Source organism: Methylobacterium sp. PvR107 (genome assembly GCF_017833295.1).
Classification (GTDB): domain Bacteria; phylum Pseudomonadota; class Alphaproteobacteria; order Rhizobiales; family Beijerinckiaceae; genus Methylobacterium.
The window spans coordinates 1,475,428-1,587,203 of sequence record NZ_JAFIBW010000001.1 but is presented as its reverse complement, the minus strand read 5'-3'; the positions used below and the strand labels follow the sequence as shown (position 1 = coordinate 1,587,203).

111 protein-coding genes (2 of these 111 only partly in view) are annotated in these 111,776 nt (G+C 68.1%); 70 read left to right on the top strand and 41 right to left on the bottom strand.

Annotated features, from left to right (window positions below; translation table 11 throughout):
- Positions 1–1,401 carry the 5' portion of a sigma-54 dependent transcriptional regulator gene (locus tag JOE48_RS07345; RefSeq protein ID WP_210028940.1) on the bottom strand. It extends 84 nt beyond the left edge of the window, so only the first 1,401 of its 1,485 coding nucleotides appear in the window; it begins with the start codon at positions 1,399–1,401; its stop codon lies beyond the left edge, outside the window.
- A gap of 248 nt (positions 1,402–1,649) precedes the next feature.
- Between JOE48_RS07345 and JOE48_RS07340 the strand changes: the two genes are divergently transcribed.
- The 7 genes from JOE48_RS07340 to recJ all read left to right on the top strand — a co-directional run bounded on the left by JOE48_RS07340 (position 1,650) and on the right by recJ (position 10,679).
- Positions 1,650–3,521 (top strand): M3 family oligoendopeptidase, encoded by a 1,872-nt coding sequence (locus JOE48_RS07340; protein ID WP_210028939.1) that lies wholly within the window; start codon positions 1,650–1,652, stop codon positions 3,519–3,521.
- Between the two features lie 128 nt (positions 3,522–3,649).
- A complete protein-coding gene (locus tag JOE48_RS07335) occupies positions 3,650–5,011 on the top strand; it encodes an AarF/ABC1/UbiB kinase family protein (protein ID WP_210028938.1) in 1,362 nt (453 codons plus the stop codon).
- Positions 5,012–5,132: 121 nt separating this feature from the next.
- A complete protein-coding gene (locus tag JOE48_RS07330; RefSeq protein WP_210028937.1) occupies positions 5,133–5,426 on the top strand; it encodes an aa3-type cytochrome c oxidase subunit IV in 294 nt (97 codons plus the stop codon).
- Positions 5,427–5,632: 206 nt separating this feature from the next.
- The gene (locus tag JOE48_RS07325) at positions 5,633–6,844 is read left to right on the top strand and encodes a Re/Si-specific NAD(P)(+) transhydrogenase subunit alpha (RefSeq protein WP_210028936.1); all 1,212 of its coding nucleotides are present in this window, start codon (positions 5,633–5,635) and stop codon (positions 6,842–6,844) included.
- 24 nt (positions 6,845–6,868) lie between these two features.
- Entirely contained in the window at positions 6,869–7,324 is a 456-nt protein-coding gene (locus JOE48_RS07320; protein WP_192707681.1) for a proton-translocating transhydrogenase family protein, read from the top strand.
- A gap of 4 nt (positions 7,325–7,328) precedes the next feature.
- Positions 7,329–8,726, top strand: a complete 1,398-nt coding sequence (locus JOE48_RS07315) for an NAD(P)(+) transhydrogenase (Re/Si-specific) subunit beta (protein ID WP_210028935.1) — start codon at positions 7,329–7,331, stop codon at positions 8,724–8,726.
- 126 nt (positions 8,727–8,852) lie between these two features.
- Complete coding sequence (gene recJ / locus JOE48_RS07310; RefSeq protein WP_210028934.1) at positions 8,853–10,679, top strand: single-stranded-DNA-specific exonuclease RecJ; 1,827 nt, start codon at positions 8,853–8,855, stop codon at positions 10,677–10,679.
- A 5-nt stretch (positions 10,680–10,684) separates the two neighbouring features.
- Here recJ and JOE48_RS07305 read toward each other — a convergent pair whose 3' ends face one another.
- From JOE48_RS07305 to JOE48_RS07285, 5 genes are all read right to left on the bottom strand, one after another.
- A complete protein-coding gene (locus JOE48_RS07305; protein ID WP_210035627.1) occupies positions 10,685–11,179 on the bottom strand; it encodes a CAP domain-containing protein in 495 nt (164 codons plus the stop codon).
- A 127-nt stretch (positions 11,180–11,306) separates the two neighbouring features.
- Positions 11,307–12,383 carry an HD domain-containing phosphohydrolase gene (locus JOE48_RS07300; RefSeq protein WP_312893115.1) on the bottom strand — a complete coding sequence of 359 codons (1,077 nt, stop codon included), beginning with the start codon at positions 12,381–12,383 and terminating at the stop codon, positions 11,307–11,309.
- A gap of 111 nt (positions 12,384–12,494) precedes the next feature.
- Complete coding sequence (locus tag JOE48_RS07295; protein ID WP_210028932.1) at positions 12,495–12,647, bottom strand: hypothetical protein; 153 nt, start codon at positions 12,645–12,647, stop codon at positions 12,495–12,497.
- A 190-nt stretch (positions 12,648–12,837) separates the two neighbouring features.
- A complete protein-coding gene (locus JOE48_RS07290; protein WP_210028931.1) occupies positions 12,838–13,059 on the bottom strand; it encodes a hypothetical protein in 222 nt (73 codons plus the stop codon).
- A 79-nt stretch (positions 13,060–13,138) separates the two neighbouring features.
- Positions 13,139–13,831, bottom strand: coding sequence for a GntR family transcriptional regulator (locus JOE48_RS07285; protein ID WP_210028930.1), 693 nt, complete (start codon positions 13,829–13,831; stop codon positions 13,139–13,141).
- A gap of 479 nt (positions 13,832–14,310) precedes the next feature.
- Between JOE48_RS07285 and oxlT the strand changes: the two genes are divergently transcribed.
- Both oxlT and JOE48_RS07275 read left to right on the top strand, forming a co-directional pair.
- On the top strand, positions 14,311–15,588 hold the full coding sequence (gene oxlT / locus JOE48_RS07280; protein ID WP_210028928.1) for an oxalate/formate MFS antiporter: 1,278 nt from the start codon (positions 14,311–14,313) through the stop codon (positions 15,586–15,588).
- A 90-nt stretch (positions 15,589–15,678) separates the two neighbouring features.
- Entirely contained in the window at positions 15,679–16,335 is a 657-nt protein-coding gene (locus JOE48_RS07275) for a class II aldolase/adducin family protein (protein ID WP_210028927.1), read from the top strand.
- A gap of 33 nt (positions 16,336–16,368) precedes the next feature.
- Here JOE48_RS07275 and JOE48_RS07270 read toward each other — a convergent pair whose 3' ends face one another.
- Together JOE48_RS07270 and frc are read right to left on the bottom strand one after the other, a co-directional pair.
- On the bottom strand, positions 16,369–17,301 hold the full coding sequence (locus JOE48_RS07270; RefSeq protein ID WP_210028926.1) for a methionyl-tRNA formyltransferase: 933 nt from the start codon (positions 17,299–17,301) through the stop codon (positions 16,369–16,371).
- A 177-nt stretch (positions 17,302–17,478) separates the two neighbouring features.
- Entirely contained in the window at positions 17,479–18,756 is a 1,278-nt protein-coding gene (frc, locus tag JOE48_RS07265) for a formyl-CoA transferase (RefSeq protein WP_210028925.1), read from the bottom strand.
- Positions 18,757–19,217: 461 nt separating this feature from the next.
- Here frc and JOE48_RS07260 point away from each other — a divergent pair, with 461 nt between their 5' ends.
- Positions 19,218–19,502 carry a hypothetical protein gene (locus JOE48_RS07260; RefSeq protein ID WP_210028924.1) on the top strand — a complete coding sequence of 95 codons (285 nt, stop codon included), beginning with the start codon at positions 19,218–19,220 and terminating at the stop codon, positions 19,500–19,502.
- Positions 19,503–19,508: 6 nt separating this feature from the next.
- Here the strand turns inward: JOE48_RS07260 and JOE48_RS07255 are convergent, their stop codons facing one another.
- A complete protein-coding gene (locus JOE48_RS07255; RefSeq protein WP_245252746.1) occupies positions 19,509–20,072 on the bottom strand; it encodes a hypothetical protein in 564 nt (187 codons plus the stop codon).
- A 6-nt stretch (positions 20,073–20,078) separates the two neighbouring features.
- On the opposite strand from JOE48_RS07255, the gene JOE48_RS30175 reads away from it, so the two are divergent.
- The 4 genes from JOE48_RS30175 (at position 20,079) to JOE48_RS07240 (ending at position 24,067) form a co-directional block, all read left to right on the top strand.
- Complete coding sequence (locus JOE48_RS30175; RefSeq protein ID WP_245252745.1) at positions 20,079–20,387, top strand: hypothetical protein; 309 nt, start codon at positions 20,079–20,081, stop codon at positions 20,385–20,387.
- Between the two features lie 286 nt (positions 20,388–20,673).
- Positions 20,674–22,557, top strand: a complete 1,884-nt coding sequence (locus tag JOE48_RS07250) for an MHYT domain-containing protein (RefSeq protein ID WP_210028922.1) — start codon at positions 20,674–20,676, stop codon at positions 22,555–22,557.
- Positions 22,554–23,006: a response regulator gene (locus JOE48_RS07245; protein ID WP_210028920.1), complete on the top strand. Its 453-nt coding sequence runs from the start codon at positions 22,554–22,556 to the stop codon at positions 23,004–23,006. The genes JOE48_RS07250 and JOE48_RS07245 overlap by 4 nt, the downstream gene beginning before the upstream one ends.
- Positions 23,003–24,067, top strand: a complete 1,065-nt coding sequence (locus tag JOE48_RS07240; RefSeq protein ID WP_210028918.1) for a response regulator — start codon at positions 23,003–23,005, stop codon at positions 24,065–24,067. Before JOE48_RS07245 ends, JOE48_RS07240 begins: the two co-directional genes overlap by 4 nt.
- A 9-nt stretch (positions 24,068–24,076) precedes the next feature.
- On the opposite strand, the gene JOE48_RS07235 is transcribed toward JOE48_RS07240, so the two are convergent.
- The gene (locus JOE48_RS07235; protein WP_210028916.1) at positions 24,077–24,640 is read right to left on the bottom strand and encodes a TetR/AcrR family transcriptional regulator; all 564 of its coding nucleotides are present in this window, start codon (positions 24,638–24,640) and stop codon (positions 24,077–24,079) included.
- A 97-nt stretch (positions 24,641–24,737) separates the two neighbouring features.
- On the opposite strand from JOE48_RS07235, the gene JOE48_RS07230 reads away from it, so the two are divergent.
- The 4 genes from JOE48_RS07230 to JOE48_RS07215 all read left to right on the top strand — a co-directional run bounded on the left by JOE48_RS07230 (position 24,738) and on the right by JOE48_RS07215 (position 30,661).
- On the top strand, positions 24,738–25,841 hold the full coding sequence (locus tag JOE48_RS07230) for an efflux RND transporter periplasmic adaptor subunit (RefSeq protein ID WP_210028914.1): 1,104 nt from the start codon (positions 24,738–24,740) through the stop codon (positions 25,839–25,841).
- On the top strand, positions 25,838–26,944 hold the full coding sequence (locus JOE48_RS07225; RefSeq protein WP_210028912.1) for an efflux RND transporter periplasmic adaptor subunit: 1,107 nt from the start codon (positions 25,838–25,840) through the stop codon (positions 26,942–26,944). Before JOE48_RS07230 ends, JOE48_RS07225 begins: the two co-directional genes overlap by 4 nt.
- A gap of 22 nt (positions 26,945–26,966) precedes the next feature.
- Positions 26,967–30,029 carry an efflux RND transporter permease subunit gene (locus JOE48_RS07220; protein WP_210028910.1) on the top strand — a complete coding sequence of 1,021 codons (3,063 nt, stop codon included), beginning with the start codon at positions 26,967–26,969 and terminating at the stop codon, positions 30,027–30,029.
- 410 nt (positions 30,030–30,439) lie between these two features.
- Positions 30,440–30,661 (top strand): hypothetical protein, encoded by a 222-nt coding sequence (locus JOE48_RS07215; RefSeq protein WP_210028908.1) that lies wholly within the window; start codon positions 30,440–30,442, stop codon positions 30,659–30,661.
- 14 nt (positions 30,662–30,675) lie between these two features.
- Here JOE48_RS07215 and JOE48_RS07210 read toward each other — a convergent pair whose 3' ends face one another.
- A complete protein-coding gene (locus JOE48_RS07210) occupies positions 30,676–31,053 on the bottom strand; it encodes a 4a-hydroxytetrahydrobiopterin dehydratase (RefSeq protein WP_210028906.1) in 378 nt (125 codons plus the stop codon).
- A 186-nt stretch (positions 31,054–31,239) separates the two neighbouring features.
- Here JOE48_RS07210 and JOE48_RS07205 point away from each other — a divergent pair, with 186 nt between their 5' ends.
- Genes JOE48_RS07205 through JOE48_RS07195 form a run of 3 tightly spaced genes read left to right on the top strand, consistent with a single transcriptional unit; the run spans position 31,240 to position 33,727 of the window.
- Positions 31,240–32,223 (top strand): ABC transporter substrate-binding protein, encoded by a 984-nt coding sequence (locus JOE48_RS07205; RefSeq protein WP_210028905.1) that lies wholly within the window; start codon positions 31,240–31,242, stop codon positions 32,221–32,223.
- 51 nt (positions 32,224–32,274) lie between these two features.
- Positions 32,275–33,012 (top strand): ABC transporter permease, encoded by a 738-nt coding sequence (locus JOE48_RS07200; protein WP_210028904.1) that lies wholly within the window; start codon positions 32,275–32,277, stop codon positions 33,010–33,012.
- On the top strand, positions 32,993–33,727 hold the full coding sequence (locus JOE48_RS07195) for an ABC transporter ATP-binding protein (RefSeq protein WP_210028903.1): 735 nt from the start codon (positions 32,993–32,995) through the stop codon (positions 33,725–33,727). Before JOE48_RS07200 ends, JOE48_RS07195 begins: the two co-directional genes overlap by 20 nt.
- A 58-nt stretch (positions 33,728–33,785) precedes the next feature.
- Here JOE48_RS07195 and JOE48_RS07190 read toward each other — a convergent pair whose 3' ends face one another.
- Positions 33,786–35,717 (bottom strand): hypothetical protein, encoded by a 1,932-nt coding sequence (locus tag JOE48_RS07190; RefSeq protein ID WP_210028902.1) that lies wholly within the window; start codon positions 35,715–35,717, stop codon positions 33,786–33,788.
- A 137-nt stretch (positions 35,718–35,854) separates the two neighbouring features.
- Positions 35,855–36,181 carry a HesB/IscA family protein gene (locus JOE48_RS07185; protein WP_210028901.1) on the bottom strand — a complete coding sequence of 109 codons (327 nt, stop codon included), beginning with the start codon at positions 36,179–36,181 and terminating at the stop codon, positions 35,855–35,857.
- 153 nt (positions 36,182–36,334) lie between these two features.
- Between JOE48_RS07185 and JOE48_RS07180 the strand changes: the two genes are divergently transcribed.
- Positions 36,335–37,582 carry a deoxyguanosinetriphosphate triphosphohydrolase gene (locus JOE48_RS07180; RefSeq protein ID WP_210028900.1) on the top strand — a complete coding sequence of 416 codons (1,248 nt, stop codon included), beginning with the start codon at positions 36,335–36,337 and terminating at the stop codon, positions 37,580–37,582.
- Between the two features lie 22 nt (positions 37,583–37,604).
- Here JOE48_RS07180 and JOE48_RS07175 read toward each other — a convergent pair whose 3' ends face one another.
- Positions 37,605–37,991, bottom strand: coding sequence for a hypothetical protein (locus JOE48_RS07175; protein WP_210028899.1), 387 nt, complete (start codon positions 37,989–37,991; stop codon positions 37,605–37,607).
- Between the two features lie 269 nt (positions 37,992–38,260).
- On the opposite strand from JOE48_RS07175, the gene argS reads away from it, so the two are divergent.
- The 6 genes from argS to tatC all read left to right on the top strand — a co-directional run bounded on the left by argS (position 38,261) and on the right by tatC (position 44,601).
- Positions 38,261–40,012, top strand: a complete 1,752-nt coding sequence (gene argS, locus JOE48_RS07170; RefSeq protein ID WP_210028898.1) for an arginine--tRNA ligase — start codon at positions 38,261–38,263, stop codon at positions 40,010–40,012.
- A 48-nt stretch (positions 40,013–40,060) separates the two neighbouring features.
- Entirely contained in the window at positions 40,061–41,422 is a 1,362-nt protein-coding gene (locus tag JOE48_RS07165; protein ID WP_210028896.1) for an SPOR domain-containing protein, read from the top strand.
- A gap of 271 nt (positions 41,423–41,693) precedes the next feature.
- Positions 41,694–42,698 carry a beta-N-acetylhexosaminidase gene (gene nagZ / locus JOE48_RS07160; protein ID WP_210028894.1) on the top strand — a complete coding sequence of 335 codons (1,005 nt, stop codon included), beginning with the start codon at positions 41,694–41,696 and terminating at the stop codon, positions 42,696–42,698.
- Positions 42,699–42,843: 145 nt separating this feature from the next.
- Positions 42,844–43,116 (top strand): twin-arginine translocase TatA/TatE family subunit, encoded by a 273-nt coding sequence (locus JOE48_RS07155; RefSeq protein WP_210028893.1) that lies wholly within the window; start codon positions 42,844–42,846, stop codon positions 43,114–43,116.
- Positions 43,117–43,219: 103 nt separating this feature from the next.
- Positions 43,220–43,804, top strand: a complete 585-nt coding sequence (gene tatB / locus JOE48_RS07150; RefSeq protein WP_210028892.1) for a Sec-independent protein translocase protein TatB — start codon at positions 43,220–43,222, stop codon at positions 43,802–43,804.
- Entirely contained in the window at positions 43,801–44,601 is an 801-nt protein-coding gene (gene tatC, locus JOE48_RS07145) for a twin-arginine translocase subunit TatC (protein ID WP_210028891.1), read from the top strand. Before tatB ends, tatC begins: the two co-directional genes overlap by 4 nt.
- A 14-nt stretch (positions 44,602–44,615) precedes the next feature.
- Here the strand turns inward: tatC and JOE48_RS07140 are convergent, their stop codons facing one another.
- Together JOE48_RS07140 and tyrS are read right to left on the bottom strand one after the other, a co-directional pair.
- Positions 44,616–45,299, bottom strand: a complete 684-nt coding sequence (locus JOE48_RS07140) for a response regulator (RefSeq protein WP_210028890.1) — start codon at positions 45,297–45,299, stop codon at positions 44,616–44,618.
- Positions 45,300–45,340: 41 nt separating this feature from the next.
- The gene (gene tyrS, locus JOE48_RS07135) at positions 45,341–46,612 is read right to left on the bottom strand and encodes a tyrosine--tRNA ligase (RefSeq protein ID WP_210028889.1); all 1,272 of its coding nucleotides are present in this window, start codon (positions 46,610–46,612) and stop codon (positions 45,341–45,343) included.
- Between the two features lie 124 nt (positions 46,613–46,736).
- Between tyrS and JOE48_RS07130 the strand changes: the two genes are divergently transcribed.
- The 4 genes from JOE48_RS07130 to ribB all read left to right on the top strand — a co-directional run bounded on the left by JOE48_RS07130 (position 46,737) and on the right by ribB (position 50,890).
- Entirely contained in the window at positions 46,737–47,870 is a 1,134-nt protein-coding gene (locus JOE48_RS07130) for an anhydro-N-acetylmuramic acid kinase (RefSeq protein ID WP_210028888.1), read from the top strand.
- Positions 47,867–48,481 (top strand): DUF3578 domain-containing protein, encoded by a 615-nt coding sequence (locus JOE48_RS07125; RefSeq protein ID WP_210028887.1) that lies wholly within the window; start codon positions 47,867–47,869, stop codon positions 48,479–48,481. The genes JOE48_RS07130 and JOE48_RS07125 overlap by 4 nt, the downstream gene beginning before the upstream one ends.
- 197 nt (positions 48,482–48,678) lie before the next feature.
- Positions 48,679–49,779 (top strand): chorismate synthase, encoded by a 1,101-nt coding sequence (gene aroC, locus JOE48_RS07120; protein WP_210028886.1) that lies wholly within the window; start codon positions 48,679–48,681, stop codon positions 49,777–49,779.
- A gap of 34 nt (positions 49,780–49,813) precedes the next feature.
- The gene (gene ribB, locus JOE48_RS07115) at positions 49,814–50,890 is read left to right on the top strand and encodes a 3,4-dihydroxy-2-butanone-4-phosphate synthase (RefSeq protein WP_210028885.1); all 1,077 of its coding nucleotides are present in this window, start codon (positions 49,814–49,816) and stop codon (positions 50,888–50,890) included.
- A 9-nt stretch (positions 50,891–50,899) separates the two neighbouring features.
- On the opposite strand, the gene JOE48_RS07110 is transcribed toward ribB, so the two are convergent.
- Positions 50,900–51,517, bottom strand: a complete 618-nt coding sequence (locus JOE48_RS07110; RefSeq protein WP_210028883.1) for a LysE family translocator — start codon at positions 51,515–51,517, stop codon at positions 50,900–50,902.
- A gap of 334 nt (positions 51,518–51,851) precedes the next feature.
- Complete coding sequence (locus tag JOE48_RS07105) at positions 51,852–52,781, bottom strand: histone deacetylase family protein (protein ID WP_210028882.1); 930 nt, start codon at positions 52,779–52,781, stop codon at positions 51,852–51,854.
- Positions 52,782–52,962: 181 nt separating this feature from the next.
- On the opposite strand from JOE48_RS07105, the gene JOE48_RS07100 reads away from it, so the two are divergent.
- The 9 genes from JOE48_RS07100 to JOE48_RS07065 all read left to right on the top strand — a co-directional run bounded on the left by JOE48_RS07100 (position 52,963) and on the right by JOE48_RS07065 (position 59,565).
- Complete coding sequence (locus JOE48_RS07100) at positions 52,963–53,541, top strand: L,D-transpeptidase (RefSeq protein ID WP_210028881.1); 579 nt, start codon at positions 52,963–52,965, stop codon at positions 53,539–53,541.
- A gap of 162 nt (positions 53,542–53,703) precedes the next feature.
- The gene (locus tag JOE48_RS07095; RefSeq protein WP_210028880.1) at positions 53,704–54,144 is read left to right on the top strand and encodes a hypothetical protein; all 441 of its coding nucleotides are present in this window, start codon (positions 53,704–53,706) and stop codon (positions 54,142–54,144) included.
- A gap of 100 nt (positions 54,145–54,244) precedes the next feature.
- Complete coding sequence (locus tag JOE48_RS07090; protein WP_210028879.1) at positions 54,245–56,248, top strand: acetyl/propionyl/methylcrotonyl-CoA carboxylase subunit alpha; 2,004 nt, start codon at positions 54,245–54,247, stop codon at positions 56,246–56,248.
- Between the two features lie 244 nt (positions 56,249–56,492).
- Positions 56,493–56,615: a hypothetical protein gene (locus JOE48_RS30785; protein WP_280921301.1), complete on the top strand. Its 123-nt coding sequence runs from the start codon at positions 56,493–56,495 to the stop codon at positions 56,613–56,615.
- 19 nt (positions 56,616–56,634) lie between these two features.
- Positions 56,635–57,066, top strand: a complete 432-nt coding sequence (locus tag JOE48_RS07085) for a gamma-glutamylcyclotransferase family protein (protein WP_210028878.1) — start codon at positions 56,635–56,637, stop codon at positions 57,064–57,066.
- A gap of 145 nt (positions 57,067–57,211) precedes the next feature.
- Entirely contained in the window at positions 57,212–58,057 is an 846-nt protein-coding gene (locus JOE48_RS07080; RefSeq protein ID WP_210028877.1) for a formate/nitrite transporter family protein, read from the top strand.
- A gap of 57 nt (positions 58,058–58,114) precedes the next feature.
- Positions 58,115–58,399 carry an acylphosphatase gene (locus JOE48_RS07075; protein WP_210028876.1) on the top strand — a complete coding sequence of 95 codons (285 nt, stop codon included), beginning with the start codon at positions 58,115–58,117 and terminating at the stop codon, positions 58,397–58,399.
- Positions 58,400–58,504: 105 nt separating this feature from the next.
- The gene (locus JOE48_RS07070; RefSeq protein WP_210028874.1) at positions 58,505–59,266 is read left to right on the top strand and encodes a DUF599 domain-containing protein; all 762 of its coding nucleotides are present in this window, start codon (positions 58,505–58,507) and stop codon (positions 59,264–59,266) included.
- Positions 59,263–59,565 (top strand): DUF3253 domain-containing protein, encoded by a 303-nt coding sequence (locus JOE48_RS07065; RefSeq protein ID WP_210028873.1) that lies wholly within the window; start codon positions 59,263–59,265, stop codon positions 59,563–59,565. The genes JOE48_RS07070 and JOE48_RS07065 overlap by 4 nt, the downstream gene beginning before the upstream one ends.
- Here the strand turns inward: JOE48_RS07065 and JOE48_RS07060 are convergent.
- From JOE48_RS07060 to epmA, 5 genes are all read right to left on the bottom strand, one after another.
- Positions 59,508–60,329, bottom strand: a complete 822-nt coding sequence (locus JOE48_RS07060; RefSeq protein WP_210028872.1) for a YdcF family protein — start codon at positions 60,327–60,329, stop codon at positions 59,508–59,510. The genes JOE48_RS07065 and JOE48_RS07060 overlap by 58 nt on opposite strands.
- A gap of 5 nt (positions 60,330–60,334) precedes the next feature.
- The gene (locus JOE48_RS07055; protein WP_210028871.1) at positions 60,335–60,982 is read right to left on the bottom strand and encodes a dimethylmenaquinone methyltransferase; all 648 of its coding nucleotides are present in this window, start codon (positions 60,980–60,982) and stop codon (positions 60,335–60,337) included.
- Positions 60,983–61,069: 87 nt separating this feature from the next.
- Positions 61,070–61,681, bottom strand: coding sequence for a glutathione S-transferase family protein (locus JOE48_RS07050; RefSeq protein ID WP_210028870.1), 612 nt, complete (start codon positions 61,679–61,681; stop codon positions 61,070–61,072).
- Positions 61,682–61,697: 16 nt separating this feature from the next.
- Complete coding sequence (locus JOE48_RS07045) at positions 61,698–62,741, bottom strand: lysine-2,3-aminomutase-like protein (protein WP_210028869.1); 1,044 nt, start codon at positions 62,739–62,741, stop codon at positions 61,698–61,700.
- Positions 62,738–63,793: an EF-P lysine aminoacylase EpmA gene (gene epmA, locus JOE48_RS07040; RefSeq protein WP_312893112.1), complete on the bottom strand. Its 1,056-nt coding sequence runs from the start codon at positions 63,791–63,793 to the stop codon at positions 62,738–62,740. Before epmA ends, JOE48_RS07045 begins: the two co-directional genes overlap by 4 nt.
- Before the next feature lie 274 nt (positions 63,794–64,067).
- Here epmA and efp point away from each other — a divergent pair, with 274 nt between their 5' ends.
- A complete protein-coding gene (efp, locus tag JOE48_RS07035; RefSeq protein ID WP_210028868.1) occupies positions 64,068–64,634 on the top strand; it encodes an elongation factor P in 567 nt (188 codons plus the stop codon).
- A gap of 39 nt (positions 64,635–64,673) precedes the next feature.
- On the opposite strand, the gene JOE48_RS07030 is transcribed toward efp, so the two are convergent.
- Positions 64,674–65,687 (bottom strand): heparan-alpha-glucosaminide N-acetyltransferase, encoded by a 1,014-nt coding sequence (locus JOE48_RS07030; protein ID WP_210028867.1) that lies wholly within the window; start codon positions 65,685–65,687, stop codon positions 64,674–64,676.
- Positions 65,688–66,038: 351 nt separating this feature from the next.
- Between JOE48_RS07030 and JOE48_RS07025 the strand changes: the two genes are divergently transcribed.
- The 8 genes from JOE48_RS07025 (at position 66,039) to JOE48_RS06990 (ending at position 71,291) form a co-directional block, all read left to right on the top strand.
- Positions 66,039–66,644 (top strand): cold-shock protein, encoded by a 606-nt coding sequence (locus JOE48_RS07025; protein ID WP_245252742.1) that lies wholly within the window; start codon positions 66,039–66,041, stop codon positions 66,642–66,644.
- A 141-nt stretch (positions 66,645–66,785) separates the two neighbouring features.
- Positions 66,786–67,274: a DUF192 domain-containing protein gene (locus tag JOE48_RS07020; RefSeq protein ID WP_210028865.1), complete on the top strand. Its 489-nt coding sequence runs from the start codon at positions 66,786–66,788 to the stop codon at positions 67,272–67,274.
- Between the two features lie 118 nt (positions 67,275–67,392).
- Entirely contained in the window at positions 67,393–67,794 is a 402-nt protein-coding gene (locus JOE48_RS07015; protein ID WP_210028864.1) for a hypothetical protein, read from the top strand.
- Between the two features lie 81 nt (positions 67,795–67,875).
- Positions 67,876–68,748: a dienelactone hydrolase family protein gene (locus JOE48_RS07010; RefSeq protein ID WP_210028863.1), complete on the top strand. Its 873-nt coding sequence runs from the start codon at positions 67,876–67,878 to the stop codon at positions 68,746–68,748.
- A gap of 188 nt (positions 68,749–68,936) precedes the next feature.
- The gene (locus JOE48_RS07005) at positions 68,937–69,392 is read left to right on the top strand and encodes a response regulator (RefSeq protein WP_210028862.1); all 456 of its coding nucleotides are present in this window, start codon (positions 68,937–68,939) and stop codon (positions 69,390–69,392) included.
- A 79-nt stretch (positions 69,393–69,471) separates the two neighbouring features.
- A complete protein-coding gene (locus tag JOE48_RS07000; protein WP_210028861.1) occupies positions 69,472–69,672 on the top strand; it encodes a hypothetical protein in 201 nt (66 codons plus the stop codon).
- 144 nt (positions 69,673–69,816) lie between these two features.
- The gene (locus tag JOE48_RS06995) at positions 69,817–70,986 is read left to right on the top strand and encodes an alpha/beta hydrolase (RefSeq protein ID WP_210028860.1); all 1,170 of its coding nucleotides are present in this window, start codon (positions 69,817–69,819) and stop codon (positions 70,984–70,986) included.
- Positions 70,987–71,090: 104 nt separating this feature from the next.
- On the top strand, positions 71,091–71,291 hold the full coding sequence (locus JOE48_RS06990) for a hypothetical protein (RefSeq protein WP_210028859.1): 201 nt from the start codon (positions 71,091–71,093) through the stop codon (positions 71,289–71,291).
- Positions 71,292–71,365: 74 nt separating this feature from the next.
- Here JOE48_RS06990 and JOE48_RS06985 read toward each other — a convergent pair whose 3' ends face one another.
- Genes JOE48_RS06985 through JOE48_RS06955 form a run of 7 tightly spaced genes read right to left on the bottom strand, consistent with a single transcriptional unit; the run spans position 71,366 to position 76,857 of the window.
- Complete coding sequence (locus tag JOE48_RS06985; protein ID WP_210028858.1) at positions 71,366–72,322, bottom strand: YncE family protein; 957 nt, start codon at positions 72,320–72,322, stop codon at positions 71,366–71,368.
- Positions 72,319–72,852 carry an SRPBCC family protein gene (locus tag JOE48_RS06980; protein WP_210028857.1) on the bottom strand — a complete coding sequence of 178 codons (534 nt, stop codon included), beginning with the start codon at positions 72,850–72,852 and terminating at the stop codon, positions 72,319–72,321. Before JOE48_RS06980 ends, JOE48_RS06985 begins: the two co-directional genes overlap by 4 nt.
- A 21-nt stretch (positions 72,853–72,873) precedes the next feature.
- Complete coding sequence (locus JOE48_RS06975; protein ID WP_210028856.1) at positions 72,874–73,464, bottom strand: DUF447 domain-containing protein; 591 nt, start codon at positions 73,462–73,464, stop codon at positions 72,874–72,876.
- A gap of 4 nt (positions 73,465–73,468) precedes the next feature.
- The gene (locus JOE48_RS06970; RefSeq protein ID WP_210028854.1) at positions 73,469–75,031 is read right to left on the bottom strand and encodes a DUF6513 domain-containing protein; all 1,563 of its coding nucleotides are present in this window, start codon (positions 75,029–75,031) and stop codon (positions 73,469–73,471) included.
- Complete coding sequence (locus tag JOE48_RS06965) at positions 75,028–75,603, bottom strand: uridylate kinase (protein WP_210028853.1); 576 nt, start codon at positions 75,601–75,603, stop codon at positions 75,028–75,030. Before JOE48_RS06965 ends, JOE48_RS06970 begins: the two co-directional genes overlap by 4 nt.
- Positions 75,600–76,301: a (5-formylfuran-3-yl)methyl phosphate synthase gene (locus JOE48_RS06960; protein WP_210028852.1), complete on the bottom strand. Its 702-nt coding sequence runs from the start codon at positions 76,299–76,301 to the stop codon at positions 75,600–75,602. The genes JOE48_RS06965 and JOE48_RS06960 overlap by 4 nt, the downstream gene beginning before the upstream one ends.
- A gap of 28 nt (positions 76,302–76,329) precedes the next feature.
- Complete coding sequence (locus tag JOE48_RS06955) at positions 76,330–76,857, bottom strand: DUF3280 domain-containing protein (protein WP_210028851.1); 528 nt, start codon at positions 76,855–76,857, stop codon at positions 76,330–76,332.
- A gap of 183 nt (positions 76,858–77,040) precedes the next feature.
- Between JOE48_RS06955 and JOE48_RS06950 the strand changes: the two genes are divergently transcribed.
- From JOE48_RS06950 to JOE48_RS06910, 9 genes are all read left to right on the top strand, one after another.
- Entirely contained in the window at positions 77,041–78,267 is a 1,227-nt protein-coding gene (locus tag JOE48_RS06950; protein ID WP_210028850.1) for an ABC transporter substrate-binding protein, read from the top strand.
- Between the two features lie 121 nt (positions 78,268–78,388).
- Positions 78,389–79,372, top strand: a complete 984-nt coding sequence (locus JOE48_RS06945) for a YVTN family beta-propeller repeat protein (RefSeq protein WP_210028849.1) — start codon at positions 78,389–78,391, stop codon at positions 79,370–79,372.
- Positions 79,373–79,428: 56 nt separating this feature from the next.
- The gene (locus tag JOE48_RS06940) at positions 79,429–79,863 is read left to right on the top strand and encodes a hypothetical protein (RefSeq protein WP_210028848.1); all 435 of its coding nucleotides are present in this window, start codon (positions 79,429–79,431) and stop codon (positions 79,861–79,863) included.
- Complete coding sequence (locus JOE48_RS06935) at positions 79,863–80,105, top strand: hypothetical protein (protein ID WP_210035621.1); 243 nt, start codon at positions 79,863–79,865, stop codon at positions 80,103–80,105. Before JOE48_RS06940 ends, JOE48_RS06935 begins: the two co-directional genes overlap by 1 nt.
- Entirely contained in the window at positions 80,102–80,851 is a 750-nt protein-coding gene (locus tag JOE48_RS06930; protein WP_210028847.1) for an ABC transporter ATP-binding protein, read from the top strand. Before JOE48_RS06935 ends, JOE48_RS06930 begins: the two co-directional genes overlap by 4 nt.
- Complete coding sequence (locus JOE48_RS06925) at positions 80,848–81,741, top strand: ABC transporter permease (RefSeq protein WP_210028845.1); 894 nt, start codon at positions 80,848–80,850, stop codon at positions 81,739–81,741. Before JOE48_RS06930 ends, JOE48_RS06925 begins: the two co-directional genes overlap by 4 nt.
- 14 nt (positions 81,742–81,755) lie before the next feature.
- Entirely contained in the window at positions 81,756–82,394 is a 639-nt protein-coding gene (locus JOE48_RS06920) for a hypothetical protein (RefSeq protein WP_210028843.1), read from the top strand.
- A gap of 257 nt (positions 82,395–82,651) precedes the next feature.
- The gene (locus tag JOE48_RS06915; protein ID WP_210028842.1) at positions 82,652–85,222 is read left to right on the top strand and encodes a TonB-dependent receptor; all 2,571 of its coding nucleotides are present in this window, start codon (positions 82,652–82,654) and stop codon (positions 85,220–85,222) included.
- 212 nt (positions 85,223–85,434) lie between these two features.
- Entirely contained in the window at positions 85,435–85,788 is a 354-nt protein-coding gene (locus JOE48_RS06910; RefSeq protein ID WP_210028840.1) for a hypothetical protein, read from the top strand.
- Between the two features lie 48 nt (positions 85,789–85,836).
- Here the strand turns inward: JOE48_RS06910 and JOE48_RS06905 are convergent, their stop codons facing one another.
- From JOE48_RS06905 to JOE48_RS06890, 4 genes are all read right to left on the bottom strand, one after another.
- Complete coding sequence (locus tag JOE48_RS06905) at positions 85,837–87,357, bottom strand: undecaprenyl-phosphate glucose phosphotransferase (protein WP_210028839.1); 1,521 nt, start codon at positions 87,355–87,357, stop codon at positions 85,837–85,839.
- 143 nt (positions 87,358–87,500) lie between these two features.
- Positions 87,501–88,700 carry a glycosyltransferase family 4 protein gene (locus JOE48_RS06900; protein ID WP_210028836.1) on the bottom strand — a complete coding sequence of 400 codons (1,200 nt, stop codon included), beginning with the start codon at positions 88,698–88,700 and terminating at the stop codon, positions 87,501–87,503.
- Positions 88,701–88,831: 131 nt separating this feature from the next.
- The gene (gene trhA, locus JOE48_RS06895; protein WP_210028835.1) at positions 88,832–89,515 is read right to left on the bottom strand and encodes a PAQR family membrane homeostasis protein TrhA; all 684 of its coding nucleotides are present in this window, start codon (positions 89,513–89,515) and stop codon (positions 88,832–88,834) included.
- Between the two features lie 150 nt (positions 89,516–89,665).
- On the bottom strand, positions 89,666–90,769 hold the full coding sequence (locus tag JOE48_RS06890; protein ID WP_210028834.1) for a COX15/CtaA family protein: 1,104 nt from the start codon (positions 90,767–90,769) through the stop codon (positions 89,666–89,668).
- A gap of 185 nt (positions 90,770–90,954) precedes the next feature.
- Here JOE48_RS06890 and JOE48_RS06885 point away from each other — a divergent pair, with 185 nt between their 5' ends.
- Both JOE48_RS06885 and JOE48_RS06880 read left to right on the top strand, forming a co-directional pair.
- Positions 90,955–91,161, top strand: a complete 207-nt coding sequence (locus JOE48_RS06885) for a DUF2842 domain-containing protein (RefSeq protein WP_210028833.1) — start codon at positions 90,955–90,957, stop codon at positions 91,159–91,161.
- Between the two features lie 84 nt (positions 91,162–91,245).
- On the top strand, positions 91,246–91,608 hold the full coding sequence (locus tag JOE48_RS06880; protein WP_210035619.1) for a hypothetical protein: 363 nt from the start codon (positions 91,246–91,248) through the stop codon (positions 91,606–91,608).
- 15 nt (positions 91,609–91,623) lie between these two features.
- Here JOE48_RS06880 and JOE48_RS06875 read toward each other — a convergent pair whose 3' ends face one another.
- Complete coding sequence (locus tag JOE48_RS06875; RefSeq protein WP_210028832.1) at positions 91,624–92,685, bottom strand: polysaccharide deacetylase family protein; 1,062 nt, start codon at positions 92,683–92,685, stop codon at positions 91,624–91,626.
- Between the two features lie 260 nt (positions 92,686–92,945).
- On the opposite strand from JOE48_RS06875, the gene JOE48_RS06870 reads away from it, so the two are divergent.
- Positions 92,946–94,130 (top strand): GNAT family N-acetyltransferase, encoded by a 1,185-nt coding sequence (locus JOE48_RS06870; protein ID WP_210028831.1) that lies wholly within the window; start codon positions 92,946–92,948, stop codon positions 94,128–94,130.
- Positions 94,131–94,572: 442 nt separating this feature from the next.
- On the opposite strand, the gene JOE48_RS06865 is transcribed toward JOE48_RS06870, so the two are convergent.
- On the bottom strand, positions 94,573–96,798 hold the full coding sequence (locus JOE48_RS06865) for a GumC family protein (RefSeq protein WP_210028830.1): 2,226 nt from the start codon (positions 96,796–96,798) through the stop codon (positions 94,573–94,575).
- 188 nt (positions 96,799–96,986) lie between these two features.
- On the opposite strand from JOE48_RS06865, the gene JOE48_RS06860 reads away from it, so the two are divergent.
- The gene (locus tag JOE48_RS06860; RefSeq protein ID WP_210035617.1) at positions 96,987–97,565 is read left to right on the top strand and encodes a polysaccharide biosynthesis/export family protein; all 579 of its coding nucleotides are present in this window, start codon (positions 96,987–96,989) and stop codon (positions 97,563–97,565) included.
- A gap of 16 nt (positions 97,566–97,581) precedes the next feature.
- Here JOE48_RS06860 and JOE48_RS06855 read toward each other — a convergent pair whose 3' ends face one another.
- Entirely contained in the window at positions 97,582–98,226 is a 645-nt protein-coding gene (locus tag JOE48_RS06855; protein ID WP_210028829.1) for a hypothetical protein, read from the bottom strand.
- Between the two features lie 184 nt (positions 98,227–98,410).
- Complete coding sequence (locus JOE48_RS06850) at positions 98,411–98,659, bottom strand: hypothetical protein (RefSeq protein ID WP_210028827.1); 249 nt, start codon at positions 98,657–98,659, stop codon at positions 98,411–98,413.
- A 268-nt stretch (positions 98,660–98,927) separates the two neighbouring features.
- Between JOE48_RS06850 and JOE48_RS06845 the strand changes: the two genes are divergently transcribed.
- A complete protein-coding gene (locus JOE48_RS06845; RefSeq protein WP_210028826.1) occupies positions 98,928–99,143 on the top strand; it encodes a hypothetical protein in 216 nt (71 codons plus the stop codon).
- A 19-nt stretch (positions 99,144–99,162) separates the two neighbouring features.
- Here the strand turns inward: JOE48_RS06845 and JOE48_RS06840 are convergent, their stop codons facing one another.
- Together JOE48_RS06840 and JOE48_RS06835 are read right to left on the bottom strand one after the other, a co-directional pair.
- Complete coding sequence (locus tag JOE48_RS06840) at positions 99,163–100,215, bottom strand: hypothetical protein (protein ID WP_245252741.1); 1,053 nt, start codon at positions 100,213–100,215, stop codon at positions 99,163–99,165.
- 28 nt (positions 100,216–100,243) lie between these two features.
- Positions 100,244–103,285, bottom strand: a complete 3,042-nt coding sequence (locus JOE48_RS06835; RefSeq protein WP_210028824.1) for a penicillin-binding protein 1A — start codon at positions 103,283–103,285, stop codon at positions 100,244–100,246.
- A gap of 157 nt (positions 103,286–103,442) precedes the next feature.
- Here JOE48_RS06835 and JOE48_RS06830 point away from each other — a divergent pair, with 157 nt between their 5' ends.
- The 6 genes from JOE48_RS06830 to JOE48_RS06805 all read left to right on the top strand — a co-directional run.
- Positions 103,443–105,110: an alpha-amylase family protein gene (locus tag JOE48_RS06830; RefSeq protein WP_210028823.1), complete on the top strand. Its 1,668-nt coding sequence runs from the start codon at positions 103,443–103,445 to the stop codon at positions 105,108–105,110.
- Positions 105,111–105,177: 67 nt separating this feature from the next.
- On the top strand, positions 105,178–105,561 hold the full coding sequence (locus JOE48_RS06825; RefSeq protein WP_210028822.1) for a hypothetical protein: 384 nt from the start codon (positions 105,178–105,180) through the stop codon (positions 105,559–105,561).
- Positions 105,562–105,650: 89 nt separating this feature from the next.
- The gene (locus tag JOE48_RS06820) at positions 105,651–106,295 is read left to right on the top strand and encodes an MBL fold metallo-hydrolase (RefSeq protein ID WP_192707771.1); all 645 of its coding nucleotides are present in this window, start codon (positions 105,651–105,653) and stop codon (positions 106,293–106,295) included.
- 5 nt (positions 106,296–106,300) lie between these two features.
- Entirely contained in the window at positions 106,301–107,263 is a 963-nt protein-coding gene (locus JOE48_RS06815) for an aldo/keto reductase (RefSeq protein WP_210028821.1), read from the top strand.
- A 178-nt stretch (positions 107,264–107,441) separates the two neighbouring features.
- On the top strand, positions 107,442–109,886 hold the full coding sequence (gene gyrB, locus JOE48_RS06810; RefSeq protein WP_210028819.1) for a DNA topoisomerase (ATP-hydrolyzing) subunit B: 2,445 nt from the start codon (positions 107,442–107,444) through the stop codon (positions 109,884–109,886).
- A 495-nt stretch (positions 109,887–110,381) separates the two neighbouring features.
- Positions 110,382–111,776, top strand: partial view of a methyl-accepting chemotaxis protein gene (locus JOE48_RS06805; protein WP_210028818.1) — the 5' portion only. 264 nt of this gene lie beyond the right edge of the window; only the first 1,395 of its 1,659 coding nucleotides appear in the window; its start codon is at positions 110,382–110,384; its stop codon lies off the right edge, out of view.

Sequence of the window (111,776 nt, the reverse complement as noted above, 5' to 3'; positions counted from 1 at the left end):
GCGGCGCGACACCTCCGACATCCGCTGACGGTAGAATTGCAGGGCATAGCGGATGATCTCCGCCTCGAGCACGTCCATCGGCTTCATCTCGCCGGTCTCCTCGGCGACGAGCGACATGGCGTGCGGATCACGGACCTCGACGCGCACGATCTCGCGCACCGGCTCAGGGATATAGGTCGGCATCTGCGCCTGGGTGGGTGCCGCCGGAATACGCACGTCGAAGCCCTCGACCTGCGCGGCGATTTGCGGGAACTCGGCGACCGTCAGCTCGTCCCCGTCGGCGAGGACGACGGCGCGGAACAGGGCGTTCTCCAATTGGCGGACGTTGCCGGGCCAGGGATAGCGCGTGAGCAGTGCCATGGCTTCCGGGCTGATCGCCCGGACCCGCTTGCCCTCCTCGGCGGCGAAGCGCGCGCAGAACGAGCGGACGAGGTCGGGAATGTCCTCGCGGCGCGCCCGAAGCGGCGGCAGGGTCATCGGGAAGACGTTGAGGCGGTAATACAGATCCTCGCGGAATTTACCCTGCTTCACGAGGTCGAGCAGCGAACGGTTGGTCGCCGAGACGAGGCGGATGTCGACCCGCACCGAGCGCTTGCCGCCGACCGGGTCGACCTCACCTTCCTGCAGGGCGCGCAGCAGCTTCACCTGTGCATCGAGCGGGAGTTCGCCGATCTCGTCGAGGAACAGCGTGCCGCCCGACGCCTCGACGAATTTGCCGGCATGCTTCTCGGTGGCGCCGGTGAATGCACCCTTCTCGTGGCCGAAGAGGGTCGATTCCACGAGGTTCTCGGGAATGGCCCCGCAATTGACGGTCACGAACGGCTTGCCGCGCCGGTCGCCCGAGCCCTGGATCGCCCGGGCCAGCACTTCCTTGCCGACGCCGGACTCGCCCTCGATGAGCACCGGGATGTTGGATTTCGCGGCCCGCTCGGCGAGGCGGATGACCCGCTCCATGTCGGGGCTCTTGGAGGTCAGGTCCTTGAAGGTGAGCGCGCCGGAGGCGCGGCGGCGCATGCGGCGCACCTCCTCCTCCAGGGTGTCGACCCGAAGGGCGTTCTTGATCGAGACCTGCAGCCGCTCGGCGCCGGCGGGCTTGACCACGAAATCGACGGCGCCGGCGCGCATGGCGGTGACCACCGTGTCGATCGAGCCGTTGGACGTCTGGACGATGACCGGCGTGGCGAGCCCGGTCTTGCGCATCTCCGCCAGCACGCCGAGGCCGTCGAGTTCCGGCATGACCAGATCGAGCAGCACCACGTCCGCGCCCTCGGATCTCAGCAGCGCGAGGGCTTCCGCCCCCGTCTCGGCGACCCGCGCCTCGAAGCCGAACCGGCGCACCGCCGCCTCGGCGAGACGCCGCTGGACCGGATCGTCGTCCACGATGAGCACGGTTGTGGACATGGCGGCTCCTGAACGGCGCGCGGATCGAAAGACGCGGCCCAGGACTTGTCCGGACCGCAGGCTATGATTCGGCGACTGTTTCGTTTCGAGCCGTAGGGTGACGGAGAGACGTAAAGTGGCGCTTAACGACGTTTCCACCGGATCGTCAGGCGCCGTGCCGGGCCACGCCAACCGGCCGCGTTGAACGCGTGGCGGCACAGTCGATATCAGGGTACGGGGCCGAGCCCCTTTTCAGAGGAACGCGCGACATGATGCCGAGCCACACCGCATCGACGGTGAACGTCCGACTGCCGGAAGGCGTGAGCGCCGCGCGCGCCGCCGCGAAGGCTGCCGACCTCGGTCATCTCCCGGAATGGGATCTCTCGGATCTCTATGCCGGCCTCGACGACCCGGAGTTTTCCGCCGACATGAGCCGTGCCGAGGAGGAGTGCCGTCGCTTCTCCGAGACCTATGCCGGCCGCATCGCAGAGATCGCGTCCGGCGCCGACGCGTCCGCGCGCCTTGCCGAGGCGGTCCGCGCGTACGAGGGGATTGAGGAACTCCTCGGCAAGCTGATGTCCTTTGCCGGACTGGTCTACTCCAGTGACACCACCGACGAGGCGCGGGCGAAATTCTATGGCGACACGCGCGAGCGGTTGACGAGCGCCTCGTCCGATCTGCTGTTCTTTGCTTTGGAGCTGAACCGGGCTGACGATGCGGCGGTGGATGCCGCGATGGCCGACGGTGCACTCGCCCGCTACGCGCCCTGGATCGAGGATCTCCGCAGGGAGAAGCCGCACCAGCTCGACGACCGGACCGAGAAGCTGTTCCTTGAGAAGTCGGTTACGTCGAATGCGGCCTGGGACCGGCTGTTCAACGAGACGATCGCGTCACTGCGCTTCACCGTGCAGGGTGAGGAGATGCCGCTCGAGCCTACGCTGAACAAGCTTCAGGATCCGGACGGTGCCGTTCGAAAGGAGGCTGCCGGCGCGGTCAGTGATGTTCTACGCGGCCATCTGCGCGTCTTCACGCTGATCACCAACACGCTGGCGAAGGACAAGGAGATTTCCGACCGCTGGCGCGGCTTCAAGGACGTCGCCGACGCACGCCACCTCGCCAACCGGGTCGAACCGGAGGTCGTCGAGGCACTGGTCGACGCGGTACGGGCCGCTTATCCGCGCCTGTCGCACCGCTACTACAAGCTGAAGGCCAAGTGGTTCGGACGGGAGACGCTGCCCTACTGGGACCGCAATGCGCCGCTCCCGACGGTCGAGCAGCGGACGATTCCCTGGACGGAGGCCCGCGATACGGTGCTGTCCGCTTACGACGCGTTCTCGCCGAAGATGGCGGGCATCGCCCGGCGCTTCTTCGACGAGAGCTGGATCGACGCGCCGACCCGGCCCGGCAAGGCGCCGGGGGCCTTCGCCCACCCCACCGTCCCGTCCGTCCACCCCTACGTGCTGGTGAATTATCAGGGCAAGCCGCGGGACGTGATGACCCTGGCTCACGAACTCGGCCACGGTGTCCATCAGGTGCTGGCCGGCCCGAACGGCGCGCTGATGGCCCCGACGCCCCTGACGCTGGCCGAGACCGCGAGCGTGTTCGGCGAGATGCTGACCTTCCGCAAGCTGCTCGGGGCCACCACCGCCACGAGCCAGCGCCGGGCGATGCTCGCCGCGAAGGTCGAGGACATGATCAACACGGTGGTGCGCCAGATCGCGTTCTATTCGTTCGAGCGCAAGGTGCATCTCGCGCGCGCCAAGGGTGAGCTGACGACCGATCAGATCAACGCCCTGTGGCTGTCGGTGCAGGCGGAATCGCTCGGTCCGGCGATCACGCTCGATGCGGGCTACGAGCCGTTCTGGGCCTATATCCCCCACTTCATCCACTCACCGTTCTACGTCTACGCCTATGCATTCGGCGATTGCCTCGTGAACTCCCTCTACGGTGTCTATGCGCAGGCGGAGGAGGGTTTCGTCGAGCGTTACTTCGCGCTGCTCTCGGCGGGCGGCTCGAAGCCGTATGGCGAGCTGCTGGCGCCCTTCGGCCTCGACGCGAAGGATCCGGGCTTCTGGCAGATCGGCCTCGGGATGATCGAGGGGATGATTGCGGAGCTGGAAGGGATGGAAGGACAGGGCTGACGCACGATCCGCCGGCCTCGCGCACGCGGCCGTTCGTCGTGGGTCCCCGCGGCGCAGGGACCCACGCCCCTGGCGTCTGCGCGCCAGCGGCATATCTCCCGGTCAGCCGCAGACAAACAGATCGAGTGATGGCCGAGACCGATCGCGAAGCCAACCGCTTCTCCGCCCGCGCCGGGCGCTACGCCAGCGTGGGCGCCAATGTCGGGGGCGTCGCCGCCAGGATGGCGATGTCCCGGCTGTTCGGCAAGGAGGGCACCACCAACGCCGCGGCCCTGGCCCAGGCGCTTGGTGGACTGAAGGGGCCGATCATGAAGGTGGCCCAATTGCTCGCCACCGTGCCGGACCTGCTGCCGCCCGAATACGCGGCCGAATTGCAGAAGCTCCAGGCCGACGCGCCGCCGATGGGGGCTGCCTTCGTGCGGCGGCGCATGCAATCGGAACTCGGGGCCGGCTGGCAGGCGCGTTTCGGCAGCTTCGACCTGAAGCCGGCGGCCGCGGCCTCGCTCGGCCAGGTTCACCGCGCCACCTCCAAGGATGGTGAGCGGCTGGCCTGCAAGCTTCAGTACCCGGACATGCAATCGGCCGTGGAAGCCGACCTGAAGCAGCTGGAACTTGCCTTCGCGCTGCATCGGCGCATGAATTCCTGGCTGGACACCCGCGAGATCGCCAAGGAGATCGGCGCGCGCGTGCGTGAGGAACTCGACTACGAGCGCGAGGCCAAGCATGCGGCGCTCTACGGCGCGGTCCTCAAGGACATCGCGGCTGTGCGTGTGCCGCAGGTGCACCCAAGCTTGTCGACCAAGCGTCTCCTGACGCTCGGCTGGCTCGACGGCGACAGGATCCTGGGCTTCGCCGAGGAACCCGTCGAGGTCCGCAACCGCATCGCCCAGGCGATGTTCAAGGCATGGTGGCACCCGTTCAGCCGCGCTGCGGTCATCCACGGCGATCCGCATCTCGGGAACTACACGGTGTTCTCGGAGGGCGGCGAGGCCGTCGGGATCAACCTGCTGGATTACGGCTGTGTGCGCATCTTCCATCCCCGCTTCGTCGGCGGCGTGGTGGACCTGTACCGCGGCCTCCTGACCGGCGACGAGGCTCGGATCGTGCACGCCTACGAGGTTTGGGGTTTCAAGAACCTCGATCGGGAAAAGATCGAGATCCTGAATATCTGGGCGCGTTTCATCTACGGGCCTTTGCTCGAGGACCGGACCCGGACCGTGGCGGACGGCGTGAAGCCCGGCGAGTACGGTCGACGCCAGGCCTTCGAAGTCCATCAGGCCCTGAAGGAGCGCGGCCCGGTGACGGTCCCGCAGGAATTCGTGTTCATGGACCGCGCGGCGGTCGGCCTCGGCGCGGTGTTTCTCCACCTCCGATCCGAGCTCAACTACCACCGGCTCTTCGAGGCCGAGATCGAGCATTTCTCGCTGGACACGCTCGCCGAACGTCAGGGCCGGGCGCTGGCCGAGGCGGGGCTTCCGAACCCGGCCTGAACCCGCCACAGACCCGCCGAGAGAGCGATCAACTTGCGTGCGTCCGATTGCGGCAGGTAAACGCTTGAGCTACATCCCACCGTGACCGCAAGAAGTCGCGTCTTAGGGAAACGAGCGCACGATGGCTGAGAGTGACACGGTGGCCGGGCACACCTACAGCCCGGCGATGGACGCGCGGACGCACGAGCAGACCTATCGCGGATTCGTCCGCTTCGTCGAGATCGCCACTGGCGTCGTGATCTGCTGGGTGCTGGCGCTGGCCGTCGGCGGGATTCGCGAAGCATGGCTTCTGGCCATCGTCGGCGTGATCGTTTCGGGTGCGGCGGGCGCGGTGGGTGCCCTGGCCCCGGCCGTGGGCTGGCGTGCACCAGTGGTCGTCGCCGTCCTTCTGCTGCTCTACCTGTTCTTCGCCTGAGGGTGCGGGTGCGGTTCCCGGACCGTCGGTCCTCGGGTTGACCCCGCTGACATCCGCTTGAGCGGGCCGCTGGCACGTGGTCGTTGATTCAATTGACCACAAGTTACATTCGGCCCAGTTCCACCATTGCGCCGCAGGTCCGCATCTCGAAAAGCCGCGACGCTTCGCGCATTCGAAGGGCCGAGCTTATCCAGGGGAATCCGCGCATGCGCATTGCTGTGCTGTCCGAGACCGACTCCGCGGAACCGCGCGTGTCCGCGGTCCCCGAGACCGTCAAGAAGTTCAAGGCTCTCGGCGCCGATGTCGTGGTGCAGTCGGGTGCCGGCCAGAAGGCCGGCATTCTCGACGCCGAGTACGAGGCGGCTGGAGCTGAGGTCGCGGGAAGCGCGGCCGATGCGGCGCGCGATGCCGACCTCGTCCTCAAGGTGCGGCGCCCGAGCGGCGAAGAGCTGCCTCAGCTCAAGCGCGGCGCCACCGTGATCGCGATCATGGATCCCTACGGCAACGAGGCCGCCCTCAAGGCGATGGCCGATGCCGGCGTCGCAGGCTTCGCGATGGAGCTGATGCCGCGCATCACCCGCGCGCAGGTCATGGACGTTCTCTCCTCGCAGGCGAACCTCGCGGGCTACCGCGCGGTGGTCGACGGCGCCGCCGAATACGGCCGGGCCATGCCGATGATGATGACCGCCGCCGGCACCGTGCCGGCCGCCCGCGTCTTCGTGATGGGTGTCGGCGTTGCCGGCCTGCAGGCCATCGCCACGGCGCGACGCCTCGGCGCCGTCGTGACCGCCACCGACGTGCGCCCTGCCACCAAAGAGCAGGTCGAATCGCTCGGCGCCAAGTTCGTCGCCGTCGAGGACGACGAGTTCAAGCAGGCTGAGACCGCCGGCGGCTACGCCAAGGAGATGTCGGCCGAGTACCAGAAAAAGCAGGCGGAGCTGGTCAAGGGCCACATCGCCAAGCAGGACATCGTCATCACCACCGCGTTGATCCCGGGCCGTGCCGCGCCGAAGCTGGTCTCGGAGGAAATGGTCGCGTCCATGAAGCCGGGCTCGGTCCTGGTGGATCTCGCGGTCGAGCGCGGCGGCAACGTTGCCGGAGCCAAGGCCGGCGAAGTCGTCATCACGGACCGCGGCGTGAAGATCGTCGGCCACGTCAACGTCCCCGGCCGCCTCGCCGCAACGGCGTCGAGCCTGTACGCCCGCAACCTCTACGCGTTCGCCGAGACCCTGATCGACAAGGAGTCGAAGGCGCTCGCCATCAACTGGGACGACGAGCTGGTGAAGGCCACGAACCTCACCCGCGATGGCTCGGTCGTCCACGCATCCTTCCAGCCCAAGACCGACGGCCCGGCCTCGGAGGCCGCATCCGTAGGGCTCGCCAAGTCGGAGGCCAACAAGGCCTCCGGCGCGCAGTGAAGACCGGTCGAGAGGAGTAGCAGAATGGCAACCGTCATCGTCCCTCCCGATCAGGCAGCCGATCAGGCCCGTGTGCTGGCCGACGCCGCACGTGCCGCTGCCGCGGTCGCCCGCAACGCGGCCGATCAGGCCCAGGTCATCGCCGACGGCATGGGCCACGGGCTCAGCGCCGCAACGGGCGGTGCTGTGGATCCCACGGTCTTCCGACTGGCGATCTTCGTGCTTGCGATCTTCGTCGGCTACTACGTCGTCTGGTCGGTGACCCCGGCGCTCCACACGCCGCTGATGTCGGTCACCAACGCGATTTCCTCGGTGATCATCGTTGGCGCGATCCTCGCGGTCGGCGTGCCGCTCATCGAGAAGGGCACCGGGCTTGCCCGGTTCTTCGGCTTCATCGGCATCGTGCTCGCCAGCGTGAACATCTTCGGGGGCTTCCTCGTCACGCAGCGCATGCTCGGCATGTACAAGAAGAAGGGCTGAGCCGGTGTCAGAGAACGTCTCCTCCCTTCTGTATATCGTCTCCGGCGTCCTGTTCATCATGGCGCTGCGGGGGCTCTCGCACCCGACCACCTCCCGGCAGGGCAACCTGTACGGCATGGTCGGCATGGGGCTGGCCATCCTGACCACGCTGGTCGGCCACCCGCCGGCCGGGATCGGTGCCTGGATCCTGGTTCTGCTCGGTCTCGGGATCGGCGGCGGCGCCGGTGCGGTGATCGCAAAGCGCGTGTCGATGACGGCAATGCCGCAGCTGGTAGCGGCCTTCCACTCGCTGGTCGGCCTCGCGGCGGTGTTCGTGGCGGCCGGTGCACTCTACGCGCCGCAGGCCTTCGGGATCATCGAGAACGGCCACTATCACAAGCAGTCGCTGTTCGAGATGGGGCTGGGCGTCGCCATCGGCGCGATCACGTTCACCGGCTCGGTGATTGCGTTCGCCAAGCTCGACGGCCGCATGTCGGGCAAGCCGATCATGCTGCCGCAGCGCCATCTCATCAACGCGCTGCTGGCGGCAGGGCTCGTCCTGTTGCTCGCCCTGTTCATCGGCACCGAGTCCAAGGCCATTTTCTGGCTGATCATCCTCGCCTCGCTGGTGCTCGGCGGTCTGATCATCATCCCGATCGGCGGCGCCGACATGCCGGTGGTCGTGTCGATGCTCAACTCCTACTCGGGTTGGGCGGCGGCCGGCATCGGCTTTACCCTGGGCAACCTCGCGCTGATCATCACGGGTTCGCTGGTCGGCTCGTCCGGCGCGATCCTGTCCTACATCATGTGCCACGCGATGAACCGATCGTTCATCTCGGTCATCCTGGGCGGGTTCGGCGGCGACACTGCTGTGGCGGGCTCCGGTCAGGTCGAGACGCGCCCCGTGAAGCAGGGCTCGGCCGACGACGCGGCCTACATCATGAAGAACGCCGAGCGCGTCATCATCGTCCCGGGCTACGGCATGGCCGTCGCCCAGGCGCAGCACTCGCTGCGCGAGATGGCCGACATGCTGAAGAAGGAGGGCGTCGACGTGAAATACGCCATCCATCCGGTGGCGGGCCGCATGCCGGGTCACATGAACGTGCTGCTCGCCGAGGCGAACGTGCCTTACGACGAGGTGTTCGAGCTTGAGGACATCAACGGCGAGTTCCCCCAGGCGGACGTGGCCTTCGTGATCGGCGCCAACGACGTCACCAATCCCGCGGCCAAGACCGACAAGGCCTCGCCGATCTACGGCATGCCGATCCTCGACGTGGAGAAGGCCAAGACCGTGCTGTTCATCAAGCGCGGCATGGGCTCGGGCTATGCGGGCGTCGAGAACGAGGTTTTCTTCCGCGACAACACCATGATGCTGTTCGGCGACGCCAAGAAGGTTGTCGACAGCATCCTGAAAACCTTCTGATCATCGAACTCTCGGGTTTGCGGCAAGGGCGGGCAGCGATGCCCGCCCTTCGTCGTTTCGGCCCCGGCCTGGTTTGGTTGCGCTGTTGCGGCGACGCCCGCGCGTCCGTGGCCAACGCTGTGTAGGATGACGGCCGTGTCTTGCGCTCCGCTCCTCGCCGACCAGCCTGCCTTCCTGGGTGTGGCCGCCTCCGTGACCGGACGGCGGTGGCAGGAGCGCTGCAGCGGCGCGGCCATTCAGAACCACATCGCCAAGATGGTGCAGGCCCATGGGCTGCCCGAACTGCTGGCCCGCGTCCTGGCCAGCCGCGGCGTGATGCCGGAGGAGACGGCACGTCACCTCGCACCGCGGCTCCGAGACCTGATGCCGGATCCCGATACGCTGCTCGATATGGATGCGGCGGTGCGCCGCCTCGTGCGTGCTGTACGGCGGGCCGAGACCGTGGCGGTTTTCGGCGATTACGACGTCGACGGCGCTGCCAGCGCCGCCCTGCTGGCGGGCTATCTGCGCGGCCTCGGCCTGAAGGCGCCGATCCACATTCCCGACCGGATCACCGAGGGTTACGGTCCCAATGTGGCGGCGATCACCAGCCTGGCAGCGGAGGGCGCGACCCTTCTCGTCTGCGTCGATTGCGGAACGAGTGGACACGGACCGCTGGAGGAAGCCGAGAAGGCGGGGCTCGACGTCATCGTCCTCGATCATCACGCCGCCTCGGAGGTCCTGCCGCCGGCGCGTGCGGTCGTGAACCCCAATCGCCTCGACGATCTTTCCGGTCTCGGCCACCTGTGCGCCGCCGGAATCGTCTTCCTGACGCTCGTCGCCCTCAACCGCGCCCTGCGGCACGGTGGATATTTCGGTCCAAACCGGCCCGAGCCCGCCCTCACCGATTCCCTCGACCTCGTGGCGCTGGCCACGGTCGCCGACGTGGTGCCACTCACCGGCCTCAACCGCGCCTTCGTGACCCAGGGCCTGACGGTGATGCGTCGTCGCAACAGGACGGGGCTGGCCGCGCTCCTCGATGCCGCATCGTTGATCGAACCGCCGGAATCCTGGCATCTCGGCTTTGTGCTGGGCCCCCGGATCAATGCCGGCGGGCGCATCGGTGATTCGGGCCTCGGCGCCCGGCTTCTGACTACGTCCGACCCGGTCGAGGCCGCACGGATCGCCGCCGAGCTCGACCGCCTCAACCGCGAGCGGCAGGCCATCGAGGCGCAGGCGGTGATGGAGGCCGAGGCCGAGATGGAACGCGCGCTCAGCCTCGATCCGGCGCGCGCCGTCCTGGTCACGGCCAGCGCCGAATGGCACCCGGGTGTCGTAGGCCTGATCGCGTCGCGGCTGAAGGAGCGCTTCAACCGCCCGGCCTTCGCGTTCGCGATTCGCCCGGATGGCAGCGCCACGGGCTCGGGTCGATCGATCCCCGGGGCGGATCTTGGTCTCGCCGTTCGGGCCTGTGTGGAGGCGGAGCTCGCCAGCAAGGGCGGCGGCCATGCAATGGCGGCGGGCGTGACGGTGCGGGCGGACGACATCCCGCGATTTGAGGCGCATCTGGCCGCACTGCTCGGTGCGAGCATCGCCCTTGCGCGTGCGGCCGACGCCCTCCTGATCGATGGCAGCCTCAGTGCCGGCGGTGCCACCGCCGAGACGGTCCGGCTGCTTCAGCGCGCAGGGCCGTTCGGCCAGGGTGCGCCCGAACCGGTCTTCGCGCTCGGGCGGCATCGGCTCGTCGATGCCGGCATCGTCGGATCAAGCCATGTCCGCGCACGCCTGCGCAGCCGCGATGGGCAAGCCGTCGGGGCGATCTGCTTCCGGGCCGCCGAGCGCCCGCTCGGCCTCGCGCTGCTGAACGGGATCGGCCGCGAGATGCACGTGGCGGGAACCCTGTCGTGCGATCGCTGGCGCGGCGCCGAGCGGGCGCAGCTGCGGATCGTCGATCTCGCGCCGGCCGATCCGTAGCGCCCTCAGCCCCCTGCCATGACCAGGGCCCAGAACCGCTTGTAGCGAGTGCCCGGGGCGTCGACCCGCGCGATACCGATTCGCCGGATCTGCGGAAGCAGCATGTTCCTGTTGTGCTCGGGGCTGGCCTTCCAGCGGGCGAGCACTTGGTCGAGGGTCTCGGAACCGGCGCTCAGATTCTCGGCGGACCAGGATTTCGCCAAGCCCGCCGAAGCCATGCGCGCGGTGAAGCTGCCGCCGATCTCGTGGCTCAGCTGCCCGTGGCGCGCATTGTTGCCGGCCTGAAATGCCGCGGCCTTCACCAGCGTGGGATCCACCACCACCGGGCTCAACCCATGCTGGAGGCGATAGGCCGAGATGGCCGCCGCGGCCGACACCTCGTCGAGGATCGCCGGCTGGGTCGCGTTCTCGACGGCCGGCTCGGGCGCGAACGGGAGGCCGCCGCATCCGGTCAGCGTCACCAGCAGAGTCAGGGCGAGAGTTGGATTCAGTTTCGGCACGGGCGGGCTGGCGCGTTGGAACGATCTGCGCGCCTCACTCCCGCCCGGTTGCGGCAAAAGCGCGGCGGCGGGCGACACGGCCTCCTCCGGCTCGCAGCCGTGGCCGTCATGCCACGCCGGCCGGCCGTTACGCGGCCAGGGCAGCGCTTCCCAACATCGCGGGCGCGAAGGCGCGTAGGAGCGCTGTATCGAGGTGGCCGCTGCTGTCGGTCATGATGGCCAAGGCCTCGACGGCGCTGGCAGGCTGCCGGTAGGTCCGCCGTTCCGTGAGCGCCGAGTACACGTCGCAGATCGTCACGATGCGGACGAGGTCCGATATCGCGCGACCTGACAGCCGATCCGGATAGCCCTTTCCGTCAAGGCGCTCGTGATGATGGCGGACCACGTCGATCACCGCACCCTCGAAGCCGCCCTGCGCCAGCAACAGATCGGCACCGATATCAGGATGCCGCTGCATCAGGCGCAGCTCTTCGGGATTGAGCGGTCCCGGCTTGTTCAGGATCTCGACCGGAATGCGCGACTTGCCGATATCGTGCAGGAGTGCCGAGCTCACCAGCCGGGCCAGGTCGACACGTCCAAGCCCGATCTGCGCGCCGAACGTCGCCGCGTGACCGGCGACACCGAGGGTGTGCTGGTAGACGCCGATGTCGTGGCGCCAGACTTCGGCAAGCCAGGCCGCGATACCCACTTCGGAGATGGCGGCCAACACCAATTCCGTGCCGCGATCGATGTCGGCCCGCTGAAAACGTGCGCCGAGGGCAGCGCTGTCGAACAGCTCGGCTACGAGCGCGGTCGCCTGGGTTACGTGTTCGGCAAGCCGCCGCTCCCGCACTTTGGCTGAGCGGGTCGCCTCCTCGATCATGGAGAAGGCATTTGCCAGCACGATCTGCCGCGCTGCAGCTGCCGGAAGCTGTCGGATCTGAGGTGCTGCGGGCACCGGCTCCCCGCGGACGAGCAGCAGGCGCGGTATCTGCGGGCCGGGATAGTTGAGGGCCGTTTCCAGTCGCGCGCCCTGAGCCGGCGGCAGGTCCAGGATGATCAGGTGAGGCCGTTCGTGCGGGACGGAGGCGCCGGGCGGCATGGCCCGGCAGTCCATCACCAGCGCAATCGCGCGCTCCAGCGCTGCCCGTTCCGAAGGCCGATCCGAAATCAGCAGAACGAAAGGATTGGCGGAGAATCGTGTTTGGGGGCCGACGGCCAACACGGTCGCTCCCTCGCCCGTATGGTCAACGATCCGTCGACCATAGCGGGAAGATTTGAGGAAAGCGTTAACCCTACGCAGTCAGCAGCGCGACTGCGTCGGTTACATCACGTCTCAGGCGAGCTTCGCCTTCCCGACCTCGCGCGCGGGGCTGACGGCCGAACGGTCAGCATCCGAAGCCGGGCTCAGGAAATCCGCATACTTGACGGTCAGCAGCGCCTGGCAGGCTGCGAACGCGGCGAACAGAACGAGGAAGCTGACGGTCATGGAACTCTCCGGAACGACGTCATCGCGTCATTTGCTGCGATGCGATAAATGCCATTCCGGACGGCAATCTGGTATGCCAGATAACGAATGCCCAGCATGCTTGCCATGCATGCAGGACAAAATGGTCTCTGATTTCCGGCCTTATCGACCGCCCTTATGCGTATGAGTGGGCCCGACGTACCGCGAACATTCAGTCAATCGCACACAATGAAATATTGCAGCGCAAATGATCGGTGCGACGGGATCGATGGTTCAGACGAACTGAATGCAAGATGATAGGCTGATTTTCCGACCGCACCGCTGCATTGCCGACAGCGACGAATTCAAGCTGGGGGAAAAACAATTTCTCCGCCGCAGCCTCGCCGGTTTCACCGCGCCGCTTCGATTGCGCCGATCCGAGATGGCGACCCAAGTGTCGGTCTCGGGGTCAGCGTCGCGGTGCGCCGCTCCCAGGGTGGCGATGCGGCGAGCCTCGCTGCGGCATCCCGAGCCTAGTCGAGGTAATCGCCGTAGGTATCGACGTGATGAGCGAGGCCCAGGCCGTGCTCGCGCACGAGACGTTCCGCAAGATCGGCGTCCCGGGCTTCCAGCGCGGCGATGATGGCAACGTGCTCCCGGATCGACCGCTCCGCCCGATCGCCCTGCCGCAAGGCCGTGCTGCGGATGCCGCGGACATGCATCAGGAGATTGCTGGTGAGATCCGCGATCGCGTCGCAATGGCCCAAAGCGATGATGCGCTGGTGGAAGCGGATATTGGCATCGGAATATTCGTCAATGTGCTCGGCGGGCTGACCTCCGTAGAATTCCGGGAAGGATTCGCGCAGCGCGCGGAGCTGGGCATCGGTGGCCCGCGCACAGGCGAGACGCGCCGCCATGCTCTCCAATGCCGTCCAAGCGTGGATCATGCTGACGATCTCGCGCTTGTTCTTCTTGATCACGAAGACGCCGCGCCGGGCTTCCGAGCGGACGAAGCCCTCCTGTTCGAGGACCGTCAGCGCCTCACGCACCGGAGTCCGGCTGACGCCGAGATCCTGCGACAGCTTCCGCTCATCGAGCCGCACCTCATCCGGACGCCCGTAGATGTCCATGTTGGTGATGGCGCTTTTGAGCGCCTCATAGGCCAAGGTCCGGAGACTGGAGCTGGCGACGATCGGCTTCACGCTCAACGGTTCGGAGTTCGACATCCCTCGTCCAGTCAACTCACAGCTATGATTTCCCGCACGCATTCTCTGTCGTGCGCTCTCAAGCGACCTAACTCAAACCTTAGCCAGATCCTAGTCAATTGCGGGCCGGTCCCACAGACCTGTGATGAGCGCAAGCCATCCTTGATCGAGCGATACTCCGCACGTGTCGGACTGGACCATCGGCGATGCGTACGTCCGGAGCACCGAACTTAATCCAGGGGCGCAATCCGGTATTTTTCTGCAGGTTCGATTGACAGGCTCCGGCGATATCAGCACCATCTTTCTGGCATACCGTCGACCAATAGCGATCGAATGCTGTTGTCGACGACGCATGCTGGAGGCGGTGCGATCAAATTTGCCCACGGGCGAAGAATTTTTCCAAGAACGACGAGCGGTTTGTTCTGCCATGACGCGCTGAGGCAGGGCATAAAACCGTACAGCGCATACGGCATTAAGAATACTGCCTAGGAGGGAAGCGTATGTCCGAGATCCACAAACCGGTGGGGCGCGGCCGATGGCTGCAACTCGCCTTCGGCGTCGTCTGCATGTGCATGATTGCCAACATGCAGTACGGTTGGACGTTCTTCGTGAACCCGATGCAGGAGCGGCACGGCTGGGATCGGGCCGCGATTCAGGTCGCCTTCACCCTGTTCGTCGTCACCGAGACCTGGCTGGTGCCGATTGAAGGCTGGTTCGTCGACAAGTACGGCCCGCGGATCGTCACCCTGTTCGGCGGCCTGCTGTGCGGTATCGCCTGGGTGATCAACTCCTACGCGGAATCGCTCACGGTGCTCTATATCGCGGCCGCGATCGGCGGCACGGGCGCCGGCGCCGTCTACGGCACCTGCGTAGGCAATTCCCTGAAGTGGTTCCCGGATCGCCGCGGCCTTGCCGCCGGCATCACCGCCATGGGCTTCGGTGCCGGGTCAGCGCTCACGGTCGTGCCGATTCAGGCGATGATCAAGTCGCAGGGTTACGAGGCCGCGTTCTTCTACTTCGGCATCGGGCAGGGCGTCATCGTGATGCTGATCGCCCTGTTCCTGCGGTCGCCGGCCAAGGGTCAGGTCCCGGAGGTCGCAAGGGTCAGCCAGTCGAAGCGGGACTACAAGCCGGCCGAGATGGTCCGGACCCCGATCTTCTGGGTCATGTACGCGATGTTCGTCATGATGGCCGCCGGTGGTCTCATGGCGACAGCGCAGCTCGGACCGATCGCCAAGGACTTCAAGATCGCCGACGTCCCGGTCTCGCTCCTCGGGATCACGCTGCCGGCGCTGACCTTCGCGGCGACGCTGGACCGGGTGCTCAACGGCGTCACGCGGCCCTTCTTCGGCTGGGTGTCGGATCATATCGGCCGCGAGAACACGATGTTCGTGTCGTTCGCGATCGAAGGCCTCGGCATCTACGCGCTGAGCCAGTTCGGCCAAAACCCGATCGCCTTCGTGCTGCTGACCGGCCTCGTGTTCTTTGCGTGGGGTGAGATCTACTCGCTGTTCCCTGCAACCTGCGGGGACACCTTCGGGTCGAAATACGCGGCGACCAACGCCGGCCTCCTCTACACTGCGAAGGGGACGGCAGCCCTGATCGTGCCCTACACCAGTGTGCTGACGACCATGACGGGGAGCTGGCACACGGTGTTCCTGGTCGCGGCGGCGCTGAACATCCTGGCGGCCCTGCTCGCGCTCTTCGTCCTGAAGCCGATGCGTGCAGCCTACACCAAGAAGCCTGAGGCCAGCCTCGCGCCGGTCCTGGCTCAGTAGCCGCCACCTACATGATCCGAAACAGCCCGGCGCCGTCTTTACGGCGCCGGGCTTCCTGCATACCCGGGACCGGAAAACCGGAGATCGGGCATGGATACCGACGAGCGCATCGCGCGGGACAACGTCGTGGCGGTCGCGCGCGACCTCGACGTGCAGGGGCTGAATCGCGGGACGTCCGGGAACGTCTCGGTCCGCTTCCGTGACGGCCTGCTGATCACGCCGTCGGGCTTACCAACCGCCCGCATGGGTTCCGACGACATCGTCCCGATGGGATTGGACGGCACGCATCCGCCGGACCAGAAGCCGTCCTCGGAGTGGCGCTTCCACCGGGACATCCTGGTCCGACGGCCGGAAATCGGCGCCGTCGTCCATGCACACCCGGTCTACTGCACCGCCTTCGCGATGTGCGGCCGAGACATCCCGGCGGTCCACTACATGGTCGCGGCCTTCGGGGGCCCCAGCGTCCGCTGCGCACCTTACGCGGCCTACGGCACGGCGGAGCTGTCCGAGCTCGCCCTGGCGGCCCTGGCGGACCGCAACGTCTGCCTTCTGGCGAACCACGGCATGATCGCGGCCGGCGCGAGCCTGGAAAAGGCGCTGTGGCTCGCCGTCGAGCTGGAGACGCTGTGTCACCAATACGCGGTCGCGCTCCAAGTCGGCGCCCCGGCGATCCTGTCGGATCACGAGATCCAAGCGACCGTGGAACGCTTCCGGGGCTATGGGTTGAATGCTCCCGCCCGCGCCTGACCTCCGGCGGGCAACGCAACCAGTCGGTAGGTTCTACCGGCCCAGCACCTGTCCCGCGGCGAGCCCGATCTCCCGCGCATAATCGGCGGCCGAGACCTTCTTGCCACCCTCTGGCTTGACCTTGCGGATCTCGATCCGGCCACCCTGCGCGCAGACGCTGAACCCGTCCGCATCGATTCCGATGACTTCTCCGGGCTTGCCCTTCACGTCGGAAAGGCGGCGGATCGGGTGCAGGCAGCAATCGAAGATCTGAAGCTTCTTGCCGTCGAGGGTCGTCCAGGCGCCGGGTGCCGGGTTCGCCGCGCGGATCAGGTTGTAGATCTGCTCGGCATGAGCCCCCCAGCGGATCTCCGCCTCGGCAGCGCGGAACCACCCCTCGTAGCTCGCCGCATCCTCGTCCTGATCGACCTCGATGTGCTGGCCGGCGACGACCAGATCCGCCGCCTCGAGCATGGCGTCGACACCCATCGGGAACAGGTTCTCGAAGTAGACGTCGCCTAGGGTCGCGTCGGCGCCGATCGCGCAGATCTTCTGCAGGATCACCGGCCCTTCATCGAGGCCGTCGGTGGGGCGGAAGATCGTGAGGCCGGTCTGCAATTCGCCCCGGGCGATCGGCCAGTTGATCGAGGACGGTCCGCGGTAACGCGGCAGCAGGCTCGGGTGGTACTGGATCGTGCCGTGGGTCGGGATGTTGACGAAGCTCTGAGGGGCGAACTGCAGCACGTAGGCCATGATGCCGATATCGGCCTTGAGGCCGCGCATGGCCGCCTCCGCCTCCGGGCTTTTGAGGCTCGCGAACTGAAAGACCTGCAGGCCCTTCTCCTCCGCCGCCGTCCTCAGCACGTCGGGCTTCGCGCCCGGCTTCTCCGGCGCGCAGAACACGCCCGCCACGTCATCGCCGCGCTTCAGGAACGCCTCAAGGACGGCCTTTCCGAAATCCTGCTGACCGATGAAGGCGATGCGCATGCGATGTCCTGGGCTTGATCCGGATCCCGGGCGGTCCGGACCGGAGAATCTAGGGCGCAAAAACAGCCAACGCTTGCCCGCGCCCACTTGTGGGGTCGATGAATCAATACGCCCGGGACGGTTCGTCACCGTCCCGGGCTATATGTTTCCCGATACCGACCGAAGGCCGGGCGATGCTTACTCGGCGGCGATCTTCTGCACCGTGCCGATCGCGCCCGAATTGGCGATCTCGCCGACCTCGGCCTCGGTGTATCCGAGCACGCTGCGCAGGATTTCGTCGGTATGCTCGCCCAGAAGCGGCGAGCGCACCACCTCGCTCGGGCTCGCCGAAAGCTTGATGGGGTTGCCGACCGTCAGGTACTTCCCGCGGGTCGGGTGATCGACCTCCACGATCGTGCCAGTCTTCCGCAGGGCCTCATCCTCGGCGATCTCCTTCATCGACAGGATCGGGCCGCACGGGATGTCGTACTTGTTGAGCGTGTCCATCGCCTCGAACTTGGACATCTTCATCGTCCAAGCCTCGATCCGCGTGAAGATCTCGTTGAGGTGAGGCAGACGCCCCTTCGGTGTGGCGTAGTTCGGGTCGGTCTTCCAGTCGGGCTCGCCGATGATGTCGCAGATCGGCTCCCAGACTGCCGCCTGGGTGATGACGTAGATATAGGCGTTCGGATCCTGCTCCCAGCCCTTGCAGCGCAGGATACGGCCCGGCTGGCCGCCGCCGGAATCATTGCCCGCCCGCGGGGTCGCCTCGCCGAACGGGATGCCCTCGCCGAACTGACTGTATTCCCGGAGCGGGCCATGCGCGAGGCGCTGCTGGTCGCGCAGCTTCACCCGGCACAGGTTAAGCACGCCGTCCTGCATGGCGCAGTCGACCTTCTGGCCGAGGCCGCTCTGGGTTCGGTGATACAGCGCCGTGACGATGCCGAGCGCGAGGTGCAGGCCGGTGCCGGAATCGCCGATCTGCGCGCCGGTCACCATCGGGATGCCGTCGCGGAAACCGGTGGTGGAAGCCGAGCCGCCGGCGCATTGCGCGACGTTCTCGTACACCTTGCAATCCTCATAGCGGCCGGGCCCGAATCCCTTCACCGACGCCAGAATCATGCGCGGGTTCGCCTCGTGGATCTTCTCCCAGGTCAGGCCCATGCGGGCGAGCGCGCCGGGCGCGAAGTTCTCGACGAGGACGTCGCATTCCTTGATGAGGCGCCAGAGCACCTCCTTGCCCTTCGGGTTCTTCGAATCCAGCGTGATCGAGCGCTTGTTGTGGTTCAGCATCGTGAAATAGAGGCTGTCCACATCCGGGATATCCTGGAGCTGCTGGCGTGTGGCGTCGCCGACGCCCGGCCGCTCGACCTTGATGACGTCGGCACCGAACCAGGCCAGAAGCTGCGTGCAGGTCGGGCCGGATTGAACGTGCGTGAAGTCCAGGATGCGGACACCTTCGAGGGCCTTGGTCATGATCGGTCTCGGAGTTGGAGGCGGTCTTCGGGATGCGGAGAGAGCGGCTCAAGCCGCCTGAGGGGCCGGTTCGATGCCCGTGCGAGTTCGCGACGCGGGGCGCGCAACACCAGGTCCGGCGCTTTCCATCCTTCGACGGATCATATCTGCACTCCCTCCCATCACGCGGTTTCGTCGTTTCGCGATACCGTCATTCGGACCCGGTGTAACGAGTCCGATGATTTGTATACCACATGCCATTGCGCGGAGGCGAGTACCCATTGTGAGCGGAGCGCGTCCACGAACCAGACGGACCGTAGGCTGACTAACGGGACGGCTCAACAGACGTCATTGCCATGCCTCGTGGGAGGCCCGAGCGGATGAAGGGCCCTTGGCTTTCGTGCGGGCCCGGTCCATGATTTCACCAAAATTGCCCGCTTCCGCGGCGAGCAGATCGATGCAACGCTGAACGAGGGACGCCCATGCTCGCCAGCACCAGCCTGATCAAATCTTCCTGGATCGCCGTCGATGTCGGTCATGACCGGGCCGAACGTGTGCTGGTCGTCGAGACATACATCGCGGTGAGTCCGCTCGAGCCGAACTTCGATTCGGCACAGTACGAGCGTGTCCTCGCCTGCGTGCAGAATGTGCTCAAGGCTCACCCGGAGATTGATCGGGCCTCGATCCTGAGCATGCATCGCGGCTCCGGCTGCACCGCCCTGTTCCGGACCCCCCCCGCGTCCGCCAATCATCCAGCGGCGGCCTGAGGCGCGTCAGGCGGTATCTGCCTGCGTGTCGCTCTGGGGCTCGGGTGGAGCCAGGGCGACGCGCGCTGCGTGGAACCACCAGAGCGGGATGTCACGGTTCGCCTTGACGAGTTCCGACGCCCAGCCCTCCTTGGGCATCACCTCGGCGCGATCGGCGAAGAGACGCAGCGCGCTCTCGGCGCGCTCCCTGCGGCACCGCTCATGAATCGCCGCCCGTTCAGCGGCGGCCCGCGCGTCGGTCTGCTCGACCAGCCGGCGGGTGGCGAGATCGTCCGCGTCGAACGCGAAGCGCTGCCAGAACGCCTCAGCCTCCCGAGCCACGTCGCGTTCGCGGCGAGCCAGCGCGAGCGCCTCCTCTGACGCAGCCCTGGCCGCTTCCGCCATCTCGGCACGCAGCAGCATCCGGTTATTGGCCTCCAGGAGCTCACGCTCGCGATCCGGGGCCATCCGCTGGCGGCGGAGCACCCGCAATTCCTCGTCGTTGGCGGATCCGCTGGCGACCGTGGCGAGCAGATCCGCCAAGGGACCTGCGGCCAGGGCCTCGGCCCGCTGCAGATAGCGCGCGCGCAAGCCCGGATGCGCAGCGTCCAGCGCATCATCGTCCCAGGACGGGCGATCCGCGCTTTCGCCCTGATCAGAATCGTACAGAGCGCGCGCGAGGGAGTTGCGCAGGCGGTCGGGCAACAATGTCGCGGCGTGTTCTTTCATGAACCTGCATTCGCGAAGAGCGATCAGCGAAGCCTACAACGCGCCAGGGCGATCGAAGAGACCGGCGCGGCGCGACAGACCTGTATTTTTTCTTCGTGCGGCTCTTCCTTCGCCTTCCCGGCCGGATCACGGCGCACGCATCGCAACAATGTAACCGCGGCGCCGTCGGTTCAATGATTCGGCGGCTCGATGCCGGCCACCGGCAGACCCGCAGCCGGTCTTGGGTGCTGCGAACCAGCTGGCTCTCACCTTATCGCAGGGGAGCGCCCCCGCATTGCGCCGGGATTTGCCGGCTTTCAAGCCCTTCGTGCCGCGTCGTCCGCTCGCGATGCGGGCGCCCGGTAAAAGGGCTGCGCCGCAACATCGGTATTCAGGAGATTCGGCTGCCGCCTAAAGACGATAGCGCCGCCCCACGACACAGGATACATCGTGAATGGCGGTCCTCGCCTGCCGATGAGTCCACATGGTCCACACCGGCTACAATCCGGCGCTCGTCGCTCTGTCGATCGGCCTGTCCATCTTCGCCTCCTACACCGCCCTGGATCTGGGTGCCCGCGTCCGTGGACCGGTTCCGGGCGCGAAGTGGCCCTGGGTCGCGGGCGCAGCCTTGGCCATGGGCGGCGGGATCTGGTCAATGCACTTCGTCGGAATGCTGGCCTTCGAGATGGGCCTGCCGGCCGCCTACGATCTCGGCCTGACGCTTTTGTCCTTGCTCATCGCCATCGGGTTCACCGGTGGGGCGTTCCTGTGGGTGGCCCATCAGGGGGAGGGGCTTGCAAGCCTGCTCATCGCCGGCCCGCTGATGGGGCTCGGCGTCGCGACGATGCACTACACCGGCATGGCGGCGCTCCAGATTTCAGGACGTCTCGCCTACAGCCCGCCGGTGGTGGCCCTCTCGGTGGCGATCGCCGTCACCGCCGCGACGGCTGCGCTGTGGCTCGCGTTCCGCCAGCACGGCGTCTGGCAGAAGCTTGCCGCCGCCAGCGTCATGGGCCTCGCGGTGGCCGGAATGCATTACACCGGCATGGCGGCGGCCACGATCTCGGCGTCGGAATCCGGCGGCGACGCGACTCATGTCGGGATGGTCACGCAGCGGCAGGAGAACCTGGCCCTCTATGTGGCGGGAGCGACCTTCCTCATCCTGTTCCTGGCGATGCTGGCCTCCTCCATCGACCAGCAGCGTGTTCAGCGCGAGTTGCTGGCGAGCGAGGCGCGGTTCCGAGCCGCCATCCAGGCCGTTCGCGGCGTACTCTGGACCAACGATGCCACAGGCCGGATGCTCGGTGACCAGCCGGGCTGGAGCGCGATCACCGGTCAGGCCCGCGACGAGTACCAGGGTTTCGGATGGGCGAACGCAGTCCATCCCGATGATCGCAAGGACTCGGTCGATCGCTGGAACGAGACGGTTCGGGCGCGGCGCACCTTCGTTCACGAGCATCGGGTGCGCTGCGGCGATGGCACATGGCGGCATTTCGCGATCCGCGCCGTCCCGGTGCTCGACGACCGGGGCGCGATTCGGGAATGGGTCGGCGTTCACACGGACATTACCGAGCAGCGCCAAGCCGAAGCCGACCTGCGGGAATCGAACGAGGAGATCCAGCGTTACGCCTATATCGTCAGCCACGATCTGCGTGCGCCGCTCGTCAATGTGATGGGCTTCACCAGCGAGTTGGAGGCCACGCGGGCCGAGATGCGGGCCGCACTCGACGGCCACCCGCAGGCCGAGCGGATCGACGCGGATTTCAGCGAGGCGCTGGGCTTCATCAAGGCTGCGGTGAATCGGATGGAGGGGCTCATCGCCGCGATCCTGAAGCTGTCGCGGGAGGGCCGGCGCCAGTTCATGCCGGAACCGCTCGACATGACCGCCCTGCTTCGCGACGTTGCGGACGCGCAGCGGCATCAAGCCGAGGCAGCCGGCGCTGCCGTGACGATCGCGGCCGATCTGCCGTCGATCGTCGCCGACCGGCTCGCCGTCGAGCAGATCTTCGGCAACCTTCTCGACAACGCGATCAAGTACCTCGATCCCTCCCGCCCGGGACGCGTCACCGTCACGGCAAAGGCCGTCGGTTCAAGAGGGGTCTGCTTCTCCGTGACCGACAACGGTCGGGGCATCGCGGAGCGCGACCACGCTCGTGTCTTCGAGTTGTTCCGGCGGTCGGGTGCCCAGGATCGTCCCGGGGAGGGGATCGGCCTCGCTCACGTCAAAGCGCTGATCCGCTCGTTCGGCGGACGGATCGACATCACCTCGAAACTCGGGGAGGGCACCACGTTCAACGTGACCTTGCCGCACGGTGCGTCTACAGCGGTTCTCGACGACCGTAAGCCGGCACCCCTCGCCGCCGAATGAGCGTGGAGCGAGCCGTGCATCCCGTCAGCATCGTGATGATCGAAGATGACGAAGGTCACGCGCGGCTGATCGAGCGAAATATCCGGCGGGCGGGCGTCAACAACGAGATCGTGCCGTTTCAGAACGGCACGTCGGCCCTCGAATACCTTTTCGGGCCGGATGGGTCCGGGCTGGCGAGCGCCCGGCGCCACCTCCTGATCCTGCTCGACCTCAACCTGCCGGACATGACCGGGCTCGACATCCTGGAGAAGGTCAAGGCGAACCCGCATACGCGACGCTCGCCCGTGGTGGTGCTCACCACCACCGACGACAGCCAGGAGATCCAGCGCTGCTACGATCTGGGAGCGAACGTCTACATCACCAAGCCGGTAAATTATGACGGGTTCGCGAACGCGATCCGGCAACTGGGCCTGTTCTTCTCGGTCATGGAGGTCCCCGAGAACCCATGAGCGCGGATCCCGCCGGAGCTGATCGCACCGCCGCGGCGGCGCGCATCCTCTACATCGACGACGATCCTGGCCTCGGCCGCTTGGTCAAGCGCTCGCTGGAGGCGCGCGGCTACGCGGTGGAACTCTGCGCGAGCGGTGCCGAGGGCCTCGCGCGCCTGGCCCAGGGCGGGGTCGACGCCGTGGCGCTCGACCATCACATGCCGGGCCAGACGGGGCTCGACCTCCTGCCTGAAATCCGCGCCCTGCCGCAGGCCCCGCCGGTCATCTACGTGACCGGATCCGAGGACAGCCGCGTCGCCGTGGCCGCCCTGAAGGCGGGTGCCGTCGACTACGTCTGGAAGGACATCCAGGGCCAGTTCCGCGAGCTTCTGGGCGAAGCTGTCGCGACGGCGTTGCGGCAGGAGGCTCTGCGCCGGGACAAGGAGCGCGCGGAAGCCGAGATGCGCGAAGCCCGGGACCGGGCCGAGTTGCTGCTGCGCGAGGTCAACCATCGGGTGGCCAACTCCCTGGCGCTGGTGGCGGCACTCGCGCACATGCAGCGCAATGCCGTGAGCGACCCGGCCGCCAAGGCCGCGCTCGACGAGATGCAGGCGCGGATCTCGGCCATCGCGGGGATCCACCGCCGCCTCTACACGTCGGAGGACGTCGAGTCGGTCGAGCTGGACGCCTATCTGACAAGTCTCGTCGAGGAGCTGCAGGCGGCGATGCGGGCGAGCGGGCGCGATCACGCGATCCGGCTGCGGGCGGCGCCGGTGCGGCTCTCGACCGATAAGGCGGTCTCGGTCGGCGTCGTCGTGACCGAACTCGTCACCAACGCCTACAAGTACGCTTACCCTCCGGGCAGCTCGGGGGAGATCCGGGTCGCGGTCGATTGGGACGCCTCCGATACCGTTTCGCTCGCCGTGGAAGATGACGGCATCGGATGGACGGGGGAGGGCGAGATTCGTGGTACCGGGCTCGGCTCGCGCATCGTACGCGCCATGGCGACGAATCTGCGCTCGGCGCTGTCCTATGTTCCAGGATCGCCTGGCACCCGCGCCGTACTGGTCTTTCAGGTCTGAACCGCAGCCTCAGCGCTCCGGCCGCTTGGCCATGCGCTCCAGCGCATCGAGCATCGGCTGCAGCGCCGCGTCCCCGAGCGCATGGAAGCCCAAGGCCCGCCCCATGAACAGGCCCAGGATCGCGAAGAACAGGACCGCGCCTTCGCCTGGACAGGCGCCCTCGATGCGCTCCAGCCGACCCAGCTGATCCGCCACGAAAGCCCGGTAATCGGCAAGCGCCTCAGATGACTCGATCGAGGCAAGCAGCAGCGCGCGAGACGATTCGTCGTCGTCGCAATAATGCCCGCGCACATGCGCGACCATGGCCTGCGAGAGTTGCGACGGGCCAGGCGGGATCACCGCCTCGCAGGCGGCGATCTCCTCGCGCAGATCCGACAGCTTCCGGGCCACGAGGGCCGAGATCAACGCGTCCTTCGAGGCGTAATGATGCAGCACGCCACCCTTGCTCAGGCCGGCTTCGGCCGCGACAGCGTCGATGGTCAGCCCGCGGGCCCCGCTTTTGCGGAGGACCGCATGGGCGGCTTCGAGGATGATCTCGGGCCGTTCCGCCAGCCGCTTGCGCTTCGCTTCCATAAATCACCTGCTTTAAAAACCGACTGGACGGTATGTAACTGATCGAGTAGGACCATGCCACGCACTCTGCACGAGCCCGGCCGAGAAGGTCGACCGCATGATCCGTTTCTCCCTTCTTTGTCCAACCGCCGTTCTGCTGGCTTTGATCGCGCCGGTCGGCATCGCCCTCGCCGATGCCGAGCCGGTCGCGGCTGTCGATCCGTCGCTCGCGCGCGTGCGGATCGTCGAGGCACGGCGCACGCCGATGGCGCTCGACGTGGTGCTGACAGGCGACATCCAGGCGCAGGCGCAGGTCAACGTCTCGTTCCGGACGAACGGGAAGGTCGCCGAGCGACGGGTTGAGATCGGTGACCACGTCGCGGCCGACCAGGTCCTTGCCGTTCTCGAGCCGCTAACCCAGCGGGCCAATCTCGACAACGCCAAAGCGGCGCTCACCTCGGCGGAAGCGCTGCTGACGCAGGCCCGGATGTCGTTCGAGCGGCAGAAGCAGCTGCTGGCCGGCGGGTTTACGACGCGGACCTCCTACGACAATGCCGAGCAGGAGCTGAGGACCACGCAGGCCGCGGTGGATTCCGCCAGGGCCGCCCTCGGCACCGCGCAGGAGCAGTTCTCCTACACGGAATTGTGCGCCGGTGTCGCCGGGATCGTGACCAGCCGCAGCTTCGAGGTTGGGCAGGTGGTGCAGTCCGGTCAAACCGTGCTGGTACTTGCGCAGGACGGGCCGCGGGATGCGGTCTTCAATGTGTACGAATCGCTCACTGCGCAGCCGCCGGCCAGCGAGACCGTGGCCGTCGCGCTGCAATCCGATCCCGCCGTCACGGCGACCGGGACCGTGCGCGAGATTTCGCCCACGGTCGACGCGTCGAGCGGGACGGTCCGCGTCAAGATCGGTCTGCAATCGACGCCGAGCGCGATGGGCCTCGGGGCAGTCGTCGTCGGGCGGGGACGGTTCGCGCCGCACGAGGCCGTGGTCCTGCCCTGGTCGGCGCTCTACCGCTACGACGGACGACCCTCCGTTTGGATCTACGATCCGGCCCATCGGACCGTGTCGGTGCGCGCCGTCGAGATCGATCGCTTCGGGCCGGACACCATCGCGCTGAAGCGCGGCGTCGAGCCGGGGGAGCGCGTGGTGGTCGCCGGCATCCAGTTCCTACGGCCCGGCCAGACGGTCGCGGCCGCCGAGGTCGGAACCCGTCCATGAGACCGCATGCGCGCTTCGCGATCGCTCTCCTCGCTGCGGCGCTCGGCGGCTGCAACGGACACGAGGACAAGACGCGGGACACTGCCGCCGAGGCGGCACTCGTACGCCCCGTGCTGACGCAAGTGGCCGAGCCGAGCGACACGATCACCTTCGGCCCGTTCGCGGGAACGATCGAACCCCGCTACCAGGCGCAGCTCGGCTTCCAGATCCCCGGCCGGATGGTGGCGCGCGACGTGACGGTCGGTGACGTGGTCAAGAAGGGTCAGCGTCTGGCCGCCCTCGACGTCATCGTCACGCGCTTCGACCTGACACGCGCCGAGGCCGATCTCGCAGACGCGCGCGCGCAGGCCGAGAACGCCGAATCGGCAGAGGCGCGGACGCGCCGCCTGATGACCGGCAACAGCGTCGCGCAGGCCACCCTCGACCAAGCCGTGGCGAAACGCGAGACAGCCCGGGCGCGCGTCGACCAAGCGCAAGCCAGCCTCCAGAAGGCCCGCGACCAGATGGGCTACACCGAGCTGAAGGCTGAATTCGACGGCGTGGTCACACAGCGCTTGGCCGAGGTCGGTCAGGTTCTGAGCGCGGGACAGGGCGTGGTCACGGTGGCACGGCCGGACGTCCGCGAGGCCGTGGTCGACATTCCGGAAGCCTATGTCGGCGCGTTGCCGGCGGATTGCATTTTCACCGTGGCGCTTCAGAGCGCGCCAGACCTGACGGCCCGCGGGCGGGTGCGTGAGATTGCACCGCTCGCGGAGGCCGGAACGCGCTCGCGGCGCATCCGCATCTCGCTCGAAGACCCCAATCCCGCGTTCCGGCTGGGCGCAACCATCAATGTAGCGCTCACCAGCAAGGTTCAGCGGCGTTTCCTGCTGCCCGCATCAGCCCTGCTCGATCAGGACGGCCGTCGCTCCGTCTGGGTGGTCTCCGCCGACGCAAAGTCTGTGGCGCGCCGAGACGTGACGGTGGCCTCGCCTCCTGGTCGGGAGGAGACAGGCCGTATCGTCATCACCGCCGGATTGCAGCCCGGCGACCGGGTCGTCGTCGCCGGCGTCCACGCGCTGAAGGAAGGCCAGGCCGTGCGCCTGACCGACGGCGCCGTCTAAGCCGGCCGCACGGGGATATTGCGTGAAGGACTTCAACCTTTCCGACTGGGCGCTCGGGCACCGCTCGTTCGTCTGGTTCCTGATGCTCGTCTCGCTGGTCGCCGGCGTGATGGCCTATTCGCGCCTCGGCCGCGAGGAGGACCCGCCATTCACGATCAAGACCATGGTCGTGCAGACGACGTGGCCGGGTGCGACCATCAAGGATACGATCGATCAGGTCACCGACCGGGTCGAGAAAGAGCTGCAGCAACTCAACGGGCTCGACTACGTCCGCAGCTACACGACCCCAGGGTCCTCGACGGTCTTCGTGCAGTTCCGCGACACACTGAAGAAGGGCGAGATCCAGCCGGCCTTCTATCAGGTGCGCAAGCGCCTTGGCGACATCAAGGGACAGTTCCCGGACGGCGTGCAGGGCCCGTTCTTCAATGACGAATTCGGCGACGTCTACGGCAACATCTACGCCTTCACGGCCGACGGGCTGACCTACCGGCAGCTGCGCGACTACGTGGAGAGCGTGCGCACCGAAGTGTTGCGCGTGCCAGATATCGGCAAGACCCAGCTGATCGGCACGCAGGCCGAGACGATCTTCCTCGACTTCTCGACCCGCAAGCTCGCGGGCTACGGCATCGACTTCTCGGCCCTCATCAAGGCGCTGCAGGCGCAGAACGCCGTCTCCGCCTCAGGCGTGGTCCAGGCGGGGCCCGAGCGTGTCTCCCTGCGGGTCAGCGGTTCGTTCGCGTCGGAGGCCGCGCTTCAGGACTTCAATCTGCGGGTGAACGACCGCTTCTTCCGCCTCGCCGACATCGCCGAGATCAGCCGCGGCTACGAGGATCCGCCCTCCGCCCTGTTCCGGGTGGACGGCAAGCCCGCGATCGGCCTCGCCATCGCCATGCGGCCGGGCGCCAACCTCCTGCATTTCGGTGAGGCCCTGAAGGAGCGGATGCGGCTGATCGAGGCCAAGCTGCCGGTGGGCGTCGGCGTCCATCTCGTGTCGGACCAGCCAAAGCAGGTCGAGCACGCGGTCGGCGGCTTCACCGAGGCCCTGGTCGAGGCGGTGATCATCGTGCTGGCCGTCAGCTTCGTGAGCCTCGGCGTCCGCGCCGGGCTCGTGGTGTCCGTGTCGATCCCGCTGGTACTGGCGATCGTGTTCGTGGTCATGCAGATCATGGACGTGACGCTGCAGCGCATCTCGCTCGGCGCGCTGATCATCGCGCTGGGCCTCCTGGTCGACGACGCCATGATCACCGTGGAGATGATGGTCGCCCGCCTGGAGCGCGGCGACACGCTGCGGAAGGCCGCGACCTTCGCCTACACGTCCACGGCGTTCCCGATGCTGACCGGGACGCTCGTCACGGTAGCGGGCTTCCTTCCGATCGGATTCAACGGCTCGGGAGCGGGCGAGTACACCTACTCGCTGTTCGTGGTCCTCGCCGCGTCGCTGCTGGTGTCATGGGTGGTTGCGGTGCTGTTCGCGCCGCTCATCGGCGTGACGCTGCTTCCCAAGACCATGAAGCATCACAGCGAGAAGGACGGCCTGTTCACGCGCTTATTCACGGCGGCGCTCCGCGTCGCGATGCGCTGGCACTGGACGACGGTGGTCGTCTGCCTTGCCGTGATGGCCGTTGCCATCGTCGGCATGGGGCACGTGCAGCAGCAGTTCTTCCCGTCCTCAGACCGGTCCGAGCTGCTGGTCGACCTGACGCTGCCGCAGAACGCTACGATCGCCGAGACCAGGGCGCAGACGGATCGGTTCGAGGCGAAGCTGAAGGACGATCCGGAGGTGTCGGGCTGGTCGTCCTATGTCGGGCAGGGGGCCGTGCGCTTCTACCTGCCCCTCGACCAGCAGCTCGCGAACGCGTTCTACGGGCAGATCGTGATCGTCACGAAATCCTTGGAGCTGCGCGACAGCGTAATGGCGCGCCTGCAGGACGTCGCCCGGCGCGACTTCGTCGGCACCGACGTTCTGGTGCAGCCGCTGAGCCTCGGGCCGCCGGTGGGACGACCGATCCAGTACCGGCTCAGCGGCCCGAACATGGAGGCGGTGCGCCACCTCGCCCTCGACCTCGCGAATGTGGTCGCCACCGACAAACGCCTCGACGTGCCGACCTTCGACTGGAACGAGCCCGGCAAGGTGTTGCGGGTCGAGATCCTCCAAGACAAGGCGCGCCAGCTCGGCGTCACCAGCCAGGACGTCGCCGGCATCCTCAACGGGATCGAGGGCGGCCAGGCGATCACCCAGGTGCGCGACTCGATCTATCTGGTGAACGTCGTCGGGCGAGCCCGGGCGGCGGAGCGCTCCTCGCTGGACACCCTCCAGTCGCTGCAGGTCGGTCTCGCCAACGGTTCGGTTGTGCCGCTCCTCGCTTTCGCGCGGATCGGCTACGACCTCGAACAGCCGATCGTCTGGCGTCGCGACCGGCTTCCGACCGTGACGGTTCGCGCGACGATTCACGATGCCACACAGCCCGCCACCATCGTGGCCGGCCTGCAGCCCGGGATCGACGCTTTCGCGAAGGCGCTGCCGGAAGGTTACACGCTTCAGACCGGCGGTGCCGTCGAGGAATCCGCCAAGGGTCAGGGTCCGATCGCGGCCGTCGTCCCGGTCATGCTGCTCGCCATGGCCCTGCTGCTGATGATGCAGCTCCAGAGCTTCGGGCGGATGCTGCTCGTGTTTACGGTCGCGCCGCTCGGCCTGATCGGCGTGGTCCCGGCGCTCCTGCTGTTCGACAAGCCCATGGGCTTTGTCGCCATCCTGGGCATCCTGGCGCTGATCGGCATCATCATCCGCAACGCCGTGATCCTGGTGAGCCAGATCGAGGAGTTCCGGGACGAGGGGATGGTCCCGTGGGACGCCGTGTTCGAGGCGACCCACCACCGCATGCGGCCAATCCTGCTGACCGCCGCGGCGGCGAGCCTGGGCCTGATCCCGATTGCCCGCGAGGTGTTCTGGGGACCGATGGCTTTCGCGATGATCGGCGGCATCCTGGCAGCGACGTTCCTGACGCTGCTGTTCCTGCCTGCCCTGTATGTCGGCTGCTACCGCCTCCGGCCGGCAGCCGGCAGCCCGACGACGCACGCCGCCTGATCTGCGGCGACAGAGATCGCGGCGCCCGCGATGGGCGCCGCGAGAAACGGTCGGCCCGCCTTTTCGCCCCCTCAGGCGGGCCGACCGTGACGGTGACGTCGAAAGGTATCCATTTCCGTCATCACCCGCGCAGCAAAGTGACCCCGGGGCAGCGCGACATCGGCCGGTATCGCGCCGGCTTGACTGCTTCGCTCCGCTCGCAAAGACGGCGAAGCCTGACTTACCATCCGAACCCGTCTGACACCGCGCGCTTCCGGAGTGCCATGGGGTCTGAGAGCTGCCGACCGTCCGTCCGCACGGGGCGGGATCACTGGCGCCGTCCCATCACGAAAAGCTGGGACGTGACGACGTGCGCAACTCTTGCGGCAGTCGGCGCGTAGGGTGGTGCCGTAACGGGGAACGTCACCTGCATGAACGCCTTCATTGCCGTCGTCTTGGTCTGCGCCAACGGCATCGCCCAGGATTCCTGCACCGACGAGCAGGCTCTGGAAGTGCGCAAGGTCCGGGTCGCCAACGAACTCGGCTGCGCCACGGGATGGCAGGAGATCATCGCCCGCACCGAGCGGCGCGATGAGATCGGCAAGAGCGCCTATCTCAAGACCGAGTGCCGCCGGGTGAAGGCCTCGCAGTGACCGCCGGTCCGCCGCTACTTGTCATACTTGATGTAGGCAAAGCGGGCATCGGTGGGCGTGCCTTCGAGGCCCTGGCCTTCCTGGCCCGGCTGCCACCCGACCACTTCCTCGATCTTCCGCGCGAGGGCGAAATCCTTGTCGGTGATGCCCTTCGCGGCGTGGTTCATGAGCCGCACCTCGACCCAGGCGTAGGAGGCCGTGATGTCGGGATGGTGCCACGCCGCCTCGGCAAGGTGACCCACCGTGTTGATGACCATGAGCGTGCTCTTCCAGCCTGCCGTCTTGTAGGTGCGGCGGATCCACCCATCCTCCAGCCGCCACGCCGGCAACTCGGCTTTCAGCCGTGCCTCCACGGTCGCGTCGTCCAGAGCGCCTTCGCGTCGTTCGGTCATGGGTTCGTCCTCCCGTTTTTCACTACCCGCCGAAGGTGCCGCCGCGGCCGGTCACGCGCAAGCGCATCGTGCGCGGTGGACGCAGGCCCATGCGAGCCCTATGACCATTTTCCAATGGCGCCCGGACCAGACGGCACCTCAGTCTGCGGCCGCTGAAAACTGCGCAATACGATGGGAGAAGGCGTGATGCTGTCACGGCGCGCGATGCTCGCCGGAAGCCTGCTCGGCGGCCTCGGCCTGCGGGCGGCACGCGCCGACGCGCCGGTCATCCGGTTGGGAAGCCTGCCCTTCGGCACCTCGACCTGGGAGGCCGCCGTCATCAAGGCGCGCGGTCTCGATACCGCGAACGGCTTCCAGCTCGACGCGGTCAAGCTTGCCGGGAACGACGCCGCACGGATCAGCTTCATCGGCGGCCAGGCCGACACGATCATCGGCGACCTGCTCTGGGCAGCCCGCCTCGGCAACGACGGGCAGGCGGTCCGTTTCATTCCGTATTCGACGTCGGAAGGCGCCGTGATGGTGCCGGCCGACAGCGCGATCAAGTCCCTGAAGGATCTCGACGGCAAGCGTCTCGGCGTGGCCGGCGGCCCCCTCGACAAGAACTGGCTGCTTCTGAAGGCCCAGGCCAAGGACGCCGCCGGCATCGACCTCGAGCATGCCGCCGAGATCGCCTACGGCGCGCCGCCGCTCATCACGCTGAAGCTGGAGCAGGGCGCGCTCGACGCGGCGCTGACCTACTGGACCTATTGCGCGCGGCTGGAGGCCAAGAGCTTCCGCCGGCTCGTCGGGGCGGAGGACATCATGCACGCGCTGGGCGTGTCGGGCGATGTCGCGCTGATCGGCTACTTGTTCCAGGACACGACGGTGAAGGAGAAGCCTGACGCCGTCGCCGGCTTCGCCAGAGCGTCGCGGGCCGCCAAGGACATGCTGGCGCAGGATCCGAGCACCTGGCAGATCGTGCGCCCCCTGATGGCTGCCGAGGACGATGCCACCTTCGAGGCCTTGAAGCGCGATTTCCTGGCCGGGATCCCGCGCAGGCCCGTGGCCGAGGAGCGCGCCGATGCCGAGAAGCTCTATGCGGTGATGGCGCGGCTCGGCGGCTCCCGTCTGGTCGGCAAGGGCAACGGGCTCCCGCCTGACCTCTACTACGATTCCGGCCGGAATGGCTGAGGCACCCCTCCGCCCGGCTGCCGTGACGGTCATCCCGAACGCCGGGACCGCATGGGCGCGCTGACCCGCATCGCGTCCCTCATCGTGCTCGTCGCCGCGTGGCAGGCCGCCGCTCTGGAGGCCGGGTCGCGTCTGCTGCCGCCGCCCGTCGCGGTGCTGCGCTTCATCGTGCAGGAGGCCGAGCGCGGCGACCTCGTCCACAATGTCGGTGTGACGCTGCTCCGGGTCGCGATCTCGTTCGCGGTGGCGATGGCGCTCGGGATCCTGCTGGGCGTTGCCCTTGGGCGGTCGAAGGCCGCCGACCTGACCCTCGACACGCCCCTCCTCGTCCTCCTCAACACGCCGGCCCTGGTCATCACCGTGCTGGCCTATGTCTGGGTCGGGCTGACCGAGACGGCGGCGATCCTCGCGGTCGTCTTGAACAAGCTTCCGAACGTGGCTGTGATCGTGCGCGAGGGCGCCCGGAACCTCGATCCGGGCCTCGACGAGATGGCACGGGCCTACCACCTAGACCGCCGGACCTGGATCCGTGACGTGCTGATCCCGCAGCTGCAGCCCTACATGGTCACGGCCGCGCGCTCGGGCCTCTCGCTCGCCTGGAAGATCGTGCTGGTGGTCGAACTGCTCGGACGCCCGGACGGGGTCGGCTTCGCGATCAACTACTACTTCGTCCAGAGCACCGACGTGGCCGCGATCATCGGCTACAGCCTTGTCTTCATGGCCGTGATGATCGGCATCGATGTCCTTCTGTTGCAGCGGCTCGAAATCTATGTCCGCCGCTGGCGCTGAGCCCGTCCTTCAGGTCGCGATCGACTCGAAATGGTACCGGCCTCCTCGGGCCGAGCCGGTCGAGGCCGTCCGCAACCTCGCCTTCGACGTCGGCGCCGGCGAGATCGTCTGCCTGATCGGTCCCTCGGGCGCCGGAAAGACCACGACCCTGCGGATCCTGCTCGGCCTCGACCCGGATTTCGAGGGGCGCATCTCCGGGGCGGACCAAGCCGGGATCGTCTTCCAGGATCCTCGGCTGCTGCCGTGGCGGAGCATCGAGCACAATGTCCGCCTCGGGCTGCCCCGGGCACGCCGTGACCAGAACCTCGACGGGTTGTTCGCACAACTCGGGCTGACGGCGTGGCGCGGGAGCTATCCCAAGGCGCTCTCTCTGGGGATGCAGCGCCGGGTGGCGCTCGCCCGTGCCCTCGCCGCCGGACCGCGGATACTCGTGCTCGACGAACCGTTCGTCTCCCTGGACGATGCCGCAGCCGCCGAGCTGCGCGGGCTCGTGGTGGACACCGTGGACACGGCCGGCATGAGCGTCCTGATGGTGACCCATAACGTCGCGGAAGCCATCGGCGTCGCGGATCGGCTTCTGCTCGTGTCGCGGCGTCCGGCGAGCCTGATCGACGATGTGCCCCTCGATCGCCCGCGATGCGACCGCGACCGCGCCTGGGCCGCGGCGACGCGGGCCAAACTCGCGGCGCAACACCCGGACATCATCGCCCTCTAGGCTGGACGGCTCGTTCGTCCCCTGCGCCGGTTGTTGCGGGTCGGCCCTCGGCGCGCGCTCAGTTCGCCTTCGCCTCGACGTCCAGCCGGTCGAGCACCGCAGCCGGCGAGCGCGCCGCGCCGAGATCGATGAAGCCGATCCCGGCAGGCTCCTTGGCCTTGGCGTGCACAACCAGCTTGCCGGGCTTCATCACGAACTGGCCCATTGCGGCGCCGATCCCTTTCGCGGCGGCGCTGTTGCCGAGGATGATCGGCACACCCAGAAGGCTGGCGGTGACATATTCCTTGCGCAGCTCATCCGGTTTCAGGCTCAAGTCCTTCGATTGCGCCGTGAGAAAGCGCTCGAACAGCCCGGCATTCTCGACCGTAAGTTCGACGGTCTTGGCGCTCCCGGAGAACATCAGCATCGTCGCCGCCGGGAGTGTTCCGGAGAACAGCTCCGGCCCGATACCGCCCAGCGTCCCCGACACCCGGACCGTCCCGATGTCGCGCCCGGTGACCGTGATCTCGCGCAGGGACAGATCGCGTGCCTTGTCGTCCAGGCTGGCATCGGCCACGACGTCCAGGTCGAGATCCCGGTAGCCGTAGACCGGCAGCATGCCGAGGATGGGCGCGCCCGCGAGCAGATCCGCGGGCAGGCTCAGCCCCGTCAGATTGAGGCGGCTGGTGCTTGGCACACCGTCGCTGGGCGGTCCGAAAGCCAGTATCGCATTGCGCAGGCCAATCTGGCGCGCCGGGCGGGGCGAGACCGTCACGGTGAGCGGATCAGCCGCCTTCAGGCCCGCACCCTTGGGATCCGCCGACTTGCCGGCGCCCGGCCGGCTCGCGTCCGGACCGGCGCCACGTGCCGGGCCCGGTGCGTCGCGCGGGAGCACCGGCTCCGGCGCGACCTCGGACGGAAGATCGATCGACAGGTCGTTCAGGGTCAGGTTGCCCAGTGTCGGCGCCAGACGGCGCATCTCGACATCCGACAGGCCGGCTTCTGCCGCAGGTTCGGCCGCGATGCCGTGCAGCGCCGCCACCGTGGGTGCAAGCGAGGTTCCGGCGAGGGCGAGGCGGCCGATATGCGCACGCAGGCTCCCGCGCGAAAATGAGAGATCCTGCAGGGTCGTACCGGCATCCGATCCGGTGGATGCGTAGGCGACGCGGCCGATCTCGAACAGGACCGGCCCCTTCGGATCAGTGTCGCTGACGCTCAGGCCCTGCATTTCGAGGCTTCCGACGGCGGTCGCCTCGATCAGGTCGGCTGCCGCACCGGCGAAGGCCCGTCGATCATTCGCCTCCTGAAAGCCCGCGGCCACGATCTCGAAGGCCCCGTTCCACCCGTCGGGCACCTGACGGCCGCCGAGGTCGCGCCCGCTCAGACGCGCGATCTTCACGGTGGTCCCGCGTGCGTCCGAGTAGGTCACGTCGGAAACCTGAACGGAGCCGTAGACGCGCTGGACCGGTCCCTTCCCGTCGCCGGGGAGGGTATAGAGACGGTTCAGTGCCGCGAGATCGAGATCCGTCGCCCGCACTTGACCGTAGGTGCCGGAACTGCGGTTCGGACCCGCGACGACGCTGATCGTTGCACCCGCGGCGGTCAGCTCACCGACGCGGCCCGCCCGAACATCGCGCGCGATGACGTCGCGGTACGTGACGATCTGGCGGTTGTCGCCCGGCCCGATATTTTCCGACGTGAGAACCGGGACCGTGAGGCTCGCTGCGTCGAGCTGGGCAAGCCGCGTTTCCCAGGGAACGGGCGAGTCCGGCCGGAGGATCCCGGCGAGGTCGTCCTTGGAGAGGCGCGTGCCGCTCGCCGTCAGCTTCGGCGCCTTGAGCAGCGTTCCGCCGAGCGGCAACACCACGTCGGTGACGGTGATGTCCTGAACGGCGGCGGCGCCCTCCTGCGCGGCGACCGGTGCAAGGGGCGCGCCGAGGCCGAGCAGGGCCATCGCGCCAGCCGCCGCCAAGGCCGACCGGAGGCGGAAGCAGGCCTTCGGATGGATCATGACCGTCTCAGGACCGGGGCTTTTGGAGGATCCCGTAGGGGTGCCGCGTTTTGCCGGACCTGGCAATCGCGCGGGCCGGGTCGGGCTTCCGTGCCGGGGCGGGTGTCGTAAGAGCGCAACGGCTCGCGGTAGGCCGCCTAGAGGGAGAAGGACGTACCGCAGCCGCAGGAGGCGGTCGCCAGCGGGTTCTCGATCTTGAAGGACTGGCCGATCAGATCGTTCACGAAATCGATGGTCGAGCCGCTCATATATTCCAGCGAGACCGGATCGACGATGACGGTGGCGCCGTCGCGCTCGATCGCGATGTCCTGAGCCGCCCGATCCCGGGCGATGTCGAAGGCATAGGAGAAGCCCGAGCAGCCGCCGCCGTTGACGCTGATCCGCAATGACGAGCCGGATGGCTCGGATCCCATGATCTCGTTGATGCGCTTGGCCGCGCGGGCGGTCAGAGTGATATCAGTCATCGATCTCGGGCCACGCATTCGTTCGGTGGACGGCGACGTGCGCGTGTTGCCGCGGACGCCTTCGCCCACAAGATATGAGGCGCGGGCCCGCGCTGCAACGCGCCCGACGGGGAGGGGTCATGACTAGGCTGCGGGCACAGGCGAGCGGACATCGTGCGACCGAACGGTGAGCGCTGGCGCGCGCCCTACGCCACGGATCCGGCCCGGACCCGCGGCCGACACATCCCCGAAGCGGAATCGCCCACGCGCAGCGATTTCCAGCGCGACCGGGACCGGATCATCCACTCGACGGCCTTCCGGCGCCTCAAGCACAAGACGCAGGTCTTCGTGCATCACGAGGGGGATCATTACCGCACCCGGCTTACGCATACCCTCGAGGTGAGCCAGATCGGCCGTGCCCTTGCCCGGGCCCTGGGCCTCGACGAAGACCTCGCGGAGGCTTTGGCGCTGAGCCATGATCTCGGCCACACCTGCTTCGGCCATACCGGCGAGGACGCCCTGGACGCCTGCATGGCCGCCCATGGTGGGTTCGACCACAACGCGCAGGCTCTGCGGATCGTCACGCGCCTGGAGCGGCGCTACGCCGGTTTCGACGGGCTCAACCTCGCCTGGGAGTCGCTGGAAGGTCTCGTCAAGCACAACGGGCCGCTGCTTACCGCCGACGGACGGCCAACCCCGCGCTACGTCGAGCGCGGTATCCCGGCCGCCATCCTCGAATATGACGCGCTGAATCCCCTGGACCTGTGGAGCCAAGCCGGCCCGGAGGCGCAGGCCGCGTCGCTCGCCGACGATATCGCCTACGCGGCCCACGACCTCGATGACGGATTACGGGCCGGCCTGTTCGAGATCCCGGATCTGCGCGCCGTGCCGTTCCTGGCTGGCCTCCTCGACGAGATCGACCGGCTTCATCCCGGTCTGGAACCGTCGCGAAAGATCCACGAATTGGCACGGCGCGTGATCACGCGCTTCGTCGAGGACGTGATCCGCGAAGGCGGGCGCCGAATCGCGGCGCTCGATCCACGCGGCGTCGAGGATATTCGTGGCGCGCGCGAGCCGGTCATCGCGTTCTCGCCGGAAATCGCGGCAGCCGACGCCGAAATCATGCACTTTCTTTGGGGGCGGATGTACCGGCATCCGGGCGTCGTTGCGGTGCGCAGGAAGGCTGACGCCATCGTCCGCGATCTGTTCGCCGCCTTCACGGCGGATCCGTCGCGCATGTCCGAGGAGTGGAGCACCAGCCTCGACGGCGCCAGCGAGGCGCGCGTGGCGCGCAGGGTCGCGGACTACATCGCCGGCATGACCGACACCTACGCGGTACTGGCCCACCGGAAGCTCTACGATTCGACGCCTGATCTGCACTGGGCATTGCCGAGTCGGGGCTTGCCCCTCGCCGAGCCGTGAGGCCGGGCGAGGGACATCGGGCTCAGCAGCCGCAGCCGTATCCGTAGCCGCCGTAATAGCCGGCCGGATAGCTGTAGCTGTAGCCGCCATAGGCGGCGGGATAGCCGTAGCCATAACCGTAGCCACCGTATCCGCCATAGCCGTAGGCCCCGTAGAGGCTGCCTGCAGCGAGGCCGAGACCCAGCCCGATGCCGGCGCCGGCAAGTCCGTAGCCGAGGCCGCGCCCGTACCCGTAGCCGCCATAGCCGCGCCCGTAGAATCCGCGCCCCGCGAACCCGCGATAGCCGTAGCCGCCGCCGTGGAACCCGCCACCGTAGACGCCACCGTAGCGGAAGCCGCGGGCTTCCGCGCAGGGAGCAGCCAGGATCACGGCGCCGAGCGCCGCTCCTGCGATCATCAAGGTCTTCATCAGTCTCTCCGTCATCGAGGATCTTACGATCGTCGGTCAGGACACCGTCTGATTTTCCTCAAGACAAGCCACGTCTATAGGGATCAGTACTCATCGCACGGGATAACGTGCCGCCGCACGCCGCTCGGTTAACCGGGCCTTCGGTTCGCGCATCGGACGCGGCTCCTTCGATGCCGTGACACCCCTCCGCCCCCTTGCTAGAGCACCCGGGCGGGCGCAGGCCGGGTGGGCCAGCCGACGAGATCCCCGCGCGAGCGAGACCGAGACCGATGAACATCTTCGCCCTGTTCGAGGCGCGCGTGCGCGAGGCCGTGGAAGCGCTGACGCGCGCCGGCCAACTGCCGGAAGGCCTCGACCTCGGCCGCGTGGTCGTCGAGCCGCCCCGCGATCCGTCCCATGGTGATCTCGCGACCAACGCGGCCCTGGTGCTTTCCAAGGAGGCCCGGACGAACCCAAAGGCGCTCGGCGAAGCGCTGGCGGCGGAGCTGCGGGCGGATCCGCGGATCGCCGAGGTCAGCGTCGCAGGTCCAGGCTTCATCAACCTGCGTCTTGTGCCGGAGATCTTCCAGTCGGTCCTGCGCAGCGCACTGACGGAGCCCGAAAAGTTCGGCCGCGCGCATCTGCCCGGCGGGCCGATCAATGTCGAGTACGTGTCGGCCAACCCCACCGGGCCGATGCATGTCGGCCACGGCCGTGGGGCGGTCTTCGGCGACGCGCTTTGCAACCTTCTGGTCGCCGCCGGCCGGCAGGTGACGCGGGAATACTACATCAACGATGCCGGCGCCCAGGTCGATGTGCTCGCCCGCTCTGCCTTCCAGCGCTACCGCGAGGCGCTCGGCGAGCCCTTCGCCATCGCCGAGGGACTCTATCCCGGCGATTACCTCAAGCCGGTGGGCACCAAGCTCGCGCAGGCTCACGGCCGCGCCCTGCTTGACCTGCCGGAGGCGGACTGGCTGCCTGCGGTGCGCGAGACGGCGCTCGGCATGATGATGGACATGATCCGGGCCGATCTCGCGGCGATCGGGATCCGGCACGACGTGTTCTTCTCCGAGCGGACTCTGCAGCAGAGCGGCGCCGTGAAGGCGCTGCTGCAGGAGCTTCGCGAGAAAGGTCTGGTCTACGAGGGCCGTCTTCCGCCGCCGAAGGGCCAGCTGCCCGAGGATTGGGAGGATCGCGAGCAGACGCTGTTCCGCACCCGGGAATTCGGTGACGACAGCGACCGGCCTCTCCTCAAATCGGACGGCTCCTACACTTACTTCGCTTCCGACATCGCTTATCACCGGGCGAAGTATCTCGCAGGGGCCACGGAGCTGATCGACGTCCTCGGCGCCGACCACGGCGGCTACGTGAAGCGCATGCAGGCGGCGGTGAAGGCGGTCAGCGACGGTCGGGCGACGCTCGACGTCAAGCTGTGCCAGCTCGTGCGGCTGTTGCGCGCAGGCGAGCCCGTGAAGATGTCGAAGCGCGCGGGCGAGTTCGTGACCCTGCGCGACGTCATCGACGAGGTCGGCCGCGACGCGATCCGCTTCATGATGCTCTACCGCAAGAACGACGCGACTCTGGATTTCGATCTCGCCAAGGTGGTCGAGCAATCCAAGGACAACCCGGTCTTCTACGTTCAATACGCCCATGCCCGCGCCCGATCGGTCCAACGGCAGGCCCGTGAGGCGTTCCCCGATGCGAATCTGTCCGCCGCCGCCCTGGTGCAGGATGCGGATCTCGGCATCCTGATTGATGCCGGCGAGATCGAGATGATGCGCCTGATCGCCCAGTACCCGCGGATCCTCGAATCCGCCGCCGTGGCGCACGAGCCCCACAGAATCGCGTTTCACCTCTATGAACTTGCCTCCTCGCTTCATAGTTTCTGGAACAAGGGCAAAGACTTGCCGCAATTACGGTTTGTTAATGCAACCGACCGAAAGTCGACCTGGGCACGGCTGGCGCTCGTCGAAGCTCTCAGGAGCACGCTAGCCAGCGGCCTTGCGGTTCTCGGTGTGACCGCGCCGGACGAGATGCGATAGGCCCGGGAGCATCGGGCCGGTTACCGGCGCTGATGTGAGGATGCTGCCATGACGAACGCTTCGCGCGCTCAGGTCGATCTCGACGCCCTCGCGCGCGATCTGCGTCAGGACGGTACCCGTGCGCCGCAAACCGCGGGCAAGGCGGACCCGCTGGCCGAACTCGCCCGCATCGTCGGCCAGGACGACCCGTTTCGGGCACTCCTTGCCGCCCGCGACGAGATGCGGACGGAGCCCAACGCCCAGATGCAACCCGGCTGGAACGGCCGGGTCGAGCCCAGCTTCGCGCACGAGACCCCCAAGGCGACGCCGGCCGACGCGTTCGATCAGTATCTCGCCTCGGTCGACCAGGACACGCACCAGGATGCCGGGCCCTACACGCAGGGCGGCCTCGAGCCGCAGGACGGTACCGACGGCGCCTTTGAGGATGGCCGGGCGCTGCGCCGCGTGAACCCGCGCCGTCGCCTGATCTCGGTGGGCGCGGGCATTGCCGTGGTCGCGGTCGCGGTCACCGGTGCGCTCACCTACAAGGGCCTGAGCAATTCGGGGCACGGCGGCGTACCCGTCGTTCAGGCCGACACGACCCCGCTCAAGGTGGCGCCGAAGGTCGCCGACGGCGTCGAGATTCCGGACCAGAATCGCCAGATCTACGATCCCAAGGGTAAGAAGGACGGTCAGATCAAGATCGTGAACCGCGAGGAGCAGCCGCTGGACGTCGGCGAGGCCGCTCGCGCGGCACAGGGTCCCTCGCTCGCCGGCAGCGCCCAGGGCGGCACGACGCCGGGCAACGGCCCCTTCGAAGCGTTCGGCGAGCCTCGCCGGGTCCGGACCGTCGCGGTCAAGCCGGAGGCCCCGCCCGCCCAGCCGGCCCGTGACGCGGCTCCGGCCGACGCGGGTCCAGCCCCGATCCCCACCATGGTGTTGCCCGGCGACGAACCTGCGCCGACCAAGGCGAAGCCGGTCCGGCAAGCCGCGGCCAGCCTGCCGCCGGCCATTCCCGCGCCAATCGAGGCCGCGCCCGTCGACACACAGACGCCGAAGCCCGTCGCCGTGAAGCCGCCGCCGAAGGCTGCCCAGCGGGTCGCGGCCGTGGCTCCGGCCGGTGCGGCCGCACCGGACACGACCGCCAGCACGTCCAAGTCCGACGACGTCGCCGTCAGCAACGGCCCCGTCAGCGGCTTCTCGGTGCAGCTCGGCGTGCGCAATTCCGCCGCCGATGCGAAGGCGGCGTTCCGACAGATGCAGGCCAAGTACACCCAGCTCGCCGGCAAGCCCGAACTCATCCGCCAGGCGGAGGTCAACGGCAAGACCATCTACCGCGTCCGTGTCGGGCCGCTGGACAAGACCGAGGCTGCGAGCCTCTGCAGCGCCCTTCAGGGCCAGGGCGGCCAGTGTTTCGTGGCCAAGAACTGATCGGCGGCCAATCATCAGCTTGCGAGTCGCCCGCCAGATCAGCCTCAGGCGATCCGGTGGGACCGACCGGGCGGCGCGCAACGGACGGGTGACAGAGCGCCGATCTCCGTTTGCAAAACCGGGCTGCCACGCTGCCGATCCGACGTTCTGAGCCGCGGTTTGGTCTTGCCGACTCCCCGATCCCGCCCGACTCTGCCGGCACGGATCCGGACCGCCTAAAGTGCGTGACACGTCTGTCGCGCAGCCACCAAGAAGTCCCCGAGACGTCCCGATGACCTCCCGTGCCCTGATCCTCGGCTGCGCCGGCAAGTCGCTCTCCGCCGAGGAGGTCGCCTTCTTCCGCGACCTGCGGCCCTGGGGATTCATCCTGTTCAAGCGCAACATCGGAACGCCTGCGGAAGTCCGCGCCCTCACGGACTCGCTCCGCGGCTGTCTCGGCTCGGACGCGGCGCCGATCCTGATCGACCAAGAGGGCGGCCGGGTCCAGCGGATGGGGCCGCCGCACTGGCCTGCCTATCCGGCGGGGGGCCGGTACGGTCGGCTCGACGGAAGCGCCGCGACCATCGCCCGGCTCGGCGCCCGGCTCATGGCGCACGATCTTGCCGAGGTCGGCATCAACGTCGATTGCGCGCCGGTGCTCGACGTTCCCGCACCTGGCTCGCACGACATCGTCGGCGACCGTGCCTACGGCACGGACCCCGACGCCGTCGCCGAGATCGGGCGTGCGGTCGCCGAGGGCCTGATGGCCGGCGGCGTGCTTCCGGTAGTGAAACATATGCCTGGCCATGGCCGCGCGGCCTGCGACAGCCATCACGACCTGCCGATCGTCGAGGCGAGCCTGGACTCCCTCGCGGCGCAGGATTTCCGTCCCTTCCGGGCGCTGGCCGACATGCCGATGGCCATGAGCGCACACGTTGTCTTTACCGCCATCGATCCCGAGCGCCCCGCGACGCAGTCGCGGGAGGTCATCAGCACGGTGATCCGGGGCGCGATCGGGTTCGACGGTCTGCTGATGACCGACGATCTGTCGATGCACGCCCTCACGGGCACGTTCCGCGACCGCACGCGGCTCGCCTTTGAGGCGGGGATCGATGTCGGTCTGCATTGCAACGGTGTCATGGACGAGATGCGCGCCGTTGCCGAGGCGGCGCCGCTGCTGGCCGGCCGGGCGGCCGAGCGGGCCGCGGCAGCCCTGGCCCGTCTCGATCGCGTAGGCGACGGCCTCGACGTCCCGCAGGCGCGGGCGCAGTTCGCCGCCGCGCTGGCCGCCGCCTGATCCACAGCCGTCCCTGCGGCATTCCACCGGCCGTGGCACCGCCTCTGCTTGTGTTCGGGCGGCGCGATCCCTAGGTTCGCCCGGAAATCCTCAACCGGACGTGGCGTCACGCTCTCGCAGCTGGGGGCGCACGCAGGAGGTTGCCATGGGCAGCATGAGTATCTGGCACTGGGTCATCGTCGCGGTCATCGTGATGCTGCTCTTCGGTCGCGGTAAGGTCTCCGACCTGATGGGCGACGTCGCCAAGGGCATCAAGGCGTTCAAGAAGGGTATGGCCGAGGACGAAACGCCTCCGGCCAGCCCGACCGTGACCACGCCGAGTGAGCCGGTCCGGACGATCCCACACACCGCCGAGACCAGCCCCGGGACCGCAATCCCGGCGAGCCACCTGCCCGGCGGCGAACGCAAGCCGGTCTGACGGCGAGATGGTCTCGGGGACTGTCAGGGCGCGCGCGCTCGTGTAGAGCCTGACGGGATCCGGACGCAGGTGCGGATCTCAGGGCAGCAGGACCGTCGACGACATGCTGGACATGAGTTGGGGCGAGGTGATGCTGATCGGCGGCGTCGCCCTCATCGTCATCGGACCGAAGGATTTGCCGAAGGCGCTCCGCACCGTCGGGCAGATCACGTCGAAGCTGCGCCGCATGGCGGGCGAGTTCCAGATGCAGTTCAACGAGGCGATCCGCGAAGCCGAACTGGACGACGTCCGGCGCGAGGTCGACGGCATCCGCAACACCGTCCGGACGGCGAGCTCGACCTTCAACCCCGTTCAGACCATCCGGGACGAGCTGAAGGGCGCGGTCGAGGGCCGTGCCAAGGTCGCAACCGAGAAGCTCGGCCCCGAGATGCCCGCGGCGGAGACCCGTTCGCTTGCCGACGCCACCGCCCAGCTGAAGGCTGAGCAGGACGCTGCGACGCAGACCGCGGTCGCCGAGCCGTCGATCAACCCGCACGCCGCCGAGTCGTCGCAGGATCCTGCGCCGCACGCGCCAGCCGATGTTCCGCTGCCGATCCCGGGCTCGGTGGACGATCCGTTCGGGTCGCCCGAGCCACCGGTCCCACATCACGATTCCACAGACTCGAAGAACGGCACGGCTGCCCGATGATCAGCGAGGCGGACGAGGCCGATATCGAGGCGTCGCGGGCGCCACTGCTCGAGCATCTGATCGAATTGCGGTCACGGCTCATCAAGTCGTTGATTGCGTTCGTCTTGATGTTTTTCGCCTGCTTCTTCTTTTCACGCGATATCTACAACATTCTCGTCTATCCTTACGTCTCGATCGTCGGTGCCCAGAATGCCGAGCTGATCGCGACGCACTTCCTCGAGCAGGTCTTCACCAACATCAAGCTCAGCGTGTTCGGCGCAGCCTTCCTGGCATTTCCGGTGATCGCGACACAGATCTACGCGTTCGTGGCGCCGGGGCTCTACCGGAACGAGCGCAAGGCGTTCCTGCCCTACCTCGTGGCCACGCCCATCTTCTTCATCCTCGGCGCGCTGGTCGTGTTCTTCCTGGCGATGCCGCTGCTGATCAAGTTCTCGGTGTCGCTCCAGCAGGTGGGCGTGGCCGGGGAGCCGACGATCAAGCTGCTGCCCAAGGTCGACGAGTACCTGTCGCTGATCATGACGCTGATCTTCGCCTTCGGCATCGCGTTCCAGCTGCCGGTCATCCTGACGCTGCTCGGCCAGATCGGGATCATCGACGCCGCCTTCCTGCGCGAGAAACGGCGCTACGCGATCGTGCTGGTCTTCGTGGCCGCCGCCGTGCTGACGCCGCCGGACGTGATCTCCCAGCTCTCGCTGGCGATCCCGATGCTGCTTCTCTACGAGGCGTCCGTGTTCTCGGTGGCTCGCGTCGAGAAGCTGCGCGCCGCGCGGCGGTCCCAGGAAGGTCTTGACCCCTAGGCCATAGCGCCGGCTCAGTCCGGCGCGCGCAGGCGGTAGCCCAAACCCGTCTCGGTGAGCAGGTAGCGCGGACGCTCCGGGTCCGGCTCGAGCTTCTGGCGCAATTGGCGCATGTAGACGCGCAGGTATTGCGGGTCCGACGAGGACGGCGCATGGCGCATGAGCTGCGCATGCGTGAGGACCTTGCCGGCATGCTGCACCAGAACGCGCAGGAACTCGTATTCGCGCGGCGACAGCTTCACCTCGCGCTCACCGACGCGCACGATCCGGCGCACCAGGTCGACGGACAGATCATCGAGCCGGAAGATCGGCCGCTCGCCCTGCATGGCAAGCCGGTGGCGCAGGGCAGCCCGGATCCGGGCCAGAAGCTCGTTCATGCTGAAGGGCTTGGTGACGTAATCGTCCGCCCCGAGATCCAGCGCCTCGACCTTGCCGCGCTCGTCATCCCGGCTCGAGAGGACGAGAACCGGCAAATCCGGCCAGCGTTCTCGGATCGTCGCCAGCAGCGCGTGGCCGCCGATATCGGGCAGGCCGAGATCGAGGATCGCCAGATCGATGCCGTCCGCGTCCAGCGCGGCGAGCGCCGCGGCGCCGTCAGCGGCCTCGACGACGGCATAGTCCTGCGTCCCGAGGCCGGTCCGCAGCAGCCGACGGATCGGCGGCTCATCGTCGATCACCAGGATGCGCGCCGCGCTCACGCTGTCAGTTGCCGGACTGGCGGCATCGCTTCAAGCCCGGGTCATTCCGCCCGCAGCAGCACGTGCCGCTTCTTGCCGAACGACAGCTTGATCACACCGTCGCCGCTGAGATCACCCCGTCCGAGCAGCGCTTTCTCGTCGGTGACCGGCACGTCGTTGACCCGCAGACCGCCGCCCTTGATCTGGCGCCGCGCTTCGCTGGTCGAGGGGACCAGCTTGGCGACGTCCGGGCCGAAGGCGGTGAGGACACCGAGACCGGCGTCCAGAACCGCCACCGGCACCGTGACGCTCGGCAGATCCGTGGCCAGCGTGCCTTCGACGAACGTCTTGCGCGCGGTCTCGGCGGCGGCCTCCGCGGCCTCGCGGCCGTGCATCAGAGCCGTGGCCTCGGTGGCCAGCACCATCTTGGCCGCGTTGATCTCGGAGCCGGCCAGCGCCGCCAGACGGTCGATCTCCGCCATCGGCAGCAGCGTGAACAGCTTGAGGAAGCGGGCGACGTCGGCATCCTCGGTATTCCGCCAGAACTGCCAGTAATCGTAGGGCTTCAGCATGTCCGGGTTCAGCCAGACGGCGCCGGCAGCGGTCTTGCCCATCTTGGCGCCGGACGCGGTGGTGAGCAGCGGGCAGGTCAGGGCATAGAGCTGCGGCGTGCCCATGCGGCGGCCGAGATCGATGCCGTTGACGATGTTGCCCCACTGATCCGATCCGCCCATCTGCATCACGCAGCCGTAGCGGCGGTTCAGCTCCACGAAGTCGTAGGATTGCAGAATCATGTAATTGAACTCCAGGAACGAGAGTTCCTGGTCGCGCTCCAAGCGCAGGCGGACGCTGTCCATCGACAGCATGCGGTTCACCGAGAAATGCCGGCCGACGTCGCGCAGCATCTCGATGTAGTTGAGCTTCGTCAGCCACTCGGCATTGTCGACCATGACCGCGTCGCCGGCCGCTTCGCCGAAGCGCAGGAACCGGTCGAAGGTCTTGCGGATCTCGGCCTTGTTGGCGTCGATCTGCTCCACGGTCAGGATCTTGCGCGTCTCGTCGCGGCCCGACGGGTCGCCGACGCGGGTGGTGCCCCCGCCCATCAGGGCGATCGGCTTGCCCCCGGTGGCCTGCAGCCAGTGCAGCATCATGATCGACAGCAGGTGCCCGACATGCAGCGAGGGTGCCGTGCAATCGTAGCCGACATAGGTCGTCAGGCGGCCTTCGCGCGCGGCCGCGTCGATCCCGGCGAGGTCCGAAGTCTGGTGGATATAGCCGCGCTCGGTCAGGATCCGGAGGAAGTCGGATTTCGGCGCGAAGCTCTCGGCGGTCATGGATGCCATCTCGGGTCGCGGGCGTCGCGCGACAGGCCGAGGCTCGGCGTGCTAGCTCGCGCTGGGTTCAGGATACGGCGCGCTCTTAGCAGGGCGTTGGCCGAAAGGCACGGGGCAGGTCGGCATGGCGATGATGCGCGCGATCGGGTTGATGAGCGGCACCTCGCTGGACGGCGTGGACATCGCCCTGATCGAGACCGACGGCGACCGGGTTCACGTGGTCAAGGGCCACAACAACTTCCTGGAACCGCTGGGGCCGACCGGCTACCGCGGTTATTCGGACGACGAGAAGGCGCTCCTGCGCGCAGCCACGAAGGATGCCGAGTCGGTCCTTCATCCCGGCGACCGGCCGGGCCGTTTGCCCGAGGCGGAAGCGTTCGTCACGCAGGCCCATGCCGAGGCTGTCGAGCGTTTTCTGGCGGAGCACGGGCTGCGGGCGTCCGAGATCGACGTCATCGGCTTCCACGGCCAGACGGTGATTCACCGGCCGGACCAGCGCATCTCGATCCAGATCGGCGACGGTCAGGCCCTTGCGACCCGGCTCGGCATCCCCGTGGTCTCCGATTTGCGGCGGGCCGACATCGAGGCGGGCGGGCAGGGCGCTCCGCTGGTACCGGTATTCCACAAGGCGCTCGCCGCGGCTTCGGGTTTCGACGGACCCTTCGGCATCCTCAACATCGGCGGCGTCGCGAACGCAACCCTGATCGATTCCAAGGGCGGCGTCATCGCCTTCGACACCGGCCCGGGCAACGCCCTGATCGACGAGTGGATGCAGGAGCGCGAGGGCAAGAATCTCGACGATGGCGGCCGCACCGCCGCGCGCGGGCGGCCCGACGAGCAGCTCCTCGCCTGGCTTCTGACCCACCCGTTCTTCTTTCGGAAGCCGCCGAAATCGCTGGACCGGAACTGGTTCTCGCACAAGCTCGCCGGGCAGCTCTCCACCGAGGACGGCGCCGCGACGCTCACGGCCTTCACGGCCCGAGCGGTGTCGCGGGCCCTCGACCATGCGCCGGAGGTCCCGACCCGCTGGATCGTGGCCGGCGGCGGCGCCCGCAACGGCGAATTGGTGCGACTGCTGAACTACCACCTGCGGTCCGAGATCACGACCGCGGACGCCATCGGCTGGTCCTCCGCCTATCTTGAGGCCCAGGCCTTCGCCTACCTGGCGGTGCGCTCGCTCCAGGGCCTGCCGATCACCTTCCCGTCGACCACCGGAGTGCGGGAAGAGATGACCGGCGGGGTGCTGGCGCGCCCGTGAGCCTCGGCTACGCGCTGCGGCGGGTCGTCGAGGAATATCCGCTTGCCCGACTGGACCCGCCAGCCGGACACCCCCTGGCCGCAGTCATCCGCAAGGGCATCCCCGACGAGCTGCGCAGCGCCCTCGAGCCGATCGACGGCCCGTTCTTAGTCAAGGGCAGCCCGGGACGCGGCAGCAGATGGGCGGCCGTTCCGTGGGTCGCGATCTTCGACCCGGCCATTACCACCAGCGCGACCCGCGGCTATTACCTCGTCTACCTGTTTCCGGCGCACCGCCAGGCGGTTCACCTGTCGCTGGCTCAAGGGACCGTCGCGGCGATCCGCCAGCATGGTCCAGGCGCCGAAGCCTATCTCAGGGCCAGCGGCGCGGCCCTGCGGGCGCGCCTGTCGGATGTCGCCGGCTTTCTGCCGAATGACGCGATCACCCTGGGCAGCGCCGGCGCGCTGCCGGAGGGCTACGAGGCCGCACATATCCTCGGGCTCAGCTACGATCTCGCGGATCTCGGCGACGAGCATCGGCTGCGCCGCGATCTCGCCGCAGCCGTTGCGGCCTATCGAGCCTTGAAGGCGCGGGGCGGGCTGGATCTGCCCGGCTCCGGCCGAGGCGCCTGACGCCGCAGATCGCTCCCCCGGTCGGGGTGCGCGCGCAGCGAAGCGATCCAGCGGCGGCGATCCATGTGCCGCCGCCCGGGTTTGCTTCGCTGCGTTCGCAAGGACGGCGCGGTCATGCGGACCCATCGCGTCCGCCGTTCCGCTCTGCACCGGCCGCGTTTGTGCCCTCGGCGCTCCCGCGCTAAGGCAGCGGCGCCATGTCCCACAACAGCTTCGGCCATCTGTTCCGCGTCACGACCTTCGGCGAGAGCCACGGGGTCGCGCTCGGCTGCGTCGTCGATGGCTGCCCGCCGGGCCTGCCCCTCGAAGCCGAGGAGATCCAGGCGGAGCTCGACCGGCGCAAGCCCGGTCAGTCGCGCTTCACAACGCAACGCCGCGAGCCCGATCAGGTTCGGATCCTGTCCGGCGTCTTCGCCGACGACCGGACCGCCGGCCGCCAGCTCACCACCGGCACGCCGATCGCGCTGATGATCGAGAACACGGATCAGCGCTCGAAGGATTATTCGGAGATCCGCGACAGCTACCGTCCCGGCCACGCCGATTACACCTACGACGCCAAGTACGGCATCCGCGATTATCGCGGCGGCGGGCGCTCCTCGGCACGGGAGACCGCGGCGCGCGTCGCCGCCGGCGCCGTTGCGCGCAAGGTGATCCCGGGCGTCTCCATCCGGGCGGCCCTGGTCCAGATGGGCCCGCACGCCATCGACCGCACGCGCTGGAATTGGGCCGAGATCGGCAACAACCCGTTCTTCTGCCCCGACGCCGAGACGGCGGCGTTCTACGAGACCTATCTCGACGCGATCCGCAAGGACGGCTCCTCGGTAGGCGCCGTGATCGAGGTCGTGGCCGAGGGCGTCCCGCCGGGTCTCGGCGCGCCGGTCTACGGCAAGCTCGACGCGGATCTCGCCGCCGCGATGATGTCGATCAACGCCGTCAAAGGCGTCGAGATCGGCGACGGCTTCGCGGCAGCCGCGCTCCGCGGCGAGGACAACGCCGACGAGATGCGCGCCGGCAATGGGGGCCGCCCGCGATTCCTTGCCAACCATGCGGGCGGCATCCTGGGCGGAATCTCCAACGGCGAGCCCGTCGTGGTGCGCTTCGCGGTGAAGCCGACCTCCTCGATCCTGACCCCGCGTCGCTCGGTGACGCGCGACGGCACCGAGGTGGACCTCGTCACCAAGGGCCGCCACGATCCCTGCGTCGGCATCCGCGCCGTGCCGGTGGCGGAGGCCATGATGGCCTGCGTGCTGGCCGATCACTATCTGCGCCATCGCGGACAGGTCGGGCAGCAGCCCTGATCCCGGTCCCGGCTCCAACATCTCGAGAATGCCCGTGCCCCATTGCACCGTCACCGAGGCCATCGCGGCCTTCGCCAAAGGTGAGATCGTCGTCGTCACCGATGACGACGATCGTGAGAACGAGGGCGATCTCGTCGTCGCCGCCTCGCTCTGCACGCCGGAGAAGATGGCGTTCATCATCCGCAACACCTGCGGCATCGTCTGTGCGCCGCTCACCTTGGCCGAGGCGCGGCGCCTGCATCTCGACCCGATGGTGGCCTCCAACGACGCGCCGCTGGGGACCGCCTTCACGGTGACGGTGGACGTCAAGCACGGCCTGACCACCGGCATCTCCGCGGAGCAGCGCTGCAACACGGTCCGGGCGCTCGCCAACGGCAACATGGGCGCCGGCGACTTCGTCCGGCCGGGCCACGTCTTTCCGCTGATCGCCCGGGACGGCGGAGTGCTCATGCGCTCGGGCCACACCGAGGCCGCGGTGGATCTCTGCCGCCTCGCCGAGCTGCCGCCGGTGGGCGTGATCTGCGAGCTCGCCAACGACGACGGCACCGTCATGAAGGGGCCGCAGATCGACGCGTTCGCCGAGACGCACAATCTCAAGCGGGTCTCGGTGGCCGATCTGATCGCCTACCGGCAGGCCCGCGACAGGCTGGTGGAGCGTGTCGGGCACTTCCCCGTCCAGACGAAGCACGGCGACGTCACGGCCTACGTGTTCTCGACGCCCTTCGAGACGATCCAGCAATTCGCCTTCGTGGTCGGCGAAATCGGCGACGGCCGGGACGTCCTCGTGCGCCTGCACCGCTCCAACGTCGTCGCCGACGTGATCGGCGGCGGCAAGCAAATCGATGCCGTCCTGACGCGGTTCGCCGCGGCCGGGCGCGGGGTGCTGGTCTATCTCCGGGACGGCACGGCTGGCGTGCCGATGAAGAGCGTCACCGAGGAAGGCACCGAGGCGCAGCGCGCGCGTCAGTGGCGCGAAATTGGGCTGGGCGCCCAGATCCTGCGCGACCTCGGCGTGGTGTCGTTCCGCAATCTGGCCACCTCGTCGCGGGCCTATGTCGGCCTGTCGGGCTTCGGCATCGAGCACTTGGGCGACGAGCCGCTGGAGGCGTAACGAGCGTGATCAGGCGCGGCGCGCGACCGTCCAGATCGCGGCGCCGGCCATGATCGCGGCGGCGCTGCGATTCAGCCGCCGATGGAACGCCGAACTCTGCAGGGCATGCCGCGCCCGCGACGCCAGGGCCGCGTATGGTGTCATCACGGCAACCAGGACGAGGGTGGTGACGGCGACGAGCGTCGCGAAGTCACTCTGCGAGACGGTCCGCAGGTCCAGGAGAGTCGGCAGCACCGCGAGATAGAAGACGATCGTCTTGGGGTTGGCGAGCGTCACGGTGAGCCCGGCCAGGAAGCTCGCCAAGGGGCTATCGGCTTCGCGGCCCGCAACGGGCTGCGTGCGCGCCGCGGTGCGCCAGAGCTGGACAGCGAGGTAGCCGAGATACAGGCCGGCGCCGAACCGGACCACAACGAACACGTCGCCGAGCGCCTCGGCCGCGCGGGTCAGCCCGAACACGGCGGCCGCGAGGAAGGTCAGGTCACCCAGTATCAGCCCCACGGCGAATGCCATGCCGGCCCAGAAGCCCGAAGCCAGCGACCGGGCGACGAGTGCCACAACGCCGGGGCCGGGGATCGCGGCAGCGACACCCAGCGCCAGGGCGTAGGCCAAAAAACTCGCCTGCGTCACCGGCCGAAATCCGAGACATCATCATTCAGCGCGGGAGAGGTAGCGCGGATGCATGCCGTCATCATTCCGACCCCAGGCTTGGACAGGCGCGAAACCGATCCGCGTTGGCAAACCGCGCGGTACATGACAGTTGAACCGTCTACGGACATCCCGCTCAACCCCTCATCCTGAGGTGACCGCGTCAGCAAGCCTCGAAGGCGGTTTCCAGAGATCGCAGCGCTGGCTGGAGGGCTCATTCGAGGCCAGCGCCATACTCCGGCCTTTCAGGATGCTGGGATTGGATGGGACGGTGCTCTCGTGCGTGTGCCGGCGATGCCCCATCCGGGAGAGCCGCCTACCGACCCATCAGTGCATCGACATGCGCGGCCACCGACTTGGCCAGGCCTTCGAGACTGTAGCCACCCTCCAGGACCGAAACGATCCGGCCCTCGGCGCAGCGATCGGCCAGGTCCATCAGCCGGCGGGTCGCCCAGCCGAAATCCTCCGCCTCGAGCCGCAGGTTCGCCAGCGGATCCAGGCGGTGGGCATCGAAGCCCGCGGAAATCACGATCACGTCGGGCCGGAAGGCCTCCAGACGCGACAGGATGCCGGTCTCAAAGGCTTCGCGAAACACCTCGCCGTCGTCGTTCGGCCGCAGCGGCACGTTGACGATGGTGTTCTTGTCGCCCCGTTCGGAGGCAGACCCCGTGCCCGGGAAAAGCGGCATCTGGTGCGTCGAGCAGTAGAGCACCGTCGAATCGTCCCAGAAGATGTCCTGGCTGCCGTTGCCGTGGTGGACGTCCCAGTCCACGAGGGCCACGCGCTCCGCCCCATGCTTTTCCTGGGCGTAGCGGGCCGCAATGGCGGCGTGGTTGAACAGGCAGAACCCCATCGACCGGGTGCGTTCGGCGTGGTGACCCGGCGGCCGCATCGCCACGAAGGCGTTGCGACACTCGCCCGCGATGACGGCGTCGAGGGCGTGGTTGGCCCCGCCGATCGCCCGCAGGGTCGCCTCCAGGCTGCCCGGAGACAGGATCGTGTCGGAGTCGATTCCGACCATCCCGCTCTCCGGGATCGCCGCAGCGAGGGCGTCGACGTATTCGCGCGGATGGGCGAGCGTGGCGGTCTCGAGCTCGGCCCGTGGTGCCGAGGCGCGCACAAGTCCGGCGAAGCGCTCGTCTTCGAGTGCGCGCTCGACCGCGCGCATCCGCGCCGGCCGCTCAGGATGCCCTTCCGGAACCTCGTGGTCGAAGCTGGCGGGATGGCTCACGTAGAGGGTGGTCACGACGGTCGCTCCCGGATGCGGTCCTGTCGCGCGCCTGCAACAGGAGCCGGCAATGTGCCATGGGCGCAACGCGCGGACTACGGCGCGGTGCCCACCATGCCTATGGTTCACCGAATCTTCTCAACGACGAGGCCGGGCCTTTCGCCTGTCCGGCCTCGCGAACCGAACCCGGAGAGCGGGCATGCGCATCACACCGGTTCTTGCCTGCGCGCTGCTGCTGACGGGCTGCAATTTCAAGGGCGTGCCTGATCCGGCGCTCTCGGCGCGCGATGCGGAATTCATGGCGCTGGTCCCGAACGCCGAATTCGACCCGCACTTCGCCCGCTACCAAGTGAGCGATCCGACGCATGAGCCGCCCGGCACGATCGTCGTCGAGACGAAGGAGCGTCAGCTCTACCTCGTCCTGCCGGACGGGAAGGCGATCCGGTATGGGGTCTCCGTAGGCGACGAGGCCTATGGCTGGACCGGCACGGCCCGGATTGACCGCAAGGCCGAGTGGCCGGCGTGGAATCCGCCGGCCGAGATGATCAAGCGCTGGCCGCACGTCCACGCCATGCAGGGCGGCCCGATGAACCCTCTCGGCGCCCGCGCCCTCTACCTGTCGGATCACGGCAAGGACACGCTGTACCGGATTCACGGCACCAACGAGCCCGAGAAGATTGGGCAGGCGGTCTCCTCGGGCTGCATCCGCATGCGCAACATCGACGTCGTTGACCTCTACAACCGCGTCCCGGTCGGGGCGTCGGTCATCGTCCGGTAACGCAACCGGTCAACGTCCCAATAAGCCTGCTTGCTCGTGGGGTGTTTACCTGAACTTCCGTTCAGATCTGGCCATTAACTTCTGGCAGGGAAGCCGTCCCGTAAGTTGAGGACACACAGGGACAAGCACCGGCCGCAGCAAAGGCCGGAGGAGCAGGCGACCATGACCATGATTTCCGTTCAACAGTTCTGCAACCATGCGGTCTCGGCCGGTACGATCAGCGACGAGGACCTGCTGGTCCTGAAGCGCGAGGTTCTGGCCGATGGCCTGATGAACCGCGAGGACGCCGACATGCTGATCGCCCTGGAGCGCGCGGTGATCGGCTCGGACGCCTTCGCCGACTTCCTCGTGGCATCGGTCGTCGACTTCGCCGTGTGGGGCACCCGTCCGACGGGCTACATTGACCGCGACGTCGCCACCTGGCTCGCGTCTTCGCTCAGCGGCCGCGACGGCCCGAGCCCGGTCGGCGCCCGGATCGCCATGGAAGTCGTCCGCGAGGCACAGGGCAGCGCCGAGTCGCTGATGGCCTTCGCCCTCGCGGCCAACCGCTGGATCCGCGACGCGGTTCAGCCGACCCGCATGTCCTTCGCCCTCGCGGCCTGAGTCTCCGACAAAGGCGCAGCTTCCGTCCGCGGCGCAACTGATTTATCGGGACAGTCAAGCCGGTGTGCAATCCGGCGATCTCGAAAGCAGTGCGCCAGCGATGTTCGATAAGATCCTGATTGCCAACCGCGGCGAGATCGCCTGCCGGGTCATCAAGACCGCCCGGAGAATGGGCATCAGGACCGTTGCGGTCTACTCCGATGCCGACCGCGACGCCGTCCACGTCGCCATGGCCGACGAGGCGGTCCATATCGGCCCCGCCGCAGCGTCCGAATCGTACCTCGTGATCGAGAAGATCGTCGAGGCCTGCAAGCAGACCGGCGCCCAGGCCGTCCATCCCGGCTACGGCTTCCTCTCCGAGCGCGAGGCCTTCCCGAAGGCGCTCGAGGCCGCCGGCATCGTGTTCATCGGCCCGAATCCGGGCGCCATCGCCGCGATGGGCGACAAGATCGAATCGAAGAAGGCTGCGGCCGCCGCGGAGGTCTCGACCGTTCCGGGCTTCCTCGGCGTGATCGAGTCCCCTGAGCACGCCAAGAAGATCGCCGACGAGATCGGCTATCCGGTGATGATCAAGGCTTCCGCAGGCGGCGGCGGCAAGGGCATGCGAATCGCTTTCTCAAGCGACGAGGTCGCCGAAGGCTTCGCCCGCGCCAAGTCGGAGGCGTCGTCCTCCTTCGGCGACGACCGGGTCTTCATCGAGAAGTTCATCACCGATCCGCGGCACATCGAGATCCAGCTGATCGGCGATAAGCACGGCAACGTCGTGTATCTCGGCGAGCGCGAGTGCTCGATTCAGCGGCGTAACCAGAAGGTGATCGAGGAGGCGCCGTCGCCACTTCTCGACAAGAAGACCCGCCGGAAGATGGGCGAGCAGGCCGTCGCGCTGGCGAAGGCGGTGAATTACGATTCGGCCGGCACGGTCGAGTTCGTCGCCGGTCAGGACAAGTCGTTCTACTTCCTGGAGATGAACACCCGCCTGCAGGTGGAGCACCCGGTGACCGAGATGATCACCGGCCTCGACCTCGTCGAGCTGATGATCCGGGTCGCGGCCGGCGAGAAGCTGCCGATCTCCCAGGACGACGTGAAGCTCAACGGCTGGGCGGTGGAGAGCCGCGTCTACGCCGAGGACCCGACCCGCAACTTCCTGCCCTCGATCGGCCGGCTGACCACCTACCGTCCGCCGGAGGAGGGCCAGCAGGGCGCGGCCATCGTGCGCAACGATACCGGCGTGGAGGAGGGCGGCGAGATCGCGATCCACTACGACCCGATGATCGCCAAGCTCGTGACCTGGGCGCCGACCCGCGCCGCAGCGATCGCCGCGCAGGGCGAGGCGCTGGATGCCTTCGCCATTGACGGAATCCGCCACAACATCCCGTTCCTGTCGGCCTTGATGGCGCATCCGCGCTGGCAGGAGGGACGACTCTCCACGGGTTTCATCGCCGAGGAGTTTCCGAATGGCTTCGTCCCGCCCGAGCCTGCCGGACCTGTGGCGGTCCGCATGATGGCGGCGGCGGCCGCGATCGATCATAAGCTCAACCAGCGCAAGCGCGGGATCTCCGGCCAGATGCGCGCGCCGGGCCTGTTCGCCTTCGAGCGCGACCGCGTCGTAATCCTGGCGGGTGAATCCTATTCCGTCACCGTGGAGCCGGAGGCCGGTGACCTGCTGGTCACCCAGCCCGACGGCACGGCCCTCACGGTAGCCAGCACGTGGCGCCCGGGCGAGCCGGTCTGGATCGGCACGATCGGGTCGGAGCGTGTGGCGATCCAGGTGCGCAGCCTCCTCAACGGTGTGTTCCTGCAGCACGCCGGCGCGGCCGCCGAGGCCCGGGTCTACACGCGCCGCGAAGCCGAACTCGCCGCTCTGATGCCGGTCAAGGAGCAGGCCGGCTCGGGCAAGCAGGTACTCTGCCCGATGCCGGGCCTCGTGAAGCAGATCCTGGTCGCCGAGGGCCAGGAGGTGAAGAACGGCGAGCCGATCGCGGTCGTCGAGGCCATGAAGATGGAGAACGTGCTCCGCGCCGAGCGCGATGCCACGGTCAGTAAGATCCACGCCAAGGAGGGCGACAGCCTCGCGGTGGATGCGGTGATCCTCGAATTCGCCTGAGGCCGACGGGCGTTCGGCGTGAGCGCAGTCCACAACGAGCAGACCAAGCTGCTGGCGACGGCGCTGAACAACGTCGCCGTCGCCTACGTCGCCATCGGCTTCGTGACGCCAATGACCCCAGCCAACTTCGGTGTCCCGAACGCACGGCCCTGCGGTTCGAGAATGCGGTGTTCACGCTGGTTTGGCTGTGGACGGGTTGCATCTTACCTTACGGCGCAAGGCGTGCCCTCCGGAGCATGAAGTCGTGAATTACGATTGGCTCTTCGTCACGTTCGGCATCCCGGCAAACACCGTGGTGATTGCCTATGCCGCCGTGCGTGCGAACCATCGCGCCGCCCGACGCCTCGATCCGCCCGCGGGCGGGTGACCGTTTTCGTCGCCGCTGCGTGCCCCTCTACTTCGCCTACGGCGCCAACATGGATGCCGCCGCGATGGCGCTGCGGTGCCCGGTTTCGCGGCTGATCGGCGGCGGCCATCTTCCAGGCTATCGCTTCATCATCATGCGCGAAGGCTACGCCTCGGTGGTGCGCGCCCCCGGCCGCCTCGTCCGGGGCGTGGTCTGGGACTTGGCTCTCGACGACATCCCGGCTCTCGATCGCTATGAGGGCGTGGCAGGGGGCCTGTACACGAAAGCCAGCCTCCCGGTCCGGACCACGGGCGGCGTGAAGCGCGCCCTGATCTATCGCGGATGCTCGGCCGCACCGGGCCGCCCGCGGCCGGGCTACTTGGAAGCCGTCGTCGCGGCGGCACGCGCGGCGCAGCTACCGCCAGCCTATGTCCGGGAACTCCGCACTTGGTCGCGTGGCCTCCCGGCCTGATCGGCGGCCAACTGGTACGCGACATGCTTGGGCACGACCGAGCTGGAGGGCGGCGGGCAGCACCGCGTCCTGCGGCGATCCGCGATAGCGCAGCGCGCCCGTCGGTCAACGACGATTGCCGGCCGCCTGCGAGGGAGAGTTGTGCATGTCGTATCTGGCGCCCGCCGATTTCGTGAAGAAGGCCGTCGATGCCGGTGAGGCGAAGGTCTTCATGGCGACCAAGGACACCTTCATCAGAGCCTACATGGCCGGGGCGATCCTGGCGCTCGCCGCCGCCTTCGCGGTGACCATCAACCAGACCACCGGCCAACCGCTGGTTGCAGCCCTGCTGTTCCCGGTCGGCTTCTCGATGCTCTACCTGCTGGGCTACGATCTGTTCACCGGCGTCTGCGTGCTCACGCCGCTCGCCCTGATCGACAAGCGCCCCGGCGTGACGGTAGCGGGGATCGCCCGCAACTGGGTTCTGGTCTTCTTCGGCAACTTCGCCGGCGCGCTGACCACGGCGGTCATGATGTCGATCGTCTTCACCTTCGGATTCGCCACCGAGCCGAACGCCGTCGGCAAGCTGATCGCCGGGATCGGCGAGGCGCGGACGCTCGGCTACGAGAAGTACGGCGCGTCGGGCATGCTGACGCTCTTCATCCGCGCGATGCTGTGCAACTGGATGGTGTCGACCGGCGTCATCGGCGCCATGCTGTCCACCTCCGTGCCCGGTAAGGTGATTGCGATGTGGATGCCGATCACCGTGTTCTTCTTCATGACCTTCGAGCACTCGGTGGTGAACATGTTTCTGTTCCCGTCGGCGATCCTCATGGGCGGCCACCTGACGGTCATGGACTACCTGCTCTGGAACGAGATCCCGACGCTCATCGGAAACATCGTCGGCGGCATCGCCTTCACGGGTCTGATGCTCTACTCCACCCACGTCCGGACCGGTGCGACCCGGACGGTGGCCGATGCCGGGCTCCGTCGCCCCATCGCAGCCGAATAGGACGACACGGGCCCGTGCGCTCGCCGCGCGGGCTCCGTTCGGCAGGTAAAGGCTTGGATGAGCGAGATACGGACGGTCGCCGTCGTCATCACAGGTCGCGTGCAGGGCGTGTCGTACCGGGCCTGGACCCAAGCCGAGGCCCGTGCGCGCAATCTCGTCGGCACCGTGCGCAACCGCAACGACGGTGCGGTTGAGGCCGTGTTCCGCGGACCGAGCGAGGCCGTGGCACAAATGGAGACGCTGTGCTGGTCCGGGCCGCCCGGCGCCCGGGTCACCGACGTCACGGTTCGGACGTGCGACGACGTCCCTAGCGTGAGCGGCTTCGAGATCCTGCGCGGCTGACGGCCAAGTCTCGGCGGGCTTGACGGCCGCACCGGGCGGGTTCTGCATCGGCATGCGGGCTGGTATGGCATCGCGCCCCACCGTCGAGCCCGCGATCCGGAGACCATGCCCGACCTGACCGCCGGAAGTGCCGCCTTCTCCCCCCTCGATCTCGGGGCCCTCGTCTATTTCATCGTGGCCTGGATGGCGTACGGGCTCTCCGTCGGGCGTCTTCGCGGGCGCATGGTGTCGTTGAGCCAGATCATGAACGGCCATCGCTCCAACTGGGCGCGGCAGGTGATCAGCCGCGACAACCGCGTCGTCGACACCCAGATCAACGCCTCGCTGCAGAACGGCACCGCCTTCTTCGCATCGACCTCCCTGATCGCCCTCGGATCGGTTCTGACCCTGTCGCGCTCCGGCGACGATGTGCTGAACCTCTTCGCGACGCTCCCATTCGGGACTATGGCGAACCGGCTGACCTGGGAGCTGAAGGTCGCGGGGCTGGCGCTGGTCTTCGTCTACGCCTTCTTCAAGTTCGCCTGGGCCTACAGGCTGTTCAATTACGCGGCGATCCTGCTGGGCACCGTGCCGTCGAAGGGTTCCGGCGCGAGCGAAGCCGAGATGCTGCGGGCGGTCCGACGCCTGGCCGCGATGAATGTCAGCGCCGGCCGGCATTTCGCGCGGGGACAGCGGGCCTTCTTCTTCGCGCTTGCCTATCTCGGCTGGTTCGTCAGTCCCTACGTGCTCATCGTCTCGACATCCGCGGTCGTGATCATCATGTGGCGCCGTCAGTTCGCCTCGGAGATCCGCAACACGTTGCTCGAAGTCGGGGAAGGCCCGCACGAGGGACCCCTCGGAGCTTCGGCGGAACAGGCACGGACATGACCGATACGAAACCCGACGACGCAGCCATCGAGACTGCGATGCTCGGCCTGGTGACCGAGCGTGGCGCGGACAAGACCGTCTGCCCCTCGGAAGTTGCCCGGGCTCTGGGCGGCCCGCATCCCGACGGGTGGGGGCCCCTGATGCAACCGGTGCGCCGGGTCGCCGTGCGCCTCGCCCATGCCGGCCGGATCGCGATCCTGCGGAAGGGCAAACCCGTGGATCCGGACGATTTCCGCGGAATCTATCGGTTGGCGCTGCCCGCCGGATCCTCGGGACCCGGCAGCCAATCCGGCGTGTAGCCGGACCACCGATAGACGACGAGCCCGATCCACTCCTTCACGGCCAGATCGAGCTGAAACAATCCGTCCGAGGCAAAACCGTTGAAGCGCGTCAGGTCGCCCCAACCGCGTGTCCGGTAGTCGACCGGGAAGGCGTCCACTATGAAGCCGGCCTGCCGGAAGCAGCCGACGGCGCGGGGCATGTGCCAGGCCGACGTTACGAGCAGCCAGCGCTCCCCGGGCTTCGGCTGGACGAGGGATGCCGAGAAGGCGGCGTTCTCCTGGGTGTTGCGGGAGCGGTTCTCCAGGATCAGGCGGGTGCGCGGGACGCCGATGACATCCGCTTGGCGACTGAGGATGTCGGCTTCCGCGATGCCGCCACGGATGAAGCCACTGCCCCCCGAGAAGACGAGCCGCGCTGTCGGGAAGCGGCGCGCCAAGTCGGCGAGGTAGATCGGCCGCTCGGCCGCATCGTTGAAGACGATCTGATCGCGCGCCTCGGACAGGCCGGCTTCGATGCCGCCGCCCAGGACGATAATGCCGGCCGGGGCAGGTCCGTCTGGCGGATAGGCGGGAAAGCGCTGCTCCAGCGGAAGCAGCATCGCTTCCGACAGCGGCGACAATCCACCGAGCGCAAGGCCGAGGCCCCCGACGACGGCGAGGCCGAACCCGGTGCGGCGCAGGCGGGTTGCTGCGAGCAGCAGAAGACCGGCCAGAACGGCGAAGATGAAGGCGTTCGACGGGGTGATCACGAAGTAGATCACCTTCGAGAGCGGGAAGAACACTGCGGTCAGGCCGGCTTCGTCTCGGCCTCGAACCGGGCCCGGGCCGCGGCGTCCGGCGGCAGCAGGGTCGCGAGGCTCGCGCCCTTCTCGACCTCGCGCTGGATCCACAGATCGAGGCGCTGCTGTTCCACCGCCTCCAGGGCGATCTGTTCGGCGAGCCTGGCGGGTACCGCGACGATGCCACCGTCCGCGCAGACCACGACGTCGCCCGGATGGATCGCGGCACCTCCGCAGGAGACCGGCTGCTGCGTGCCGACCAGCGCGAGCGTTCCGATCGCGGCTTCAGGCATAGACCAGACGGGCAGCCCAACCTCGGCCGGGAGGGCACCGTCGGTCACCAGGCCCGCGACCCCACCCTGCGCGAGACGCGCCGCCAGGATGGATCCGAACGGCAGGGCCAGTCCGGAATTGGCCGCGTCGATCACCACGATGGCGCCTTCGGGAATCGCGTCGATCGCCGCCGCCAGATCGCCCACGGCATCGTCGCGCGCCGGGATCATCCGCAACGTGTAGGCGGTCCCGATCGCGCGCCCACCACGTCCGGTCAACCCCTGGGCGCTATGGGCCTTCACTCCGGCCCGAGTCAGGGCCCGGGCGAGACTCGCCGGCGTCACGGCGGATAGCGCGTCGCGCAGGGTCGGGTCGATTGCCATCAGGGACTCCGTGAAATGCAGCCCCCGTTCCGGCGGCGCTCCGCCAAGGTGGATCTCACGGGCCCTTCGACAAGCCCGGCCTCGATCTCAGCCGATGGGTTCGCCGAGTGCCCGGGCAGCGGCCGGCCGGGCTGCAATGCGCGTGTACCAGCGGCGCAGGGCCGGGCGCTCGACCCGCTCCGCAGGAAGGTTCAACCAGCGATGGGCCGCGCAGCCGAGGGCGATGTCGGCGATACCGAACCGCTCGCCGACCACGTAGGTCCGATCGGCGAGATGGGCGTCGAGGATCGCGGCCATCGCCTCGCTCTTCCTCAGCGAATTCGCAACCAGCGCGCGATCGGGTTCGGCCGCGCGGAAGAGCTGCCAGAACGCGTCGCGCATCGCGGGCGTGAAGCTCGTGGCCTGCCAATCGGCCCATTGCTCGACATGGGCGCGCATATGCGGATCGGCCGGGAGCGCGAGGGCAGGGGCGACGACGGCCAGATAGCGCAGGATGGCGTTCGACTCCCAGAGAGCGAAGCCGTCCTCCTCCAGGGTCGGGACGAGCCCGTTCGGGTTCATCGCGCGGTAAGCGGGATCGTCGACCACGCCATGGGCACCGCCGGCCTCCACGCGCTCGTAATCCAGCCCGGCCTCGTCCAGCGCCCAGACCGCCTTCTGCACGTTCACCGAAGTGAGGCGTCCCCAAAGCCTGCGCATCGTCAAACGATCTCCATTACGCCTTCGGTGGATAGGGATGTTCGCAACCGTTCGGGTCCGTCACCCGGGCGCCGTCGCCGGTCTCGCGCAGGTAGTTCGGTCCGACCGGCACCTTGCCGTGGCCGCCTGGGATGTCGAGCACGTAGGTCGGTTGGGCGAGGCCCGAGAGGCGCCCGCGGAGCGCGCGCATCAGGTCCTGCCCTTCCGCCAAGCCGGTGCGCATGTGTCCCGTGCCCGGGGCGAGATCGCCCTGGTGCAGGTAGTAGGGCTTGATCCGGTTCTCCACGAAGGTCCGCATGAGAGCCTCAAGTGTCGCCGCGTCGTCGTTGATGCCGCGCAGCAGCACGGATTGGCTGACCATGGGGATGCCGGCATCAACCAGCCTGGCACAGGCTGCGCGGGCAGCGGATGTGAACTCGCGCGGGTGGTTGGCGTGCAGGGCCACGAACACCGCGCCCTCGAAGCGTTGCAGCGCGTGGACGAGGGTGTCGGTGACCAGTTCGGGCTTCACCACGGGCACGCGCGTGTGAAGCCGCATCACGCGCACATGATCGATGCGCGACAGGCGCTGCGCGATGGTTCCGAGCCGCCGGCACGAGAGCGCGAACGGGTCGCCGCCGGTGAGGACCACCTCCCAGATGCGCGGATCCCGCTCGATATACGCCAGGGCCACGTCGAGTTCGGCCTCGGTCAAGGTCCCGAGCCCCTCCGGTCCGACCATCTCCCGGCGGAAGCAGAAGCGGCAATAGACCGGGCAGATATGCAGCGGCTTCAGGAGCACGCGGTCGGGGTAGCGGTGGACGATGCCGGCCACGGGCGCGTGGGCCGCGTCGCCGATCGGGTCGGCGCGCTCCTCCGGGACCGTCGTGCACTCCCGGGGATCCGGGATGAACTGGCGGGCGATCGGGTCTTCGGGATCAGCGGGGTCGATCAGCTCGGCCATGTCGGCCGTCACCGAGACGGCGTAGCGCGCGAGCACCGCCCGCAACGCCTCGGTCTCAGCAGCCGAGATCAGGCCTGCTTCCGCCAGATCTTCGGCGCTCCGGAGAACACGGTTCACGGCGCCGTCTCCGCGACAGGGGTCCAGATCACGTCCTCAACGCGGGTCCGGCCGCAGGCCAGCATCGCCAGCCGGTCGAATCCGAGCGCGATGCCGGAGGCCTCCGGCATGACGGCCAGCGCGGCGAGAAACTCGTCGTCGATCGGATACGCCTCACCGTAGACGCGGAGCTTCTCCGCCATCTCCGCCTCGAAGCGGCGCCGCTGCTCGACCGGATCGGTGAGCTCACCGAAGGCGTTGGCGAGTTCGACCCCGCAGGCGTAGAGTTCGAAGCGCTCGGCGACACGGGGATCGTGCGGGGCCGGCCGGGCGAGGGCCGCCTCGCTGACCGGGTATTCGCACAGAAAGGTCGGCCGCCCGACGCCCAGATGCGGCTCGATCCGCGCGACCAGCACACGGGAGACCAGATCGGCCCAGGTATCGTCCGCGGCGACTCGCAGGTCCGCGCCCGTCACGGCGACAGCGAGTCCATCGCGGTCCGTCTCACCGCTCCGCGCGACGGTGGCGAGGAGGTCGATGCCGGCGAAACGGTCGAACGCCTCGGCCAGCGTCAATTGCTCCGGTTGGGCAAACGGGTCGGCCTCCCGGCCGCGATAGGTGAAGCGGCGCAGGCCGGCCGTCTCGGCCGCGAGTTTCAGCAGATCGGCGCAGTCCTCCATCAGCACGCGGTAGGGCGCGCCGACGCGGTACCATTCCACCATCGTGAATTCTGGGTGATGCAGCGGCCCGCGCTCACGGTTGCGGAACACGCGTGCGACACTGAACAGCCGCGTCTCGCCGGCAGCCAGCAGCTTCTTGCAGGCGAATTCCGGCGACGTGTGCAGAAACAGGGGCGTCCGTGTCCCGCTTGCCCCGATGGCCTCGGTGGCGAAAGCCGACAGATGTGCCTCGTTGCCCGGTGAGACCTGAAGGCAGGCCGCGTCGGCCTCGACGAAGTCCCGCGCGCTGAACCAATCCCGGAACGCCGACAGGATCCGGTTGCGCATGAGAAGCGCCGGCCGGCGATCGGCATGGCGCTCGGGCGACCACCAATCGATACCCTGCGCCGTCACGGCCGGCCCAGCAAATCGCACCGACGTGACGCCAGTCGGCGTCGGCGTGCACGGCTTCGCACAGGCAGCTCGTTCCGGAGCATACGCATCCCCTGGCCCTGTTCCGCCCTCGACATCGGGATGAAGCGTCGCGATCGGGAAGAGGGTATACTCGGACGACCGTTCCCGCCGGCCCGCTGGCAACCGGAACGGAGATGCGATAGTGGCGTGGTCCGAGATGCAGTGCCCGCGCTAGGCGCGTGCCGCCCCCCTTGTCAATGCAGGACGCTATTCCGTGAAGGTTATCGCCTCAACGCTCCGTAAGGGCAACGTCGTCGAGAAGGACGGCAAGCTCTACGTGATCCTGTTCGCCGAGAACATCCATCCCGGCAAGGGCACGCCGGTGACCCAGCTGGACATGCGCCGCATCACCGACGGCGTGAAGGTGTCGGAGCGCTACCGGACGACCGAGCAGGTCGAGCGCGCCTTCGTCGAGGATCGCGAGCACACCTTCCTGTACAGCGACGGCGAAGGGTTTCATTTCATGAATCCCGAGAATTACGAGCAGATCGCCGTGCCTCCGGACGTGGTCGGCGATGCCGCCCCGTACCTTCAGGAGGGCATGGCCGTGATGCTCTCGGTCCACAACGGTGTGCCGCTGACCGTGGAGCTGCCGCAGCGCGTGACGCTGGAGGTTACCGAGACCGAGCCGGTCCTGAAGGGGCAGACCGCCTCGTCCTCCTACAAGCCTGCGACGCTCTCGAATGGCGTGCGGACCACCGTGCCGCCGCACATCGCCGCCGGTACCCGTGTCGTCGTCATGACGGCCGATGGCGCCTATGTCGAGCGCGCCAAGGACTGAGCGGACCTTCGGAATGCGTCGCGTGGGTCGCGGAGCGTATCAGCGCTCCGTCCGGGCGGCCTGCTCCAGGGTCGCGTAGCATTGCTGTGAGAGTTCCTGCGCCCGCAGGCGCTCAGGCCCGCTGAACGGTCGTCCGTCCTCACGGAAGAGATCCTCGCGGAGCAGCGCGTCGGAGGTGCAGCGGGCCGCGATCCGGCACAAGGGCCGCTCGCCGCCCGTCCGCGTGCAGATCGCCACGTAATCCGCCCGGAATGCCCGCAGGCCCGCCCGCGGATTGGCGCCCGTGAGCGCCACGACGCCGGTGAGGAGCGCCAGCAGCACGGGCTGGTGGATCAGGTAGATCGCCAGGCTGTGGCGTCCGGCCCAGGTCGCGCCCCGGCCGATCGCCGAAAGGGGTACCCAGGCGCCCAAGGCAGAGCGCGAGAGCCGGGGCAGGCCGATCCTGCCGACCGCGATCCCGGCGAGGACGAGCCCGAACCAGGGAAAGAGCGGCACGTAGTCGTTGGTCCGGGGCGTCCCGGATCCGAGGCCGAGGAAGTAGAGGGCCGGCGCATCGAGGACGGGCGCGTGGACCACGTGCGGCGCGGCGACGATCGCTGCGGCCGCCAACACGGTGACGGCGATCGGCGCGAACAGGAACGGGAGGCCCAGCAGGCTTGCCACCGCAATGCAGTGCAGAACGCCGAAGAACACGAACGCGTCCGGAAACGCGATCCTTGTTCCGAGCGTGACGAGGAGGGCGGCGCCGCCGATCCGCGCGAGGCGCAGAACCGTTGGTCTCGGCCGCACGCCGCGACCGTTCATCAAGACCAGCCCGACGCCGACAAGCACGAGGAAGCTGCCGGCGATCATCTCGGCCGCGATCCGCCCGGCCGGGGTCAGAGCGTAGTTCTCGGCCGTCAACCGCAGGAACCCGAGATCCCAGAGCGTGTGATAGCTCGCCATCGCGGCGAGGGCCGCCGCGCGCGCCGCGTCGATGACAGGGAAGCGGCGCGGCGGAACGGTCGCATCCGGCGTTGCGGCTGGACGATTCTGCGTGAGTTCGATGGCCATGATGCCGAACCCAAACCACGTCGGCGCCGGACATGCCAACCGATTGGCATCACCTCACGCGGTCAGCCGATGCCGCGCTGCAGCGCTCTCGCAAACGTGAACCTGGCTATCCTGCGCGCGACACCCGGCGCGATCGACCCTCGCCGCGGAAAATCCGCGCGCTGGATGCAGCGCTTAAACGCTGCTTTCGCCGGTCGCTGCGACCAATCGACTGTTGCCGGCTCGCCTCCCAGCCCCAAGATTGCATCTCGCCGGGGCTCGGCTGCCGGTGAAATGGGCTTCCCGGGAATCAGGACTTCGTTAATCTTGCCGGGAGAGCGCGCGGCGTGATTCGGTGTAGGTTGCTCGGCCATGTCTGACGAACACGGCTTCGGGCCGGAGGACCCCGATCGGGCCACGAGCCCTCGGACCGGCGAAACCGCCTCGCGCGAGGACGAGGCCCTGGATCTCGTCGAGGTGGCAGGCCGCATCAAGTGGTTCGACGTATCGAAGGGCTTCGGCTTCATCGTGCCGGATGACGGGTCGCCGGACGTCCTGCTGCACGTGACCTGCCTGCGGCGGGACGGCTTCCAGGCGGCCAGCGAGGGCGCACGCATCGTGGTGGAAGCCGTGGAGCGTCCGCGGGGCTGGCAAGCGTTCCGGGTGATCTCGCTCGATCAGGCGACGGCCCTGCATCCCTCCGAGATGCCGATGCCGCGCACGCATGTCAGCGTGACGCCAACGAGCGGGCTCGAGACCGCCGTGGTGAAATGGTTCAACCGGCTGCGCGGCTTTGGCTTCCTGACGCGGGGCGACGGAACGCCGGACATCTTCGTGCACATGGAGACCCTGCGCCGCTATGGGATCGCGGAGCTGAAGCCGGGCGAGGCGGTGCTGGTGCGCTACGGGGATGGTTCGAAGGGCGTCATGGCCGCCGAGATCCGGCTGGTCGACGGAGCCCTGCCGGCGTCGCACTGAACGGCCGCGTGCGGCAGCGCATCTATGTCGCTGTCGCAGCTAAGCATTTCAGGACCCGATTTCCACGGCGCGCATCCTGGTCTATGGCTGCGCGGCGGGCCCGACCGGCGCGCCTGTCCCCCTGAAAGGCACGAGCCTGTGATGTTTTCGACCCGTTTCGTGTCGGCAGCCGCCGCCGCATGCCTCATCCTCGCGGCCGCTCCCGTTCCCGCCGTCCGGGCGCAGGCGGCAGCCCGGGCCGTTGCGGCGGCGGGTGAGCCCTTGACGATCGTCACCAAGGCGGGGCCGAAGCGGTTCAACGTCGAGGTCATGCAGGACGATGCCGGGCGCTCCCGTGGGCTGATGTTCCGGCGGAACATGGCGGCCGACCACGGGATGCTGTTCGACTTCGAACGCGACGAGCCCGTCACGATGTGGATGAAGAACACCTATCTTCCGTTGGATATGGTCTTCATTCGTCCGGACGGCACGATCAGCCGGATCGCGGCCAATACCGAGCCGCTGTCGACCGCCATCATCCCGTCGGGCAGCCCCGTCTCCGCCGTGCTGGAACTCAACGCCGGTACCGCCGCGAAGCTCGGCATCCAGCCGGGAGACCGCATCGAACATCCCCTGTTCAAGGCGCGCTGAACCCGCCTCGGTCAACCGCGAACGCATCGGGAACAAGCGCTTGACCGCCGCCGCGTTCCGCGCCAGTGTTCCGGCAATGTTCCGGTGCGCCGGGACGCCGGTCAGTGCGGAGGACCCGATGAGCGACGTGGCCGAGGCCGAACTGTTCGGCAACGATGACTGGTCCGTCCAGCCCGACGGTATCGAGCATCGCGACACGGGCTACTTCATCGCCCGCGACCTGCTTGCGGCGCGCCGGGGAGAAGGCCTGTGGGATTGGCCGCTGCAGATGGCCGAGAAGCGCTGGTGCCGGCCGAGCCTGTTCCGCGAGGCGTTCCTGGCTGCGCTGGAGCGCTTCGGCATTGCCCGGGACGCGGAACTGATCCGCTCGTTCGCTCTGGGCTACGGCATCCGCGCGGTGGTGGCGCCCGCCGCCGACACGTTCGTGACGCTGGCCGACATGCTGCAGCCGCGCGAGGTCGCGGATGTGGGCCGGGCCATCACCCGCCCGGCACGGACGCTCGTTGCCGCGGGGGCGTAACGTCCTGACGGCCCGACGGCGATTTGACCGCGTGCCCCCTGCCCGGATAGCCCTCCGCGACACAGCGCGGGAGAGAGCATCATGGCGGACCAGGATCAGGCAGGGCTCGATGGACTGATCACGCCGCCCCTATCGCGGCGGGGCTTCGTGATGACCAGCCTGATCAGCGGCCTGACCCTGGCGACGACCCGGGTCGAGGCGCAGGTGATCCACACGGACACCAACGGCATCGAGGCTGGCGAGGTGAAGATACCGGCCGCCGACGGGCCGATGCCGGCCTACCGGGCTGTACCGGACGGCGCGGGACCCTTCCCGATCGTGCTGGTGGTCGAGGAAATCTTCGGCGTCCACGACTACATCAAGGACATCTGCCGTCGCCTGGCCAAAGCCGGCTACTGCGCGGTCGCCCCCGAGCTGTACGCGCGGCAGGGCGATCTCTCGACGATGACCGATGCCAAGCTGATCATCCGGGACGTCATCTCGAAGACGCCGGATGCGCAGTGGATCGGCGACCTCGATGCGACCGTGGCCTGGGCTGGATCGGCCGCGAAGGGCGACACAAGCCGGCTCGGCATCATGGGCTGGTGCCGGGGCGGCCGAGACGTATGGCTCTATGCAGCGCATCGCCGCGATCTGAAGGCGGCGGTCGCTTGGTATGGCCCTGTGGGCGGCGATCGCACCGACATCCAGCCGCGGACGGCGGGTGATGTTGCTGCGGAGATCAACGCGCCGCTGCTCGGCCTCTACGGCGGCAGCGACACGGGCATCCCGGTTTCCGCCGTCGAGGCGGCACGTGACCGCGCAAAAGCCGCGGGCAAGATCGTCGAGCTGATGATCTATCCCGATGCGCCGCACGGCTTCCACGCCGATTACCGGCCGAGCTATCGCCAGGAGGCCGCCGAGGATGGGTGGAAACGGGCGCTCGCCTTCCTGAAGGCACACGGCGTCGGCTGATTGAGCCGCTTTTGCTTCTGTCCGGGACGTTCGTGGCCGGCTGTGTTACTCAAGACACGGCGACAACTTTCCGATTATGCAAGGATCCAGGGAGGATCTGTGCCTGCGCGGGTCCGGCCTACCGCGGCGATCGGTCCTTGAACTGATCGCCGTGGCCGCCGTTCAGCCCCTGTAGAGTGTCCTGGCCTATGAGCGATTCGGTGCAGCCCGGCCGGAAGCCCGTGATCCTCGTCGTGGAGGACCAACCCGACGAGCGCTTTCTCGCGGCCACCTTGCTGGAAGACACCGGCTTCACCGTCATCGAGGCCGAGACCGCGGACCGGGCCCTCGCCATCCTTAATGACCGCGGCGACGAGGTCAGCGTCGTCTTCTCGGACGTGCGGACGCCCGGGCCTATCGGCGGTTTCGAACTCGCGCGGATCATCGGCGTGACATGGCCGCGGGTGCGTGTGCTCCTGACCTCGGGCGATGCCGGCGACCAGCCGAGCGATCTGCGGGTCTCGGCGACCTTCATCCCCAAACCTTGGCGCGCCGAGGATATCCTGGCGTGGCTGGAGCAAGCCGCGGGACGCCCCGACGTCGGCAAGGGACCGGCCGTGATCGGACCAGGCGGAAAAATTATCACTCCCGGATTGGAAACCTGACGCGCGGATCGAGTTGTACGCCACTCTCGGAGCCCGTCGCGTCCGGGACCGTGCAATACAGTCGAACCCGACCTTGGCCATGCATATTGTCGCCGCCAACTATGCCGATACCTTACGCCGATCCGGCTCAAGGAACACGGCTGAATCCGCCGTGCTGGATACGGTGCGTCATGAACTCCGTTGCGTCTTCGGCGACGCGGACGATGACCTCCCGGCAGACCTGACCGCGCTGGCGCGCCGGCTCGACCGGCCGGACACGGGACAGAGCGTCTCCGCTTGAGCATTGCGCTCTCGGCTGGCTGCGCGAGCCTCGAAACTGGGTGCCGGGCGCGGAGATTGCCGCGGCGAGTCGCCAAGACGACAGAATCTGCTATTCAGCGCTCCCTGACCTGCTGACGCATCGCGTCTCTCTGTCGAGCCCTTCATGCGTCTCTCGCCCATCCGCAGACCGCTCGCTGCGGCCGCGCTCTTCACTCTTGCCGGCTTCGTCTCGGCTCAGGCTGCCGCGCCACCGCCTCAGCCCGCCGGCGGGCCTGGTGGGATCGGCGACCGCAAGATGACGATCACCAAGCGCCTGCTCGGGCGCGGCACCGCCAGCAGCTTCGCCTTCTACGCCGCCGGCGCTGCCCCGGAGGCTGGAAGGCCCGTGGCGATCGTCCTGCACGGTTGGGGCGTCGTGAACCCGCAGAGCTACGGCGCCTGGATCGACCATCTGGCGCGCCAGGGCTGGCTGGTGCTCTTTCCGCGCTTTCAGGAGGTGAATCGGACGCGCCCGGCCGATGCGCCGGGCATCGCCGAAACGCTCGTGAAGGCGGCGTTGGCCGATCTGACCGGGGATAACGAGGCCAAGCCGGATCTCGGCCGCGTCGCCATGATCGGCCACCTCGCCGGCGCTCCACTCGCGATGGATCTGGCCGCCGACGCCAAGACACATGGGCTGCCCACGCCGAAGCTGATCTTCGCCGTGACGCCCGGCGGGATCGCCAGCGGGCCGAAATCGCGCGGCATCGCGCTCGGCGAATTGTCGGCGATCGATCCCGCGACGCTCATCGTGACCATGGTCGGCGACAAGGATACCCGGGCCGCCGACCTCGCCGCGAAGCGCCTCCTGCGCGAGGCCAGCGCGGTGCCTCTGGAGCGGAAGCTCTTCGTGCGGGCGCTCTCGGACGACCACGGCTTCCCGGCCCTGACCGCGACCCTCGCGGCGCCCGCCGGCCTCGATACGGCCTATGACGGCGGCGCGATCAAAGCCGGCCCCGAACCCAAGGATACGGGGAAGGACGCTCCGAAGCCGCCGCCCTTCCGGTGGTCCGCCGACATGGCGCTGTCAGGCGAGCAGCAGACCCTCGTCTCGCAGGTCAACCTCGGGCGCGTCGACGCCCTGGATTACCTCGGGTTCTGGAAGACATTCGATCTGGCCGCCGCCGCTGCGTTCGCGGGCTCGGACGCTTCCGCGCTCAAGAACAATCCGCGGCTCGCCGACATGGAGCGGTGGAGCGACGGCTGGCCGGTGAAGCGACTCGCGGTGGAGACGCCGCGCCCGGCGCCAGCCGTCCAGGCCGGTGCGCCGCCGGCCACTACACGCAAGCGCTGATCTGGCGGGCGCTGAGCTGCCGATTACTGACTTGGCCGTCCGGGCAGCTTGGCCCTGGCTCAAGGCTTGCTAATCTGGTCCCGTTCGACACGGGAAGCCAAGCCATGCCCGAGTTCGTTGCCAGCCTGCTCGCCGCGGCGGCCTTCTGCCTCACCTTGCTCGCGCTGAACGCGCTGACACGCGTTCTGATCCAGACCCATCTCACGCCGTCCGATCTCGGCGAGAACGGCCTCCTTCAGATCTGCGGGGCCTTGTTGCTGGCGCGCGTGGCATATCGCCGGGCCCCGAGCCGCCGGACCTTCTGACGGCTTTCGGGCCGCGCCGGCTCCAGCCCGATCGGGACGTGTCTCGCGGGAGGCATCCCCCAGCTGAACCCGTGTCAGCGCAGAAAGGCACCGAAGGAGCGCGGGCCGTTCCCGGTGGGGATCGTCTTGATCACCGTCAGCGTCCGCGCGTCGAGGACGCTCAGCGTGTTGTCGCCCCAATTCGCCACGTAGAGGCGCCCATCCTCATCGGCGGCGATGCCCTCCGGGTGGTCACCGACGTCGATGTCGGCGATCGGCTTCAGCGTCGCGAGGTCGAAGGCGGTAACGCTGCCGGCATATTGATCGGTGACGAAGCCGCGTCCCTGCGTCAGTGCGATCACGTAGGGCCTTCGACCCGTCGGGACCCGGCCGATCTCGCGCCCCGCGCTGAGATCGATGACGGAGACGTCGTCCCCGGTCACGTTGGCCGTATAGGCCCGGCCCGCGGCGGCATCCAGGGTGAGGCCGAACGGGTGTTGCCCCACCGGAATGACCTTCGTCTCGCGGCGATTTTTGGCGTCCACCACCGAAATCGTGTCGGCTTCGCGGTTCGCCACATAGAGTGTCGCCCCGTCGGGACTCACGGCAAAGCCGGAGGGCGAGGCTCCGACGCCGATCTCGCCGTCCGGGCTCAGCGTTCCGTTGTGCTCGGTGAGCACGAACAGGCGGTGGCCGTACCAGTCGGCCACGTAGACCGTGCCGCCGCGCGGGTCCGCCGCGATGCCGAGCGGACCACCGGGCAGCGCGACCTCCGACAGGATTTGCCCCGAATCGAGGTCGATGATCGCGATCCCATGCCCCTCGGGACGCGTCACGTAGGCGCGCTTGCGGTCGGTCGACAACGCGATCCCGGCCGGCGCCCCGTCCACCGGTACGCGCCGCAGGACCGTGCCGGCGGCGAGGTCGATGATCTCGACCGCGCCGCCCAGCTGAGCCGTGACGATCGCCTCCCGCGCCGGCTCGGCCGAGGCAGCCGACGCGAGGAGGGTGAGGCCGGCGGCGAGCGCCGCGCGACCCCGATGCGACGTCACGAGCCCTTCTCGACCTTGGCCTTCAGGTTCGCGAGGCTGGCCTTGATCCAGTTGCCGACGCCCTTCTCGGACGCCTCGTCGTTCAGCTCGGGCGGCGGGTCATTGTTCATGTAGCCCCGGTAGAAGGCCGCCTTCCACTCGACCTTCGACTTGGCGTCGCCCGCGGGCTCGACCGTGATCGTCGCAGAGTAGTCGTTGGCCGGCAGGTCCTTCACGTCGACTTTGTCGATGTAATACGAGAACAGCTTGTCGTCGGGCTTCAGCTTGTTGCTGGTCTCCGAGATCTGATCGCCGTTCTTGAGCGTCAGCACACGCTTGAACTTGCCCGCCGGATCGCCGGTGAAGTCGGTCTTGGTAACGTTCTGAACCCAGTCGGCGTTCTTCACGTCGCCGACCACGGCCCAGACCTTGTCGGCCGGCGCGTTGATCTCGATCGATTCGGTGATCTTCCGCCGAGTCGGGCCGTGAGCCTGTGCCGTCGCGGCCACGAGTGCCGCGGTGGCCGCCAAGGCCAGGGTAATTTTCTTCATCTTGTCCTTCTCCTCCCGCCGTCAGCGGTCATCACGATCGAGAACGCGCGCCTCGGGGCCGAGCGCCGCCGCGACCTTGTCCTCGATCCAGCCCCAGGCCTCGCGCTCGCGGGGTCCCGCGGTCTTGCCGATGGCGATGGCGAGGTAGGCCATCTCCGTCAACACCTTGTCCGGCTCGAGCATGTGCAGCCGGGTCGAAAGAATGGCGGCCTCCAGGATGGCGGCCTGCGCGCGGTTGTAGCCGATGAACGGCGCGTGCGCGGCACTGTGAACCAGGCGCCCGCGAAAGCGCGGGCGCGTCGCGTGCGGCTCCACCGCCGCGACCGCGAACTCGGCATGTCCGAAACTGTCGGCGAGTCGGCGCCCCGGAATCGCCGTGCACGCCTCCGTCGGCCATTCGCGCCGGCCCGTCACCGCACCGGCGATGACCCGGATATCGCGGGGGCTCGACGCCGCGAAGAACGGATTGGCCTCCAGATTGACGATGGTCGGCGACGGCCGGAACGGCGCCAGCACGTAGCCCTCATCCTCGCCGATCAGGCCGAACGGCACGAGGTGCAGCTCACCCGCGGGCGACAGAGTCGTGACGATCGTCTCGAGGATCAGCGGCATCGGCTCACGCCCTGTCGGCCGGCACGAGCCGCCCGCAGACCAGCTTGGCCTTCGGATCCTGCGGTGGACCGGGCGCCGCCTCCGCGCGCGCGGCCTCTTCGGAAATGATCTCCGGCGCGCCAGCGTCGGCCTCGGGCCTCACGAGGCGGGCGTCCCGCGTTCCGGGCGGCGGCGCGTCCGGTCCGGAATGGCGCGTGTGACCGGCCTTCTTGAAGGCGGTGGCATCCTCGACATCGGCGTCGGCCGCGCTCCCCCAATCGAGGGGCTCGTCCTGCACGTAGCGCTTTCCGAGCCGCCACGCGGTCTCGGCTTTGGCGAGCTCCGCGCCGAGATAGAAGGCATGCGCGCCGTCGCTGGCGACATCGAGGTCGGGGAAGAAGGCCATCGCGTCGGTGCCGACCCTGTGAATGTCGCGGTTGTAGACGTGGATCCCGTCCTCCGCGACCGCGATCCGGTAATTGGGATCGCGCACCTCGGCAGCGCCCTGAGCCACTTCCTCGGCGGTCTGCACGTAGGGGCGCTTGTCGTGAAGGGCGAGCAGCGCGCGACCATACCCCTTGGGCAGCGCGGAATCGGCCTTGGCGGCGTACATCACCCGGCGGGCCGCATCGTGTTCCTCGACGGTGCGGCGGGTGTGGTTCGAAACCTGCACGATCAGCACGTTGCGGATCGAAAGCTCTGAGCACATGCCGACGAGGAGGGCTGTCACGCCCAAGGAGTCGGCCTCGGTCAGCTCGGTGAGATTGCCGGTGCCCATCATCATCTCGATCTCTGGCCAGCGGGCACGAGTCTCGCGATAGCGGGCGATCGAATCAACGAAGCCGTGATGGATCGGCTCCAGGATCGGATCCGCCAGGAACGGCCGCCCGGCCTTCAGCATCCGCTCGATCGCCCGGTCGAGGGACGGCAGGTCGTCGGGCCGCAGAGGCACGAGGATTGGCACGGCGTCGGTCTCGAAGGCGAGATCAAGTGTCTCCTCGTTGAGGCTCAGCAGGTAGTCGGCCCCGGCGCCCGCGCCCCGGGCCAACTCCTCGCCGGAAAAGGAATCGACGCTGACCGTGAGGCCGGCGCCCTTCAGCGCCTGAACGGAATCCTCGAGGTGGGGAAACGGCGTGTCGGGCAGTCCGCCCAGATCGATGACATCGGCGCCGCGCCGGGCGAGGTCGAGGCCCTTGGCCAGGATCTGGTCGACACGCATCTTCGAGGCGTCGACGATCTCCGAGAAGATCCGCAGATCGTGCCGGGAGAGGTCCACCTTCCGGGCCGTCAGGCCGAGCCACGCGGGCAGATCCACGACCTCGTCGGGGCCGCGCTCGACCGGCACGCCGAAATGCGCGGCCAGGTGCTCGGGATTGGCCCGGCACCGGCCCGGCAGGATCACCCGGGTCGCGCCCTCGGGCAGCACGACTCGGCGGCGGATGATCTCCTCGGTCATCAGCGCGGCGACCTTCACGCCGGCATCGGCGATGCTCCACCGGAACCGATCGGGAAGGCCGGCCGCAACCTTCTCCAGCCGCGCTCGCGCGAGGCGGCCGGTAACAAACACGATATGCTCGGGCGCGCTCACGCGGCGTTCCTCAGGGCGACCGTCACCTTGTCGGTCGGACCCCAGATCTCGATCGGGCCGCCGTACCGCGCGGCGAAGTCCGGGAAGGCAGCGTCCACCAGACCGACGCGCGCCAAGGCGGCGGCATCGTGATGACCGGGCGCATCGACGGACTTTATCAGCACGCAGCGTTCGGCCTCGACCTGCGCGGCAAGCCAGAGCGCCAAGCTGTCGGAGGTGACGTCCCAGGTCTCGGGGATGTCCGGATGGCCCGCGCGCAGCCGGCGCGGGTTCCACACCCGCGCCCGGGCCGGCGCAGCCTCCGTCCAGGGCTCCAGGCTCTGCACCAGGCGCGGCTCGATCCCGCGGAAGATGCCGGCCGCATCGCTCATCGCGTCGAGCGCGCGGCGGTGGGCTTCCGCGTCGCTGAAACCCTCGCGCACCTGCGCGGCCCGCACGGCGCTCGCGAAGGTGCCGCCGCCCGGCACGACGATGCAGCGCCCGAGCACGCCGTCGGCGAGCGCTATCAACAGGGCGCGGCGACGGTGCGGATCCGCCTCGAGGCTGCCACCGACCTTGACTACGGCGGTCACGCGGCGTCCCGCCGGTTCGGCCGCAGGGCGCGCAGCGCCTCGGCGACCCGCAGGGGATCGATGCCGTTGTGGCGATCAAAGTCGCGGCATAGGCCGCCACGGAAGCCCAGATAATCCGGCGCGTGCGCGCTGAGGCTTGGGATATCGATGACCCGCAGCGAGCCCGCAAGACCGCTCATCAGCCCATGAGCGCGGCAGCCCGCGGTGAAGGCCGCCAGATCCTGCGGCGCCGCGAGATCGGGCAGACGCGCGCCCCGCTTGCCGGCCGTATCGATCATCGCGCCCGCGAAGCCGGCTTCGGCGAGGTGCGGAACGAGGGCGGCGGCCGGGCCGTCCTCGGCGAACAGCACGGCGATCAGGCGTCCGGGCGAAGCGGCGGCGAGAGCCGCCAGTGCCGCGCGATCCGCGCGTCGTGCCGCGCCGATGCCGGTCTTGACCCAATCCACACCCGCCGCCGCCATCGCGGCCACGTCGCGCGGCGTCGGCTCGGCGACCGCGCTGGTCACAGCACCGCCGGACACCCGGGCGACGATCTCCCGCACTGTCCGGGTGTCGAGCGCGCCGAGCGCCCCGCGCTCGGGATCCTTGGCGTCGATCAGGTCGGCTCCGGCCAGCTGCGCAGCCTCGGCCTCGGCCGGATCACGGACGCTGACGAGCAGGCGGGGCAGGGGAGTGGCTCGGGCAGAGGACGCGGACACGGATGACTCGGGATTTCGACGGCAGGCCTTATGACTTCCCGGGCAGCGGCTCGGCGAGCAGGCGGTTCTTCACCACCCAACGCATGGCGTGGGCCCAGGTATCGTCGGTGTCGGCCCGGATCGTCACCTGCCCGCCGCGCACCACCTTGCCGGTCTCTGCCTCGGCGATGGCGACGCTCAGGTTGAAGATCTGACCGGACCCCTTCTCCACATAACCCGTCACGACGAGGTCCGCACCCAGGCTCTTGCCGATGTCCGCCGCGCAACCGTTGCACTTGTAGAGTGGGCCGTCCTTGGCCACGGTGTCGGCCTTCGGCGCCGTATCGACGATCTCCAGCCCGGCCTGATCGTGGAGTGCCTTGCGCAACTCGTCCGTGACCAGGGTGAGCTTCTTGGTGTCGGCCGGCCGCGCACGAGCGCCGTAGGAGGCACCGGGATCGAATAGCTCCACGGGAAACACCGCGGCCTTCTCGGCCGCCCGAGCCGCGCCGGGCAGGGTGGTCCCCAGAATGGCGAGCGCGCACGCGGTGGCGGCGCGGAGAGACGGGGGGCGCATCGTCAGGCTTCCTCTCGACGGTCCGATCGCCGCGTGCGGCGACATCGCTGCCGGCATAGGTCGGGCGAAGGGACAATTTGGCAATGTACTTCGCGGCCTGCGTATTCCACGACGGGAACGTGAACGTCGGGACAACAGGCCGCGGTTGAGCGGTCGGAGCGGAAGCTGTTAGAGGCCGCGCACATGCAAGATCCTGCACCCGACACGGTCGTCCTGCGCCTGGTATGGCTGCGCGTCGCGCTGGCCGCGCTCGTGCTGCTTCCGCTCTCCGCGCAGGCCCAGCAGGCCGCCGCGCAGCCGATCGAGACGCAGATCGGCCTGATCTATCGGCCGCAGCCCGCCCCATCCTCCTACGATGCCGAGGCGGCGCCGGAGGACGAGGGCCTGGCGGGCGCCAAAATGGGCATCGCCGACAGCAACACGACCGGCCGGTTCACCAAACAGACCTACGCGCTCGACGAGATCGCGCTGACCGACGACAAGCCGGACCCGGTCGCGGCCGCCAAGGATCTGGTCGCGAAGGGCGTGCGCTTTCTCGTCCTGGCACTGCCGGCAGACGCGGTGCTGGCGGTCGCGGATGCCGTGAAGGAGTCCGGTGCCGTCATTCTCAATGCCGGAGCGCCCGACGACCGCCTGCGCGGGGCCGATTGCCGGGCCAACGTGTTCCACATCCTGCCGTCGCGGGCCATGCTCGCCGACGCACTGGCGCAGTACCTGACGGTGATGCGCTGGCGGAAGCTCTTCCTGATCGTCGGCCCCACCGACGCCGACAAGGCTTATGCCGACGCGGTTCGCAACTCGGCCCGGAAATTCGCGCTCAAGATCACGGCCGAGAAGCCCTGGACCTTCGGACCGCTCGCGAAGGCGCGGGGCGACACCCCGACCCGGGCCGAGGCGATGGTCTTCACCCGGGGGCTCGACTACGATATGGCGATCGTGGCCGACGAGGAGGGCGATTGGGGGGATTACGTTCCCTACCGCACCGTCGACCCGCGCCCGGTCGGCGGCACGCAGGCGCTGACGCCCACGACGTGGTCGCCCGTCCTGGAGACCTGGGGGGCGGCCCAGGCGCAGAACCGGTTCCGGCGGCTCGCCGGACGCCTGATGCGCCCACTGGACTATCAGGTCTGGGCCGCGGTGCGGACCGTCGGGGAAGCGGTGACGGGCAAGAAGACCAACGATCCGGCCGTGATCGGGCCCTATCTCGCTCAGCCGGACTTCACGCTGCCGGCCTACAAGGGCGTGCCGCTGAGCTTCCGGCCTTGGGACCACCAGCTCCGGCAGGCGATCATCGTCGTGCAGCCGAAGGCGCTGGTCTCTGTGGCCCCCGAGCAGGGCTTCCTGCATCAGCGCACCCCGCTCGACACGCTGGGCGTGGATCTTCCGGAGACCACCTGCAAGTTCAAGTGAGGCCTCCGCCTGCGGCGTTGGTGAGCGGCCGACGCTCTCGCAACGCGCGGACATCGCACTACAATTGTCGTCCGAGAACGTCCTTCGAGGACGCCGGGAAGCCGCAAGGGAAGGGAATGGCATGAACCGCCGCGTCGAGGCAGGTCTGAGTGTGTTCGCCCTCGGAGCGTGGTTCGCCCTATGCGGGCCAGCCGCCGCCTTCACCGCCTACGTCACCAACGAGAAGGGCAATTCGGTCAGCGTCATCGACTCGACCACGATGGCGGTGACGGCGACCTGGAAGGTCGGCCGGCGCCCGCGGGGCGTGACCGTGTCGAAGGACGGCAAGGAGCTGTTCGTCTGCGCGAGCGACGACGACCGGATCGACGTGCTCGATACGAGCTCCGGCAAGGTGGTGCGCTCCCTGCGCTCGGGCCCGGATCCGGAGCAGTTCATTCTCGATTCCTCGGGTAACCCGCTCTACGTCGCCAACGAGGATGACAGCCAGGTCACCATCATCGATATCGAGAAGAACAAGGTTCTGGCCGAGGTGCCGGTCGGGGTCGAGCCGGAGGGGATGGGCCTGTCGCCTGACGGGAAGATCCTGGTCAATACCTCTGAAACGACCAACATGGCCCATTTCATCGACACGAAGACTTTCCAGGTCATCGACAACGTGCTGGTCGATGCACGCCCGCGCTTCGCCGAGTTCACCGCGGACGGAAAGTTCCTGTGGGTCTCCGCGGAGGTCGGCGGCACGGTGAGCGTGATCGACGTGGCGCAGCGCCGGTTGATCAAGAAGATCAGCTTCAAGATTCCGAGCGTGAACGACGAGGCGATCCAGCCCGTCGGCATCCGGATCACCAAGGACGGAACCAAAGCCTTCGTGGCGCTGGGCCCGGCCAACCGGGTCGCGGTCATCGACGCGAAGACCTACGAGGTCGAGAAGTACCTGCCGGTCGGCCAGCGCGTCTGGCAGCTCGCCTTCACGCCGGACCAGAAGCAGCTCTTCACAACGAACGGCACGTCGAACGACGTCTCGGTGATCGACGTCGCCGCCGAGAAGGTGGTCAAGAGCATCCCGGTCGGACTGCTGCCCTGGGGCGTGGCGATCTCGCCGAACTGATCCAAGATCCGAGTCGAATCGGGCACCGGGCGTTGCGCCCAAGGGTAGGAAGCGACATGACGCTCAAGTTTCGAACGGCAGCCCTCGCCCTGGTGGGGCTGCTCGCGGCCGGTCCAGTGCTGGCCCTGGACCTCACCAAGAAGCGGGAGAACCTGCCCGACCTCGTCCTGGGTGACGACCAGGGCAACGACTTCGCCGTCGAGAACAAGGACATCACGCTCGAATCCGGCAAGGCCTACAGGCTGCGCATCGTCGCCAAGGGCCGCCAGGAATACAAATTCTACGCGCCGGACTTCTTCCGATACATCTGGTTCAATCAGATCGTGATCGAGCACAAGGAGATCCACGGCGGCGGCCCACCCGACCACCTGGAATTCGACGATCCCGGCGAGATCGCCATCGAGTTCGTCGCCATCAAGCCCGGCACCTACAAGTGGGAAGCGCGCGGCCTGGAAGCGAAAGGCATGACCGGCACGCTGACGGTGAAATGATGCGCGTCCTGTTCCTCGTCTCAGGCCTTCTCCTCGCCGGACCGGCGCTCGCCGCCGATGATGCCTCCGCCTGCGCGGAGGGCATCACGATGATTCGTGACGCGCTCGCGCTGAACCCGCCCGAACCCGCATTGCCGAAGCTCAAGAAGGCCCTGCGGGTCGCCGAGCGAGAGCAGAAGGAGGGCGAGTTCGACGAGTGCCTCGACGCCGTCGCCGATGCCCGAAAGGTGCTCGGGCGATGAGCGCGGTGGAGGCTGCTGCCCTGCAGGTCGAGCAGGTCGGGCATCGGTTCGGGGCACGGACGGCGCTCGACGACGTCTCGATCACGGTGGCGCGCGGGCGCTTCGCCGCCCTGCTCGGGCCGAACGGCGCCGGCAAGACGACGTTGTTCTCGGTGATCACCCGGCTCTACAACAACCAGACCGGCCGGGTCGCGATCTTCGGCCACGGGCTCGACCGGGAGCCCTCGCGGGCGCTCGCGCGGCTCGGTGTCGTGTTCCAGGCGCGGACCCTCGATACCGACCTCACCGTCGAGCAGAACCTCCTGTATCACGCGAGCCTTCACGGTATCGCCCGCGGTGCCGGGAAGGCCCGCGTCGGGACACTGCTCGACCGGGTCGGCCTTGCCGACCGGCGGCACGACAAGGTCCGCACCCTATCGGGCGGCCAGTCGCGGCGCATCGAGATCGCCCGCTCGCTGATCCATCGCCCGGACCTGCTGCTCCTCGATGAGCCGACCGTCGGGCTGGACCTCGAATCCCGCGCCGACATCGTGGCGATCGTACGCGCCCTGGTACGGGAGGAGGGACTCTCGGTTCTCTGGGCGACCCACATCTTCGAGGAGATTGCGCCCGAGGACGACGCTGTCGTTCTGCACCGGGGCCGGATCATCGCCCGCGGCCGGGCCGGGGATATCGGCGGCCCCGGCGAGTCCCTGGCCGATGCCTTCCGCCGCCTCGTGGCCGAGCCGGGGAGGGCCGCGGCATGAGCGCGCCGATACAGGTTTCTTCGCCTCCTGGCGCTGTGCCGGCGCGCGTCGCACAGCCCCGGATCGGTCGCCTCGACGCGGTCGGCTACCTGATCTGCCTCGGCGGCATCGTCCGCCGGGAATTGCTGCGCTTCTTCAATCAGAAGGAGCGGTTCTTCTCGGCCCTGGTCCGTCCGCTCGTCTGGCTATTCATCTTCGCGGCGGGCTTCCGCAACACGCTGGGCGTCTCCATCGAGCCGCCCTACCAGACCTACGTGCTCTACGAAGTCTACGTGGTGCCGGGGCTGGCGGTGATGATCCAGCTGTTCAACGGCATGCAGTCGTCGCTCTCGATGGTCTACGACCGCGAGGTGGGGTCGATGAAGGTGCTGCTGACCTCGCCCTACCCGCGCTGGCTGCTGCTGCTCGCCAAGCTGATCGCGGGCGTCGCCGTGTCGATCGTGCAGGCCTATGCCTTCCTGGCGGTGGCCTATTTCTGGGAGACGGACATCCCGCCGCTCGGCTACCTGACCGCGCTCCCGGCCTTCCTGGCCTCGGGCCTGATGCTCGGGGCGATTGGGCTGTTCCTGTCCTCGCTGGTGCGCCAGCTCGAGAACTTCGCCAGCGTGATGAACTTCGTGATCTTCCCGATGTTCTTCGCCTCCTCGGCCCTCTACCCGCTATGGCGGATCCGGGAATCCTCGGAGACGCTGTACTGGATCTGCGAGCTCAATCCGTTCAGCCACGCTGTGCAGCTCGTCCGCTACGCCCTCTACATCCAGTTCGAGCCGGTCGCCTGCGCGGTCGTGGTGGGCGTGACGCTCGCCTTCTTCGGCGCCGCCGTCGTGGCCTACGATCCCGGCCGCGGCATCATGGCCCGGCGCGGTGGCCCGGCTGGCGAGACCCCCTGATGGAGCCCGTTCCGATGAACCCTCTTGACTTCCGCATCCTCGGCACCGCGCTCGGGCTGAGCCTCCTCGCGGGACCGGCGCTGGCGCAGCCGCGCCAAGATCCGGACTGGCCCTGTGTCCAGCGTAAGGTCGCAACCCTGAGCCCCGGCCAGTTCTGGACGGGCCCGGACATCGCCGCGGCCGGCGATTGGGGCAGCGACAACGATGCCGCGGTGCTCGCCCAGAAGATCGCCTCTCGGCGCACCGAGCTTTCGCAGGTCGGACCGCTCCTCGACGAGTTCACCGGAAAGGCCGGCACCGACAAGGACGCCAAGGACAAGGCCCTGACCCGGGTCTACGCCGGCGTGTTCGAGGTGATCAACGGCGAGCGCGACAAGGTGGTCGGCGGCATCGCCCGCTACGCCCAGGGCCAGCGCCGGATGGCGGAGCGGATCCGCGACGAGGCCGACAAGATCAGCCAGGTCAAGGATGCGCCGAGCGCCTCCGATGCGACGGAGCTCCCCAAGGATCAGTCGGAGCTGGAGACGAAGTTCGCCTGGGACCGCCGCATCTTCCAGGAGCGCAGCCAGTCCCTCACCTATGTCTGCGAGGTTCCCCAGCTCCTCGAGCAACGTCTGGGTGAGATCGCGCGGATGATCCAGGCACGGCTCTGAAGCCGTTCTGCGGATACAGACGCCTTTTGCCACATCATCCCGGGGAGCTTGCCGAATGCTCCCTAAGTGCTTGATCGCGCTCAAGAAACTGTTGCGGTTTCATCACGTCGAGCCGGCATCCGCGGCGCGGCGGGGGAAAGACCGCCAAAACAGCGCGATCGCGGTTCACGGACAATTGTGCGCATCCCCGCCACTCGGCATGAGTGATCACAAGCTCGTCGACAACGAGCATGGGTCTCGGGCCACGGGGGTTGGGAATGTCACTTCGCGCGTTGCGGAGCAGCTTGGTCGCGTCTGCATCGGTGCTCGCCGGAACGGTCCTGTCGGGGAGCGTTCAGGCTCAGCAATCGGTGACGCTGGGCGAGATCAGCGTGGTGTCCACGACGCCGGTTGGCTCAGGGGGCGGAAGTTCGAGCCAGGCGCAGACCTTCAACGGTCCCGGCCCGGTGCCGCCGAACGGGTCCGTGCCGCCGACCGGCCTGACCCGCCTGCGCGGCAGCGAGCAGCCCCTCGATAAGATCCCGAGCACGGTCGAGTCGGTCACCGCGAGCGACCTCGCCATCGATCAGGCCAGCGGCAATCTGGTCACGACGCTGGCAAGGCGCACGCCCGGCTTCAACATCTCCGACTCGCAGGGCAACAACAACCGCGTGGACGTGACCTATCGCGGCTTCACGGCCTCGCCGGTTCAGGGCGTGCCGCAGGGGCTCGCCGTCTACCAGAACGGCGTGCGCATCAACGAGGCCTTCGGCGACGTCGTCAATTTCGACCTGATCCCGCAGCAGGCGATCCAGCGGATCGACGTGGTCACCGGCAACCCGGTCTTCGGCCTCAACGCGCTGGGCGGCGCAGTCAACATCCAGATGAAGAACGGCTTCACCTGGCAGGGCACCGAGATCGCCGCCTGGGGCGGCTCCGATGCCCGCACCGCCGGCTACCTGCAATATGGCAAGGTCGTCGACAATTGGAGCGTGTACTTCACCGGCGACGGGCTGAATGACCGCGGCTGGCGCTACGAGAGCCCGAGCACGATCGGCCGGCTCTACGCCGATCTCGGCTACCGCTCGCAGGATTCCGAGTTCCACCTGATCGGTCTCGCGGCCCGCAGCTTCTACGGTGCCGCCGCCGCGACGCCGGTCGACTTCACCCATCGCGACCCGCGGGCGATCTTCACCTTCCCGCAGACCACCACCACCGAGGTCGGCTCGCTTCAGCTCACCGGCCGCGTCGACATCTCGCCGACCTGGGATCTGGCCGGCAACGCCTATTTCCGCCGCTTCAGCCAGACCTACGTGGATGGCAACGACGGCAACTTCGAGAATTGCAGCACGCGCTCCAGCTTCCGCGGCAATCTCTGCTACCAGGATGACGGGTTCAGCCCGTCCGCCGGCCAGTCGCAGCTCGCGTTCCGCAATCAGTTCCTGATCCTGGGCCAGCAGAACCAGCGCATCCCGTTCCGGGCCAACATCCCCTACGGCACCCTGGACACGACCCGGACCGAGGCCACGGGCTTCGGCGGCTCGCTCCAGGCCTCGAACCGCGACCGGGTGTTCGGCCTGCCCAACACCTTCGTGGTCGGCGGCAGCATCGACACGGCGAACTACTCGTTCAAGTCGTCCAGCACCCTCGGAGTCATCAACCCCGACCTGTCGATCACCACCAACCCGAGCAACCCCTATTACGGCAACATCCCGGGCCTCGGCACGCCGCAATTGCGGACAGCCGGCGCTCTCGGCATCGCGCCGAGCTCGGTCAACGGCTCGAATGTCTACATGGGCCTCTACACCCTCGATACGCTCGACGTGACCGACCGGCTGTCGCTGACGGCCGGCGCACGCCTCAACTTCGCGCGCATCCAGAGCGAGGATCTCACCGGCTTCTCTCCGGACGTGACGGGCACGCATTACTACAACAAGATCAACCCGGTCGCCGGCCTGACCTACCGCTTCTTCGACGCGCTGAACCTCTACGGCAGCTACTCGGAGTCGAACCGCGCCCCGACCCCGCTGGAACTGGCTTGCGCCAACCCGGACCGGCCGTGCCTCCTGCCGAACTCGCTGGTCGCCGATCCGCCGCTGAAGCAGGTGACGGCGCGGACCTACGAGGTCGGCTTCCGGGGCCAGCTGCCGAACACCTATGACGGCGGCGTCATCACCTACAAGATCGGTGCGTTCCGCACGGATCTCAGCAACGACATCCTGTCGCTCGCGACGCCCGGCAACACGGCGCGCGCCTATTTCGTGAACGTGCCCTCGACGCAGCGGCAGGGGATCGAGGTCGGCAGCGAGTACACGGCCGATTACCTGCGGGTCTACGCCAATTACGCGCTGGTCGACGCGACCTTCCAGTTCAACGGCACCCTGTCGTCGCCCAACAATCCGCTCGCCGATGATGGGGCGATCCAGGTCCGCAAGGGCAACATCGTGCCGCTGGTGCCGGCGCACCAGATCAAGGCCGGCTTCGACTACTTCATCACACCAGACTGGCAGCTTGGGCTCTACCTCCAGGCCTTCTCCTCGTCCTACTTCCGCGGCGACGAGTCGAACCTGAACCGCAAGCTCCCGGCCTATTACACGATGAACCTGCAGACCAAATATCAGGTGACGAAAAACCTCGAGGTCTTCGGGCTGATTACCAACCTGACCAACAACCGCTACGCGACCTTCGGCACCTTCGCGGAGCCAGGCCCGGTGGCCGGCAACCTGCGGATCAGCGATTCGCGGACCACGACCCTGGCGCAGCCGTTCTCGGTCTACGCCGGCATCCGCTACGCCTTCGGCGCCGACCCGGTGCCGATGTCGCCGGAGCCGATCATCCGCAAGTACTGACGGACGACACGACCCGCTGTGGGCGCTCTCGGCGGCTTCCAGGCCGCCCGGGGGCGCCCGCTTCCGTTTCCCAGTGCGCGGTGCGGCCTCCTGTCTCGGGAACGGCCCGATGCGCCCGGCGTCTCCACGGTAGTCGCATCCGGACGTGGCGGCCCGCCGCATCGCGGGCAGCCGGAGCCGATCGCGCTCAGGTGCAGTGGAGAAACGCCTCAATGATGATCAGATTCGCCCTCGCAGCCCTGGCCCTCGCCGCAGCCACGCCGGCCCTGGCGACCCCATGCGCCGACGAGGTCGACACCCTGCAGCGGCGTCTCGACAGTGCCGGTGCCGCCTCCGTGACGGGCACGACGCCGCCGGGCGGCCCGACCTCGTCGAATTCTCCGAAGGCGCTCGACAAGCCGCCGGCCCTCACCAAGTCGGACGCTGACGTGAAGCCCACCGCCGCGGGCGTGGAGGAGGCCAAGAAGCTCGTCGCCCAGGCCCGGGAGCAGGACAAGGGCGGCGACGCCCAGGGCTGCCGCGATACGATCATGAAGGCCAAGGAGAAGGCCGGCGCCCTGCCGTAGGCGGTGCGCGGCGGCCGGCGTCCCGACGGGCGCCGGCCGAAGACCGGCTCAGTACGCGTTCTCGGTCTTGAGCAGGGCGAACGGCGTGGTCAGCAGGATCTGGAGGTCGAGCAGGACCGACCAGTTCTCGATGTAATAGAGATCGTGTTCCACGCGCCGCTGCAGCTTCTCGGACGTGTCAGTCTCGCCGCGCCAGCCGTTGATCTGCGCCCAGCCGGTGATGCCGGGCTTGACCTTGTGCCGGGCGAAATAGCCATCGACGACTTGGTCGTACAGGGTGTTGGCCGCCTTCGCCTGCAGGGCGTGAGGCCGGGGCCCGACAAGGGAAAGATCGCCCTTCAGCACGTTGAACAGCTGCGGCAGCTCGTCGAGCGAGGTCTTGCGGATGAAGCGGCCGACCGGCGTCACGCGCGGATCGCCCTTGGTGACCATCTTGGCCGCGCCGGCATCGCACTGATCGACGTACATCGAGCGGAACTTGTAGACTTCGATCAGCTCGTTGTTGAAGCCGTGACGCTTCTGCCGGAACAGGATCGGACCGCGCGAGGTGAGGCCAACGGCGAGCGCGACGGCCAGCATGATCGGCGACAGCGCGAGGAGCATCAGCAGGCCGACGCCGCGATCGAACAGCGCCTTCACCACCACATCCCAGTCGGCGATCGGCCTGTCGAAGACGTCGAGCACCGGCACAGAGCCCAGATACGAGTAGCTGCGCGGGCGCAGGCGCAGCTTGGCGGCGTGCGCCGAGAGGCGGATGTCGATCGGCAGGACCCAGAGCTTCGCGAGCATCTGCAGGATACGCGCCTCGGCCGTAATCGGGATGGTGAAGACGATCAGGTCCAGGCGGGCATGCCGCGCGTAGGCGACCAGATCGTCGACGTTGCCGAGCTTCGGGTGGCCGGCCACCACATCCGACGAGCGATCGGTGTTGCGGTCATCGAACACGCCGACGATGCGGATGCCGCTGTCGCTCTGCGTCTCCAGGGCGGCGATCAGATCCTCGGCCGGCTGGCCGCCGCCCACGATCGCGGTGCGCCGATCGAAACGGCCGGCGCGGGTCTGTGCGTCGATGATCCGGAACAGGACGAAGCGGCCGACGAGAAGGGCGCCGAGCCCGGTGGCGAAGAACGTCCCGAGCCACAGCCGCGAGTAATGGTCCGCCACCTTGGCGAGGACCAGACCGGCGGCCACCATCAGGAAGGTCATCGACCAGGCGGCGATCAGCCGGATCGCGGTCTTGAAGAAGGCCCGGAATGCGGCGATCCGGTAGCCGCCCACTGCCTGGGTCAGCGTAACCGTCGTCACGGCGATCAGGCCGATGGCCCCGGCATAGGTCAGCCCGAAAGGGACCCGCCCTTGCAGCATCAGCAGGTGCAGCAGCGAGCCGAGACCGAAGATCAGCGCGCCTTCGAGCGCCCGCACGAGGCCGGCGACCACCACAGGTGAGATCGCCGCCGCTTCCGGCGCAGAGGTCTCGGCGAGCGGCACGGCCCCCGCGCGAACCGCACCCGGCCGCGCTTCGAGGGGTCCCGTCGCGTCGAGAAGATCGCGGATGTCGAACGCGCTCATCGATTGGCTCCCCCCGCGCCGCTCTGCGGTTGCTTCACCTGCAGCTTGGCACGGAGCGTTGTCGGAAGACTTAAGGGCGAGCCGACCGCCGCGCATTCAGCGCGGCGTGCGGAGCGGTGGCGATCACGTTCCCGCCACCGGGCTCAGGCGGTCCGCGGCCCGGCGATCCCGCGATGCGCGGCGCTGCGGTGGCCCGACCGAGCCTGGAACGCCGCCGCGTAGCCGGAGACGACCTCGCTGCCCATCCGCTCCAGGGAGAAACGCTGCCGGATCGACTCGCTGAGACCACCGACCTTGGCGGCAAGCCTCTCGGGCGCGTCGTCCAGCACCGTCCGGATGCCGGATGCGAGCGCCTCCGAATCCCGGGCGGGGACGAGATCGTGCGCGGCCGGGCCGAAGATTTCCGGAATGCCACCGACCCGCGTGGCGACGAGGGGCTGGGCCGCAGCAGCGGCTTCCAGGACAACGTAGGGCAGCGATTCCGCGAGCGACGGGACGACTAGGATGCGCCCCCGCGCCAGCACGGAACGGATCGCCTGCGGAGGCTCGAAGGAGACCGCGCCGGTAAGCCCGAGGCGCGCGACCGTCTCGCGCAGGATCTCGGCGTCCGGACCCGAGCCGACCAAAAGCAGACGCAGCGCCCGGCCCTCGGCCCGCAACCGAACCAGAGCCTCGAGCAGGTAGGGCAGGCCCTTGGCCTCCCGCAATTCGCCGACATACAGCAGGTCGAACGGATCCTTCACCCGTTCAACCGGTTCGAATTCGGCCTCCGAGATGCCGTTGTGAACGATTCGCGTCACACGCTCGGGGCCGCCCACGAAGGCCCTGTGCCGACCAGCGACGTACTCGCTTTCGAACAGAAAGGCGTCCGTACGTCGGGCGAGCACGCCTTCGGCGCCCATGTAGAGGCGATGGAGCAGGCTGCCGGGCCGGTAATTGTAGCTGCCGCCGTGCGGGGTATAGGCACGGATCGTCGAGCCGGCTGCGGCGAGCCGAGCATAGGCACCGCCCTTCGCGCCGTGTCCGTGCAGGACGTCAGCGCCCACCTCTGCGGCCCGCTTCCCGACCGTGCGGAGACAGGCCCAGTCCGTCAGGTGCGGATTGCGCTGCATCGGGATCCGGATCAGGCCGAGTTCGAGGCTGGGCATCAGCTCCGCAAGGGCGCGCGCGCCGCGCTCACCGCCGGTGGTCGAGTCGCACACGATGCCGACGGCGTGCCCCGATCCCGCCTGGAGACGGGCAAGATCGACGACGTGCCGGAACAATCCGCCGACGGGCGCCCGGAACACGTGGAGAATTCGATAACGCTGCGTGCTGCGGGCGTCGTTCGTTGTGGGTTCCACGTTGTCGCTCCCGGCACGATCGCTCCTGAGAACAATGCGCCACCGGATGTCGATGAGGACTTAAAGGAAAACGGATCGCTTCGACCTTTTCCTCGGAACGGTAACCGGAATTCTACCGGACGAATTTCAATTTACGCCACAGACATTCCGTTCAGGCTGGCCCAGATGGTTCCGTAATGGCAAGCCGTCGCAGCCAGCACGAAGCCATGCCAGATCGCGTTCTGGAACGGCAGCGTCCGCCAGACATGGAACAGTACGCCGACCGAGTAGAGCGCTCCACCGATCGCCAGCAGCCACAGAGCCGTCGGCTGAAGCGCCGCGATAACGGATTCATAAGCGAAGAGGCCGCTCCAGCCGAGCACCAGGTAGAGCCCGATCGAGAGGCGATCGAAGCGGCCCGGGAGGAGCAGCTTCACGACGATGCCGACGAGGGCCACGGCCCAGATCATCGCCAGCAGCGCGTAGGCGCGGGGTCCCGATCCGACGAGGGCGACGAGCGGCGTGTAGGTGCCGGCGATCATCAGGTAGATCAGAGCGTGGTCGGCGCGGCGCAGCAGCCACTTGCGCGGGCTGACCGGGTAGAGGTTGTAGAGCGCTGAAACGCCGAGCATCAGCACGAGCGCGGTGGCGTAGACCACGACCGCAGCCCGCTCGCCGAGACCGAGATGCGCCGTGACCGCCGTGGCCACGAGCGCCACCGCACCCGCGAGGCCGAGCACGACGCCCAGCCCGTGTATCACGCCGTCGGCCACGATCTCCCGGGGCGTGTAGTGCCAGGTCAGGGAGAGTGGCCGCCCATCATCCGCGAGAGACATCTTGAAGCCTCCTGCAACGCGTGCAGCTTAAGGCCTGAGAAGTCTTGATCGTTCCATGCGCGGAATGCGGAGATGGAGTTTTCCCAGAGTTTCTGTCCTTTGGGTAAAAGTCTCGTGCGACGCAACGTCTCTGCTGCGCCGCACGAAAGCCTAGATGCCCCGCACGGCCAAACCTTCGAACCCGAGCGGCAGCCCGGCCGCGGCGGGCTGAACCCGCCCGCTTCCGCGGCTGAGGCAGGCGTGAACGGTGGCCATCGTCAGGATCGCCATCGCGAGGATCTGATGGGCGAGGGCCGCCCAGAGCGGCACGGCGAGCAGAAGCGTTGCGATCCCGAGGGCGGCCTGCGCCAGCGCCAGGACCGCCACGCCCGTCGCCCGGCGGGCCATGCCGCCCGGGCCCGCCAACCGAGCATCGATCGCGTGCACGATCGCGACGAGGATGACGAGATAGGCCGTCATCCGGTGGTCGAACTGCACCAGCGCGTGATTGTCGACGAAGTTCTCGATCCACGGACGGATGGCGAACAGGCTGTCCATCGGCGGCACCAGATTGCCGTCCATCGTCGGCCACGTGTTGTAGACGAGGCCTGCATGCGATCCTGCCACGAGTCCGCCCAGGAAGATCTGCAGCAGGATCAGGACCGGCAGCAGCGCGGCGGAGGCGCGGAGGCGCGGCGCGGCCGGCGCCAGGACGCCGCCGCGCTCGCCGGCCGCGAGCCAGACGAGGCCGGCCAGGATCAGGCTGGCGGTCGTCAGATGCAGGGCGAGCTTGATCGGCGCCACCGCGGTCATGCCGGGCTGGAGACCTGACGCGACCATGATCCAGCCGATCGCGCCCTGCAATCCGCCGAGCACGCCGAGGCCGATCAGGCCGAGGCCGAGGCGCCGGCTGATCCGACCCTGCCACCAGAACACGATCAGCGGCAGGAAGAACACGAGGCCGATCAGCCGGCCGAGCAGGCGGTGGCCCCACTCCCAGCCGTAGAGCACTTTGAAGGCGGAGAGGCCGATCCCCTGGTTGAGGATGCTGTATTGCGGCGTGTCCTTGTACTTGGCGAATTCGGCGGCCCAATTCGCCTCCGAAAGCGGCGGGATGGCCCCCGTGACGGGACGCCACTCGGTGATCGACAGGCCCGACCCGGTCAGACGCGTGGCTCCGCCCACCGCCACCATGGCGACCACGAGAGCCGCGACGATGTAGAGCCAGGTCCGCACCGCCCCCGATCGCTGATCGCCTGCGCCTCTCATGACCATCCGGAATCCTTTTGCGGATACCGGGACGCCCCGGCCGCAACGCCCCGGTTAGGGGATGCGCGCCGCGCCAGCAACGTCAACGGCGCCGCAGCCCGCGGCAGCGGGCGCGTTGCCAACCGGGCTGCGGAACGATAGCCGTCGAGCCTCAGCGCCGCCGCGCCGGTCGCGAGATTCCGGAACCTGCCATGCGCCGCCGCACCCGTACCCTCATCGGCACCCTCGCGATCCTGGCCTTCGTCTGCCTCTACGGGCCCCTGGCGATGGCGCTGGCCGACAGCCGGATCTCCGAGACACCGGCGGCCGTTCAGGCGCTGCTTTACTCGATCCTGGGGATCGCCTGGATCTTCCCGCTGATGCCGCTGATCCGGTGGATGGAGCGGCCGGATCGCTGAGCCGGACAACTCGATTTTGCCGCACTCAGGCGCCACAAGGCTGTCGGTCCGCCTCCGAGACCTTTCCCCGTGTACCGCCGCTCCATGCGCCTCAAGCCACTGGCTGCCCTCGTCGTGCTGCTCGCACCCCTGCCGGCCCTGGCGCAGGGCACGCCCCGTTCGATCGGTGAGTGCGAGAGGCTGAAGAACGACCTCGCCTACAACCAGTGCCTCGCGATGTTCGGCCCGGCCGCCAAGAACGTGGCTGGCGGCTACGCCTCGGCGGATTTCGCCGCGGCACCTGCCGTGTCAACCGCAGCGACACCCGCTGCCGCGATGGCGGAGCCGATCCCGCAGATCGACGAGGCAGCCGAGACGAGCACGTCCGGCCGGCGGCGCTACCGCTCGCATCGCGGCCGGCAATACGCCTCGTTCTCCACGGGCTACCGGCATCGGCGCCGTCGGTAACGGGGGCGGCACGCCTCAGGCGACGTTCAGGCGCCGGCCGCGGTTCCACGCCAGAAACGGCACACCGGACAAGAGGCCCGCCAGCGCCGCGCGCGTCTGATGACACCCGTTCACCGACACACGCGGCAGAGCGTGCAGGTGACCGGCATGCGCGGCGAAGAGATGGCCCGGCCGGGTGGTCACCGCTGTCGCGAAGCCCAGGTCCCGGGCCAGCACGAATTCCCGCGGCCCGGCCGAACCCGGATCCCCGACCGGAAACGACAGGTGCCGCACGGACCGTCCCAGCTCCATCTCGATGCGGGCACGGCCGTCGGCGATTTCCCGCGCGGCGGTCTCGGCCTCGTGCTTGGCCAGCATCGGGTGGCTGACCGTGTGGGCACCGATCGTGACGGCCGGATCGCGCGCCAGATCGCGCAGTTCCGTCCAGGACAGGCATAGCTCGGATGCGACGCTGCCCGGCGGGAAACCGGCCTGGTGGCAGAGGTCGGCGATGCGCTCGAGGAGGTCGGCCTCGCTACCCCGGCGCAGATCGCGGTAGATCGCGTCGAAGGCGAGCGCCTTCTCCTCCGGGCTCCGCGCCGAAAGATCCACCGCGCGCGACCCGATCCCGATCCGCACGTGATCAAGACGCGCGATGGCCCGCTCCAACTCGATCCACCACAGGCGCCCGCTCTGGTCCGCGAAGGCGCTGGTCACGAACAGGGTCCACGGCACGCCGTGGCGCGCGAGCACCGGACGCGCGTGCTCGACATTGTCGCGATAGCCGTCGTCGAACGTCAGCACAGCGAAGGGAGGCCCGTAATCCGGCTCGGCGAGACGCTCCGGCACGGCGTCGAGGCCGATCACCTCGAAGCCGCGCGCGTCGAGCTCGCGCAGGGTCAGGTCGAGGAAATCGGGTGTGATGCCGAGCAGCCGATTGGGCGCGAAGGCCGGAGCCGGGTCGGGGCTGACATGATGGAACGTCAGGATCAGGCCGAGACCGCGGGCTGCCGGGGACAGCCACCGATCCGCCCCGAGGGCCTGGATGGTGCGGAACCCGGTCGCGAAGACCCGATGCTTGGTACGCGCCGACAGCATGGTCCTGAACCGATCGGGCGGAGCGGCCCGGATCCGCGAAGCCTTGGCGCAGCGCAGTAAAGAAACCCGAAATCACCGCTGGGCCGCGCTTCTTGCCGGAAGGAGTTATTAGCCAAAGGGCCATTTATTCGAGCCTTGCACTTCTTGAAACCGGCTTCCTCGGCTCGAGGTCACGGCCTGTTCAGCGCAGCCCGCGCAGGATCCAGGCGCGACAATGGATCGTGGATGGATCGTGCGCGGTCCGACAAGGGATCGGCACCATGGCGGTCGGCGTCCAGGCGACGGGAACGGGCATGCGCGAGGCGCGAACGGGCGGCGCGCTGCTCGCCGAGATCATCCCCGATCTGGCAGCGGCCGAGGCGCTCTGGCGCCGCCTCGAAACCGATCCGGCCAGTCTCCAGACGCCTTACCAACGGTTCGACTGGACGAGCGCCTATCTTCGCGGGACCGGACAGCTCGACACGGCGCGCGTCGCGGTCCTGCGCGACGCGGCCGGCCGGGCGCGGATCCTCCTGCCACTGACGTTGCAGCGCAGGCTCGGTGTCTGCGTGGCGCAAACCGTCGGCGACACGCACGCGAACTACCACATGCCGCTGTTCGCGACCCGCGACGCGGCGGCGATCCCGCAGGATGAGATCGTCACGGCCTTGATCCGAGCCGGACGGCAAGCCGGCATCGATGTCTATGCCCTGCGGCATCAGCCCCGCATGTGGGAGGCTGTGGCCAATCCGTTGGCGGTTGGGGCCGAGCCGGAGGCGAGCGACGCGTACGGGCTGATGCTCGGACCCGATCCGGAAGCCACTGTCCGCCGCGTTTTCAGCGCCGATGCCCGCAAGAAGTTGCGCTCGAAGGAGAAGCGCCTCGTCGAGACCAAAGGCGCGGTCGTGTATCGACGTGCCGAGACGGCCGAGGAGGCAGCTCGCTTTCTGGCGGCGTTCTACGCCCAGAAAGCGGCACGGTTCGGCGGGATGGGCATCGCCGATCCCTACGCCGACCCGTCGATCCAGGCCTTTCTGGCGGCAGCTGCGTCCGGTGCGCACCCGGCGATCGAAGTTCATGCGCTGTGCCTGGCCGAGAGCGGCCGGGTGCTCGCGACTTTCGGGGGCGCCGTGAACGACAGACGGTTCAGCGGCATGATGACAGCGTTCGATGCCGATCCGGAGATTGCCCGATGCAGTCCGGGCGACCTGCTTCTGCAGCATCTGGTGCGCGATCAGACGGCGCGCGGCCGGCAGGGCTTCGATCTCGGCGTTGGCGAGGCCCGGTACAAGGCCAGCATCTGCGACGAGACGATCAGCCTCATGGAGTCGATGATACCCGTCACCCTCGTCGGGCGAACCTACGCCGCCGCGCGGCAGAGCCTCACGCGCACGAAGCGTCGGATCAAGCGCGACCCGCGGCTATACGCGGCCGTCCAGCGCCTGCGGTCCCTGCGGCGGTCCTGAAAGCCGCGATTGCAGATGCCGGGAAAGGGCTCCGTGCAAGACCTCCCGGAAGTCGTCGCCGATCGTATTCAAGACGGTCGACGGCAGCACCCAGGTCGTGGCGTCCGGTAGGGCCTTCCCACCCTCGACCACATCCTGCGGTGCGGGCAGGCAGCAGCCGCGTCGAAGGCGGCCGGCGGCCAGCCAAGCGATCCCTGAATCCCTCCTTCGAGGCCCGCGGGCGCGGGCACCTCAGGATGAGGCCAGGGATGGGACATGGCCTGGCCGGCGCGGCTCTCGACGGGCTGCCCGTTCCGTCCGGCGCCGCAAGCGAGCCCGGATTTGACGTGCACGGCGGGAGCGATGCCGCGTCGGCCCGATTCAGGGATCGTGCGACACTGATCGCACCGCGTGCCACATGCCTGACGGGGGGATCGCACGACCGGCGCGCGATCTGCCCACTCTAGGCGGCGTTGAGGCGCAGTTCGGCCCGCGGATCGTCGGCGGCCACGTCCTGCGCTGCGGGACGATCCTGGGCCACCAGGATCTGCCCGGCGCCGGCCTCATCGGCGATGGCGTAGAGATCGCCCAGGACCGGATCCTCGGCCGAGGCATTCGAGGCGATGACCACGCTGTCCATGTAGCCGGCAACGAGTTCCAGCAGATCGACGGCGCCCGGAGCGGCGTGGATTTGGCAGACGACCCAGTCATAGGCCTCCGCCATGGCCTCGAAGGTCAGCGCCAGGGCATCGGGTTCCTCGAAGAGCACCGCCATGGCGCGTTCCCCGGCCTCGATGCGGTGGATGCCCCTGTCGCGCCGCGCCTGAATGACATCGAGGAAGGCGGCCTCTCCGGCGACGAGGTCACTGAAGCCGCGCTTCGGATCCGCGCCGGCCGGTCTGTTCAGATCGACCGCGACGAGGCTGCCGGCCTCGCCGAAGGCCCGGATCAGGGCGTCGGGGAGCCCCTGCGCCCCACGCATCTCCTCGGTCTCCATGATCAGGATCAGGCGACCGGAGCGCGCTTCCTCGCGCCGCGGACCGGACGTGATCCGCCCGACCAGCGGGGCCAGGTCGAAGCCGGCCGCGGGAGGAGCGGGCGCTTTCGGATGCGCCGCGGTGGCCTGGCTGCCGTCCGCCTTCCCCGACCAGCGCGCCAGCGGCATTGCCTCCGGGAACGCGAAGTCCGGGCGCTCCATGACCGGCTCCCGCCGCGCATGGTCTTCCGAGGGTTCGAAAGCGCCGTCGCGGCCGACCGCGTTGCGAGCCGACTCGGCCAGCAGGGCGCGGGCGAGGACGCCGCCAGCCGCGAGCATGAGGGTCAGCAGCGTGGCGAAGCCGATAATCGGCAGCTTCTTCGGGAAGGACGGCAGCTCCGGGGTCACCGCCCGCGACACGATGCGGGCATCGGCCGGCGTGGCGCTCTCGCCGTCGCGCGCCGCCGCCTCGCGGTAGCGCGACAGATAGGATTCGAGCTGATCACGCTGGGCCTTGGCCTCGCGCTCGAGCGCGCGGAGCTGGATCTCGTTGGCGTTGCCGCGCACGACAACCTCCTGCTGACCGTCCACGGCAGCCTGGAGGCTCTCGACCCGGGCACCGGCGATCTTCGCGTCGTTGTCCATCGTGCGCACGACGCGCTCGGCGGACGCCTTGATCTGCGCGTCGAGATCCTCGAGCTGCGCGTTCAGCTCCTTGATGCGCGGGTGGGCCGGCAGCAGCGTGCGCGACTCCAGGGCGAGCTGCGCGCGCACCGAGATTCGGTTCTCGACGATGCGCCGGATCACCTCGTTGTTGGCGACATCCGGGATCTCGAAGGCGCGTCCATCCTTGATCAGGTCCTTGATGGCCTTCACCTTGCCGGCGAGATCGGCCTTGAGGATCCGCGCCGTGGAGAGCTGGCTGGACAGCTCCCCGAGCTGCTGGCCGGTCAGCGGCCGACCGGTCGAACCGGTGCTGCCCACGAGGCCGTTCTTGGCGCGGAACGTCTCAACCTTCGCCTCAGCCTCGGCCACGCGCTTGCGCAACCCGTCGATGTTGCCGCCGAGCCACGTCGAGGCATACCGGGCGGTATCGACCTTATCGGCCTCGAGCGAGCCGATATAGAGCTGGGCGATGGTGTTGGCGCCGTCCGCGGCGAGCTTCGCATCCTTCGACCGGAACTCGATGGCCAGGATGCGTGACTTGCCGGCAGGGTAGACCAGAAGATGGTCGAAATAGGCGTCGAGGACACGGTCCTCGGCCGGACGGTCGAGGGGATTGGCGCCGACGCCGAGCATCATCATGACACGCTTCACCGGCCCGATGCTGTCAGCGCCCGGATCGAATTCCGGATTGCCGACCAGCTTCAGGCGGCGGATCGCCTCCCGGGCGAGGTCGCGCGACATCACCACCTGAACCTGGCTCGCCACCGCCTGCTCGTCGATCGGCGCCAGCTGCTCGCCGCGCTCCTGCGTCGTGCGGGCGAAGGCCGGATCGCGGCTCTCGAGGAGCAGCTTCGATTCGCCGGTGTAGCGCGGGCTCACGACATTGACGAAGACGCTGGCCCCCAGGGCCACCACGAGGGTCGGTCCCAGGATCCATCCGATCGAGCGGCGCAGGACGCGCGGCACCTGAGCGAGGCTCAGACCTTCCTCCGCGCCGGGCTGCGCCCCCGGAACGACGTGGATCGAGCGTTGACGGATACGGGACATGCGGACGCTCTGGACACGGAGGCAGGCCGGGCGGCCATCGAAGCCATCCGCCGCTATTAGTGGATGTTAAGGTTGCTCAAGAGTTAAGGCGCCACTCGGACGACCCGATGCGGTCGAGGCCGGCGGCTTGATCAAGTTTCATTAACCTTAACGTCCTACACCACGCTTCAACTGCATCCATGACGGCGATGGTGATGAACCGGCGCGCTCTGCTCCTCACACTCGGCACGACCCTGGCGCTCGGCGGCTGCCTGCGCCCGACCTTCCGCACCGATGAACTCGACGCCACTGGCACCGGGTCCATCGCCGCGCGCTACACGCTAGCTGCCGGCGACAAGCTGCGCGTCATCGTCTTCGGGCAGGACAACCTGTCGAACATCTACGCGGTCGACGGCGCGGGACGCATCGCGATGCCGCTGATCGGCACCGTTCAGGTCGGCGGACAGACAACCGGTCAGGCCGCGAAGGCGATCGAGGCCAAGCTGGCCTCCGGCTTCGTCAGGGAGCCGCACGTGACCGTGGAGGTCGACGGCTACCGGCCGTTCTACATCCTCGGGGAGGTGACCACCTCCGGCCAATACCCGTTCGTGAACGGCATGACCGTGGAGACCGCGGTCGCGATCGCAGCGGGTTTCGGGCCGCGGGCGGCCAGGGACTACGCCGTCCTGACCCGCGATACGAGCGGAAACCTCGCCTCCGGCATCGTGCCGATGACCTACCCGGTCCGCCCGGGCGACACGATCGTCATCAAGGAGCGGTTCTTCTGAGCGACGCCCGGTCGGATCACTGCGCGCTCTGCCACGGGTTGATCACCCGCATCGCCGTCTTCTCGGTGGGGATCGGCGTCGCGACCGGTGCCGCGACCTTGCTCGCCTGTGCCACCATGCGGCGGGCCACCTGAGACGGCGTCGCGCCGATCGGCGTGAACAGACCGGCCAGGACCTTCCGGGTTCCCTTGCTGACGTAGCGCGAGGTCTGGACCGGCTCGAAATCCCGGATCGCGTGACGCCTGTCGGGATCGCCGGTGAACACCCGGGCGCCGGAATTCAGCACCACGATATCGCCGGGCCGCAGCGTCTCGTCCTTCAGCAAAGCTGCCGTGGCGCCCCCCTTCATGTCGATCGACACCTGCCGCGGGCTGGTGTCGGCCTCCTTGACATGGATGCGAACCGGCAATGCCGCGTAACGGGTCTGGAAGCGCCGCCGGGCTGCGCCGAGCCGCGGCGTGTAACGACGTCCGTAGGCGGGGGCATAGGCCGGGGCGTGCGACGGCACCGGCTGCGCCTCCTGCGCCTGCTGCGGAGCCGGTCGTGCGCCGAACAGCATTTCAAGAAAGCCAAGCTCGGCCGCCTCGGCGCGGATCGCGGACCCGGCCAGAAGCCCGGCAGCGGCGATGACAGCCAGCATGCTGCCCGTGCGTAGCCTCATAGCGTCCTCCGGATACGACGCCCGACGCGAGCATCCGACCTTCAACCGCAAGCTGCGCGATCGGGTTCCGGAATATTGGCGCTCTGCTGGGGCCGAAGAGATGTTGCGCCGACAGTCGGGTATTCGACAGCTCGGATCGTCGATCGATTGTGCTAGATCGGCAGCGTTGCGCGATCGATCCGCCTTAGGCTGGAGCTGATTGCTCGCCTTCGCCGATGCAGTCGAGGGCACGCTCGACGGCGCTGACGGCGTCGAGGAGATGCTGGACCGTGCGCTCCACCTCGAGCGCGGGACGGCCCATCGCGGCGGCGCGGGCGCTGACGTCCTCGAGCTGCTCGAGAAGATTCAGCATATCACCGGCTACGGTCACGACTTCGCAGCGGGCGAGCCGGGTGACGGGCGGGCGCGGTCGGAAGGGCAAGACGTTGCTCATTGCCGAGGGTTGTCGCCCGAAAAGGCCCGGATTCGCCAGAGGGGGAGAGCGCTGCTCAACACGATTGCCGGCCTCTATCCGCGGTTAAGCGCAGGCAAGGTGGATTTTCCGTGGCCGCTGCGCATCGGAGGCGGCAGAACGAATTTACGGTTGGCGGCCGCCCTTGACGGATCCTCCCGAGCCCTGACCATGCGGCGACGTCCCCAACTTTGGCACCGGCCGGGCGATATCAGTCCATCGTCGGACCCGGCACCTGTCAGGATCCAGAATGCGCTTCACCCTTCTCGCCCTTACCGTGCTGACGATCGGCGGCCTCGGCGCCTGCGCGACCGATGGCCCGGATTCCCGCAGCGGGCTTGCCGAGAGCTTCAACTTCGACAACTACCGGGCCTCCAGCAACACCAACGGCACTCAGACCCGCCGCGACGTGAACCGCGCCTACACGCAGCCGAGCCTGCCGACGATCGGCAACCGCGGCATGTGAGCGAGGACCGGCGGGCGCCTCACCGCTTGGCGAGGGCGTCCGCGAAGGTCGTGATGCGGTTCCGGGCGTAGACCGGCAGGCCGGCGCTGATCGAGTTTCCGGTGTTGAAGCTCGAATTGCCCATCAGCACCTGCGCGGGGAGCAGGTTCTTGAACACGGGCACGCGTGCGTACTCGGCCTTGCGGTCGAGGACGTCGCCCTTGATCGCCAGGGCCATGTATGTGGTGACCACCGTCTTGGTCGGATCGTTCGGCATCGGCTGGAACACGGCCAGGAACTTGCCGAAGCGCAGGATCTGGTTGACCCAGAAGATCGTCTGCTCCAGCCCGCCGGTCACCGAGGTGTCCACTTTGGTAAGCGCCTTCAGCGGCGCAGCCTGATCGGGCCCGAGCACCCTGAGCTCGCTCTGAAACGAGACGTACTCGGCGATCTTCTTGGCCGAGCCTTCCTCGAGCTTGTTGGCGAGCTTCACGCCGAGCGGCAGCTTGCCTTCGAGATCGTAGCGGGATTCGATGCAGGCGCCCGCGCCCTCGCACCACGGGCGGTCGGGGCGCTTGGCGAAGGAAGCGGCCGGGTCCTTGTTCGGCGTCACGTCATTTTCCGACACCGCGCGGTGCTTGATCGCCGGATCCATCTTCTGGACGAAGGCGAGGTTGGCGAAGGACGCGACGTCGATCGCCTCCGGCGGGCGCGGAACGATGAAGCGCCCCTCCGCCACGTAGATCTTGAGGGTCTCGTGCCGCGGCTTGGTCACGCCGTTCACCGTGACGGTATAGTCGGGTTCCTTGTAGCCGGGGTAGGGCGCGAGCGCGGCGGCTTCGGCCGGGCGGGCCTTCTGCCAGTCGAGATACGGAATCAGGCCGTTCTCCGGCGCGGTCGGGTTGTCGCGATGATCCGTGAACAGGATCTGGCCCGGCTTGATCGCCGCCGGATCAATCGCGGAGACCGAGGGCACCTCCTTGATCCGCTCGGATCCCGGTACCCCCGCCGTGCTGGCGGCCGGCGTCTGGGCGCAGACCGGAGTGGCGGCCACGAGGGCGAGGGCAAGGGCGGCAGGAAACTGCGTTCGCAACGGGGATCTCATCTCTCGGAGAGGGCGGTCAGTAGCCGGGGTCTTCGCCGAACAGGTAGTCCGGATCGCGCCGCCGCGGCCGACGCGCCTCGTCGTCCCCGAAGGGCGTGCGCGTGGTCTGGCCCGGCCAGGGCTTGTAGCTCTCCCTGTAGGGATCCTGGCCATAGGGGTCCAGATCACCCTGCGCGCGGCGGCTGCGCGGCGCCGCGGGACGCTCGCCGAACGGGTCGAGCAGATCGGGGCGCGACCGCTCACCGGTCATGTTGCCATACGCGTCGCCCGCGACGCTGGCCCCGTCCTCGGCACCGGTGAGGTCGCCATCCTCGGCATCGGGGCGCATGGCGTAGAGCGTCTCGCGCGGCACGAGGCGGTACTGCGTGTCGGCCATCTTGCCATCGCCGCTGGTGCGGAAATGCTCGAGGAAGCCGCCGCCCGCGACCCGGACGCCGCTGCGCGGATCGACGGCCATGTCGGCGATGAACGGCCGGGCCTCCGGGGAGGGGCCTCGCAACGGCGTCTTCGCGATGCCGTTGGCCCAGGCCGCCTGGAGAATCGTCGAGGCGATCGGGACAGAGACGTGTCCACCGGTCTGGCCGCGGCCGAGCGTCTTGCGGCTGCCGTCGGCATTGTCGTAGCCGACCCAGACCACGACGGTGATCTCGTTGGTCAGGCCCGCGAACCACGCGTCGTTCTCGTTCTCCGAAGTGCCGGTCTTGCCGGCCACGTAGGGCGAGAACTTTGCCAGCGCCGCCGCGGTGCCGTGCTGGGTCACGCCCTGAAGCATGGTCTTGAGCTGGTAGAAGGCCACGCGATCGGCCGAGCCGATGCGGACGGGCTCGCGGGCCGCGTGTGTGTAGAGCGCCTTCCCGTCCCGCTCGACGGATTCGAGGGCGTAAGGCGCCGGCCGCGCGCCCTCGTTGGCGACGGCCGCGTAGAAGCCCGCGAGGTCGAGCATCCGCACCGGCTGGGCCCCGAGAACGAAGGGGTAGTAGGGCTCGCACTCGGCGTAGATCTGCGCCTCCAGGGCGATATCGCAGACCCGCTTCAGGCTCGCCGGAGCCTTCGGAGCGATGCCGCCCTGAAGCAGGCGGGCGGTGACGAGGTTCTTCGAGAATTCGAGGCCCCGCCGCAGGGTCGTCGGCCCGGATCCGCCGCCCTCGTAGTTCTTCGGCGACCACGAATCGCCGGCCCCGCCGATTGGCGGCAGGGTGACGGGCGAGTCCATCACCAGGGTGTTGGGCTGAAGTCCAGCGTTGAGGGCGGCCAGATAGGTGAGCGGCTTCAGCGTCGAGCCGGGCTGGCGCACGGTCTGGGTGACGCGGTTGAGCTGGCTCAGCGGGTAGGAGAATCCGCCGGCCATCGCGAGGATCCGGCCTGTCTGGTTCTCCAGCACCAGCGCGGCGCCCTGGACGGTGGGCCGTACGCGGATCTGGGCCCGCACACCGCCCTTGGCACCGGTCAGCTTCACCCGCACGACGTCGTATTGCTGCAGCCGTCCGCGGGCGACGCCCGGATCGAGGCTGGCGATGCGGCCGTCGGCCAGCCCGACCCGGACCGCGCCGCGTCCCGCGTCCAGCACCACCGCCATCGGCCAGCGGACGTCGTAGAGCACCGGGCGCGCACTCTCGAGCGCGCGCAGCCATGCCGGCTTCGGCGCCGACGTCGCGGCGACCGCAGCCTTCTCGGCCCTCAGGGTCTTGGTGTCGGGCTTGATCGCGTCCGACCGCGCACCAGTGACGCTCGGCGCGGCCTGCGGCGATCCCTCCGGCGCGGGCGTCGCCGCCTGGATGCGCCGGACGCTGTCGGCGAGGTTGAGCTCTGGCCCCGTATAGCTCTGCCGCCCCGTGGCGCGCTCGTAATTCGCCAGTCCGTCCTGCAGCGCCTCCTCGACGGCCCGCTGCAACCCGGCATTGATCGTCGAGCGGACCGTCATCGAGCCGGAGGTGAGGGAATCCACCCCCGCGAACGTCCGGGCCTCCCGGTTGAGGAAGTCGACGAGGTAGAAGCCGGAATCGCGCCGCGCCGTCTCGATCGGCTTCAGGCCGAGATCGGCCTTGATGGCGGCGCTCATCTCGGCATCCGTGATCGTGCCGTCCTCCTTGAGCCTGGCCAGCACGTAGGCGCGCCGCTCCCGCGCCCGTTCAGGGTACTTGTCGGGGCTGTAGAAGTTCGGCCCCTTGGGCATGCCGGCGAGCAGCGCGGCTTCCGGCAGAGTCAATTGTCCGACCGGCTTCCCGAAATAGCTCTCCGCCGCCATCTCGATGCCGTAGGCTCCGCGCCCGAGATAGATGCCGTTGAGGTAAAGCCCGAGGATCTGCGGCTTGGTGAGGATGCGCTCCAGCCGCGACGCGACGATCATCTCGCGGATCTTGCGCTCGTAGGTGACGTCGTCGCCCACCGAGAGGTTCTTCACCACCTGCTGGGTGATGGTCGAGCCGCCCGCAGGCCGGCCCGGCGAGGCGAGATTGCCGATGAAGGCGCGGATCACGCCGCGCTCGTCGATGCCGTGATGGCTCTCGAACCGCTTGTCCTCGGCGGCGATGAAGGCCTTCTGCACCAGCGTCGGCACTGCGGTGATCGGCACGACGATCCGCCGGCCGTTCGGCTCCGAGGCCTCGGCGAAGGGCTTGCCGGCCCCGTCGAGGATCCGGGTCATGCCCGGCAGCGCCTTGTCGCGGAGGGCCTCTGCGCTCGGCAAATCCTTGGTGGCGTTGTCGTAGAACGCGATGACCGCTTTCGCGTCGAAGGGCGAGTTGGGCGGGTTCTCACCCTTGCAGAACTGCTTGTAGCTCGTGTTGAGCTCATTCAGATCCAGCCCGTGCAGGATCTTGGGCGCCGACGGCCCGGCGACGCTGGTCGGATCCTCCATCGCGGTGGTGATCAGCTCGTCGAGGTTGATATCCTCGATGTCGAAGGCCTTGCGCATGTGGGCGCAGCCGTCGCGCAGCAGGCGCACAACCTCGGGCCCGTCGGTGGCGGGATCGAACTGCGTCCGGACCGCGTCCGGCCGGGTCGTGACCTGGCTCAGCGTGAGGGCGGTCGCGAACAGCTTGATCAGGATGGCGTTCATGCAGGCCGGATTCGGGGGCGCAACGGGGCGGGCGCGGACCTTCCGGTCGCGCGCCTGAACAGGGCGTGCACAACGCGGCTGTTTTAAGGACGCGGCGAACGGCAACGCTTTCGCGGGGTCCTACGTTCGTCATGCGCGCAATCGCCGGGGGGCCCGCATGATCACCGACCTGTGGTACAAGAACGCCGTCATCTACTGCCTGTCCGTCGGCACCTTCATGGACGCCAACGGTGACGGGATCGGCGACTTCGCCGGGCTCGAGCGCCGCCTCGACTACATCCAGGGCCTGGGCGCCACCGCGGTGTGGCTTATGCCGTTCCAGCCTTCGCCCAAGAAGGACGGCGGCTACGACATCGCGGATTATTACGGCGTCGATCCGGATTACGGCTCGCTCGGCGATTTCGTCGCCTTCACCCATGCGGCCAAGCAGCGGGGGCTGCGCGTCCTCATCGACCTCGTGGTCAACCACACCTCAGACCAGCACCCCTGGTTCCAGTCGGCCCGGTCCGACCCGGATTCGCCGTTCCGCGATTGGTACGTCTGGTCGACGGAGCGTCCCGCCAGCGCCGACGAGGGTATGGTCTTCCCCGGCGTTCAGAAATCGACCTGGACCTACGACGCGAAGGCCAAGGCTTGGTACTTCCACCGCTTCTTCAACTTCCAGCCGGATCTGAACACCGCCAATCCCGAGGTGATGGCCGAGATTCTGAAGATCATGGGCTTCTGGATCCAGCTCGGCGTCTCCGGCTTCCGCATGGATGCGGTTCCGTTCGTGATCGCCGAGAAGGGCGCCGATGTCGGAGGCAAGCCGCGCGAGCAGTTCGAGATGCTGCGCGACCTGCGCGAGTTCCTCCAATGGCGCCAGGGCGACGCCATCATCCTGGCCGAGGCCAACATCCTGCCGAAGCAGGATCTCGACTATTTCGGCGACGACGCCGACCGCATGCACATGATGTTCAACTTCCAAGTGAACCAAGGGACGTTCTACGCCCTGGCGGCGCATGATGCCCGGCCGCTCGTCAAGGCGATCGAGAAGACGAAGCCGCGCCCGCTCTCGTGCCAGTGGGGCATCTTCCTGCGCAATCACGACGAGCTCGATCTGGGGCGGCTCACCGAGGCGCAGCAGCGGGCCGTGTTCGCAGAGTTCGGACCGGAAAAGCACATGCAGCTCTACGACCGGGGTATCCGCCGCCGCTTCGCCCCGATGCTGGCGGGCGACCCGCGCCGCATCCGGATGGCCTACTCGCTGATGTTCACCCTGCCGGGGACGCCGGTGCTGCGCTACGGCGACGAGATCGGCATGGGCGACGATCTCGCGCTGAAGGAGCGTGACTGCGCCCGCACGCCGATGCAGTGGACCGGCGAGCGCCAGGGCGGCTTCTCGCAGGCCGACACAACCGTGCTCCCGGTGATCGACCATGGCCCCTACGGTCATGCCCATGTCAACGTCGCCGACCAGCGTCACGAGCGGGACTCGCTGCTCAACTGGATGCAGAGCATCATCCGGCAACGCAAGGAGACCCCGGAGATCGGCTGGGGCGACGTCGTCGCCATCCCGACGGGCAAGAATTCGGTGCTGGCATTGCGCTACGAATGGCGCGGCAACGCCGTGCTTTGCGTGCACAATCTTGCGGCGGAGCCTCTGGAGATTGCCCTGGCATCCGGCAGCGACGATCCGAAGCACGACGTACTGGTCGATGTCCTCACCGGATCACGCAGCGAGGTGGGAGACGACGGCACGCATTGCCTGTTCCTGGAGGGCTACGGCTACCATTGGTTCCGCATCGGCGGGCTCGACGCGCTGCTGAAGCGGCGACCGGCGTGAGTGATGCCGGTTTTCGCCTCGCGCCCGGCCGCCCGAGCCGGTAGGACATGCCGGAGCGAGGTAGGACATGGCCCGGACGAAGCATTATCCCGCGGACGCCACGATCGCCGATATCCTGCCGGATCTCGCCGACAGCGAAGCCTATCTGCGCCAGGTTCTGATCACGATGCGGATGTGCCAGAAGCATTACGGAGACGCCTGGGTGCGGATCGGCGTGACCGGTCGATCGCCGCGGCCGTCCTACCGGATCGAACGGCCGGACGAGACGGCCCCGGGTGACGATGCATTCGAGGCCGGCAGGGCCCTGTTCGGCGCCTATGGCGGACGGTCCCACGACCGGTTCACGCAGGTCAACACCGCGGAGACCCGGTGGAGCAGGCGGGCGCTCGGCATGGCCGAGATGCTGGCGCTTCACGATGGCCTGCGCCGCCCCAGGGGCGATGCGGCCTGAGCGGGCCGCACAGGGTGCCGCCCGCCCGCGTTCTGCGCTAGAATCCGCCTGAAGGCGTCCCGAGCGGCGCCGCCAACCCGCGGAACGACATGCCAGGTACGCCCCGCGCCGGGATCATCCCGGTCACACCCTTCCAGCAGAACTGCACCCTGATCTGGGACGACGCCACCAAGGTCGGCGCCGTGGTCGATCCCGGTGGCGATCTGAACCGGATCGAGGCGGCGATCCGCGAGCAGGGCGTGCAGGTCGAGAAGATACTGCTGACCCACGGCCATGTGGATCACGCGGCCGGGGCTGACGAGCTGCGCGAGCGCCTCGGCGTGCCGATCGAAGGTCCGCATCAAGCCGACAAGTTCCTGCTCGATTCGCTGCCCGAGACGGCGGCGAATTACGGCCTGGGCGAAGCCCGGGCGGTGACGCCGGACCGCTGGCTCGACGAGGGCGATGCGGTTACCGTGGGCGGTCTCGGTTTCGACATCCTTCATTGCCCGGGCCACTCGCCCGGAAGCGTCGTGTTCGTGAGCCGGGACGCGCGCTTCGCCCTGGTCGGCGACGTGGTGTTCAAGGGCTCGGTCGGCCGTACGGACCTGCCCGGCGGCAATCACGAGCAGCTGATCCGGGCGATCAAGGAGAAGGTCCTGCCGCTCGGCGACGACATCGCCTTCATCCCGGGCCACGGCCCGACCAGCACGCTCGGCGAGGAGCGCGCCACGAACCCGTTCCTGCAGGATTGAGGACCATGGACAAGCGCCGCATCGGCCGCTCCGACCTGACGGTCGCGCCCTTCTGCCTCGGCGGCAATGTGTTCGGCTGGACCGCCGACGAGACGACCTCGTTCGCGATCCTCGACCGGTTCGTGGAGCGTGGCTTCGACTTCATCGACACCGCCGACGTCTATTCGCGCTGGGTGCCCGGCCATGTCGGCGGCGAATCCGAGACGGTGATCGGCCGCTGGCTCTCGGCGCGGCCGGGCGCACGGGACCGGATCGTGCTCGCCACCAAGGTCGGCATGGATCTGGGCGAGGCCGGCAAGGGCCTGTCCGGCCGGCACATCGAGCGGGCCTGCGAAGCCTCCCTGCGGCGCCTGCAGACCGACAGGATCGACCTTTACCAGTCCCATGTCGACGATGCCGAGGTCCCGCTGGAGGAGACCCTGCGGGCCCACGAGCGCCTGATCGCCGCCGGGAAGGTCCGGGTCATCGGCGCCTCGAACTACAGCGCGGCGCGGCTCACCGAGGCGCTTCGCGTGTCGGAATCGTCCGGCCTGCATCGCTACGAGTGCCTCCAGCCCGATTACAGCCTCGCCGAGCGCGGCTACGAGGCCGAGCTGGAGCCGCTCTGCCGCGCGGAGCAGATCGGCGTGATCGGCTATTTCTCGCTGGCGGCGGGCTTCCTCACGGGCAAATACCGCTCCGCGCAGGACGCCACAGGCCGTGCCCGCGAAAATCGCGTCGCCAAGTACCTCAATCCCCGCGGCCTGGCGCTGCTCGACGTGCTCGATTCTGTGGCGGCAGCACAGGGCGCGAGCCCGGCCCAGGTCGCATTGGCCTGGGTTATCGCCCGGCCGGGCATCACCGCTCCGATCGCGAGCGCCACCACGGTCGCGCAGCTCGACGAGCTACTGGGGGCCGCGAGCCTGGCCCTGACGGCGGACGCGGTCACCCGCTTGGATGACGCCAGCGCAGGCGGTATCCAGGGCTAACGCGGCGTTAAGCCGGGAGCGTCAGAAAAGCGAGGATCCGGTCCCGCCTCGAGCCGGTAAAATCGTGCAATCTCAACGCGGAACCCCTATATCAGGCGGATCAAAGTGAGCGCAGGCCTGGGCGCCCGACGGCGCGAGTTCCTCCGTCGCGACAAGGCCCGCCTGCCCGAGGACATCCATGGCCGACACCCCACAGACCGAGCCCGCCGAATACGGCGCGGAATCCATCCGCGTGCTGAAGGGCCTCGACGCCGTCCGCAAGCGGCCCGGCATGTATATCGGCGACACCGACGACGGCTCAGGCCTCCACCACATGGTCTACGAGGTGGTGGACAACGCCATCGACGAGGCCCTGGCGGGCCACGCCGATCTCGTCACCGTCACGCTCAACGCGGACGGCTCGGTCACGGTTTCCGACAACGGCCGCGGTATCCCGGTGGACATCCACAAGGAGGAGGGGGTCTCGGCGGCGGAGGTCATCATGACCCAGCTGCACGCGGGCGGTAAGTTCGACCAGAATTCCTACAAGGTCTCCGGCGGCCTCCACGGCGTCGGCGTCTCGGTGGTGAACGCCCTGTCGTCGTCGCTCCGCCTGCGCATCTGGCGCAACGACACGGAGCACGCGATGGAGTTCCGCCACGGCGATGCCGTCGCGCCCCTCGCGGTGGTCGGCCCCGGCAACGGACGGCGCGGAACGGAAGTCACCTTCCTGCCGTCGACCCAAACCTTCACGATGATTGAATTCGATTACGGCACGCTGGAGAAGCGGCTGCGCGAGCTCGCCTTCCTCAATTCCGGCGTGCGGATCGTCCTCACCGACGCCCGCCATGCCGAGAAGAAGCGCGAGGAGCTCTATTACGAAGGCGGCATCGAGGCCTTCGTCCGGTATCTCGACCGCTCCCGCAAGCCGATCGATGGCATGGCCAGCCCGGTGGTCGTCTGCTCAGAGCGCGACGGGATTCGGGTCGAGGTTGCGTTCTGGTGGAACGACTCGTTCAACGAGACGGTCCTGCCCTTCACCAACAACATCCCGCAGCGGGACGGCGGCACCCATATGGCCGGCTTCCGCGCCGCGCTGACCCGTCAGATCACCGGCTATGCCGAGTCGAGCGGCGTCGCCAAGCGGGAGAAGGTCTCGCTGACCGGCGAGGATTGCCGCGAGGGCCTCACGGCGGTCATCTCCGTCCAGGTGCCGGATCCGAAATTCTCGTCTCAGACCAAGGACAAGCTCGTCTCCTCCGAGGTTCGGCCCGCGGTGGAGAACGTCCTCAACGAGGGTCTGTCGACCTGGCTCGAGGAGAATCCGAGCCAGGCGCGCTCGGTGATGGGCAAGGTTGTTCTCGCGGCCTCGGCCCGCGAGGCCGCCCGCAAGGCGCGCGAGACCGTGACCCGCAAGGGGGCACTCGACATCGCATCGCTGCCCGGCAAGCTCGCCGACTGCCAGGAGCGCGACCCGAGCAAGTGCGAGATCCTGCTGGTGGAGGGCGATTCCGCCGGCGGCTCGGCCAAACAGGGCCGCGATCGGGCCTTCCAGGCGGTGCTGCCGCTGCGCGGCAAGATCCTGAACGTCGAGCGGGTGCGCGCCGATCGGATGCTGTCCTCGGCCGAGATCGGCACGCTGATCACCGCGCTCGGCGCCGGTATCGGCCGCTCCTCCACGGACCGCGAGGGCTTCAACCCGGAGAAGCTGCGCTATCACCGCATCATCATCATGACCGATGCCGACGTGGACGGCTCGCACATCCGGACGCTGCTCCTGACCTTCTTCTTCCGGCAGATGCCGGAGCTGATCGATCGCGGCCACCTCTACATCGCGCAGCCGCCGCTCTACAAAGCCGAGCGCGGCCGGCGGGCGATCTACCTGAAGGACGAGCGCGCCCTCGAGGATTACCTGATCGACCAGGGGACGGACGGCGCGATCCTGCGTCTCTCCACCGGGGCGGAGTTTGCCGGGGCCCAGCTCAAGAGCCTCGTCGAGGAGGCCCGGGCATTCCGGAACGTCCTTCAAGGCCTCCACACGCGCTACGACCGCGCCGTGGTCGAGCAGGCGGTCCTGGCCGGTGCCTTCGATGCCGAGGTGGCGTCGCGCGCCGGCGAGGCCGAGGTACTGGCCGACATGACCGCGCGCCGGCTCGACGCCATCGCGGACGAGATCGAGCGCGGCTGGCAGGGCGAGTCCTTCGAGGGCGGCTATCGGCTGAGCCGGACACTCCGCGGCGTTCGCCATGTGGCGACGCTGGATGCGGGCCTGATCAGCTCGCAGGAGGCCCGCCGCCTGTCCGAGCGTGCCGACGCGTTCCGGGAGATCTACGGCGAGCCCGCCAATCTGATGCGCAAGTCCGACGAGACCGTGCTGCACGGCCCTGTGGCCCTGTTCGAGGCGGTGATGGCGTTCGGCCGCAAGGGTCTGCAGCTCCAGCGCTACAAGGGTCTCGGCGAGATGACCGCCCAGCAGCTCTGGGAAACCACGCTCGACCGTGACGTCCGCTCGCTGCTGCAGGTCAAGGTCAAGGACGTGACCGACGCCGACGACCTGTTCGTAAAGCTGATGGGCGATGTCGTGGAGCCGCGGCGCGAGTTCATCCAGGAAAACGCCCTGAGCGTGGCCAATCTCGACGTGTAGGTCAGGACCGGACCACCCCGACGAACCGCGCCGTCCGCTTCGCAACGAAGCGGACGGCGCGTCCCGTTTCCAGCCGGCCCTTGCCCGCCGGACTGCGTTTCCGACGGGTACCCTACCGTCCACCTCATCCTGTGGTGGCGCGCGAGTCGGCTATAGGCACCAGCCTCCGCGTCAGGCAGTTCGGACTGGGCGGCCGATCGGGACCAGACGCAGACGGTCGGAGCGCGTCCAACGGTGACAGTCGCGCACATTTGACGCCCGGTTTCCGACGTCGATGCCGTCGCGGCAAACGATCTTGGGCCATTGCGAACTCGGGACGGGAGCGATCACTGGGACCTTCCGGCGATCTAGACCCATCTTCGCAGCCATCGAAGGGAAGATCTGTCTTTATTGCCAATGCATTGAGACTTGTCGCGTCCTACACTTGAACCGCGCCAGCACGATGCTAGACCGACAGAGCATTTCAGCTTCGGTTCGACGACGCGATCACCCTCGATGAAGATCTCGATCAAGGCGCGGCTCATTGCGCTTCTCGCGATGCTGGGCGCTCTCCTTTTCACGTCGGTCGCGCTCGGGACCTATGCGTTGCGCAGCAACTCCGAAAGCCTGGAGACCATCTTCAGAGACCGGATTGTGCCGCTCAGCCAGTTCAGCACCTTGCGGGACGCGTACGACGCCATCCTCGTCGTGGTGCGCACGGTCGATACGCCCGCTGCCGATCGAGTCGAGGCTGCCACAACCGTGGATCGTGAGCTCGCGCGCGCGCAACGGGTCTGGACCGAATACCTGGCCACCTACCTGACACCGGAAGAGAAACAGCTGATCGCGGATCTCGAGCCCCAGCTCGGACGCAACGCGGCCATCCTCACCGGTCTCAGCCGAGCGCTCAAAGCGCAGGAGCCGGATGCCATCGCGGCCGCGAAAGTCGAGCTGCTCCACGCCATGGCGCCGACGTCGATCGGCATCAGCAGGCTGACCGACCTGCAAGTCCGCGAGGCCCGCGCCCAGTTCGATCGTGCGGACGCGATGGCGCGGCGCCTGAGGATCCTGCTCCTCATCATGCTTGCCGCCGCCGCGATCGCGGTCGCGTACGGCGTCGTCGTGATCCTCGTCCAAGTGACGCGGCCCATCGGCGAGACGACAGCGACGATGAACCGCCTCGCCTCGGGGGATCTCGCCGTCCGGCTCGGCGGGGCGGAGCGCCGCGACGAGATCGGCGCCATGGTCAGGGCCGTCCAGATCTTCAAGGACGCGCTCGTCGCGAAGCGCGAGGCGGACGAGGCGGCGGCGACCGAGCAGGCGGTCAAGACCCTTCGCGCGGAGAGGCTCGATCACGCCACACGGGCGTTCCGCATCCAGGTCGAACGCATGACGCACACGCTCGCGCATGCCGCCAGCGAGATGGAAGCTGCGGCTCGGGTCATGAGCCGCAATGCCGATCAGACCGCCGCCAAGTCGGTCAACGTCTCGTCGGCCGCCGAGCAGACCTCAGCGAATGTACAGACCGTGGCGGCAGCCAGCGAAGAGCTGGCGGTCTCGATCGGCGCGATCAATGGCCAGATCGCCCGGTCCAGCGACATGGCGGAGCGAGCGGCCGCCGATGCCGCCGAGACGAACGCGCTGGTGATGGGACTGGCTGACGGCGCCGAACGGATCGGAACCGTGATCAGCCTGATCGCCGGCATCGCCGCGCAGACCAGCCTTCTCGCCCTCAACGCGACCATCGAGGCCGGTGAGGCGGGGCAGGGCTTCGCGGTGGTGGCGGGCGAAGTCAAGCAACTGGCGACCCAGACCGCCAAGGCCACGGAGACGATCGCCGCTCAGGTCGCGGCCATCCAGGGCGAAACGCATCGCGCGGTCGATGCCATCCAGGCCATCACGACCACCGTC

What these genes read in the sequence shown, in the direction of transcription:
- JOE48_RS06940 (WP_210028848.1), top strand. Translation starts at nt 79,429, where the DNA reads ATGACGCTCAAGTTTCGAACGGCAGCCCTCGCCCTGGTGGGGCTGCTC.
- JOE48_RS07205 (WP_210028905.1), top strand. Translation starts at nt 31,240, where the DNA reads ATGCTGTCACGGCGCGCGATGCTCGCCGGAAGCCTGCTCGGCGGCCTC.
- JOE48_RS07010 (WP_210028863.1), top strand. Translation starts at nt 67,876, where the DNA reads ATGGCGGACCAGGATCAGGCAGGGCTCGATGGACTGATCACGCCGCCC.
- tyrS (WP_210028889.1), bottom strand. Translation starts at nt 46,612, where the DNA reads ATGACCGCCGAGAGCTTCGCGCCGAAATCCGACTTCCTCCGGATCCTG.
- JOE48_RS07070 (WP_210028874.1), top strand. Translation starts at nt 58,505, where the DNA reads ATGCCCGACCTGACCGCCGGAAGTGCCGCCTTCTCCCCCCTCGATCTC.
- JOE48_RS07075 (WP_210028876.1), top strand. Translation starts at nt 58,115, where the DNA reads ATGAGCGAGATACGGACGGTCGCCGTCGTCATCACAGGTCGCGTGCAG.
- JOE48_RS06945 (WP_210028849.1), top strand. Translation starts at nt 78,389, where the DNA reads ATGAACCGCCGCGTCGAGGCAGGTCTGAGTGTGTTCGCCCTCGGAGCG.
- trhA (WP_210028835.1), bottom strand. Translation starts at nt 89,515, where the DNA reads ATGTCTCTCGCGGATGATGGGCGGCCACTCTCCCTGACCTGGCACTAC.
- JOE48_RS07080 (WP_210028877.1), top strand. Translation starts at nt 57,212, where the DNA reads ATGTCGTATCTGGCGCCCGCCGATTTCGTGAAGAAGGCCGTCGATGCC.
- JOE48_RS06825 (WP_210028822.1), top strand. Translation starts at nt 105,178, where the DNA reads ATGGCCCGGACGAAGCATTATCCCGCGGACGCCACGATCGCCGATATC.
- JOE48_RS30175 (WP_245252745.1), top strand. Translation starts at nt 20,079, where the DNA reads ATGCGCAGCGTCCAGCGCATCATCGTCCCAGGACGGGCGATCCGCGCT.
- JOE48_RS06950 (WP_210028850.1), top strand. Translation starts at nt 77,041, where the DNA reads ATGCAAGATCCTGCACCCGACACGGTCGTCCTGCGCCTGGTATGGCTG.
- JOE48_RS07285 (WP_210028930.1), bottom strand. Translation starts at nt 13,831, where the DNA reads ATGTCGAACTCCGAACCGTTGAGCGTGAAGCCGATCGTCGCCAGCTCC.
- JOE48_RS07335 (WP_210028938.1), top strand. Translation starts at nt 3,650, where the DNA reads ATGGCCGAGACCGATCGCGAAGCCAACCGCTTCTCCGCCCGCGCCGGG.
- JOE48_RS07175 (WP_210028899.1), bottom strand. Translation starts at nt 37,991, where the DNA reads ATGAAGACCTTGATGATCGCAGGAGCGGCGCTCGGCGCCGTGATCCTG.
- frc (WP_210028925.1), bottom strand. Translation starts at nt 18,756, where the DNA reads ATGACCAAGGCCCTCGAAGGTGTCCGCATCCTGGACTTCACGCACGTT.
- JOE48_RS07295 (WP_210028932.1), bottom strand. Translation starts at nt 12,647, where the DNA reads ATGACCGTCAGCTTCCTCGTTCTGTTCGCCGCGTTCGCAGCCTGCCAG.
- JOE48_RS07130 (WP_210028888.1), top strand. Translation starts at nt 46,737, where the DNA reads ATGGCGATGATGCGCGCGATCGGGTTGATGAGCGGCACCTCGCTGGAC.
- JOE48_RS06830 (WP_210028823.1), top strand. Translation starts at nt 103,443, where the DNA reads ATGATCACCGACCTGTGGTACAAGAACGCCGTCATCTACTGCCTGTCC.
- JOE48_RS06815 (WP_210028821.1), top strand. Translation starts at nt 106,301, where the DNA reads ATGGACAAGCGCCGCATCGGCCGCTCCGACCTGACGGTCGCGCCCTTC.
- JOE48_RS07065 (WP_210028873.1), top strand. Translation starts at nt 59,263, where the DNA reads ATGACCGATACGAAACCCGACGACGCAGCCATCGAGACTGCGATGCTC.
- JOE48_RS07225 (WP_210028912.1), top strand. Translation starts at nt 25,838, where the DNA reads ATGAGACCGCATGCGCGCTTCGCGATCGCTCTCCTCGCTGCGGCGCTC.
- nagZ (WP_210028894.1), top strand. Translation starts at nt 41,694, where the DNA reads ATGACCTCCCGTGCCCTGATCCTCGGCTGCGCCGGCAAGTCGCTCTCC.
- JOE48_RS07100 (WP_210028881.1), top strand. Translation starts at nt 52,963, where the DNA reads ATGCGCATCACACCGGTTCTTGCCTGCGCGCTGCTGCTGACGGGCTGC.
- JOE48_RS06865 (WP_210028830.1), bottom strand. Translation starts at nt 96,798, where the DNA reads ATGTCCCGTATCCGTCAACGCTCGATCCACGTCGTTCCGGGGGCGCAG.
- JOE48_RS07200 (WP_210028904.1), top strand. Translation starts at nt 32,275, where the DNA reads ATGGGCGCGCTGACCCGCATCGCGTCCCTCATCGTGCTCGTCGCCGCG.
- JOE48_RS06935 (WP_210035621.1), top strand. Translation starts at nt 79,863, where the DNA reads ATGCGCGTCCTGTTCCTCGTCTCAGGCCTTCTCCTCGCCGGACCGGCG.
- JOE48_RS07005 (WP_210028862.1), top strand. Translation starts at nt 68,937, where the DNA reads ATGAGCGATTCGGTGCAGCCCGGCCGGAAGCCCGTGATCCTCGTCGTG.
- JOE48_RS06910 (WP_210028840.1), top strand. Translation starts at nt 85,435, where the DNA reads ATGATGATCAGATTCGCCCTCGCAGCCCTGGCCCTCGCCGCAGCCACG.
- JOE48_RS06995 (WP_210028860.1), top strand. Translation starts at nt 69,817, where the DNA reads ATGCGTCTCTCGCCCATCCGCAGACCGCTCGCTGCGGCCGCGCTCTTC.
- JOE48_RS06925 (WP_210028845.1), top strand. Translation starts at nt 80,848, where the DNA reads ATGAGCGCGCCGATACAGGTTTCTTCGCCTCCTGGCGCTGTGCCGGCG.
- argS (WP_210028898.1), top strand. Translation starts at nt 38,261, where the DNA reads ATGAACATCTTCGCCCTGTTCGAGGCGCGCGTGCGCGAGGCCGTGGAA.
- JOE48_RS07275 (WP_210028927.1), top strand. Translation starts at nt 15,679, where the DNA reads ATGGATACCGACGAGCGCATCGCGCGGGACAACGTCGTGGCGGTCGCG.
- JOE48_RS07015 (WP_210028864.1), top strand. Translation starts at nt 67,393, where the DNA reads ATGAGCGACGTGGCCGAGGCCGAACTGTTCGGCAACGATGACTGGTCC.
- JOE48_RS07230 (WP_210028914.1), top strand. Translation starts at nt 24,738, where the DNA reads ATGATCCGTTTCTCCCTTCTTTGTCCAACCGCCGTTCTGCTGGCTTTG.
- JOE48_RS06875 (WP_210028832.1), bottom strand. Translation starts at nt 92,685, where the DNA reads ATGCTGTCGGCGCGTACCAAGCATCGGGTCTTCGCGACCGGGTTCCGC.
- JOE48_RS07000 (WP_210028861.1), top strand. Translation starts at nt 69,472, where the DNA reads ATGCATATTGTCGCCGCCAACTATGCCGATACCTTACGCCGATCCGGC.
- JOE48_RS07325 (WP_210028936.1), top strand. Translation starts at nt 5,633, where the DNA reads ATGCGCATTGCTGTGCTGTCCGAGACCGACTCCGCGGAACCGCGCGTG.
- JOE48_RS07165 (WP_210028896.1), top strand. Translation starts at nt 40,061, where the DNA reads ATGACGAACGCTTCGCGCGCTCAGGTCGATCTCGACGCCCTCGCGCGC.
- JOE48_RS07155 (WP_210028893.1), top strand. Translation starts at nt 42,844, where the DNA reads ATGGGCAGCATGAGTATCTGGCACTGGGTCATCGTCGCGGTCATCGTG.
- JOE48_RS06845 (WP_210028826.1), top strand. Translation starts at nt 98,928, where the DNA reads ATGCGCTTCACCCTTCTCGCCCTTACCGTGCTGACGATCGGCGGCCTC.
- JOE48_RS06860 (WP_210035617.1), top strand. Translation starts at nt 96,987, where the DNA reads ATGGTGATGAACCGGCGCGCTCTGCTCCTCACACTCGGCACGACCCTG.
- JOE48_RS06885 (WP_210028833.1), top strand. Translation starts at nt 90,955, where the DNA reads ATGCGCCGCCGCACCCGTACCCTCATCGGCACCCTCGCGATCCTGGCC.
- JOE48_RS07340 (WP_210028939.1), top strand. Translation starts at nt 1,650, where the DNA reads ATGATGCCGAGCCACACCGCATCGACGGTGAACGTCCGACTGCCGGAA.
- JOE48_RS07025 (WP_245252742.1), top strand. Translation starts at nt 66,039, where the DNA reads ATGTCTGACGAACACGGCTTCGGGCCGGAGGACCCCGATCGGGCCACG.
- JOE48_RS07215 (WP_210028908.1), top strand. Translation starts at nt 30,440, where the DNA reads ATGAACGCCTTCATTGCCGTCGTCTTGGTCTGCGCCAACGGCATCGCC.
- JOE48_RS06835 (WP_210028824.1), bottom strand. Translation starts at nt 103,285, where the DNA reads ATGAACGCCATCCTGATCAAGCTGTTCGCGACCGCCCTCACGCTGAGC.
- JOE48_RS06820 (WP_192707771.1), top strand. Translation starts at nt 105,651, where the DNA reads ATGCCAGGTACGCCCCGCGCCGGGATCATCCCGGTCACACCCTTCCAG.
- tatC (WP_210028891.1), top strand. Translation starts at nt 43,801, where the DNA reads ATGATCAGCGAGGCGGACGAGGCCGATATCGAGGCGTCGCGGGCGCCA.
- JOE48_RS06870 (WP_210028831.1), top strand. Translation starts at nt 92,946, where the DNA reads ATGGCGGTCGGCGTCCAGGCGACGGGAACGGGCATGCGCGAGGCGCGA.
- JOE48_RS06920 (WP_210028843.1), top strand. Translation starts at nt 81,756, where the DNA reads ATGAACCCTCTTGACTTCCGCATCCTCGGCACCGCGCTCGGGCTGAGC.
- JOE48_RS07020 (WP_210028865.1), top strand. Translation starts at nt 66,786, where the DNA reads ATGTTTTCGACCCGTTTCGTGTCGGCAGCCGCCGCCGCATGCCTCATC.
- JOE48_RS07245 (WP_210028920.1), top strand. Translation starts at nt 22,554, where the DNA reads ATGAGCGTGGAGCGAGCCGTGCATCCCGTCAGCATCGTGATGATCGAA.
- JOE48_RS07270 (WP_210028926.1), bottom strand. Translation starts at nt 17,301, where the DNA reads ATGCGCATCGCCTTCATCGGTCAGCAGGATTTCGGAAAGGCCGTCCTT.
- recJ (WP_210028934.1), top strand. Translation starts at nt 8,853, where the DNA reads ATGACGGCCGTGTCTTGCGCTCCGCTCCTCGCCGACCAGCCTGCCTTC.
- JOE48_RS07240 (WP_210028918.1), top strand. Translation starts at nt 23,003, where the DNA reads ATGAGCGCGGATCCCGCCGGAGCTGATCGCACCGCCGCGGCGGCGCGC.
- JOE48_RS06890 (WP_210028834.1), bottom strand. Translation starts at nt 90,769, where the DNA reads ATGGTCATGAGAGGCGCAGGCGATCAGCGATCGGGGGCGGTGCGGACC.
- JOE48_RS06990 (WP_210028859.1), top strand. Translation starts at nt 71,091, where the DNA reads ATGCCCGAGTTCGTTGCCAGCCTGCTCGCCGCGGCGGCCTTCTGCCTC.
- JOE48_RS06905 (WP_210028839.1), bottom strand. Translation starts at nt 87,357, where the DNA reads ATGAGCGCGTTCGACATCCGCGATCTTCTCGACGCGACGGGACCCCTC.
- JOE48_RS07195 (WP_210028903.1), top strand. Translation starts at nt 32,993, where the DNA reads ATGTCCGCCGCTGGCGCTGAGCCCGTCCTTCAGGTCGCGATCGACTCG.
- JOE48_RS06880 (WP_210035619.1), top strand. Translation starts at nt 91,246, where the DNA reads ATGCGCCTCAAGCCACTGGCTGCCCTCGTCGTGCTGCTCGCACCCCTG.
- gyrB (WP_210028819.1), top strand. Translation starts at nt 107,442, where the DNA reads ATGGCCGACACCCCACAGACCGAGCCCGCCGAATACGGCGCGGAATCC.
- JOE48_RS07235 (WP_210028916.1), bottom strand. Translation starts at nt 24,640, where the DNA reads ATGGAAGCGAAGCGCAAGCGGCTGGCGGAACGGCCCGAGATCATCCTC.
- JOE48_RS07030 (WP_210028867.1), bottom strand. Translation starts at nt 65,687, where the DNA reads ATGGCCATCGAACTCACGCAGAATCGTCCAGCCGCAACGCCGGATGCG.
- JOE48_RS07320 (WP_192707681.1), top strand. Translation starts at nt 6,869, where the DNA reads ATGGCAACCGTCATCGTCCCTCCCGATCAGGCAGCCGATCAGGCCCGT.
- oxlT (WP_210028928.1), top strand. Translation starts at nt 14,311, where the DNA reads ATGTCCGAGATCCACAAACCGGTGGGGCGCGGCCGATGGCTGCAACTC.
- JOE48_RS06855 (WP_210028829.1), bottom strand. Translation starts at nt 98,226, where the DNA reads ATGAGGCTACGCACGGGCAGCATGCTGGCTGTCATCGCCGCTGCCGGG.
- JOE48_RS06975 (WP_210028856.1), bottom strand. Translation starts at nt 73,464, where the DNA reads ATGCCGCTGATCCTCGAGACGATCGTCACGACTCTGTCGCCCGCGGGT.
- JOE48_RS07210 (WP_210028906.1), bottom strand. Translation starts at nt 31,053, where the DNA reads ATGACCGAACGACGCGAAGGCGCTCTGGACGACGCGACCGTGGAGGCA.
- JOE48_RS07185 (WP_210028901.1), bottom strand. Translation starts at nt 36,181, where the DNA reads ATGACTGATATCACTCTGACCGCCCGCGCGGCCAAGCGCATCAACGAG.
- JOE48_RS07190 (WP_210028902.1), bottom strand. Translation starts at nt 35,717, where the DNA reads ATGATCCATCCGAAGGCCTGCTTCCGCCTCCGGTCGGCCTTGGCGGCG.
- JOE48_RS07250 (WP_210028922.1), top strand. Translation starts at nt 20,674, where the DNA reads ATGGTCCACACCGGCTACAATCCGGCGCTCGTCGCTCTGTCGATCGGC.
- JOE48_RS06915 (WP_210028842.1), top strand. Translation starts at nt 82,652, where the DNA reads ATGTCACTTCGCGCGTTGCGGAGCAGCTTGGTCGCGTCTGCATCGGTG.
- JOE48_RS07090 (WP_210028879.1), top strand. Translation starts at nt 54,245, where the DNA reads ATGTTCGATAAGATCCTGATTGCCAACCGCGGCGAGATCGCCTGCCGG.
- JOE48_RS07095 (WP_210028880.1), top strand. Translation starts at nt 53,704, where the DNA reads ATGACCATGATTTCCGTTCAACAGTTCTGCAACCATGCGGTCTCGGCC.
- tatB (WP_210028892.1), top strand. Translation starts at nt 43,220, where the DNA reads ATGCTGGACATGAGTTGGGGCGAGGTGATGCTGATCGGCGGCGTCGCC.
- JOE48_RS06930 (WP_210028847.1), top strand. Translation starts at nt 80,102, where the DNA reads ATGAGCGCGGTGGAGGCTGCTGCCCTGCAGGTCGAGCAGGTCGGGCAT.
- JOE48_RS07260 (WP_210028924.1), top strand. Translation starts at nt 19,218, where the DNA reads ATGCTCGCCAGCACCAGCCTGATCAAATCTTCCTGGATCGCCGTCGAT.
- JOE48_RS07050 (WP_210028870.1), bottom strand. Translation starts at nt 61,681, where the DNA reads ATGCGCAGGCTTTGGGGACGCCTCACTTCGGTGAACGTGCAGAAGGCG.
- JOE48_RS06955 (WP_210028851.1), bottom strand. Translation starts at nt 76,857, where the DNA reads ATGCGCCCCCCGTCTCTCCGCGCCGCCACCGCGTGCGCGCTCGCCATT.
- JOE48_RS07330 (WP_210028937.1), top strand. Translation starts at nt 5,133, where the DNA reads ATGGCTGAGAGTGACACGGTGGCCGGGCACACCTACAGCCCGGCGATG.
- aroC (WP_210028886.1), top strand. Translation starts at nt 48,679, where the DNA reads ATGTCCCACAACAGCTTCGGCCATCTGTTCCGCGTCACGACCTTCGGC.
- JOE48_RS06850 (WP_210028827.1), bottom strand. Translation starts at nt 98,659, where the DNA reads ATGAGCAACGTCTTGCCCTTCCGACCGCGCCCGCCCGTCACCCGGCTC.
- JOE48_RS06980 (WP_210028857.1), bottom strand. Translation starts at nt 72,852, where the DNA reads ATGAAGAAAATTACCCTGGCCTTGGCGGCCACCGCGGCACTCGTGGCC.
- JOE48_RS07055 (WP_210028871.1), bottom strand. Translation starts at nt 60,982, where the DNA reads ATGGCAATCGACCCGACCCTGCGCGACGCGCTATCCGCCGTGACGCCG.